This is a genomic window from Limnohabitans sp. Rim8, assembly GCF_945901735.1.
In the GTDB taxonomy this organism is placed as follows: domain Bacteria; phylum Pseudomonadota; class Gammaproteobacteria; order Burkholderiales; family Burkholderiaceae_C; genus Limnohabitans_A.
Genome location: NZ_CAMDLM010000007.1, coordinates 1 through 113,390, shown reverse-complemented (window position 1 = coordinate 113,390; position 113,390 = coordinate 1). Strand labels below are relative to the sequence as shown.

General features: G+C 60.9%; 104 protein-coding genes and 1 pseudogene (1 of these 105 running past the window's edge). 48 read left to right on the top strand and 57 right to left on the bottom strand.

Annotation, left to right across the window (positions count from 1 at the left end):
• Window positions 1-262: the end of a response regulator transcription factor gene (locus Q0O99_RS05405; protein ID WP_293749346.1), read on the top strand. 413 nt of this gene lie to the left of the window's left edge; only the last 262 of its 675 coding nucleotides appear in the window; its start codon lies off the left edge, out of view; the stop codon is at window positions 260-262.
• A 35-nt stretch (window positions 263-297) separates the two neighbouring features.
• Window positions 298-1,758, top strand: a complete 1,461-nt coding sequence (locus tag Q0O99_RS05400; RefSeq protein ID WP_293749344.1) for a sensor histidine kinase — start codon at window positions 298-300, stop codon at window positions 1,756-1,758.
• Between the two features lie 35 nt (window positions 1,759-1,793).
• On the opposite strand, the gene Q0O99_RS05395 is transcribed toward Q0O99_RS05400, so the two are convergent.
• The 4 genes from Q0O99_RS05395 to Q0O99_RS05380 all read right to left on the bottom strand — a co-directional run bounded on the left by Q0O99_RS05395 (window position 1,794) and on the right by Q0O99_RS05380 (window position 4,326).
• The gene (locus tag Q0O99_RS05395; protein ID WP_293749342.1) at window positions 1,794-2,453 is read right to left on the bottom strand and encodes a glutathione S-transferase family protein; all 660 of its coding nucleotides are present in this window, start codon (window positions 2,451-2,453) and stop codon (window positions 1,794-1,796) included.
• 24 nt (window positions 2,454-2,477) lie between these two features.
• Window positions 2,478-2,789, bottom strand: coding sequence for a hypothetical protein (locus Q0O99_RS05390; protein WP_293749340.1), 312 nt, complete (start codon window positions 2,787-2,789; stop codon window positions 2,478-2,480).
• Window positions 2,790-2,803: 14 nt separating this feature from the next.
• Window positions 2,804-3,556 carry a biotin--[acetyl-CoA-carboxylase] ligase gene (locus Q0O99_RS05385; RefSeq protein ID WP_293749338.1) on the bottom strand — a complete coding sequence of 251 codons (753 nt, stop codon included), beginning with the start codon at window positions 3,554-3,556 and terminating at the stop codon, window positions 2,804-2,806.
• A gap of 71 nt (window positions 3,557-3,627) precedes the next feature.
• Window positions 3,628-4,326 (bottom strand): SET domain-containing protein-lysine N-methyltransferase, encoded by a 699-nt coding sequence (locus tag Q0O99_RS05380; RefSeq protein WP_293749336.1) that lies wholly within the window; start codon window positions 4,324-4,326, stop codon window positions 3,628-3,630.
• Window positions 4,327-4,421: 95 nt separating this feature from the next.
• Between Q0O99_RS05380 and Q0O99_RS05375 the strand changes: the two genes are divergently transcribed.
• Complete coding sequence (locus Q0O99_RS05375) at window positions 4,422-7,358, top strand: DNA topoisomerase III (protein WP_293749334.1); 2,937 nt, start codon at window positions 4,422-4,424, stop codon at window positions 7,356-7,358.
• Between the two features lie 13 nt (window positions 7,359-7,371).
• On the opposite strand, the gene Q0O99_RS05370 is transcribed toward Q0O99_RS05375, so the two are convergent.
• Window positions 7,372-9,267, bottom strand: coding sequence for an acyl-CoA synthetase (locus Q0O99_RS05370; protein ID WP_293749332.1), 1,896 nt, complete (start codon window positions 9,265-9,267; stop codon window positions 7,372-7,374).
• Window positions 9,268-9,381: 114 nt separating this feature from the next.
• Between Q0O99_RS05370 and Q0O99_RS05365 the strand changes: the two genes are divergently transcribed.
• A complete protein-coding gene (locus Q0O99_RS05365) occupies window positions 9,382-10,356 on the top strand; it encodes a threo-3-hydroxy-L-aspartate ammonia-lyase (protein WP_293749330.1) in 975 nt (324 codons plus the stop codon).
• A 76-nt stretch (window positions 10,357-10,432) separates the two neighbouring features.
• On the opposite strand, the gene gap (Q0O99_RS05360) is transcribed toward Q0O99_RS05365, so the two are convergent.
• The 10 genes from gap (Q0O99_RS05360) to Q0O99_RS05315 all read right to left on the bottom strand — a co-directional run bounded on the left by gap (Q0O99_RS05360) (window position 10,433) and on the right by Q0O99_RS05315 (window position 20,865).
• Complete coding sequence (gene gap, locus Q0O99_RS05360) at window positions 10,433-11,437, bottom strand: type I glyceraldehyde-3-phosphate dehydrogenase (protein ID WP_293749328.1); 1,005 nt, start codon at window positions 11,435-11,437, stop codon at window positions 10,433-10,435.
• Window positions 11,438-11,730: 293 nt separating this feature from the next.
• Window positions 11,731-12,375, bottom strand: coding sequence for a TetR/AcrR family transcriptional regulator (locus tag Q0O99_RS05355; RefSeq protein ID WP_293749326.1), 645 nt, complete (start codon window positions 12,373-12,375; stop codon window positions 11,731-11,733).
• Window positions 12,376-12,414: 39 nt separating this feature from the next.
• Window positions 12,415-13,947 carry an acyl-CoA synthetase gene (locus Q0O99_RS05350; protein ID WP_293749324.1) on the bottom strand — a complete coding sequence of 511 codons (1,533 nt, stop codon included), beginning with the start codon at window positions 13,945-13,947 and terminating at the stop codon, window positions 12,415-12,417.
• 13 nt (window positions 13,948-13,960) lie between these two features.
• Window positions 13,961-14,974: an NAD(P)-dependent alcohol dehydrogenase gene (locus Q0O99_RS05345; protein WP_293749322.1), complete on the bottom strand. Its 1,014-nt coding sequence runs from the start codon at window positions 14,972-14,974 to the stop codon at window positions 13,961-13,963.
• A complete protein-coding gene (locus tag Q0O99_RS05340; RefSeq protein WP_293749320.1) occupies window positions 14,975-16,135 on the bottom strand; it encodes an acyl-CoA dehydrogenase family protein in 1,161 nt (386 codons plus the stop codon). It lies immediately after the preceding gene.
• Between the two features lie 4 nt (window positions 16,136-16,139).
• Complete coding sequence (locus Q0O99_RS05335; RefSeq protein ID WP_293749318.1) at window positions 16,140-17,150, bottom strand: branched-chain amino acid ABC transporter permease; 1,011 nt, start codon at window positions 17,148-17,150, stop codon at window positions 16,140-16,142.
• Window positions 17,147-18,004, bottom strand: a complete 858-nt coding sequence (locus Q0O99_RS05330) for a branched-chain amino acid ABC transporter permease (protein ID WP_293749316.1) — start codon at window positions 18,002-18,004, stop codon at window positions 17,147-17,149. The genes Q0O99_RS05335 and Q0O99_RS05330 overlap by 4 nt, the downstream gene beginning before the upstream one ends.
• Before the next feature lie 99 nt (window positions 18,005-18,103).
• The gene (locus Q0O99_RS05325; RefSeq protein WP_293749314.1) at window positions 18,104-19,324 is read right to left on the bottom strand and encodes an ABC transporter substrate-binding protein; all 1,221 of its coding nucleotides are present in this window, start codon (window positions 19,322-19,324) and stop codon (window positions 18,104-18,106) included.
• Window positions 19,325-19,390: 66 nt separating this feature from the next.
• Entirely contained in the window at window positions 19,391-20,092 is a 702-nt protein-coding gene (locus tag Q0O99_RS05320; protein WP_293749312.1) for an ABC transporter ATP-binding protein, read from the bottom strand.
• Window positions 20,092-20,865 carry an ABC transporter ATP-binding protein gene (locus Q0O99_RS05315; RefSeq protein WP_293749310.1) on the bottom strand — a complete coding sequence of 258 codons (774 nt, stop codon included), beginning with the start codon at window positions 20,863-20,865 and terminating at the stop codon, window positions 20,092-20,094. The genes Q0O99_RS05320 and Q0O99_RS05315 overlap by 1 nt, the downstream gene beginning before the upstream one ends.
• Before the next feature lie 248 nt (window positions 20,866-21,113).
• Here Q0O99_RS05315 and Q0O99_RS05310 point away from each other — a divergent pair, with 248 nt between their 5' ends.
• The 3 genes from Q0O99_RS05310 (at window position 21,114) to Q0O99_RS05300 (ending at window position 23,539) form a co-directional block, all read left to right on the top strand.
• Window positions 21,114-21,749, top strand: coding sequence for an SOS response-associated peptidase (locus tag Q0O99_RS05310; RefSeq protein WP_293749308.1), 636 nt, complete (start codon window positions 21,114-21,116; stop codon window positions 21,747-21,749).
• Between the two features lie 71 nt (window positions 21,750-21,820).
• Window positions 21,821-22,261, top strand: a complete 441-nt coding sequence (locus Q0O99_RS05305) for a LexA family transcriptional regulator (RefSeq protein ID WP_293749306.1) — start codon at window positions 21,821-21,823, stop codon at window positions 22,259-22,261.
• A gap of 3 nt (window positions 22,262-22,264) precedes the next feature.
• Complete coding sequence (locus tag Q0O99_RS05300) at window positions 22,265-23,539, top strand: Y-family DNA polymerase (protein ID WP_293749304.1); 1,275 nt, start codon at window positions 22,265-22,267, stop codon at window positions 23,537-23,539.
• Between the two features lie 41 nt (window positions 23,540-23,580).
• On the opposite strand, the gene gndA is transcribed toward Q0O99_RS05300, so the two are convergent.
• The 11 genes from gndA to Q0O99_RS05245 all read right to left on the bottom strand — a co-directional run bounded on the left by gndA (window position 23,581) and on the right by Q0O99_RS05245 (window position 33,208).
• Window positions 23,581-24,987 (bottom strand): NADP-dependent phosphogluconate dehydrogenase, encoded by a 1,407-nt coding sequence (gndA, locus tag Q0O99_RS05295; RefSeq protein WP_293749302.1) that lies wholly within the window; start codon window positions 24,985-24,987, stop codon window positions 23,581-23,583.
• Window positions 24,988-25,170: 183 nt separating this feature from the next.
• Entirely contained in the window at window positions 25,171-25,836 is a 666-nt protein-coding gene (locus Q0O99_RS05290; protein WP_293749300.1) for a microcompartment protein, read from the bottom strand.
• Between the two features lie 29 nt (window positions 25,837-25,865).
• Window positions 25,866-26,138, bottom strand: a complete 273-nt coding sequence (locus tag Q0O99_RS05285; protein ID WP_108355326.1) for a BMC domain-containing protein — start codon at window positions 26,136-26,138, stop codon at window positions 25,866-25,868.
• Between the two features lie 66 nt (window positions 26,139-26,204).
• The gene (locus Q0O99_RS05280; protein ID WP_019427481.1) at window positions 26,205-26,474 is read right to left on the bottom strand and encodes a EutN/CcmL family microcompartment protein; all 270 of its coding nucleotides are present in this window, start codon (window positions 26,472-26,474) and stop codon (window positions 26,205-26,207) included.
• Complete coding sequence (locus tag Q0O99_RS05275; RefSeq protein ID WP_293749294.1) at window positions 26,471-27,436, bottom strand: nuclear transport factor 2 family protein; 966 nt, start codon at window positions 27,434-27,436, stop codon at window positions 26,471-26,473. The genes Q0O99_RS05280 and Q0O99_RS05275 overlap by 4 nt, the downstream gene beginning before the upstream one ends.
• Complete coding sequence (locus Q0O99_RS05270; RefSeq protein ID WP_293749292.1) at window positions 27,433-28,047, bottom strand: BMC domain-containing protein; 615 nt, start codon at window positions 28,045-28,047, stop codon at window positions 27,433-27,435. The genes Q0O99_RS05275 and Q0O99_RS05270 overlap by 4 nt, the downstream gene beginning before the upstream one ends.
• A 9-nt stretch (window positions 28,048-28,056) precedes the next feature.
• On the bottom strand, window positions 28,057-29,550 hold the full coding sequence (locus tag Q0O99_RS05265) for an aldehyde dehydrogenase family protein (protein ID WP_293749290.1): 1,494 nt from the start codon (window positions 29,548-29,550) through the stop codon (window positions 28,057-28,059).
• 19 nt (window positions 29,551-29,569) lie between these two features.
• Entirely contained in the window at window positions 29,570-30,628 is a 1,059-nt protein-coding gene (locus Q0O99_RS05260; RefSeq protein WP_293749288.1) for a TauD/TfdA family dioxygenase, read from the bottom strand.
• Between the two features lie 37 nt (window positions 30,629-30,665).
• A complete protein-coding gene (locus Q0O99_RS05255; protein WP_293749286.1) occupies window positions 30,666-31,421 on the bottom strand; it encodes an ABC transporter permease in 756 nt (251 codons plus the stop codon).
• A complete protein-coding gene (locus tag Q0O99_RS05250) occupies window positions 31,411-32,175 on the bottom strand; it encodes an ABC transporter ATP-binding protein (protein WP_293749284.1) in 765 nt (254 codons plus the stop codon). Before Q0O99_RS05250 ends, Q0O99_RS05255 begins: the two co-directional genes overlap by 11 nt.
• A 34-nt stretch (window positions 32,176-32,209) precedes the next feature.
• Entirely contained in the window at window positions 32,210-33,208 is a 999-nt protein-coding gene (locus Q0O99_RS05245; protein WP_293749282.1) for an ABC transporter substrate-binding protein, read from the bottom strand.
• Window positions 33,209-33,351: 143 nt separating this feature from the next.
• Between Q0O99_RS05245 and Q0O99_RS05240 the strand changes: the two genes are divergently transcribed.
• From Q0O99_RS05240 to hutG, 10 genes are all read left to right on the top strand, one after another.
• Complete coding sequence (locus Q0O99_RS05240; RefSeq protein ID WP_293749280.1) at window positions 33,352-34,083, top strand: Crp/Fnr family transcriptional regulator; 732 nt, start codon at window positions 33,352-33,354, stop codon at window positions 34,081-34,083.
• Between the two features lie 111 nt (window positions 34,084-34,194).
• The gene (locus Q0O99_RS05235; RefSeq protein ID WP_293749279.1) at window positions 34,195-34,998 is read left to right on the top strand and encodes a class II aldolase/adducin family protein; all 804 of its coding nucleotides are present in this window, start codon (window positions 34,195-34,197) and stop codon (window positions 34,996-34,998) included.
• A 286-nt stretch (window positions 34,999-35,284) separates the two neighbouring features.
• A complete protein-coding gene (locus Q0O99_RS05230; RefSeq protein WP_293749277.1) occupies window positions 35,285-36,250 on the top strand; it encodes an ABC transporter substrate-binding protein in 966 nt (321 codons plus the stop codon).
• Window positions 36,251-36,253: 3 nt separating this feature from the next.
• Window positions 36,254-37,087 (top strand): ABC transporter permease, encoded by an 834-nt coding sequence (locus Q0O99_RS05225; protein ID WP_293749275.1) that lies wholly within the window; start codon window positions 36,254-36,256, stop codon window positions 37,085-37,087.
• Window positions 37,084-37,866 carry an ABC transporter ATP-binding protein gene (locus Q0O99_RS05220; protein WP_293749273.1) on the top strand — a complete coding sequence of 261 codons (783 nt, stop codon included), beginning with the start codon at window positions 37,084-37,086 and terminating at the stop codon, window positions 37,864-37,866. Before Q0O99_RS05225 ends, Q0O99_RS05220 begins: the two co-directional genes overlap by 4 nt.
• Window positions 37,867-37,914: 48 nt before the next feature.
• The gene (gene hutC, locus Q0O99_RS05215; protein ID WP_293749271.1) at window positions 37,915-38,709 is read left to right on the top strand and encodes a histidine utilization repressor; all 795 of its coding nucleotides are present in this window, start codon (window positions 37,915-37,917) and stop codon (window positions 38,707-38,709) included.
• A 49-nt stretch (window positions 38,710-38,758) separates the two neighbouring features.
• Window positions 38,759-40,297: a histidine ammonia-lyase gene (hutH, locus tag Q0O99_RS05210; protein ID WP_293749269.1), complete on the top strand. Its 1,539-nt coding sequence runs from the start codon at window positions 38,759-38,761 to the stop codon at window positions 40,295-40,297.
• 41 nt (window positions 40,298-40,338) lie between these two features.
• Window positions 40,339-42,036, top strand: coding sequence for a urocanate hydratase (gene hutU, locus Q0O99_RS05205; protein WP_293749267.1), 1,698 nt, complete (start codon window positions 40,339-40,341; stop codon window positions 42,034-42,036).
• 17 nt (window positions 42,037-42,053) lie between these two features.
• On the top strand, window positions 42,054-43,349 hold the full coding sequence (hutI, locus tag Q0O99_RS05200) for an imidazolonepropionase (RefSeq protein WP_293749265.1): 1,296 nt from the start codon (window positions 42,054-42,056) through the stop codon (window positions 43,347-43,349).
• An 11-nt stretch (window positions 43,350-43,360) separates the two neighbouring features.
• The gene (gene hutG, locus Q0O99_RS05195) at window positions 43,361-44,173 is read left to right on the top strand and encodes an N-formylglutamate deformylase (RefSeq protein WP_293749263.1); all 813 of its coding nucleotides are present in this window, start codon (window positions 43,361-43,363) and stop codon (window positions 44,171-44,173) included.
• Between the two features lie 212 nt (window positions 44,174-44,385).
• On the opposite strand, the gene Q0O99_RS05190 is transcribed toward hutG, so the two are convergent.
• On the bottom strand, window positions 44,386-45,537 hold the full coding sequence (locus tag Q0O99_RS05190) for an alkane 1-monooxygenase (RefSeq protein ID WP_293749262.1): 1,152 nt from the start codon (window positions 45,535-45,537) through the stop codon (window positions 44,386-44,388).
• A 215-nt stretch (window positions 45,538-45,752) separates the two neighbouring features.
• On the opposite strand from Q0O99_RS05190, the gene Q0O99_RS05185 reads away from it, so the two are divergent.
• From Q0O99_RS05185 to Q0O99_RS05165, 5 genes are all read left to right on the top strand, one after another.
• Window positions 45,753-47,342 carry a GMC family oxidoreductase gene (locus tag Q0O99_RS05185; RefSeq protein WP_293749260.1) on the top strand — a complete coding sequence of 530 codons (1,590 nt, stop codon included), beginning with the start codon at window positions 45,753-45,755 and terminating at the stop codon, window positions 47,340-47,342.
• The gene (locus tag Q0O99_RS05180; RefSeq protein ID WP_293749258.1) at window positions 47,339-47,734 is read left to right on the top strand and encodes a GNAT family N-acetyltransferase; all 396 of its coding nucleotides are present in this window, start codon (window positions 47,339-47,341) and stop codon (window positions 47,732-47,734) included. Before Q0O99_RS05185 ends, Q0O99_RS05180 begins: the two co-directional genes overlap by 4 nt.
• A 318-nt stretch (window positions 47,735-48,052) precedes the next feature.
• Window positions 48,053-48,145, top strand: coding sequence for a BrnT family toxin (locus tag Q0O99_RS05175; protein WP_293749374.1), 93 nt, complete (start codon window positions 48,053-48,055; stop codon window positions 48,143-48,145).
• Window positions 48,117-48,383, top strand: coding sequence for a hypothetical protein (locus tag Q0O99_RS05170; RefSeq protein ID WP_293749377.1), 267 nt, complete (start codon window positions 48,117-48,119; stop codon window positions 48,381-48,383). The genes Q0O99_RS05175 and Q0O99_RS05170 overlap by 29 nt, the downstream gene beginning before the upstream one ends.
• Window positions 48,380-48,706 carry a CopG family transcriptional regulator gene (locus Q0O99_RS05165; RefSeq protein WP_293749256.1) on the top strand — a complete coding sequence of 109 codons (327 nt, stop codon included), beginning with the start codon at window positions 48,380-48,382 and terminating at the stop codon, window positions 48,704-48,706. Before Q0O99_RS05170 ends, Q0O99_RS05165 begins: the two co-directional genes overlap by 4 nt.
• A 196-nt stretch (window positions 48,707-48,902) precedes the next feature.
• Here the strand turns inward: Q0O99_RS05165 and gap (Q0O99_RS05160) are convergent, their stop codons facing one another.
• From gap (Q0O99_RS05160) to Q0O99_RS05135, 6 genes are all read right to left on the bottom strand, one after another.
• Window positions 48,903-49,910 (bottom strand): type I glyceraldehyde-3-phosphate dehydrogenase, encoded by a 1,008-nt coding sequence (gene gap / locus Q0O99_RS05160; RefSeq protein ID WP_293749254.1) that lies wholly within the window; start codon window positions 49,908-49,910, stop codon window positions 48,903-48,905.
• A 141-nt stretch (window positions 49,911-50,051) separates the two neighbouring features.
• Complete coding sequence (gene tkt / locus Q0O99_RS05155) at window positions 50,052-52,103, bottom strand: transketolase (protein ID WP_293749252.1); 2,052 nt, start codon at window positions 52,101-52,103, stop codon at window positions 50,052-50,054.
• Window positions 52,104-52,283: 180 nt separating this feature from the next.
• Window positions 52,284-53,213, bottom strand: a complete 930-nt coding sequence (locus Q0O99_RS05150; RefSeq protein ID WP_293749250.1) for a uracil-DNA glycosylase family protein — start codon at window positions 53,211-53,213, stop codon at window positions 52,284-52,286.
• Window positions 53,214-53,221: 8 nt separating this feature from the next.
• Entirely contained in the window at window positions 53,222-53,731 is a 510-nt protein-coding gene (gene rimI / locus Q0O99_RS05145) for a ribosomal protein S18-alanine N-acetyltransferase (protein WP_293749248.1), read from the bottom strand.
• Window positions 53,728-54,528 (bottom strand): tRNA (adenosine(37)-N6)-threonylcarbamoyltransferase complex dimerization subunit type 1 TsaB, encoded by an 801-nt coding sequence (gene tsaB, locus Q0O99_RS05140; protein ID WP_293749246.1) that lies wholly within the window; start codon window positions 54,526-54,528, stop codon window positions 53,728-53,730. Before tsaB ends, rimI begins: the two co-directional genes overlap by 4 nt.
• A complete protein-coding gene (locus Q0O99_RS05135) occupies window positions 54,525-55,508 on the bottom strand; it encodes a DMT family transporter (protein ID WP_293749244.1) in 984 nt (327 codons plus the stop codon). The genes tsaB and Q0O99_RS05135 overlap by 4 nt, the downstream gene beginning before the upstream one ends.
• A 101-nt stretch (window positions 55,509-55,609) precedes the next feature.
• On the opposite strand from Q0O99_RS05135, the gene dacB reads away from it, so the two are divergent.
• The 3 genes from dacB to Q0O99_RS05120 all read left to right on the top strand — a co-directional run bounded on the left by dacB (window position 55,610) and on the right by Q0O99_RS05120 (window position 58,888).
• Window positions 55,610-57,169: a D-alanyl-D-alanine carboxypeptidase/D-alanyl-D-alanine-endopeptidase gene (gene dacB / locus Q0O99_RS05130; protein ID WP_293749242.1), complete on the top strand. Its 1,560-nt coding sequence runs from the start codon at window positions 55,610-55,612 to the stop codon at window positions 57,167-57,169.
• 71 nt (window positions 57,170-57,240) lie between these two features.
• Window positions 57,241-57,495 (top strand): SemiSWEET family sugar transporter, encoded by a 255-nt coding sequence (locus Q0O99_RS05125; RefSeq protein WP_293749240.1) that lies wholly within the window; start codon window positions 57,241-57,243, stop codon window positions 57,493-57,495.
• A gap of 121 nt (window positions 57,496-57,616) precedes the next feature.
• On the top strand, window positions 57,617-58,888 hold the full coding sequence (locus Q0O99_RS05120; RefSeq protein ID WP_293749238.1) for a lipase family protein: 1,272 nt from the start codon (window positions 57,617-57,619) through the stop codon (window positions 58,886-58,888).
• A 67-nt stretch (window positions 58,889-58,955) separates the two neighbouring features.
• On the opposite strand, the gene Q0O99_RS05115 is transcribed toward Q0O99_RS05120, so the two are convergent.
• From Q0O99_RS05115 to purE, 3 genes are read right to left on the bottom strand one after another with little or no spacing between them, the layout of a single operon-like run.
• Window positions 58,956-59,936, bottom strand: a complete 981-nt coding sequence (locus tag Q0O99_RS05115) for an L-threonylcarbamoyladenylate synthase (RefSeq protein ID WP_293749236.1) — start codon at window positions 59,934-59,936, stop codon at window positions 58,956-58,958.
• Window positions 59,937-59,944: 8 nt separating this feature from the next.
• Window positions 59,945-61,135, bottom strand: a complete 1,191-nt coding sequence (locus Q0O99_RS05110; RefSeq protein WP_293749234.1) for a 5-(carboxyamino)imidazole ribonucleotide synthase — start codon at window positions 61,133-61,135, stop codon at window positions 59,945-59,947.
• Window positions 61,132-61,641: a 5-(carboxyamino)imidazole ribonucleotide mutase gene (gene purE, locus Q0O99_RS05105; RefSeq protein ID WP_293749232.1), complete on the bottom strand. Its 510-nt coding sequence runs from the start codon at window positions 61,639-61,641 to the stop codon at window positions 61,132-61,134. Before purE ends, Q0O99_RS05110 begins: the two co-directional genes overlap by 4 nt.
• Before the next feature lie 81 nt (window positions 61,642-61,722).
• Here purE and trxA point away from each other — a divergent pair, with 81 nt between their 5' ends.
• Complete coding sequence (gene trxA, locus Q0O99_RS05100) at window positions 61,723-62,676, top strand: thioredoxin (protein ID WP_293749230.1); 954 nt, start codon at window positions 61,723-61,725, stop codon at window positions 62,674-62,676.
• A gap of 242 nt (window positions 62,677-62,918) precedes the next feature.
• The gene (locus Q0O99_RS05095; RefSeq protein WP_293749228.1) at window positions 62,919-63,284 is read left to right on the top strand and encodes a hypothetical protein; all 366 of its coding nucleotides are present in this window, start codon (window positions 62,919-62,921) and stop codon (window positions 63,282-63,284) included.
• Window positions 63,285-63,349: 65 nt separating this feature from the next.
• On the opposite strand, the gene Q0O99_RS05090 is transcribed toward Q0O99_RS05095, so the two are convergent.
• From Q0O99_RS05090 to pyk, 3 genes are all read right to left on the bottom strand, one after another.
• Window positions 63,350-64,270 (bottom strand): phosphoribosylaminoimidazolesuccinocarboxamide synthase, encoded by a 921-nt coding sequence (locus tag Q0O99_RS05090; RefSeq protein WP_293749226.1) that lies wholly within the window; start codon window positions 64,268-64,270, stop codon window positions 63,350-63,352.
• Between the two features lie 73 nt (window positions 64,271-64,343).
• Window positions 64,344-65,408 (bottom strand): class II fructose-bisphosphate aldolase, encoded by a 1,065-nt coding sequence (fba, locus tag Q0O99_RS05085; RefSeq protein WP_293749224.1) that lies wholly within the window; start codon window positions 65,406-65,408, stop codon window positions 64,344-64,346.
• A gap of 333 nt (window positions 65,409-65,741) precedes the next feature.
• A complete protein-coding gene (gene pyk, locus Q0O99_RS05080) occupies window positions 65,742-67,172 on the bottom strand; it encodes a pyruvate kinase (protein WP_293749222.1) in 1,431 nt (476 codons plus the stop codon).
• Window positions 67,173-67,435: 263 nt separating this feature from the next.
• Here pyk and Q0O99_RS05075 point away from each other — a divergent pair, with 263 nt between their 5' ends.
• Complete coding sequence (locus tag Q0O99_RS05075; RefSeq protein ID WP_293749220.1) at window positions 67,436-68,551, top strand: fatty acid desaturase; 1,116 nt, start codon at window positions 67,436-67,438, stop codon at window positions 68,549-68,551.
• Between the two features lie 281 nt (window positions 68,552-68,832).
• Here the strand turns inward: Q0O99_RS05075 and Q0O99_RS05070 are convergent, their stop codons facing one another.
• The 6 genes from Q0O99_RS05070 to Q0O99_RS05045 all read right to left on the bottom strand — a co-directional run bounded on the left by Q0O99_RS05070 (window position 68,833) and on the right by Q0O99_RS05045 (window position 73,546).
• A complete protein-coding gene (locus tag Q0O99_RS05070) occupies window positions 68,833-70,062 on the bottom strand; it encodes a phosphoglycerate kinase (RefSeq protein WP_293749218.1) in 1,230 nt (409 codons plus the stop codon).
• Window positions 70,063-70,178: 116 nt separating this feature from the next.
• Entirely contained in the window at window positions 70,179-70,514 is a 336-nt protein-coding gene (locus Q0O99_RS05065; RefSeq protein WP_293749216.1) for an AzlD domain-containing protein, read from the bottom strand.
• Window positions 70,511-71,242, bottom strand: a complete 732-nt coding sequence (locus tag Q0O99_RS05060; RefSeq protein WP_293749214.1) for an AzlC family ABC transporter permease — start codon at window positions 71,240-71,242, stop codon at window positions 70,511-70,513. Before Q0O99_RS05060 ends, Q0O99_RS05065 begins: the two co-directional genes overlap by 4 nt.
• Complete coding sequence (gene fmt / locus Q0O99_RS05055; protein ID WP_293749212.1) at window positions 71,242-72,204, bottom strand: methionyl-tRNA formyltransferase; 963 nt, start codon at window positions 72,202-72,204, stop codon at window positions 71,242-71,244. Before fmt ends, Q0O99_RS05060 begins: the two co-directional genes overlap by 1 nt.
• A gap of 7 nt (window positions 72,205-72,211) precedes the next feature.
• Window positions 72,212-72,718: a peptide deformylase gene (def, locus tag Q0O99_RS05050; protein WP_293749211.1), complete on the bottom strand. Its 507-nt coding sequence runs from the start codon at window positions 72,716-72,718 to the stop codon at window positions 72,212-72,214.
• Between the two features lie 63 nt (window positions 72,719-72,781).
• Window positions 72,782-73,546 (bottom strand): amidotransferase, encoded by a 765-nt coding sequence (locus tag Q0O99_RS05045; RefSeq protein WP_293749209.1) that lies wholly within the window; start codon window positions 73,544-73,546, stop codon window positions 72,782-72,784.
• Window positions 73,547-73,643: 97 nt separating this feature from the next.
• On the opposite strand from Q0O99_RS05045, the gene dprA reads away from it, so the two are divergent.
• On the top strand, window positions 73,644-74,801 hold the full coding sequence (dprA, locus tag Q0O99_RS05040) for a DNA-processing protein DprA (protein ID WP_293749373.1): 1,158 nt from the start codon (window positions 73,644-73,646) through the stop codon (window positions 74,799-74,801).
• A 33-nt stretch (window positions 74,802-74,834) separates the two neighbouring features.
• On the opposite strand, the gene Q0O99_RS05035 is transcribed toward dprA, so the two are convergent.
• Window positions 74,835-76,463 carry a peptide chain release factor 3 gene (locus Q0O99_RS05035; RefSeq protein WP_293749207.1) on the bottom strand — a complete coding sequence of 543 codons (1,629 nt, stop codon included), beginning with the start codon at window positions 76,461-76,463 and terminating at the stop codon, window positions 74,835-74,837.
• A 164-nt stretch (window positions 76,464-76,627) separates the two neighbouring features.
• Here Q0O99_RS05035 and Q0O99_RS05030 point away from each other — a divergent pair, with 164 nt between their 5' ends.
• On the top strand, window positions 76,628-77,806 hold the full coding sequence (locus Q0O99_RS05030) for an MFS transporter (RefSeq protein ID WP_293749205.1): 1,179 nt from the start codon (window positions 76,628-76,630) through the stop codon (window positions 77,804-77,806).
• On the opposite strand, the gene Q0O99_RS05025 is transcribed toward Q0O99_RS05030, so the two are convergent.
• Window positions 77,772-78,638, bottom strand: a complete 867-nt coding sequence (locus Q0O99_RS05025) for an alpha/beta hydrolase (RefSeq protein WP_293749203.1) — start codon at window positions 78,636-78,638, stop codon at window positions 77,772-77,774. The two genes, Q0O99_RS05030 and Q0O99_RS05025, sit on opposite strands and share 35 nt — an antisense overlap.
• Window positions 78,638-80,119, bottom strand: a complete 1,482-nt coding sequence (locus Q0O99_RS05020; protein WP_293749201.1) for a M20 family metallopeptidase — start codon at window positions 80,117-80,119, stop codon at window positions 78,638-78,640. Before Q0O99_RS05020 ends, Q0O99_RS05025 begins: the two co-directional genes overlap by 1 nt.
• Before the next feature lie 377 nt (window positions 80,120-80,496).
• Here Q0O99_RS05020 and Q0O99_RS05015 point away from each other — a divergent pair, with 377 nt between their 5' ends.
• From Q0O99_RS05015 to Q0O99_RS04965, 11 genes are read left to right on the top strand one after another with little or no spacing between them, the layout of a single operon-like run.
• A complete protein-coding gene (locus Q0O99_RS05015; RefSeq protein ID WP_293749199.1) occupies window positions 80,497-81,360 on the top strand; it encodes a xanthine dehydrogenase family protein subunit M in 864 nt (287 codons plus the stop codon).
• A 16-nt stretch (window positions 81,361-81,376) separates the two neighbouring features.
• Window positions 81,377-81,862, top strand: coding sequence for a (2Fe-2S)-binding protein (locus Q0O99_RS05010; protein WP_293749197.1), 486 nt, complete (start codon window positions 81,377-81,379; stop codon window positions 81,860-81,862).
• Between the two features lie 28 nt (window positions 81,863-81,890).
• On the top strand, window positions 81,891-84,302 hold the full coding sequence (locus Q0O99_RS05005; protein ID WP_293749195.1) for an aerobic carbon-monoxide dehydrogenase large subunit: 2,412 nt from the start codon (window positions 81,891-81,893) through the stop codon (window positions 84,300-84,302).
• A 12-nt stretch (window positions 84,303-84,314) separates the two neighbouring features.
• Window positions 84,315-84,947, top strand: coding sequence for a CoxG family protein (locus Q0O99_RS05000; RefSeq protein WP_293749193.1), 633 nt, complete (start codon window positions 84,315-84,317; stop codon window positions 84,945-84,947).
• A 2-nt stretch (window positions 84,948-84,949) separates the two neighbouring features.
• Complete coding sequence (locus tag Q0O99_RS04995; RefSeq protein ID WP_293749191.1) at window positions 84,950-85,924, top strand: MoxR family ATPase; 975 nt, start codon at window positions 84,950-84,952, stop codon at window positions 85,922-85,924.
• The gene (locus Q0O99_RS04990; RefSeq protein ID WP_293749189.1) at window positions 85,921-87,123 is read left to right on the top strand and encodes a VWA domain-containing protein; all 1,203 of its coding nucleotides are present in this window, start codon (window positions 85,921-85,923) and stop codon (window positions 87,121-87,123) included. Before Q0O99_RS04995 ends, Q0O99_RS04990 begins: the two co-directional genes overlap by 4 nt.
• A gap of 24 nt (window positions 87,124-87,147) precedes the next feature.
• On the top strand, window positions 87,148-88,263 hold the full coding sequence (locus Q0O99_RS04985; RefSeq protein WP_293749188.1) for an XdhC family protein: 1,116 nt from the start codon (window positions 87,148-87,150) through the stop codon (window positions 88,261-88,263).
• Between the two features lie 2 nt (window positions 88,264-88,265).
• The gene (locus Q0O99_RS04980; protein ID WP_293749186.1) at window positions 88,266-88,946 is read left to right on the top strand and encodes a nucleotidyltransferase family protein; all 681 of its coding nucleotides are present in this window, start codon (window positions 88,266-88,268) and stop codon (window positions 88,944-88,946) included.
• A 21-nt stretch (window positions 88,947-88,967) separates the two neighbouring features.
• Window positions 88,968-89,666 carry a TIGR02466 family protein gene (locus tag Q0O99_RS04975; protein WP_293749184.1) on the top strand — a complete coding sequence of 233 codons (699 nt, stop codon included), beginning with the start codon at window positions 88,968-88,970 and terminating at the stop codon, window positions 89,664-89,666.
• Window positions 89,659-90,774, top strand: coding sequence for a hypothetical protein (locus Q0O99_RS04970; protein WP_293749182.1), 1,116 nt, complete (start codon window positions 89,659-89,661; stop codon window positions 90,772-90,774). The genes Q0O99_RS04975 and Q0O99_RS04970 overlap by 8 nt, the downstream gene beginning before the upstream one ends.
• 48 nt (window positions 90,775-90,822) lie before the next feature.
• Window positions 90,823-91,824 carry an XdhC family protein gene (locus Q0O99_RS04965; protein WP_293749180.1) on the top strand — a complete coding sequence of 334 codons (1,002 nt, stop codon included), beginning with the start codon at window positions 90,823-90,825 and terminating at the stop codon, window positions 91,822-91,824.
• A gap of 6 nt (window positions 91,825-91,830) precedes the next feature.
• Here the strand turns inward: Q0O99_RS04965 and Q0O99_RS04960 are convergent, their stop codons facing one another.
• From Q0O99_RS04960 to Q0O99_RS04935, 6 genes are all read right to left on the bottom strand, one after another.
• A complete protein-coding gene (locus Q0O99_RS04960) occupies window positions 91,831-92,574 on the bottom strand; it encodes a sulfite exporter TauE/SafE family protein (protein WP_293749178.1) in 744 nt (247 codons plus the stop codon).
• 60 nt (window positions 92,575-92,634) lie between these two features.
• Window positions 92,635-93,468, bottom strand: coding sequence for a 2-oxo-tetronate isomerase (gene otnI / locus Q0O99_RS04955; RefSeq protein WP_293749176.1), 834 nt, complete (start codon window positions 93,466-93,468; stop codon window positions 92,635-92,637).
• A gap of 79 nt (window positions 93,469-93,547) precedes the next feature.
• Window positions 93,548-94,207, bottom strand: coding sequence for an aldolase (locus tag Q0O99_RS04950; protein ID WP_293749174.1), 660 nt, complete (start codon window positions 94,205-94,207; stop codon window positions 93,548-93,550).
• 198 nt (window positions 94,208-94,405) lie between these two features.
• The gene (otnK, locus tag Q0O99_RS04945) at window positions 94,406-95,671 is read right to left on the bottom strand and encodes a 3-oxo-tetronate kinase (RefSeq protein ID WP_293749172.1); all 1,266 of its coding nucleotides are present in this window, start codon (window positions 95,669-95,671) and stop codon (window positions 94,406-94,408) included.
• Complete coding sequence (gene ltnD, locus Q0O99_RS04940; protein WP_293749170.1) at window positions 95,668-96,567, bottom strand: L-threonate dehydrogenase; 900 nt, start codon at window positions 96,565-96,567, stop codon at window positions 95,668-95,670. The genes otnK and ltnD overlap by 4 nt, the downstream gene beginning before the upstream one ends.
• 50 nt (window positions 96,568-96,617) lie before the next feature.
• Entirely contained in the window at window positions 96,618-97,592 is a 975-nt protein-coding gene (locus Q0O99_RS04935; RefSeq protein ID WP_293749168.1) for a tripartite tricarboxylate transporter substrate binding protein, read from the bottom strand.
• 201 nt (window positions 97,593-97,793) lie between these two features.
• Between Q0O99_RS04935 and Q0O99_RS04930 the strand changes: the two genes are divergently transcribed.
• A complete protein-coding gene (locus Q0O99_RS04930) occupies window positions 97,794-100,715 on the top strand; it encodes a M10 family metallopeptidase C-terminal domain-containing protein (RefSeq protein ID WP_293749166.1) in 2,922 nt (973 codons plus the stop codon).
• Window positions 100,716-100,789: 74 nt separating this feature from the next.
• On the opposite strand, the gene Q0O99_RS04925 is transcribed toward Q0O99_RS04930, so the two are convergent.
• A complete protein-coding gene (locus Q0O99_RS04925) occupies window positions 100,790-101,134 on the bottom strand; it encodes a hypothetical protein (RefSeq protein ID WP_293749164.1) in 345 nt (114 codons plus the stop codon).
• 21 nt (window positions 101,135-101,155) lie between these two features.
• Complete coding sequence (locus tag Q0O99_RS04920; protein WP_293749162.1) at window positions 101,156-102,490, bottom strand: serine hydrolase; 1,335 nt, start codon at window positions 102,488-102,490, stop codon at window positions 101,156-101,158.
• Window positions 102,491-102,714: 224 nt separating this feature from the next.
• Here Q0O99_RS04920 and Q0O99_RS04915 point away from each other — a divergent pair, with 224 nt between their 5' ends.
• From Q0O99_RS04915 to Q0O99_RS04905, 3 genes are read left to right on the top strand one after another with little or no spacing between them, the layout of a single operon-like run.
• Complete coding sequence (locus tag Q0O99_RS04915; RefSeq protein ID WP_293749160.1) at window positions 102,715-103,572, top strand: class I SAM-dependent methyltransferase; 858 nt, start codon at window positions 102,715-102,717, stop codon at window positions 103,570-103,572.
• 30 nt (window positions 103,573-103,602) lie between these two features.
• Window positions 103,603-106,821, top strand: a complete 3,219-nt coding sequence (locus Q0O99_RS04910; RefSeq protein WP_293749158.1) for a 4Fe-4S double cluster binding domain-containing protein — start codon at window positions 103,603-103,605, stop codon at window positions 106,819-106,821.
• 21 nt (window positions 106,822-106,842) lie between these two features.
• Entirely contained in the window at window positions 106,843-107,562 is a 720-nt protein-coding gene (locus tag Q0O99_RS04905; RefSeq protein ID WP_293749156.1) for an SDR family oxidoreductase, read from the top strand.
• 166 nt (window positions 107,563-107,728) lie between these two features.
• Here Q0O99_RS04905 and Q0O99_RS04900 read toward each other — a convergent pair whose 3' ends face one another.
• Complete coding sequence (locus Q0O99_RS04900) at window positions 107,729-108,046, bottom strand: NIPSNAP family protein (RefSeq protein WP_293749154.1); 318 nt, start codon at window positions 108,044-108,046, stop codon at window positions 107,729-107,731.
• Between the two features lie 359 nt (window positions 108,047-108,405).
• Between Q0O99_RS04900 and Q0O99_RS04895 the strand changes: the two genes are divergently transcribed.
• From Q0O99_RS04895 to Q0O99_RS04885, 3 genes and pseudogenes are all read left to right on the top strand, one after another.
• The gene (locus Q0O99_RS04895; RefSeq protein WP_293749152.1) at window positions 108,406-109,377 is read left to right on the top strand and encodes a hypothetical protein; all 972 of its coding nucleotides are present in this window, start codon (window positions 108,406-108,408) and stop codon (window positions 109,375-109,377) included.
• A 312-nt stretch (window positions 109,378-109,689) separates the two neighbouring features.
• Complete coding sequence (locus tag Q0O99_RS04890) at window positions 109,690-110,061, top strand: hypothetical protein (RefSeq protein ID WP_293749150.1); 372 nt, start codon at window positions 109,690-109,692, stop codon at window positions 110,059-110,061.
• Between the two features lie 55 nt (window positions 110,062-110,116).
• A pseudogene (locus Q0O99_RS04885) lies at window positions 110,117-113,390 on the top strand (hypothetical protein); the annotation flags it as partial.

Genomic DNA, 113,390 nt, shown 5'->3' with positions numbered 1-113,390 from the left:
CGGTCGCGTGGCCACCATCGACGGGAAGATGGTCGAGCTGTCGGCCCGTGAGTTGGGCCTGCTGGAGGTGTTGCTGCAACGTGCAGGCCGCTTGGTCAGCAAAGACCAGTTGGTCGAGCGCCTGTGCGAGTGGGGTGAAGAGGTCAGCAACAATGCGATCGAGGTGTACATCCACCGCTTGCGCAAGAAAATCGAAAAAGGCCCGATCCGCATCGCCACGGTGCGCGGACTGGGTTACTGCCTCGAAAAGATCCCGGGTTAAGGCCTGGACTCCTGCACACATCAAGCCCTGAAGCCATGAAATCCAAGGGCTGGAACATCCGGGTCTTCAAGCGCGAGCAACGCTCCCTGTTTGGCGAAATTCTCGACTGGATGCTGACGCCGCTGCTCTTGCTGTGGCCCATCAGTCTGGCGCTGACCTGGTTGGTGGCGCAAGGTCTGGCCAACAAACCCTTCGACCGGGCCCTGGTCTACAACGTGCAAGCCCTGGCCCAACAGGTCCGCATGGGGCCCGATCAACAGGTGCAATTCAGCCTGCCGCAGCCGGCCAGCGAGCTGCTGCGCGCCGACGAAACCGATCTGGTGTACTACCAGGTGCTGGGCGGCCGGGGCGAGCATCTGAGTGGCGACCGCGACCTGCCCTTGCCCAAACCCAACCAGGTCAGGGGCAGCAGTTACCAAGTGCACATTCGGGACGACGAAATGCGGGGTCTGGACGTGCGCGTGGCCTACACCTGGATCCGGCTGGACGCCAAGGGCACACCACCGGCCTTGGTGCAAGTGGCCGAGACGCGCGAAAAACGCTCGGTGCTGGCCGCTGAAATCATCAAGGGCGTGATGCTGCCCCAATTTGCCTTGCTGCCGCTGGCGGTGCTTTTGGTGTGGCTGGCCCTGGTGCGCGGCATCAAGCCCCTGAAACAACTGGAAGAACGCATCCGTGCACGCAAACCAGACGATCTGAGCCCACTGGACGACAAAGCGGTGCCGATGGAGGTGGCCCCTCTGGTGGTGTCCGTCAACGATTTGCTGGAGCGCCTGAAAGACTCGATCGCCACGCAAAAACGTTTTTTGGCCGATGCCGCTCACCAACTGAAAACCCCCTTGGCCGGTTTGCGCATGCAGGCCGATTTGGCGCAACGCTCGGGCTCGAGCGAAGAAGACCTGAAAACGTCCTTGCAGCAAATCGGTCGCGCCAGCGTGCAGGCCACGCACACAGTGAACCAGTTGTTGTCGCTGGCCCGCGCAGAAGGCGGCGGCACCCACTTGCCCTTGCAATCGTGCGACATGGCGGCCCTGAGCAGCGATGTGTTGCAAGACTGCCTGCCGCGCGCCATGGACAAGGGGCTGGACCTGGGCTATGAAGGGGTGGAAGTGGGCACACCGGGTGCACAGGTGCAGGGCAACCCCACGCTGCTCAAGGAGATGGTGCGCAACTTGGTGGAAAACGCCATCCACTACACGCCCAGCACGCCCGAGCGCCAAGGCGTGATCACGGTGCGGGTGCTGGTCGACCCCTACAGCAAGGCGTTGGTGATGCAGGTCGAAGACAACGGGCCTGGCATTCCCTTGCCCGAGCGCGATTTGGTGTTCCAGCCCTTTTACCGCGCCCTGGGTACCAATGTGGACGGCTCCGGTCTGGGCCTGCCCATCGTCAAGGGCATTGCCCAGCAGCACGGTGCAACCGTGAGCATCGACATGGCCCACCCGGGCCAAACCTGGCCCGGTGCGTGCTTTACTTTGCGCTTTGGGATGGGCTGAGTGAGCGGGTGCAGGGTGGGCGCGACGGGCTGGGTTCAGGCGGGCGCGCCCATGTTCAGCTGCAAGCGCTCACGCGCCATCACGCGGGCCACAGCAGGCTCGGCCGCGACCTTCTGAACAAAGTCCCACAGGGCGGGATGCGCCTCGGGTGCGATGCCCGCGAGGGTGCCCCAGCGGATGAGCGTGAGGCTGTAGGCGTCGAGTGGGCCCAAACGATCACCGCTCAGCCAGCGCTGGCCTTGGCTGGCGGCGGCTTGAACCAGGCCTTGCAGTTCACCCAGCATGCTGCGAAAGAGCTGCGTATTGTAAGGCTTGAGGGCGGCCTGCACCTCAGGCTGGTCCGAGAACTTTTGCGGCATGAAGATGTGCGTGAAGGTCGGGTGCACGGTGTTGTTCATCCAAGCCAGGGTGGACAGCGCCCGAGCGCGGGCCATGGGCTCGGTCGGGAAAAAGCCCATCTGCGGAAAAATTTGATCGAGGTGCAGCACGATGGCCAAAATTTGCGTGATCGGATGGCCCGCACTCACCAACACGGGCACCTGAGCGCGCGGGTTGATGGCCTGGTATTCGGCGCTGTTTTGTTCGCCCTTGTGCAGCTTGACCATGCTGGGCTCGAACTCGGCACCACTCATCTCCAGCAACACATGGGGCACAAATGAACAAGCGCCTGGGGCAAAGTAAAGCTTCAAACTCATGGGTTCATCTCCGGGAAAAAAAGATCATCGGGGTACAGCCTGCGGGGCCGACGAGGCGGGTGCAGGCAACACGGCCGCTGGGCTGGCGGCAACTGGGGCGCTGGCATCGGCGGCTGGGGGTAAGGCGTTGGCGTCTGGCAAGGCGGGAAGGGTGGCCGTTGCCGAAGCAGGCGGCATGACCTCGAACTTCAGGGCTTCGGGCCGCACTTGTTGCTGCAGCCGCTCAGGTTCGCGATGTGCGTTGGGTCCATGGCCCCAACGCGCAAACGCATCCCATTGCCACGCCAGCACAGCGGCATTGAGCAACAGCAAAAGCGCCAGCCAATATTTCAACATCTTGCAAGGTCCCGTCAGGTCAAGGGTCGTACGCTGATCTCGGCGCTGTGGATGTCCTGCACGCCGATTTCGGTTTGCAATCGTAACGCACCCCCAGGGCCCACCCCCAGCGCCACGCCTTGCTGGCCATCGCTGGTGTGCACACGTCGGCCCTTGAGCACATCACGGGCGTCAAAACCGCTTTGCAAAGGGGCAAAACCATGGGCTGCAAAAGCCAGCAGGGTCTGGACCAGGGGCAACGCCACCCGCGCCAAGCAAGCCGGCGCGGTCAGCTCGGGCAACAACTCGGTGAGGGCCGCTGGCGGCGTGTTCAGCCCCTGTGCGTCGCGCGGCCGAATGTTCAGGCCCACGCCCACCACGACCTGGCTGCGGCCGCCCATGCTGGCGGCCTCGACCAAGATGCCGCCGAGTTTGCGGTCTTGAAACCACAAATCGTTGGGCCACTTCAGGCCCACATCGGGGTGCAGGCTTTCAGCCAGGCTCAGGCCCACGGCCAAGGACAGGCCTGACCAGTCTTTGGGCGACAGCGGCAGGCTGAGTGAAAAGGTCAATGAGTCGCCCGGCTGGCTCTGCCACACCCGGCCCATGCGGCCCCGGCCGGCGGTTTGGCGTTCGGCCACCAACAAGGTCGGCCCGTGCTGGCCCGCGCGGGTGCGGCGCATGAGTTCGCTGTTGCTCGAATCGATCTCGGGCAACACCTCGACGGTGAAGTCGGGCAACAGGGGGTAAACCTGCTCCCAAACCGTTTCGGCGGGCCAGCGGGTCATGGGTGGATGCATCCTTGCAAGCTTGACTGAGGTGGACGTCGGGCTTTGTCGCGGCGCATGCCGGGTTGGTACTACTTTTTCTGGCTGGGGGTTTTGTCCGCCTTGGCCGGTTTAGCCGCCTTGGAGGATTTCTTTTTGTCTTTGGCCTTGGCATCGGACTTGGATTTGGTCTTGCCGTCGGCCTTGGATTTAACTTTGTCTTTGTCTTTGTCTTTGTTTTTGACTTTGTCTTTGGCCTTGGACTTTTTCTGACTTGGCGTTTTGGGCGTGTCCTTGCGCTCTTTGGGCGAGAGCAGCGTGCCCCGGCAAAGGGCGCTGCCGCACCAACAAGGGTATTCGGCCTTGAGCTTCTTGGTGTAGGGCTCGTCGATGATGAGCCCGTAGTCGTAGTTCAGCTCTTCGCCTGCTTTGATGTTGCGAATGGCCTTGATGAAAATGCGGTCGTTGTCTTCATCGGCTTCGCAGTTGGGTGCGCAACTGTGGTTGATCCAACGCGAGGAGTTGCCGCCGTGCAGCGCATCGATCACCCGGTCTTCGTTCACATGGAAGTAAAACGTGTGGTTGGGGTCATGGGGGTCGTGCGGGTGGCGCTCTTGCGCCTCGTCCCAGCTGATGACCTCGCCCACGTACTCGATCAGGGTCTCGCCTTCGGCCAGGTCTTGCAGGGCAAAAACGCCTTTGCCGTGAACACCGGAGCGCCGCACCTGGATGCGTTTACCGGGTGCGCTGGGCGTCTTACGGCTAGGGGGGGGTACAGGTATTTTGGCCACGGCGTTAAAAATTTGTTATGGTGAATTCATGTGGGCGTGCGCGTGAGCGCGTGCCTGGGCGCGTGCGCACACGCGAGACAACGGATTGTAATGACATGAAGACCTTGGTAATTGCAGAGAAGCCTTCGGTGGCTCAAGACATCGTCAAAGCCTTGACCCCGACCTCGGGCAAGTTCGAGAAACACGACGACCATTTCGAGAACGACAAATACGTGGTGACCAGCGCGGTGGGCCACTTGGTGGAGATTCAGGCCCCCGAGCAATACGACGTCAAGCGTGGCAAGTGGAGCTTTGCCAATTTGCCGGTGATCCCGCCGCACTTTGACTTGAAGCCCGTGGACAAAACCAAGACCCGTCTGAACGCGGTGGTCAAGCAGGCCAAGCGCAAGGACGTGAACGCCCTCATCAACGCCTGTGACGCGGGCCGTGAGGGGGAGCTGATCTTCCGCCTGATCGAGCAATACGCAGGCGGCACCAAGAGCCTGGACAAGCCCGTGCAGCGCCTGTGGTTGCAGTCCATGACGCCCCAGGCCATCCGCGACGGCTTTGACAACCTGCGCACCAACACCCAGATGCAGGGCCTGGCCGATGCCGCCCGCAGCCGCTCTGAAGCCGACTGGCTGGTGGGCATCAACGGCACGCGGGCCATGACCGCGTTCAACTCGCGTGACGGCGGCTTCTTCTTGACCACCGTGGGCCGGGTACAAACACCCACGCTGGCCGTGGTGGTCGAGCGCGAAGAGCAAATCCGCAAATTCATCAGCCGCGATTACTGGGAAATCCATGCCGAGTTCGCTGCCACCGCAGGCACCTACCCCGGCAAGTGGTTCGATCCGAAGTGGAAAAAAGAAGAGGACGCCGAAAAGAAGGCCGACCGGAAATGGACCGCTGCCGAAGCCCAAGCCATTGTTCAGGCGGTGCGCGGCAAGACCGCATCGGTGACCGAAGAATCGACGCCCACCACGCAAGCCAGCCCCGGCCTGTTTGACCTGACCAGTCTGCAGCGCGAGGCCAATGGCAAGTTCGGCTTCTCAGCCAAGACCACGCTGGCGCTGGCCCAAAGCCTGTACGAACGCCACAAGGCCCTGACCTACCCGCGTACCGACTCGCGCCACCTGCCTGAAGACTACGTGCCCGTGGCCAAAGAAACCTTCGAGATGCTGGCCGACAGCGGCATGCGCCACCTGGCCCCGCATGCGCTCACCGCGCTGAACAACAACTACGTGCGCAAGATCCCGCGTGTGTTCGACAACAAGAAAGTGTCAGACCACTTCGCCATCATCCCCACGCTGCAGGCGCCCAACGGCTTGTCAGATGCCGAGCAAAAGCTGTATGACCTGGTGGTGCGCCGCTTCATGGCGGTGTTCTTCCCCAGCGCCGAATACCAAGTGACCACCCGCATCAGCGTGGCCGCAGGCCACAGCTTCAAGACCGTGGGCAAGGTGCTGGTCAAACCGGGCTGGTTGGCCATTTATGGCAAAGAAGCCGCAGAAGAAGTGGAAGACGCCAAGGACGGCGACAAGGGCCAGAACCTGGTGCCGGTGCGGCCGGGTGAACAAGTCGGCGTCGACTCGGTCGAGGCCAAGGGCTTGAAGACGCGCCCACCTGCACGCTATTCAGAAGCCACGCTGTTGGGTGCCATGGAGGGCGCGGGGAAGATGGTTGACGACGACGAGCTGCGCGAAGCCATGCAGGAAAAAGGCCTGGGCACGCCCGCGACACGCGCCGCCATTATCGAAGGTCTGATCAACGAGAAATACATGCTGCGCGAAGGCCGCGAGATGATCCCGACGGCCAAGGCTTTCCAGCTCATGACGCTGCTGCGCGGTTTGCAGGTGGAGGAGCTTTCCAAACCTGAATTGACCGGCGAATGGGAATACAAGCTGGCCCAAATGGAGCAAGGCAAATTGAGCCGCGCCACCTTCATGGCCGAGATCGCGGCCATGACCGAGCACATCGTCAAGAAAGCCAAAGAGTACGACCGCGACACCGTGCCCGGTGACTACGCCACCGTCACCACGCCTTGCCCCACCTGTGGTGGCGTGGTGAAAGAAAACTACCGCAGGTACACCTGCACGGGCGCTGACGGTGCGAGCGAGGGCTGCGGGTTCTCGTTTGGCAAGACGCCTGCAGGCCGCACCTTCGAGCCTGCCGAAGTCGAGCAGTTCATGCGCGACAAAAAAATTGGCCCACTGGACGGCTTTCGCTCCAAAGCCGGTTGGCCTTTTGTGGCCGAGATGGCGCTCAAGTACAGCGAGGAAGACAAGAACTGGAAGCTCGAATTCGACTTCGGTGACGATAAGAAGAACGAAGAAAGTGGCGAGATCGTCGAGTTCACCGATGCGTCATTGGGCGCTTGCCCCAAGTGTGGCGGCGCTGTCCACGAGCACGGCAGCAATTACTTGTGCAGCAAATCCGTGCCGACGAACGATCAACCCACGCCAAGCTGCGACTTCAAGACCGGCAAGATCATCTTGCAGCAACCGGTGGAGCGCGAGCAAGTCGTCAAACTTCTCGCGACTGGCAAGACCGACCTGCTCGACAAGTTCATCAGCAACCGCACGCGCCGCAGCTTCAAGGCCATGTTGGCCTGGAACCCTGAAGAGGGCAAGGTCACCTTCGAGTTCGCGCCGCGCGAAGGCGGCAAGAAGTACCCGCCGCGCAAGACCGCAGCGACCAAGACACCGTTTGGCAAAGCAGCGGCTAAAAAGACGGCGGCCAAAACCTCCAAAGCCCCAGCCGCCAAACCCGCGGCCAAAAAAGTGGTCAAGCCTGCCGCCGAAAAAACCCCGCGCAAAGCCGCTGTGGGCACCCTCAAACCCAGCCCAGCCTTGATGGCGGTGATCGGCGACGGCACCTTTGCACGCACCGAGGTGGTCAAGAAAATTTGGGACTACATCAAGGCCAACAACCTGCAAGACCCGGCCGACAAGCGCTCGATCAAAGCCGACAGCAAGCTGCAAGCGGTGTTTGGCAAAGGCCAGGCCACCATGTTCGAGTTGGCCGGGATCATCGGCAAGCACCTGAGCTGAGGGGCTCTGCCCCTCACAGTGCGTGCAGCACCAGCTTCACGGGCAAAGCGTCCAACAGGGGTTTGAGCGTGTTCCAGGCAGCAACAGGCGTGGCGCGGGCGTCTACCTCCACCGGTGCATCGCCTGTCGCTTGCACCTGCGGCCATTGCGCAGGTTCAAGCAGCAAGGGCGCTAAGGTGTTGTGGATCAGTCTCTGCACCACCGCCGCGGTCGCCAGAGTGCGCAATTCGGGTTTGTAAATTTTGCCCACGTTGGTCACGGGCATGGCATTCAGGACCTTGATCGATTTGGGTTTGGCGGGGCCTTCGTCGACACGCTCGGCCGTGAAGGCGAGCAACTCGGCTTCGCTCACCTGGCTGCCGGGTTTGAGGGTGGCAAATGCCACAGGCACTTCGCCCGCGTAGGCGTCTGGCGCTCCAACTGCCGCGCACAAGGCCACCGCCGGATGCGCACCCAGTGCGTCTTCGATCACTTTGGGATCGATGTTGTGGCCGCTGCGGATGATCAGGTCCTTGGCGCGGCCCGACAGGTGCAGGCGGCCTTGCGTGTCGATGAAGCCCACATCGCCCGTGATGAGCCAGCCGTCGGGCGTGAAACTGCGTGCGGTCTCTGCGGCATCCAGGTAGCCAGAAAACAAATTCGGCCCTTGGTAGAGCACCATGCCTTGTTCGCCTGCGGGCAGGTTGTGCGATGTGGCCTGGTCATCGCTGCTCAGCGCCACGATGCGCACACGCGCATGCGGCAAAGGCCAACCCACGCAACCCGCCGGAGCAGTCAGTCCCGGTGGGGCCACGGTGCTCAGGCCGACGGTTTCGGTCATGCCCAGGCTCTCGTTGATGTGCAAACCAAAGGCTTGTTCAAAGCGTTGTGCCAGCTCGGGCGGCAGTGGCGCTGCGCCTGTGCGCACCGCACGCAGGGTTGAAATGTCGGCCCCCTGCAGCGGCACGCCCGCCAATGCGGCCAGCACCGTGGGCACGCCCGACATCAGTGTGCAGCGGTGGTGGGCCACCAGCCGCCAATAGTTGTGCACCACCTCGCGGTTGCGAAACATGGCTTCGGTGGGAATGACCACATGCATGCCGACGGCCAGCGAACACAAGGCACCGGGCAACACGCCCGCCACATGGAACAGCGGGTAGCCGTTGATCGTCACATCGCTCGAGCGAAAGCCTTGCATGCGGGCATTGGCCCAAGCGGTGAAGACCTGCGCGCCATGGCTGTGCCGGGCCAGTTTGGGGGCTCCGGTGGTGCCGCCTGTGTGAAAGTAAGCCGCGATGTCCGTGGGCTGAAAAACCCGTTGGCTGACCAGGTGCTCGGCCACCTGCGTGGCCCGCAAAGCGTGGAAATCTTGCACACCTGCAGGCAGCGCGTCCCCGTCTGGAAGTGGACCTCCATCTGGATTGACCAGCAAAACCGTCTTCAAACTGGGCAATTGGGTTTGCAGGCGCAAGGCCTTGGCCCGCAACTGGCTGTCGTCTGCGGCGCCATGCGCGATCAGCACTTTGGCGTTGCTGGCCCGCAGCAGCGACAGCAGTTTTTCGTCACTGAGCAAGGGGTTGAGCGGCTGCACGATCCCCGCCGCCTCGCCACCCCACAGCGCCAGGTGGTAGGCCAGGCCGCCGGGCAACAAAACCCCCACGGCGTCTTGAGGGCCCACACCCAGTTGGTGCAGCAAATTGGCGGTCTGGTGGATGCCTTGCAGCAAGCTGCGGTAGGTCCAGGTAGTGGACGCACCGCCGGGCTGGCCCGTGTGCAAAAAGCTCAGCGCAGGCTGCTCGGCATGCACCTGGGCGCTGGCACGGATCAGCGCATAGGTGCTGGCCCAAGGGATGGCCTCGGCCAAGGGTGTGGCCTCGATGCGGTGGATGTCGGCCAGGCTTTGAACGGGAGATGAAACAGTCAGGTGCATGACCGATGTTAGCCAGCGCCTGACGCAGGCTTTGTCTCTCAAGTGGCAAGCGGGTGCATTTCAAACCGCCTGTCATGTCAAGATGCCCACTTTGCAAGCCTTCAGGGGTCACCCATGCACGATGCCAGCGCCCTGCCCACTTTTGAAGACGTCCTGGCCGCCGCCGCGCGGCTGCAAGGGCATGCCCACCGCACGCCGGTGCTGCAGTCGCGCACGCTCAACGCGCAGTTGAGTGCGCAGGCCTTCATCAAGTGCGAAAACTTTCAGCGCATGGGGGCCTTCAAGTTCCGCGGTGGTTTCAATGCCCTGTCGCGGCTGACGCCCGCCGAGCGCCGCGCCGGGGTGGTGGCTTACTCATCGGGCAACCACGCCCAAGCGGTGGCCTTGTCGGCGCAAATACTGGACATCCCGGCCACCATCGTCATGCCGCACGATGCCTCGCCTGCCAAGCTGGCGGCCACCCGCGGCTATGGCGCGACTGTGGTGGGTTACGACCGCTACACAGACGATGCACTGGCCATTGCCCAAGGCCTGGCCACCGAGCACGGCATGCGCTTCATTCCACCCTTTGACCACCCGGACGTGCTGAGCGGCCAGGGCACTGCGGCGCTGGAGTTGTTGCAAGAGGTGGGCGAGCTCGATGCCTTGTTTGTGTGCCTGGGCGGCGGCGGCCTGCTCAGCGGCAGCGCCCTGTCGGCCAAGGCCTTGTCGCCAGCTTGCAAGATTTTCGGCGTGGAGCCCGAAGCGGGCAACGATGTGCAGCAGTCCTTGCAACAGGGCCAGCGGGTGCGCATTGCCACCCCAGTGACGATTGCCGACGGCGCACAAACGCCCATGGTGGGCGAAATCACCTTCGAGATCATCCGCCGCTTGGTCGACGCGGTGCATACCGTCACCGATGCGCAGCTGGTGCAGGCCATGCGTTTTTATGCCGAACGCATGAAGATGGTGGTCGAACCCACAGGCTGCCTGTCGCTGGCAGCGGCCATTCAGGCCAGCGAGCAGCTTCAAGGTCAGCGCGTGGGCATCATCGTGAGCGGTGGCAACGTGGATTTGGGCCGCTTTGCGCAGTTGCTCAGCCAGGGCTGAGGCCTGCGGTTCACTCGAATCTTCACAGGTTGACGTTTCAACCAGTTCGCCCTGAAGGGTGCTTGGCAGCGGGATGCTAAAAAGTCGACCCCACCACCCGCGCCATCTCCAGGCACTTGTTCGCGTAACCCCACTCGTTGTCGTACCAGGCCACCACCTTGATGAACGTGCTGTCCAGTGCGATGCCTGCGTTGGCATCGAACACGCTGGTGCACACCTCGCCCCGGAAGTCGGTCGACACCACTTTATCGGTGGTGTAGCCCAGCACGCCCTTCAAAGCCCCTTCGCTTTGCGCCTTCATTTCGGCGCAAATTTCGGCATAGGTGGCGGGTGTTTCCAGCTCGGCCGTCAGGTCCACCACCGAGACGTCCGACGTGGGCACGCGAAACGCCATGCCCGTCAGCTTGCCCTTGATGTCCGGGATCACCACGCCCACCGCCTTGGCTGCGCCCGTGCTGCTGGGGATGATGTTTTCCAGAATGCCGCGCCCACCGCGCCAGTCCTTGTTGCTCGGGCTGTCCACGGTTTTTTGGGTGGCGGTGGCGGCGTGCACGGTGGTCATCAGCCCGCGCTTGATGCCCCACTTGTCGTGCAGCACTTTGGTGATGGGGGCCAGCGCGTTGGTGGTGCAGCTGGCATTGCTGATGATGGCTTGCCCGGCATACGACGCGTGGTTCACGCCGTACACAAACATGGGCGTGTCGTCTTTCGAAGGTGCTGACATGACGACTTTTTTGGCCCCTGCGGCCAGGTGCTGGCCTGCGCTGTCTTTGTCCAAAAACAGTCCTGTCGATTCGATCACCACATCGGCACCAACTTCGTTCCACTTCAGCTGTGCCGGGTCGCGCTCTTGCGTCAGGCGGATGCGCTGGCCGTTGACCACGAGAGTGTTGCCGTCCACCACGATGCGGCCTTTGAATCGGCCATGCACGCTGTCGTATTGCAGCATGTAGGCCAGGTATTCGGGCTCCAACAGGTCGTTGATGCCGACGATCTCGACGTCGTGGAAATTTTGCACCGCTGCGCGCAGCACCATGCGGCCTATGCGGCCAAATCCGTTGATACCTATCTTGGTGGTCATGTAAGTCTCACTTTCGTTGGATGTGTCAGTGGGGGCTGCTGCCGTTGTGGGGCCATCGCCGATGTAACCATCGTATGCGAATTTATGAAACTTTGTTACATGCCATGCGCGTCACATGGGATTGTTCTGGTTGTGTAACCGCGGAACGGCTGCGGAACGTCACTGAAGTTGCCAGTTTGCGTCACTGAAGATGCTCGTTTTCTTCCCCTAGCCCATTGAACTTTGCAGATTTTTTGCGGCTGATTTCAATCGTCTCTTGAACTGCAAATTCATCTAATTTGCTGTTTGGAAAATTAACGTACCAATACAGATCTAAAAAAGATGGATGTGAACTGGTCAATCGGCTCCAAACTGCGCATCAGTTTTGACCTCAAAATGGCGCCCTCCCAACCTACCCAAAAAAAACGGGACAGTGCTTGGGGGTCTTGCCCCGGAGCCAATTCGCCGACATCGATGGCCTCGCTCAGGCACTCAGCAACTCGTTTCTCCCATGACACCAAAACCCCCTCCAACCGCTCACGAAACTGCGTATCGAGCGCAGCAAGCTCTTGACCAAGATTGCCGATCAGACAGCCCCGTTTGAAGTCAAACTTCAACATGCCATTTTTTGCATTCACGGTGAAATTAACCAAACGCTGCAGAGGTGGCTGTGAAGTGTCGCCAAAAATGCGGTCCATTTTTTTAGCGTAATACGCCTCATAGTTGTCAATGACGGCGTGTCCAAAGTGATTTTTGCTTTTGAAGTAATGGTAGAAGGAGCCCTTGGGTACGCCGACGCGCTTGAGAACTTCATCAATGCCCGTTATTTGAAACCCACGCTCGGTCAAAAGTTCGGTTCCGCACCAAACCAGCACGCTGCGTGTGTCAGTGCGTGTCGCAGAGCGGCGGCTGCTTCTGCTCGGACTCGACGCAAAGTGATCGGTAAGGTTTTCTGACACGGTAAATTCTCCGACTGGCATTGAAATTTGTACCCAGGCTTATTGGGGCCAGTAGCGTTTTTTGACCCATTTTTTGTAAAGCTTACCTGTGGGCAAACGAGGTAGCTCCAGGTCGAAATCTATCGACCTTGGACATTTGAAGTCTGCCAATTTTCCGCGACAAAATGTCTGCAGTTCTTCCGCCAAAGCTGGGCCAATATCGCATGCATGAACGGGCTGTATGACGGCTTTTACTTCCTCACCCCAATCACTGTTGGGGACGCCAACCACAGCAGCGTCCATTACTTTTGGATGCTGAAGCAACACGTTTTCAATTTCTTGCGGATAAATATTGACGCCCCCACTGATGATCATGAAGGCTTTTCGGTCTACCAAATAAAGGTAGCCCTGCTCATCCAAGTAGCCAATGTCGCCGAGGGTAGTCCATCCCTGTGCGTTTCTCGTTTGTGCGGTGCTCACAGGGTCATTGTGGTACGAGAACTGGGGGCCATCCGAAAAATACACAGCGCCTATCTGACCTGCTTCTAGTGGGGCACCCTCTTCATCGCAAATATGCAAATTTCCTTGCGAGGCTCGACCTACCGAGCCTTTGTGCGCCAACCACTCAGAGGGGGTGATGCTGCAAAAACCATTGTTTTCCGTGCCTGCATAGTATTCGTGCACGATTGGGCCCCACCAGTCCATCATCTTTTCTTTGACATCAACAGGGCAAGGAGCAGCCGCGTGAACAGCCATTTTCATGGATGTCAAATCGAATTTTTCACGTATCGCCAGGTCAAGCTTTAACAATCGCACAAACATGGTGGGCACCCATTGACTGTGGGTGATGCGGCAACGCTCAATCGTCTGCAGGGCCAGGAGTGCATCAAAACGCTCCATGACCGTCACGGTCCCACCCATTTTGATCACCGTCATGCTGTGTCGCAGCGGTGCAGCATGGTACAAGGGTGCAGTAGAGAGGTAATGACTGTCAGCGGCGTATCCAAACAGGGGCGCCAGCAATGTCACCAACATGGTTTGCTGTCCTGCGGCTGTCTTGGGCAGTGGCCACAACACACCTTTGGGGCGTCCAGTTGTACCCGAGGAGTAAAGCATGTCACTGCCTTGCAAAGCTTGTGCAAGGGCAAAGGTTGGCTTTTTTGAACACAGAGCGATCCAATCTCCGTGCCCCATTTCTTCAACTGAGGCACCGACGCTCATGCACTGCAGCGTGCGGGGCAGCTTGGAGAGCAAGTCTTGGTCCACACAATCCAAAACTGTCGAATAAACAAACAAGCGTGCACCACAGTCCCGGACGATGTAATCAATCTCGTCTGTCGTCAGGCGTGTACTGATCAGCGTGTAGTAGACGCCACTTCGATCCAAACCAAAGCAAAGTTCTAGCAATTCACGGCAGTTGTTCATCAGTACGGCCACGTGTTCGCCTGGAAGGATACCCAGATCCGATACCAGATGAGCAACTTGATTGGCTCGACCATCGAGCTGTGCAAATGTGACTTGTTCACCACTTTCGCACATCTGAAATGCAATTTTTTCAGGGTCAACACGCACTGGTTGAATAGGAATTAACATCGGACCCCCGTTTTTAATGGGCAATACAGACTTTGCCGAACTGTGCGCCACTCTTCAAATACGTCATGGCTTCTTTGAGTTCCTCGAAAGCAAAGACCTTGTCGGTCACGGGTACGATCTTGTGCTGTGCCATGGCCCGCAGCATGGCCTCCATCCCATCGCGGTGTCCAACCGTCACGCCCTGAAGGCGAACTTGGCGGGTGATGATGTGACCTAAGGAGGTGTTGAGGCTGCTTCCTGACAAGATGCCAATCATGGCCAAAGTACCGCCTGGACGAATGCAGCGCAGCGATTGAGGGAGTGTTTTTTCACCCCCCAACTCCAAAATCAAATCGTATCCACGTCCCTGCGTCACCTCGCGTGTGGCTTTTGCCCATTCGGGCTGTTCACGGTAATTGATCACGGCATCTGCGCCCAATGCGCTCGCACGTTCCATTCGCTCTCCGCTTGAGCTGATAACGGTGACATGAGCCCCTAAGCTTTTGGCGAACTGCAGTGCAAACAAAGCCACTCCGCCGCATCCTTGTACCAAAACTCGGTCACCTGACTTGACATGACCGGAAGTGACCACAGCACTCCAAGCAGTCAAAGCGGCGCAAGGAAGGCTTGCAGCTTGGATATCACTCAAGTAGCTTGGAACGGACACAACACCTTGTTCAGAAAGACACATCAACTCCGTCATGGTCCCATCAATAGGCCCTCCGAGAGATTGGGTGAGCCTCTGCAAATCGGGTTCTCCCCCAATCCATCCCTGGAAATAAGTGGGGCAAACTCGATCACCTACCCGGACACGCGTCACGCCCGCCCCGACCGCGATGACATCTCCCACCCCATCAGAGATGGGAATCAATGGCAATTGGCCCGTGTAGGCGCCATAACCGCGCTCCGGCACAACGAGGTCGCGGTAATTGAGCGAAGAGGCGCGCATGCGCACCAAAACCTGACCATCCCTGACTGTAGGTTCAGGACGCTGGGAAAGTTTCAGGTGATCAATTCCCCATTCCCCCTCGATTTGAAAGACGCGCATTCAGGTTGCTCCTGGTTTGAAACGAAATTCATGCGCCACACGTTCCAGCAGCATCGCTGTAGAGCCGTCGGCCAATGAAGCTGTGTGCGCCGCAGTGAGATGCCTTAAAAAAGCATAACGATCTAAAAATCCTTCTGCACCCATGGCATGCAAAAGAGAACCCAGTTGCGTCTGAGCCATGCTGGTGGCATACAGTTTGGCTTGAGCAGCAGCAGTTTGAACCTCACCCCCCTTGTCAATGAGGTCACATGCCTCCCTGACCAAAAGCTCAGCTGCTTGCAAAGCTGTTGCTGCTTGTGCCACTTGCCATCGCCAGCCTTGGTATTGATCCAAAGACTGGCCAAATGCGGTTCGCTTGTGGCCATAAACACTCACGTCGGATAAAGCTTGCGACACCATCGCGCAACACATTGCCGCAACATAAGTGCGCGCACGGTTGATGGCACCCATGATGTCGACAAACGCCTGGCCTGGCTCATACAAGAGGTGAGAGGAATCGCAATAGACGTTTGTCAAGCGAAATCCTCCAATACCCATGCTGCTCAGGGCACTGCTGGTGGCAACGGCAAGGCGCTCGAATCCTGGCGAATCAGCACGAATAAAGAATGCCGCAATTCCCTTGACGCCTGAACCTGCTTGAGTTTGAGCGTAAACCACGACACCGTCAGCATGCACAGCATTGATGATCCAAGTCTTAGTCCCGTTAAGCAACCAACCCTCACCATTTCGGATGGCCGTGGTTTTAACTTGGCCCAAGTCTGATCCTGCGTCCGGCTCAGTCAGCGCAGTGCATGCCACAAAGCTGCCGCGCAGTAAATCACTGACATACCGAGGTGCCAACTGATTGGGGGATGCTTTCACAAGTTGCACAGCAACGTTGTGTGAATTCACCAAGGCCATGGCAGCACTGAAATCAATCCGGGCTAGCTCGTACAGCACCTTGACCTTGTCAGCGAATGACAAGTCAAATCCTCCGTACTCCAGCGGAACTTGTAGGCGCAATAATCCAGCAGATCCAGCAGGCTCAAATAAAGCTTGCCGGTCAAAAAGGCCCTTCCCCCATTGAGCTGCATTCGGGGCTAGATGTCTTTGAGCAAATTGATGGGCTTCTTCGATGACGCTGGTCGCACGTTTGGACAGCTCTTCAGTGTCTACGGTCATTTCTTCATGCCTTGCTGGCCGGCTTGTTATGACTTGCGATGGGTCGACTCGTTCTTGACCATCGCCACAGGGAGGCAACCAAAGGCACCAACCCTTTAGGCAAGAAAATCGTAGCCACCACCAAAATCAATCCATAGGTGATGAGCCGAAAACTGTCCGCAAACCGTAAAATTTCAGGCAAGAATGTGACCGAAACTGCGCCAACGATGGGGCCTGTCAGCGTCCCGCTACCGCCCAAAATGACCGCCAAAATGATGTTCAAAGATTGATCGACGCCAAACGGCTCAGGATTCAAAAAGCCGATGTAGTGAGCATATAGAGTGCCCGCCAAACCGGCCAAGATTGAACTCATAACAAACGCAAACAACTTGTAGCGTGAAGTCATGACGCCCATGGCTTCTGCGAGATCTTCGTTTTGGCGTATAGCCAACATCACCCGTCCTGCACGAGAGTGCAACACCAAGGCGCAAAAAACAGTTGCCAAAACCGCGGCAGACAAAGCAAGAGCGTAATAGTTGAGATTGCTGCGCCCTTCGAAACTGAAGACATGCCCAAAAAGTGTCAGTTCACTGGGACGTGGCACATCAGGTATTCCGGCTTCGCCTCCGGTGAGAGCGCGAAACGTCATCAACACAATAAAGATCACCATGTTGTACGCTAACGTGACAATTGAAAAATAGTGTCCTTTTACTCGGAGACTCGGATACCCCGCAACTACAGCCATGACCCCGGTCAGCAAGGGCGCAATCACCAGCGTAGTCCAAACCGAAACACCAAAGTTCATGGTCAACAAGGTGGATATGTAAGCACCTATGCCCATGAATCCTGCTTGTGCGATCGACACGTAACCCACAAATCCTTGCGTTAAATTTTGGCCCTGTGCAAGCACAATCCAAATCAACGCCAAGGTCATCAAATGAATGTAGTAGGGTGATTTGAAGGCATGTGGCATCGCCAAAGCACCTGCTATAGCGGCTACGCTGAATAGCAAAGGTTTGTTGAAAAAGCGCATCATTTTTTCCCCATCAAGCCTTGTGGCATGACCAGCAAGACCAAGATCATGATTAAGAAGGAGATCACATCCTTGTAAGCGGACGATAAAAAACCTGCGGCCAAAGACTCACTGACACCCAAAACCAAGCCCCCCAAAATTGCACCCGGCAATGATCCAAGTCCACCCAAGATCAATACTGCAAATCCCTTCACAGCAAAGCTTTCACCTACGCCTGGTGCAAGCGCCAACAAAGCGCCGATTAATGCACCTGCCGCAACCCCAAGGGCTGAAGAAATAGCAAACACCACCGAAGAGACCAAATTCACATTCACACCCATCAACACCGCCGCATGTCGGTTTTGAGCCACAGCGCGAACAGATTTTCCGGTTTTTGTTTTTAAAAGAAGAAACATCACAATTGCAACCAAAGTGACCGACGTCACGATCACGACCATGCGGAGCTGTGCAACGAAGATGCCTCCAAAATCAAAAACTTTTTGGTAGGGCGTTTGAATGATGACCTGATCGGCTCCAAATAACAGCAAGTTGCCACCTTCCAGCATCATTGTCAGTCCCAAAGCAATGATGAAGGCATTGATGTGCGGTGCATCACGTACTGGTCGATAGGCCAAGCGCTCAATGAGCATTCCCAACACAGCACCCACAGGCATCGCCAATGCCATGCTTGCAAACAGGGGAAGTCCCATCGTTGTCGAAAATACGAACGTTAAGTAGCCCCCAAACATGGCCAATGAGCCATGTGCAAAATGCGCAATCCCTAATATTCCAAATACAACGGTCAGTCCAAGTGCCACCAAGGTGTAGACAGAACCAATGGCAAGCCCATTGAATATTTGTTGCAGTAATTCATTCATCGCATTTCACCGTTCGGATATCCCAGCTGCGGGAGACAGAAACCATCGCGACTCAGTTTTTGACTGAGTCGCGGGGGGTTGACCAATAACGCTCAGGACTTATTTGCGAATGCTGCGCAAGAATTGCGAATAGGTTTTGTTATCCGATGGCAACTCGGCCACGAAGACCCACTTGCCCTTTTGCCACTGGAAAGCGCCATTGGACGTGTAGGCTTGGCCGTTTTGGTCGAAAATTGCACCGCCATCGTTGGGCATGTACTTCATGACGGCTTCCTTGGGAATTGGCAAAGTCCGCACAGCGTCGGCGACTTTTTTGGCATCCTTGGCACTGCCTGCGCGTTCGATGGCATTTTTCAGCACGTAAACCTGGTCGTAGGCATAAGGCGAACTGGGGGTGGGCGATTGGTTGAACTTTTTCCTGTAATTGGCATCGTAAGCCTTGGCTTGTGGACCCAACGCTTCAATGGTCAGCTCTGTTGGGCGCAGATCCCAAACGCCTTCCATTTGGGCACTTGTCACAACCTTCAGAAACTGCTCTTCGCTGCCACTGGTAAAACCGTAACGCGGAACATTCAGGCCCAATTCCAATGCCTGACGGTACACAAATGCGGCAGGCTCAACGTAACCCACGACAAGGATTGCATCCGGTTTGAGACCGCGAATTTTAGTCAATTGCGGTGTCATATCGCGATCACGAAGCCCAAATGCTTCTTTTGCAACAATCTTGCCACCCACTTTGTTCAGCTCTTTTTCGAATGCATCTACATATTGGGTATAAAAACCAACTTCCAAAGCGCCAATGACCGCAACATTGCGCGCACCCCTTTGTGCCACGAATGTACCGGCTGCAGCGCCCGTGAAGTCTGCAGGTGGACGTGTCCGAAATACGTTGGCGATTCCCTGTGCTGTGATGGCGCGTTCAGCAGCGTTGCCCACCAACATGACTGCATCCTCTTTGGCGATGAAGGAAGCTACAGCACTGGTTGACCCGGAGCAGCAAAAACCCAGAAGATATTTCACGTTGTCACGGTCGATCAGCTTTCGCACACTGTTGGTAGCCTCTGTTGGGTTGGCTTTGTCGTCCGAGGTGATGACCTTGAGTTTGTAGTTGATAGAGCCCGCCTTGATACCGCCCGCTGCATTGATTTCATCGGCAGCCATTTGAACTGCGTTGGCTTGCGGCAAGCCGTAGACAGCACCACCACCGGTTAATGCATCGTTCACGCCGATCACCAACACTTCATCCGCTGCGTGTGCGAAAGGCATCAAGGCTGCACTCAAGGCCAGTGCAGCCAAAGTCAAAGGTGTCTTCAGTTTCATTCGTTGTCTCCAGTTTATAAAAAAATCGTTTTTGCAGCGACCTTTTCAAAGGCAGCCGCTACCACCTCAATAGCCCAAATAGGCTTTGCTCACTTGCGGATCGTTTCTGAGTTCCTGGCCGGTGCCATGCAATACCACTTCGCCCGCTTCCAAAACATAAGCGCGATCTGCCAAGCGCAATGCCATCGCTGCGTTTTGTTCAACCAAGACGATGGTTGTTCCCATTGCTTTGATGCGCACCAAAATTTGCTCGACTTCTTCAACAATTTTGGGAGCCAAACCTAACGAAGGCTCATCGAAGATACAAAGTTTGGGTCTCGCCATCAATGCCCGCGCTATGGCCAGCATCTCTTGTTCACCACCGGAAAGAGTTCCGGCTCTTTGCTTGGCCCGCTCGCGTAATACGGGAAACAGATCGAGCATTTTTTCGACGTCACTTTTCTGCTCGTTGTCTGTCCGAGTGTGCGCACCCATTTCTAAATTTTCGACCACCGACATCTCGGCGAACACTTGCCGACCTTCAGGGCACATGGTGATCCCTTTGCGAACAATGGCATGACCGCTTAATCCGTCTAATCGTTCATTCATGAATTCAATGCTGCCTGAACGTACCTCGTTCAGGCCACAGATACAACGCAATGTGGTTGTTTTACCTGCGCCATTGGCCCCAATCAGCGCAACACATTCACGCTCATTCACATCAAGACTGATCCCATGTAGAACATTGACTTTTCCATAACCTGCTGTGAGATTTTTAATATGCAACATCAATGCACCCCACCCAAATACGCTTCGATGACGGCCGAGTTGCGCTGAATGTCCAAAGGCTTACCTTCAGCTATTTTTTCACCAAAATTGAGCACCACAATGCGATCACACACTTCCATAATCAGCCCCATGTGATGCTCAATGACCAGCACAGCCAAGCCTCTTTTGCGAATACGCATGATGACTTCGGCCAAGTCTTTGCGTTCTTTCGCCACCATGCCTGCCGCTGGTTCGTCTAGCAAGATCAGCTTGGGATCTGAAGCCATTGCGGTTGCAATCATCAACAGCCGTTGCTGAGCCGATGAAATCGTCGATGTCAGATCGTTGATGACATCTCCCAAACCCACAAACTCCACCAACTCTTGCGCTTTAGCGCGTTGTTCGGCGTCCTGCACTCTTGCGCTTTTCATTCTCAGAACTGAATGCCACGGGGAAACACTGTAGCTCGTATGGCATGCAGTGAAAACTTGCTCCAGCACACTGAACTCTGCAAGCAAACTTGTGGTTTGAAATGTTCGTGCCAAACCCAGCGGAACACGCCGGCTGATGGGGAGTTTGTTGACGTTTTGGTTTCGCCAAACTATGTCGCCCGAACTGGTTGGCACCGCGCCTGAAATCAAATTGACCGACGTGGATTTGCCCGATCCGTTAGGTCCAATCAATCCCACAATTTCATTGGAGTTCACATCAAAGCTCAAATTCTTAACGGCTTGTACGCCACCAAAATTTTTACTGACTTGATTCAACGTTAGCAGTCGCTCTGGCTCAGGCATTTGAACTGTGTCTTTCCTGGTTGCACGTGAAGTGTCTGAATATTCTTTTGTGTCGACGAACTTGACCTCATCACACAACGGCAAAATTTATTTTATTATTAGACCGGTCGTCTACAACTGGGGTTTTCCCTGTCAAGGGCCCAAGCTGTATCGCACCCGATGGGCACAAGATGACCCCTTGCGCTGGGTGCCAAAACGGCCCATCAGCGATGGGACACCTTGCCCCATGCCAGCGATAAACTGCGCCTGTGTGCACCAACTTCACCCCAACCCAACGCGCCCCATGGGTCAAGGACAAGCTCGGCGTTGACTTGCCTGCGGGCTACCCCGAAGAGTCCTACCCCGGGTTTGCATCCCCCATCGTGGTCAAGAGCCACCAGACGGGCCGGGTCGCTTGCGGTCTGGCCCGGTTTGGCCTGATCCCGGCATGGGCCAAGGACGACAAGATCAGTCGCCACACCTACAACGCCCGCAGCGAAACCGCCGCAGAAAAACCCAGCTACCGCACCGCGTGGCGGCAGCGGCAGTTTGGCCTGGTGTTGGTCGACAACTTCTATGAGCCCAGCTACGCGTCCGGCAAGGCTGTGCGTTGGAAAATCGCTCTGGCCAGTGGCGATCCGTTCGGCATCGCCTGCCTGTGGGACCGCTGGACAGACCCGGCCTCGGGGGAGCGGGTGGTGAGTTTTTCGATGCTCACGGTCAATGCCGACGCGCACCCGGTGATGCAGCAGTTTCACAAGCCCGGCGATGAAAAACGCACCCCCGTCGTCATCGCACCGGCGCTGCACAATGCCTGGCTGGGTGCCGATGTCCCCCAGGCTGCCGAGCTGATGCGCTGGCAGCACATGCCAGAGCTGGTGGCCTGTCCAGCGCCCCGGATGTGAAGCCAAAGTTCACTCGCCGTGCCCAATGTGTCAACTTGAAAGACTGGTTATTTATCCAGTATATTCAAGCGATGTCTTCTCCCCTTGATTCTTCGCTTTCCCCGGTATGGGTTCCAGACACCCCCGTCTGGCTGGATGTCTGCACCTGGCCCGTGGTGGCCGGCTTTCCATCGCCTGCAGCGGACCACACGCGCAAGCGCATTGACCTGAACGAGCACCTGATCCGCAACAAGGAAGCCACCTTCATCTTCCGGGTCAAAGGCGACTCGATGAGTGGCATCGGCATCTATGAAGGCGACGAGCTGTTGGTGGACCGTTCCATCGAAGCCAAGCACGGCAACATTGTGTTGGCGGTGCTGAACAACGACTACACCGTCAAACGCCTGTACCGCCGTGGCGGTGTGGTCAAGCTGATCGCTGAGAACCCGCTGTACCCACCCATCGTGGTCAAGGATGGCGAGGAGCTGGTGATCTGGGGCGTGGTGACGCGCAACCTGCACAAGCTGTACTGAGCCATGGCCCCGCCGAAGGTGCAAGCCCTGGCGCTTGTGGATTGCAACAACTTCTACGTCAGCTGCGAGCGGATTTTCCGGCCCGACCTGACGCATGTCCCGATGGTGGTGCTGTCCAACAACGACGGTTGTGTGGTGTCCCGCTCCAACGAGGCCAAAGCTTTGGGCGTGAAGATGGGCGCCCCCTGGTTTGAGTGCACGGCACTGGCCGAGCAACACGGCATCCTGGCCATGAGCAGCAACTACGCCTTGTATGCCGACATGTCGAACCGGGTGATGAACATCCTGAGCGAGTTCTCCCCCCGCAGCGAGGTGTATTCGATCGATGAATGCTTTGTGGATCTGACGGGCACCCCAAACATGCGCGAGGTCAGCTATGCCATGCGCGACCGCATTGGCATGTGGACGGGCATGCCGGTCTGCGTGGGCATTGGCCCCACCAAGACCTTGGCCAAACTCGCCAACCATGTGGCCAAGAAGCACCCACGCTCCAAAGGTGTCTTCAACTACAACGCGTTGAGCCCCGAGCAAAAAACACAGTTGCTCGAACACATTCCAGTGGAAGAAGTCTGGGGGGTTGGACGCCAACTCACACAAAAGCTGGCCAGACACGGCGTGCACACCGTGCAAGACCTGCGCGTGGCCCATGTGCCGACCTTGAGGACCGAATTCGGCGTGGTGATGGAAAAGACACAGCGCGAGTTGCAGGAGGTGCCCTGCATAGCGCTGCAAGAAATCCAACCCGAGCGGCAGCAGATCATCTGCAGCCGATCGTTCGGCGGCATGGTCACCGAGTTGGACGTGCTCAAGGACGCGCTGTCCACATTTTCGGCCAATGCCTGCGCCAAGCTGCGTGCGCAAAACAGCCACGCTGCGGTGATCCAGGTCTTCTTGCAAACCAACCGGTTTCGCAAAGAGTTACCGCAATACATGCCCAGCTTGGCCGTGCCGCTGCCCTACCCAACCCACGACAGCCTGGAGGTCAACCGATGGGCCAGTGAGTTGTGCGAGCGCATGTTCAAGCCCGATTACCAATACAAGAAGGCCGGGATCATGCTCAGCGAGATCAGCCCGGTCACACGCAGGCAAGGCGATCTGCTGGAGCCCGAAACCACCAGCAACGCCAAGCTGATGCAAGCGCTGGACCAGCTGAACCAGCGCTATGGTCGCGGGACGGTGAAGGTGTCCACGCAGGGTGCTTTCAAGGGCTGGCAGATGCGGCAAGAGCGCAAGTCGCCCAATTACACAACGTGTTGGGATGCCCTCCCTGTGGTTTGACCCCCTCAGTCATCCCGATGCCAACGCATGCGGATGGGCGGTCACTCCCCCCAGCGCGTATGGAACTTGCCCGCTCGGTCGGTGCGCTGGTAAGTGTGGGCGCCAAAATAATCGCGCTGGGCTTGCAGCAAGTTGGCAGGCAAACGGGCCGCGCGGTAGGCGTCGTAGTAACTCAGGGCGCTCATGAAGGCGGGCATGGGCACACCGTGCAGCGCGGCTTTGGCCACCACTTCGCGCAGGTCTTGTTGGCAGTCGGCCATGACGCGGGCAAAGTGCGGGTCGATCAGCAGATTGGGCAGGTCGGCTTGGTTTTGGTAGGCGCGGCGGATGTCTTCGAGCAGGTGCGCGCGGATGATGCAGCCCGCCCGCCAGACCTGGGCCACCTGGGCCATGGGCAGGTGCCAGTGGTGTTCACGATCGGCAGCGCGCAACAGGGCAAAGCCTTGGGCGTAGGCGCAAACCTTGGCGGCCATCAGGGCACCCCGCAGCTGGGCTAAGACCACACCGCGCTCGGGCCAGGGCGCTGTTTCAGGGCCGTGCAAAACCTGTGCTGCCGCCACGCGTTCGGTTTGGATGGCGCTCAGAGTGCGGGCGAATACAGCCTCGGCAATGGTGGGCGCGGGCACGCCCAAATCCAGCGCCACCTGGCTGGCCCATTTGCCCGTGCCTTTTTGTTCGGCGGTGTCCAAGATCATGTCCACCAAAGGCACACCGGTCTCGGGGTCGGTGTGTTGAAGGATTTGTGCGCTGATGTCGATCAGGTAACTGCCCAGCTCACCCTCGTTCCAGCTGGCAAAAACAGCGCTCATTTCTGCGGCCGACAAACCCAGCTTTTGCATGAAGGCATAGGCTTCGCAGATCATTTGCATGTCGGCGTATTCGATGCCGTTGTGCACCATCTTCACGAAGTGGCCCGCCCCACCCGGCCCCATCCACTCGCAGCACGGCTGCCCATCTTCGGCCTTGGCCGCCATGGCTTGCATCAGGGGCTGCACCAAGGGCCAGGCTCCGGGCGAGCCGCCAGGCATGAGCGCCGGGCCAAGCAAAGCGCCTTCTTCGCCGCCACTGACCCCCGCGCCCACGTACAAAATGCCCGAGTCCTGCAGGTCAGCGATACGGCGCTGGGTGTCGGTGTACAGCGTGTTGCCACCGTCAATGAGCACATCGCCTGCCGACAACAAAGGGCGCAGCTGCGTCAGCACCTGGTCCACCGCCGCACCGGCGGGCACCATCATCCAGATGCGCCGGGGCACTGTGAGGCTGGCCACCAGTTCGGGCAGCGACGACGCGGCTTGTGCCCGCAGGCCCTGCGTGCGCACCGCGAAGTTCTCGCGGCGGGCAGCGTCCAAGTCAAACCCGCTGACCGAAAACCCGTTGCGCTCCAGATTCAGGGCGAGGTTTTCCCCCATCACGCCCAAGCCAACAAGGCCGATGTCCATGGTTTGCATGTTTGCGTTGACCCCTTGTATTCAATCGCCGCATTCACCAACAGAGCGGGCATGCGGATTGTCGCTGGCGGTCGATGCGCCAGGTGTCGCGCACCTGGCGCCAGCAAGGGGTACCCAAAAAACTGACCCGCTTCGGGCCACAAAGCCCTGGCTTGGCAGGTTTTTCAACCGAACCAGCGAGCATCAGCCCCTGCCCGGAATCTCGGCCAGCAACTGCTCCACATGCGCCTTGGCTTTTTCGAGCGAAGCCATGCTGCCCGTCAGGTACATGCGGCCGCTGGCACCAATCATGCTGCACTCGACCAAGGTGAGGTCGGGGGCGACTTTCTCGGCTTCGTTGGCCATGTGGGCACCAAACAGGGCCGGTGCCACTTCCATCAGCAGCATGTGGTCGCCGGGCAGCACCATGCTGGCTTGGCGCGTGCGGTTCATCAGCACGGCGTGCTGATCGGTCACGTTTTCCAGAATGTCGCTGTACAGCAGATGCGGGCGCAACTGGTCTTCGGCCTTGGCCCCCATCCAGTCCAGAATGACCTGGCCGGCACGCTTGAGCGCAGCGCCATCGTTGCTGTGCAACTCCAGCACGCCAAACTGCCGCTCGACCGCCAGAATGCCAGGCTCCAGTGTGGGCTCGGCTTTCAGGGCCAGATCGATCACGCGTTGGATGGACAGCCCGGGGGCGATCTCGACCAGCAGCGCGTGGGTGCCTTGCATCGCCACGTAGCCGCGTGCGCCCAGGGGCGAACTCATCCACGAGGAGAACTGCGGCTGCAGGTCGGTGAGCGTCAGGTAAACCCGAAGCTCAGCGGCCGGCTTGGCAGGCGCTGCGGTTTTTTTAGTTGTGGCCATGCGGCCTCCTTATCTGCAACAGCCTGCGATCACTTGCCGTCAAAGGCTTTGGTCACGTCAGCGTGTGGACGTGGGATGACGTGGCAAGACACCACTTCACCGATCGCGCCTGCGGCTTCAGCACCGGCTTCGGTGGCGGCCTTGACGGCACCCACGTCGCCCGAAACGATGATGGCGACCAGGCCGCCACCGACTTCTTTTTTGCCAACGATGTTGACGTTGGCGGCTTTGACCATGGCGTCAGCGGCCGCGAAAGCAGCAACATAACCTTTGGTTTCGATCATTCCGATGGCTTGTGACATGTGAGTCTCCTTGAGGGTTTAAAAAACGGGTTGAGGGAAGGGTTGAGGGAAAAAATACAGATGCGCTCAGCGCATCGGCGTTGGGGTGTCGTAGTTGTCAAGCGAGGCGATGATGAGTGCATCGGCCACCACACGCGGGTGAGCCGGGGCGAACCACCAGGCCGCAGGTGCGCCGATGGTGATCATCACGCGCTCGCCAATGCCGCAACCCATGGGGTCGTAGCACACCACCACGTCCTTGGGGTAGTCCAGCTGCACCTCCAGCAAGGCGCCCGCGGGCAACTCGGGCAGACGTTTGCTGGCCACGATGCGGCCGATCACGGTTCCTGTTTTCATGGTTTGGTTCCTCGTTCAATGGTGATGCCGCGCTTGCGCAAGGCTTCTTTGCCCAAGGGGGTCATCACCGCCTTGGGGTGCAGCCGAACGGTTTTGACGCTCGGCGGCAGGGTTTTCAGCAACTTCTCGCCGATCACACCCTTGAGCTCGGGTAGGTCTTCGGCTGGGTGATCGTGCAGTGCGCAGGTGTCGCCCTTGCACTCGCAGGCCTTGCCTGCTTTGCAGGACGAACAGCAAGCTGCCGGGTCGGTGGCGGTGGTGGCGGCCATGGCCGACGTCACGGGTGCAGCAGGTGCAGCAGCGGCCACCGCCTTGACCGCCGCCTCGTCCACCCGCATGTCAAAACGCAGCAGGCCCGATTGCGCCGCCTGCAGCAGTGCCGGGCTGGCGGCCAGGCGTTTGAAGAGTTCTGTCAAAGCTTGCGCGTGGGCACCGGTGCCTACGCGCAAGGGCACCACCACGCCAGCAGGTACAGCAGCCGGGGCTGCAGGCGCTGGCGATCCAGCTCCCGCAGGCTTGGGCGCGCCGATCTGCTTCCAATAAGCGTCTTTGACGGCGATCAAGCCATCGCGAATCTGGTACACATCGGTGCCGTCCAGCGTGACCGATTGGCCACCGGGCAGTGGCACGCTCACCTTGTAGTTTTGCACCACGGTCTGGCCCAGCACATTCAGGTGCGAATCCGAAAATTTGGGGCCGGCGGGGCTGGCAAAGCGCTCTTTCAAAAACGCCAGGCAGGCTTCGCGGCCACGGAGCACGCGCGAGTCGGGCAAGGTCCACACCACATCGGGGGCAAAGCAAGCCACGATGGCCTCGGCATTTGCGATGGCATAACCGGCTTCAAAGCGGTGCATCAACGCGGTCACCGATGCCACCGATGCATTCACACCCGTGGCTTTGCTGCCGCTCAAAGCCGTGCGCACCTGCGCCCGAATTTGTTCGCGCAAAGCGTCTGTGCTCATGCGACACCTCCGGCATCGCGGATCACGGCCTCGGCCACGGCCGCTGCGGTGCGCACGTCGGATGCGGTGCCCGACAAATACAAGCGCCCGGCGGGACCCATGAAGCGGCAGTCGATCAGCTTCACGTTGGCGGCTTTCTCGGCCTCGTTGGCCACCAGCAGCGCATAAGAAGAGGTGGTCATCTCCATGATGTAGAGCGACTCGCCGGGCAAGAGCATGCTGCCCGCCTTGCTGCGGTTGATCAAAAACGCGTGGTAGCCATCGACCCGGTCAATGACCTTGGAGGCCAGGATTTCGGGCTTGATCACGCTTTTCTCGCTCACGCCCATGGCATCCAACACGGCGGCACCGGCCGACTTGACCGACGAGGAAGACTGGCCGTGGAACTCCAGATAGCCGAACTGACGCTCGACCACCAGGTTACCGGGCTTGACATCATCGTGCTTGAGCGCGATGTCGGTCAACCACTCGATGTCCATGCCGGGGGCCACTTCGATGACCATGGCCGCGTCGTTGTGGCGCGGCAAAAAACCACGGGCGGTAGAGCCGAGCAAACACATCAGCTGTGGCTGCAAGCGGTCCAAAAAAATATAGCTGCGCAAAGTGGACATGGGGGACTTTCAGCGAAGGTGTTCGAGTTCTTCCTGCACGATGCGCAGGACGGTGGCCTGAAGTTCAGGCGTGAGGGTGGACGCGGTGCCTGAGCTGGCGGGCAAAGCCGCGCCCGAAGCCATGGCCCCGGCCCAGCCGCCTGGCAGCGGAAAAGCCACGCGTTTCCAGTTGACCAAAAGTTCAGGGCCGACGTTGCAGTCCACCGAGCTTTTGCCCGCGTAACCCGTGCCGATGGTGAAGGTGTAGGGCAAGCCGGTGTTGGCCCCTGTGCTGTCGTGCACCGTGGAGCCGTTGACGACCACGCGGTAGTAGTCGAGCGCCGCGCCCCAGACCACCGCCTGCTCGGCGTTGGCGGTGTGCACGCCCGAGGTGTGGCCTGCGCCGCTGTGCTGCAGCATCAGGCGCGCCATCTCAATGGCCTGGTCCATGCCCGGCACCACCACGCAGCCCAAGATGGGCGAAAGCTTTTCTTTCAGCAGCACATGGCCCGCTTGCGGGTTGGCGATGGGGCAGACCAGCGCCTGGCAATCTTGCGGCACCTGAACGCCTGCGGCTTGGGCAATCTCAAACGCGGGGCGGCCGACCACTTTGCCATTGAACTTGCCGCCGGGGAAGGCGTGGTTTTGAATTTGCAGTGCCTCTGCGTCGGTGCACACATGCGCACCCTGACGCGCCAACGCTTGCTGCATCTGCGTGGCGATGCTGGCGTGCAGCATCAGCACTGAAGGGGCTGAGCAGGGGCTGCCGTGGTCGAAGTTTTTGTCGGCAACGATGGTTTTTGCTGCCCCTTCAATGTCGGCGCTGGCGTCTACATAAACGGGCACATTGCCCGAGCCCACGCCAATGGCGGGGTTGCCCGAGCCATAAGCGGCGCGCACCATGGGCGTGCCGCCGGTGGCCAAGATCACGTCGGTGCGGCTGTCGCGCATCAGTGCGCCAGTGGCCTCGACGGTGGGGCGGGTCAGGATCTGCAAGGCATGTGCCGGACCACCGGCTTTTTCAATGGCCGCTTGCAACTCATGGGTCACGGCGGTGCAGCAGCCCAGCGCCACCGGGTGCGGCGAGATGACCAGCGCGTTGCGCGTCATCAGGCACAGGATGGTCTTGAAAATGATGGTGGCCACCGGCGAGGTGGAGTTGGACAAACCCACCACCACACCCGCAGGGCGGCCGATTTCGACGATGCGCAGTGCATCGTTGCGGCGCACACCACCCAAAGCGACGTTGTCCCAAGCGGTCGACGTCAGCGTGCAAGCAATCTGGTTCTTGGCGATCTTGTCGGCCACTTTGCCGATGCGGCTTTCGCGCACGGCCCACTCGGCATAAAACTCGGCGCGCGGCAGCAAGGCGGCGGCCACTGCTTTGGCCACCCGTTTGGCTTCTTCGGGGGTCCACAGCGCCAGCGTGGCAGCGGCTTGCCGGGCGCGGCCCAGCAAGTCGCGGGCCTCCTGCAAGGCAGCCAGGTCGTGGTCGGCCAGATCGATGGGGTTGCTGGAACTCATGTCAGAGGGTGTCTCACGTTCAACGTCGCTGAGCGGCGTTGGCCACGGCGTTCAGGTCCACGCTTTCGAGGGCGCTGAAGATGGCTTCGACCGCTTGTTGCTCACGCGGGCTGGCCGCTTGCATGCGGGTGGTGTCCAGCAGCTGGCGCATGACCGAAGGCTGACCACTTGCCGCAGCACCGGCACCGGCACCGGGGTTGAGCGTGGGCACAAAGCTGCCGCAGGTCATGCGCTGGCCAGCGCGGTAGTGCGGCGCGTAGTCGAACACGGCGTAGTGCTGCGTGGCGCAGTTGTCCCACATGGCCACCGAGTCTTTTTCCCACCGGAAGCGCACCATGAATTCGGGCTTTTTGACCCACTCGTACAGCATGTTCAGCACCGACTCGGACAGGTCCATGTGCATGCCCAGCAAGCGCTTGGTCCAGATCGAGTTGACGAACAAAATCTTGCGGCCGTTGTAGGGGTGGGTGATCACGGCCGGGTGCGTCACCGTGGGCGTGTTTTCGATCATCTTGCACTCTTGGGCACTGGCCTGCACCATCATGCCGCTCTTGGCCGAGGCACGCTGTGCCAGACGTTCGTTGGCATTGATGCGGCGAAAGTGCCAAGGCAAATCATGGTCAGCCTGCAGGCCCTCCAGCATTTGTTGCATGCCGGGGTTGAGCGCGTCATACGCAGCGCCCCCGTGCATCCACATCGTGTCGCCGCCCGATGGGGGCAGGTCGGTGATGCGCAAGATGGACACCATGTTGGGCTTTTTGCGGAAGGTCACGTCGGTGTGCCAGCGGTCGGTCTCAGGGGCTTCGTTGCCCTCATTCGAGATCAGCTGAATGTGTGGATGGCCCTCTATGTGAGGAAAGAACTCGTGCTTTTCCATCTCGCCAAAGTTTTGGCCCAGACGAATGTAGGCCTCGGGCTTCAAGGCCTGCTTGCGGAAGAACACCACACCGTGTTGCCACAGCGCTTGCTGGATCTCTTCGTAAACGTCTTCTGATCGGGTGGTGTTCAGGTCAACGCCGCTGATCATGCCGCCGATGGTGGGCGTCATGGGGTCGACTTGGATGTGACGGAATTTCATGCTTGTATCTCCTTGATGTGGTTTTGGCTTGCAGGCTTCATTGCCAGTGCAGCAAACGGCGTTCGATCCAGTTCATGAGCTTCATGATCAGCACCCCGATGAGCGCCAGATCAAACAGCAGAGACCACACGCCGTTGACGTTGAATGTGGATCCCAGATAAGCGAGTTGCTGCCCGAGGCCACGCTCGGAAGCAATGACTTCTGCGCCCACCACGCCCAGCAGGGCATAGATCACGCCCAAGCGCAATCCTGAGAAAAGCACCGGAACAGCGCCCGGCAAGGTGACCGAGAAAAACATCTGCCGACTGCTGGCACCCAGGGTGCGCGTGAGCGTCACATGGTCCTGGCTGACGCCCCGAATGCCCGCCACCGTGCTGGACAGCACGATGAAGAAGGTGAGCGACACCCCCAGCGCGATCTTGGAGCCGACGCCTAAGCCAAACCACAAAATGAACAAGGGCACCAAGGCAATGCGCGGCAGCACATTGAAGGCCGAGATGTAGGGATCGCAAAACGCCTCAAACTTGGGCCAGGTGACAAAGGCCAGGCCGGTGACCATGGCGGCGACCGAGCCAATGACAAAAGACGCGAACACGGCCAGCAGCGTGTAGCCCAAATCGCCCCACAAGCGGGCGTTGCTCAGGTTTTCCAGCGTGAACGTGATGATGCCGAGTGGGCTGCCCATGAAACTCGGGTCCACCCAACCGACTCGGGCACCCCACTCCCACAGACCCAGAAACACGCAGACAAACAGGGCATGCTGCGCCAGCGTGCGAAGTGTTTCAGCCTTCATGGTGCACCCAACCTTCTTCGAGATGTTTCCAGACTTGGGTGTAGGTGCGGCGGAAGTCATCGCTGGTTTGCAGCTCGCGGATGGAGCGCGGACGCGCCAGCGGCACCTGCACATCGGCCACGATGCGGCCGGGCCGCGAGGACATCACCATCACCCGGTCGGCCAGGGCCACCGCTTCAGACAAATCGTGTGTCACGAACAGCACCGTTCGGTTGCCGTCCTGACACAGCTGCAGCAGCAGGTCTTGCAATTGCAGCTTGGTTTGCGCATCCAATGACCCAAAGGGCTCGTCCATCAGCAACAGGGGCGATGGCATGGCAAAAGTGCGTGCCAGCGCCACGCGCTGGCGCATGCCATGAGACAGGGCTTTGGGCAGTCGGTATTCAGACCCGCCCAACCCGACTTTCTTGAGCATCACTGCGGCCCTTTCCCGGGCCTGTGCGATGGGCACACCCCGCACCTTCAGGCCGAATGCGGCGTTGTCCAGTGCATTGAGCCAGGGAAACAAGCTGTCGCGCGCCAACATGTAAGCCACCTCATGGCTGCCGAGTGCAGGCTGTTCGCCGGCCACCAGCAGCCGCTGACCAACTGGCAAATCCACCAGCCCCGCGCACAGGTTGAGCAATGTGGTTTTGCCGCAGCCACTCGGGCCTGCAAGCGCAACAAACTCCCCCGCCTTGACGTGCAGGTCTACGCCCTGCAACACCAGGTTGTCGCCGTCAAAACTCAGGTCGATGCGCTGTGCGTCGATCATGAACATTCCCTGGACATATCGCGATGGCCAAGGTTCAAGGCAAGACCGCAGGTGCCATGTCCACTCTGCCGGGCAACAGCTTGTTTTCGGTCATGGCATCGGCCACCGCCTGCATGGCAGGCACGGTGCCACGGGCCTTGAAGTTGCCGATGGAGTTGCGCAGGCTGACCTCAGCGATCTGGTCTGCGTTGGGCAATTGCAGGGCAAAGGTCTTGCGCAGGATCTCCAGTGTCTTGCCGAAGTTGGCCGGGTTGGCGATGAAAGCATCCGACAAATCCAGCATCCTGCGGATACCGGCCACCGTTTGCGGATTGGCCGCTGCCCATTCGGTCTTCACTGCCATGGTGCCAGCGCCGCCACGGGTGGCCAGCATGCTCTTGGGGCCCTGACCTTTGCGGGGGTCAACCACCAGGCGGCAGGCTTTCAGCACCTCGCACATGCCATCGGTGGGCGGGAAGGTCATGATCAAATCAACTTGGCCGCGTGTGAGGGCAGGAAATGCCGTGTCGGGTGCGCCCACGGCCACAAAGGTCACGTCGTTCGCGGTCAGGCCCACATCCGCCAGCATGTCAATGACCTGGAATTCAGCGCCTGAGCCACGTTGGGTCACGCCGATTTTCTTGCCTTTGAAGGACTTGACCACGCCGGGGTAGCCTTCTTTTTCGGTCGCCAATTCGGTTTTTGCACCTGCGGCCATGAAGAACACCGGGTCAGCGAAGCCTGCGGCAATGATGGAAATGGGGGCCTTGCGGGCCACGGCTGCAGCCGCCACTTCGGTCGGGCCAAAAAACACTTCGATGTCACCCGAGAGCATGGTCTGCATGCCCAATGGCGCGGCCGGGATGGTGCGCAGTTCGCAGCGAATGCCCGCTTGTTGGCAAAAGCCTTGTTCTTGGGCCACACGCACCAGCAAATTGCCGGTGCCAGGATAGTCTTGGAAGCGCACCACGGATTGGGCCATGGCGCTGGCGCCCAAAGTCAGGGCGATGGCACCCAGGCTGGTGCGTACAAATGCAGGGGCAGAAAATTTCATGTCGTCTCCAATGGGGTTCTTTGACTTGATCACCGTCAAGCTCGGTGCCCAGATTTAATGGCTCCCAGAGGCCGCAAATTGTTTCTGATGTGACAATTTAGGGGAAAGCACTCAAAAAAACATTGCCTCAGGACGGAGACACCATGCCCTTGCCCCCCAATCGCCCCTCCATCAGCTCGCCCAGTGGCCCGCGTGAACCGGCTTACAAGGCACTGGATGCCGATGTCTTCACCAAGGTGTGGGCCAAAAACTCGGCACTGACAGCACGATCGGCCAAAGCGCTGCACAGCGTGGGCGTGTTGCGCTCATGGACAGAAGGACAAGTGGTGCTCAGCCGAGGCCAATCCACTTCGACCGCCTTGCTGCTGGTCAAGGGGCGCTTGCGAGTGAGCGTGACCACCCCCGAAGGCGAAGAGCAATTGCTGCGCTGGATGCTGCCTGGCGAAATTTCGGGCTTGAGCTCGGTGTTTGCCGAATCCACCTACCCCGCTGATTTGGTGGCTGTGGGCGCCACCCAGGTGCTGCACATTGAGCGAGCCCGCTTGGTCGACCTGATCACCAACGACCCCGCCGTGGCGGTGGATTTGTTGCGCATCCTGGGCCTGCGCATCAACCAACTCTTCGACACCCTGGCCGACCGGGGTATGCACAGCCTGGAGCAGCGGGTGTGGGCTGCGCTGGAGCGCATTGCCAAATTCAACAGCGTGACCGTGCCCGACGGGGTGATGCTGCGCGTGAGCCAGTCCGACCTGGCCCAAGCCGCCTCCGCATCTCGCCAGCGCGTCAACCAGCAGCTTCGGCACTTTCAGGAGCAAGGCCTGATCCGCCTGGGCTACCGCAACATTGTGTTGCTGCGCAAGGCCCCGCTTCGCTGAGCGCTCTGTGCCGCAGGTGGTCACTTCTGGCTCAGCTTTCACTGCCGTGCCTGATACAGTGAAATGTCTTTTTTGCCACAGCGCAGCCCGCGTTTTTTCCGGAGCCCCAACGTGACCCCACTGACCGATCTGCACGCCACCCGCGGCCCTGCGCCCACCCACATCTCGCCCGAAGAGTGGCAGGCCCGCATTGACCTGGCGGCTTGCTACCGGCTGGTGGCGCACCACGGCTGGACCGACCTGATTTACACCCACATTTCACTCAGGGTGCCGGGCACTGCGCATTACCTGATCAACCCCTTTGGCTGGTCTTTTGACGAAATCACGGCGTCGAGCCTGGTCAAGATCGACAGCGATGGTAACAAGGTGGACGACAGCCCGCACGACGTGCACCGTGCCGGATTCGTGATCCACAGCGCCATTCACACGGCGCGCGACGATGCCCATTGCGTGCTGCATTTGCACACCCGTGCGGGCATGGCCATTTCGATGCTCAAGTGCGGCCTGCTGCCGCTGAGCCAGCACGCCATGATGTTCCACGGCAAGGTGGCCTACCACGAGTCAGAAGGCCTGGCCGTGAATTTGCAAGAGCGCGAGCGCTTGGCCAGCGATCTGGGCAACCACATGGTGATGGTCTTGCGCAACCACGGCACGCTGGTGGTGGGCTACACCGTGGCCGAAGCATTCAGCAGCATGTGGCACCTTGAAAAAGCCTGCCAGGCCCAGCTGGACGCCATGGCCTGCGGGCAAGAATTGAACTTTCCGCCAGACGGTGTGGCCGAGCAGATCAGCCGCTTGGGCTTCAACAAGGCCGCGCTGCGCGAATACCCTGCGGGGCGCAGCCCGCTGGGCTGGAAAGAATGGCCAGCCATGCTGCGCCTGGCCGACAAGGTGTCACCTGGTTACGCGGTGTGAGCTGGCACACGCCTTGCTGCGTGTCATGGCCATCCTTAACACCTATTTGTATAGACAGCAAGATGGTGTAATTCCCGATGCCTTTTGGGGCTGAGGGCCTGATGATGCTCTCTGCTGGTGCGGATGTTGGGAGAGATGTTGTTTCCTGCACGCGGGCAGCTTTTTTCTTTTGTCATCATCCTGTCTATACAAGTTAAATGGGGTGTTGGTGGTGGCTTTGTGCCTGCTGGTCGGTGCCGTTTTCGGCCATGTCAAGCGGGCTTGATCAACAAAAAGGAGTTCCTTCATGCGCAAGTCAAACGTCAAATTCGCCTCGCTGATCCTGGCCGGTGCGGTCACGGCCAGCCTGGCCTTTCAAACGCAAGCCCAGGAGGTCAAACTGGCCCTGGGCATGTCAGGCTGGACGGGCTTTGCCCCGCTGACCCTGGCCGACAAAGCAGGTTTGTTCAAGAAACACGGTCTGGAGGTCGACATCAAAATGATTCCCCAGAAAGACCGCCACCTGGCCCTGGCCTCCAAAGCCATCCAGTGCGCTGCCACCACCGTGGAGACGCATGTGGCTTGGAACACCAATGGCGTGCCCATTGTTCAGATCTTTCAGCTCGACAAGTCATTTGGGGCAGATGGCATTGCGGTGCGCGGCAACATCAACAATTTTGCTGACCTCAAGGGCAAAAGTATTGGCGTGGATGCGCCCGGTACAGCGCCCTATTTCGGCTTGGCCTGGATGCTCAACAAAAACGGCATGAGCATGAAAGACGTCAAGCTCGTCACCTTGTCACCCCAGGCGGCGGCCCAGTCCTTTGTGGCCGGCCAGAACGATGCGGCCATGACCTACGAGCCTTATTTGTCCACCGTGCGCAGCAACCCACAGGCCGGCAAAATTTTGGCCACCACGCTCGACTACCCCATGGTCATGGACACGGTAGGCTGCGCCCCTGATTGGCTCAAGGCCAACCCCAAGGCCGCGCAAAGTCTGGCCAATGCCTACTTTGAGGCCTTGGAATTGATCAAGAACGACCCGGTCAAATCCAACGAAATCATGGGCGCAGCCGTGAGGCAAACCGGCGAGGCTTTTGCCAAATCATCGTCCTTCCTGCGCTGGCAAGACAAAGCGGCCAACCAAAAGTTCTTTGCGGGCGAATTGCAAAGCTTCATGAAGGACGCTGCCGCCATCTTGCTGGAAGCCGGTGTGATCCGCAGAGCACCCACCGACTTTTCGGTCATGTTCGACACCAGCTTCATCAAGTAAAGCATGACCTCCGCACACCCGACTTCGATCCCATCGAACGCTGTGCGGCCGCGCCGCCGTGCACTGGCTCCCCTGGAGCCGGTGCGCGCGCAGTCACGGTGGTTGCTGGGCATCGGTTTTTTCATTCTTTTTTTCAGTGCGTGGGCATTTTTCACGCTGGGTGGTTATGTTTCACCCACGTTTTTGGCCAGTCCAGTGACCATGGTGCAAGAGGCCATCCTCTTGTTCACCGAATTCAATTTCTCCCACGACATCGCCATGACGATTTGGCGGGTGCTGGCCGGCTTCATTTTGGCCAGTCTGATCGCCGTGCCGCTGGGGATTGCGATGGGCGCGCACAAAGGGGTGGAGGCCTTCCTGGAACCCTTTGTGTCCTTTTGCCGCTATTTGCCCGCCTCGGCCTTCATCCCCTTGCTGATTTTGTGGGCGGGCATTGGCGAGTTGCAAAAAGTGTTGGTGATTTTCATCGGCTCGGTGTTCCAGATCGTGCTGATGGTGGCGGTGTGCGTGGGCGCAGCGCGGCGTGACCTGGTCGAAGCCGCCTACACCCTGGGCGCCGCGCCTTCGGGCATCGTCAAGCGGGTGCTGATTCCGGGTGCCGCGCCCGAAATCGCCGAAATTTTGCGTCTGGTGCTGGGCTGGGCCTGGACCTATGTGATCGTGGCCGAATTGATCGGTTCGTCCTCAGGCATTGGCCACATGATCACCGACAGCCAAGCGCTGCTCAACACCGGCCAAATCATCTTCGGCATCATCGTCATTGGCCTGATTGGCTTGGTGTCTGACTTTGCCTTCAAGGCGCTCAACCGCCGCCTGTTTGCCTGGAGTTCACTGTGAGCAGCCAACTGTCGATCCAAGGCGTCTCGCGCGTCTTCACCTCGCCCAAAGGACAAGCCACTCAAGCCCTGACCCCGGTGGATTTTGAAGTGTGCGAAAACGATTTCGTCACCATCCTCGGCCCTTCGGGTTGCGGCAAATCCACCTTGTTGCGCATCGTGGCGGGGCTCGATCAGCCCACCACCGGCCAGGTGCTGCTGGACGGCGTGCCGGTGCAAGGCCCGGGAGCCGACCGCGGCATGGTGTTCCAGAGTTACACGCTGTTTCCGTGGCTGAACGTTGAGCAAAACATCCGCTTTGGCCTGCGCGAACGCGGCATGCCCGAGCACGAACAAAAAGAACGCTCCGATGACTTCATCGCCAAAGTGGGCCTGCGGGGCTTTGAACAGCACTTCCCCAAACAATTGTCAGGCGGCATGCAGCAGCGCACCGCAATTGCGCGGGCACTTGCCAACGACCCCAAAATTTTGTTGATGGACGAACCCTTTGGCGCACTGGACAACCAGACCCGCGTGCTGATGCAAGAGCTGCTGCTGGGCATTTGGGAGTCGGCGCAAAAAACCGTGCTCTTTGTCACGCACGACATCGACGAGGCGATTTTCATGGCCAACCGCGTGGCGGTGTTCAGCGCCCGCCCCGGTCGCATCAAGACCGAGTTGGCGGTGGATTTTCCGCACCCCCGCCATTACACGATCAAGACCTCGCCCGAGTTCATGGCCTTGAAGGCGCAGCTGACCGAAGAAATCCGGGCCGAAGCCATGGCCACAGACACGCATTGAGCGCATCCCACGTCGACACCCCGGTTATTGCGCTTTGAAGATCCCCTCATGACCCGCACTGCAACGTCCATCGCCAATCAGCGGCACCACACCGCGCGCAGGCCCCAAACCCTGACGGGCGAGCCCGTGGCCCTGTTCCAGCAGGTGAAGGACCACATCGCCCACAAAATCCAGGACGGCAGCTTGCGTGCAGGTGACCGCCTGCCTTCAGAGCACGAGCTGGTCGCGCAGTTTGGCATGTCGCGCATGACCGTGAACCGGGCCTTGCGCGAGCTGGTGGACCAAGGGCGCATCGTGCGCGTGGCGGGTGTAGGCAGTTTCGTGGCCGAACAAAAACCGCAATCGACCTTGCTGCAAATCGTCAACCTGGCCAGCGAGATTCGCCAACGCGGCCACGACTACGCCTGCGAGATGCTGGTGGTCGAGCGTGTCGCCGCCACCCTGGAAGTGGCATCCGCGCTGAACGTGCGCACCGGCGATTCGGTATTCCATTCGGTGTGCGTTCATTTTGAAGACGGCCTGCCCATCCAGTTGGAAGACCGCTTTGTCAACCCGCAGGTGGTGCCCGACTTTGCCCAGCAAGATTTCTCTCAACAACAGCCCTCGGAGTTTTTGGTGCGCACCGTGCCCTTTGACGAAATCGAGCATGTGGTCGATGCGGTGCTGCCCACCCCCGATCAAGCCCAACGCCTGCAGATGGACGCAGCCGAGCCCTGTTTGCTGTTGACCCGTCGCACCTGGACGCAAGGTGTGCCGGTGACCCTCGTGCGCTGCCTGCACCCCGCCAGCCGCTACCGCCTGGGCAGCCGCTACAGCGCCAGCGGCAACCCGGTATCGACCTGATGCCCTTCAGCATGCAGTGCACCCCTTGTTTGCTGAACAACACCTACGCATGACACCCCTATTTTTGAAACTCATTCCCGGCCAGGTGCCTTTGGCCGACTGGTGCGCCATCTACCGGGGTGCCACGCCCACGCTGGACGCGGATTGCCGCGCCGCCGTGCAAGCCAGTGCCGACAGCGTGGCCCGCATCGTGGCCAAGGGCGCGCCGGTCTACGGCATCAACACCGGCTTTGGCAAATTGGCCAGCGTGCGCATTCCGGCCGAAGACCTGGAGACCCTGCAACGCAACATCGTGCTGTCGCACGCCGCAGGCGTGGGCGAGGCCACGCCCGTGGCCATCACCCGTTTGATGATGGCGCTCAAAATCGCCAGCTTGGCGCAAGGTGCTTCGGGCATTCGACCGGCCACGCTGGCCTTGCTCGAAGCCATGCTGGCCCAAGACATCATCCCGGTGGTGCCCGGTCAGGGCTCGGTGGGCGCTTCGGGCGATCTGGCACCGCTGGCCCACATGACGGCCGTGATGATCGGCGTGGGCGATGCCGATACCCCACAGGGCCGCCTGCCCGCCATTCAGGCGCTGGCCAGCGCGGGCCTGGCCCCCGTGACGCTGGGCCCCAAAGAAGGGCTGGCCCTGCTCAACGGCACGCAGTTTTCCACCGCCAATGCCATGGCAGGTTTGTTTGAAGCCGAGCGCCTGTTCCAGTCGGCGCTGGTCACCGGTGCTTTGGCCACCGATGCGGCCAAGGGTTCAGACGCGCCTTTTGATGCCCGCATCCACCGCCTGCGCAAACACCGGGGTCAGATCGCCACTGCCGAAGCCCTGCGCCAGTTGCTCAGCGGCAGCGTCATCCGGGCCTCGCACCTGCAAGGCGACGAACGCGTACAAGACCCGTATTGCCTGCGCTGCCAACCGCAGGTCATGGGCGCTTGCCTGGATGTGCTGCACAACGCTGCCCAGTTGCTGGAGACCGAGGCCAATGGCGTGTCCGACAACCCGCTGATCTTCAGCGACACCGACGAATCACTGTCCGGCGGCAACTTCCACGCCGAACCCGTGGCATTTGCCGCCGACATGATCGCCATGGCCATTTGCGAAATCGGCTCTTTGGCCGAACGCCGCATTGCCATGCTGGTGGACCCGGCACTGTCGGGCCTGCCCGCTTTCCTCACCCCCAAGCCAGGCCTGAACTCGGGCTTCATGATCCCGCAGGTCACTGCCGCTGCGCTGGTGTCCGAAAACAAACAACGCGCCTATCCGGCCAGTGTCGATTCGATCCCCACCTCGGCCAATCAGGAAGACCATGTGTCCATGGCCGCGCACGGTGCGCGCCGCCTGTTGCCCATGGCCGATAACGCCATGGCCGTGATCGGCATCGAGTGGATGGCCGCCGCCCAGGGTTGCGACTTTCATGCACCGCTGGACACCAGCGCGCCTTTGGCCGCCGCCATGGCTTTGCTGCGCACACGCGTGGCGCATCTTGACGACGACCGCCACATCCAGCCCGACCTGCAAGCGGCCATCGACATGGTCAAGAGCGGGGCCTTGCTGCAAAGCGGCTCGGGCCTTGATTTGCCCGGCGTGCGCTGAACGACTTTGATTGATCCATTGTTTACCCTCAAGGAGCCCACATGACCCCCTCCATCGACCCCCGCCTGGACCCGACCCGCGTGGTGCGCGCCCCACGCGGCAGCACGCTGACCTGCAAGAACTGGGTCACCGAAGCGGCTTACCGCATGGTGCAAAACAACCTCGACCATGAAGTGGCCGAGAACCCGCAGAGCCTGGTGGTGTACGGCGGCATTGGCCGCGCCGCTCGCGACTGGGCTTGCTTTGACCAGATCCTGGCCTCGCTGAAAGACCTGAACGAGGACGAGTCCTTGCTCATCCAGTCCGGCAAGCCAGTGGGTGTGTTCAAAACCCACGCCAACGCGCCGCGTGTGCTGATCGCCAACTCCAACCTGGTGCCCAAGTGGGCCAACTGGGAACACTTCAACGAACTGGACCGCAAGGGCCTGTTCATGTACGGGCAGATGACCGCCGGCTCGTGGATTTACATCGGCACCCAAGGCATCGTGCAAGGCACCTTCGAGACCTTTGTCGAAGCCGGTCGCCAGCACTACCACAACGACTGGACCGGCCGCTGGATTTTGACTGCCGGTTTGGGCGGCATGGGCGGCGCGCAGCCTTTGGCGGCCACCTTGGCAGGCGCTTGTTCGCTCAACATCGAATGCCAGCAAAGCAGCATCGACTTTCGGTTGCGCACCCGCTATGTGGACAAGCAAGCCAAAGACCTGGACGACGCGCTGGCCTTGATCGCGCACCACACCGCCGCCAAAGAGGCGATCTCGATTGCCCTGTTGGGCAACGCGGCCGACATCCTGCCCGAGCTGGTGCGCCGCGCCCAGGCGGGCGGCATGCGCCCCGATCTGGTGACCGACCAGACCTCGGCGCACGACCTGATCAACGGCTACCTGCCCCCGGGCTGGACCGTGGCGCAGTGGAAAGCCGCCCAGCACGACCCCGCGCAGCACGCCCGCCTGAAGTCCGACGCCTCGCAAGGCTGCGCCACTCAGGTACAAGCCATGCTGGACTTCCAGGCCCTGGGCATCCCCACGGTGGACTACGGCAACAACATCCGCCAGGTGGCGTTTGACCATGGCGTGAAAAACGCCTTTGATTTCCCCGGCTTTGTGCCCGCCTACATCCGCCCCATGTTCTGCGAAGGCAAGGGGCCGTTCCGCTGGGTGGCCTTGTCGGGTGACCCCGAAGACATCTACAAAACCGATGCCAAGATCAAGGAACTGTTTCCGAACAACACACACACCCACCGCTGGCTGGACATGGCGCGTGAGCGCATCAGCTTTCAGGGCTTGCCTGCACGCATTTGCTGGCTGGGTCTGGGCGAGCGGCATTTGGCCGGACTGGCCTTCAACGAGATGGTGCGCACCGGTGAATTGAAAGCCCCCATCGTCATTGGCCGCGACCACCTGGACACCGGCTCGGTGGCCAGCCCCAACCGCGAGACCGAAGCCATGAAGGACGGCACCGACGCCGTGAGCGACTGGCCGCTGCTGAACGCCTTGCTCAACACCGCAGGCGGCGCCAGCTGGGTCAGCCTGCACCACGGCGGTGGCGTGGGCATGGGCTATTCGCAACACTCGGGCATGGTCATCGTGGCCGATGGCACCGACGCGGCCGCTGAGCGCTTGGCGCGTGTGCTGGTCAACGACAGCGGCTCGGGCGTGATGCGCCACGCCGATGCCGGTTACGAACTGGCCGTGGCCACCGCCAAAAAGCAGGGGCTGAAGCTGCCCATGGTCAAGTGAATGCCGTGAAGCCAACCATGACCAACAGTTTCAATTTGTCTGACTTGCCCAGCGCCGACGGCGTTTGGCACCCCCTGCACCTGGCCCCAGAGGCTTTGGGCGCGGGCACATCAGCCGTGCCCGATGCGGCCATCGTGGTGGCGCAAGGTGCCATCGCCTGGGTGGGGGCGCATGCGGATCTGCCCGATGCTGACCACCAACTGCCTCAGCACGACGGTCGGGGCGCGCTGGTCACGCCGGGGCTTGTGGACTGCCACACGCACCTGGTGTACGGCGGGCAGCGTGCCAACGAATTTGCCATGCGCCTGGCCGGTGCGAGCTACGAAGAAGTGGCGCGTGCCGGGGGCGGCATCGTGTCCAGCGTCAAGGCCACACGCGAGGCCAGCGAAGAAGAATTGTTCGACGCCGCTGTGCCTCGCTTGCAGGCCTTGCTGGCCGAAGGCGTTTGCGCCATCGAGATCAAATCGGGTTATGGCCTGAGCTTGGAACACGAGCGCAAACAACTGCGCGTGGCCCGGCGTCTGGGCCAGGCCTTTGGTGTCACGGTGCGCACCACGTTTTTGGGTGCGCACGCGTTGCCGCCTGAATATGCCGGGCGCAACGACGACTACATCCGACTCGTGTGTGAAGAGATGATGCCTGCGCTGGCGGCCGAAAGTCTGGTGGATGCGGTGGACGTGTTTTGCGAAACCATCGGCTTCACGCTCGCGCAGACCGAGCAGGTGTTTCAGGCGGCGCAAGCGCTGGGCTTGCCGGTCAAGCTGCATGCCGAGCAGCTGTCGGACATGGGCGGCTCGGCGCTGGCGGCACGTTTCGGCGCGCTGTCGTGCGACCACATCGAACACCTGAGCGCCGAAGGCATCGCCGCCATGCGGCAAGCGGGCACAGTTGCGGTGCTTTTGCCCGGCGCTTACTTCACCCTGCGCGACACCCACATGCCGCCCATTGCCGCCCTGCGCGCAGCGGGCGTGCCCATGGCCGTGTCCACCGACCACAACCCGGGCACCTCACCAGCACTGAGCCTGCTGCTCATGGTCAACATGGCGTGTACCTTGTTTCGCATGACGGTGCCTGAGGCCTTGGCGGGCGTGACGCGCCAGGCAGCGCAGGCGCTGGGCTTGCAAGCCACGCACGGGCGCATTGCGGTCGGCTGCCCCGCCAATTTTGTGTTGTGGCCTTTGGGCGATGTCGCCGAGCTGGCCTATTGGCTGGGCCAGCGCCCGGCCTGCAGCGTGGTGCGCCAGGGGCGCTTGGCGGTCGATGGCATGGCCTTGCACCGAATGCGCCCCTTGCCCGAACATCCACCCTTGTGACCTTTTCAGCCATGACTTTTCACACCACCGAACCGCCTTTTCGTTTTCGCCAGGGCTCGCGCCCTTTGCTGATTTCGATGCCGCATGTGGGCACCCATGTGCCGCCTGCATTGACCGCACGCCTGACCGACGAAGCCCGGCGCGTGCCCGACACCGACTGGCACTTGGAGCGGCTGTATGACTTTGCCGACGCGCTGGGCGCTTCGGTGCTGGTGGCCACGCATTCACGCTTTGTGATTGACCTGAACCGCCCGCCCGATGGTGCCAGCCTCTATCCCGGACAAAGCGTGACCGGTCTGTGCCCGGTGGACTTGTTTGACGACCAACCGCTGTACCGCGAGCCGAGCGATGCGCCTTGTGAGGTTGAAATTGCTGCACGGCGCGATGCCATCTGGCAGCCGTACCACGCGCAACTGGCACAAGAGTTGGCCCGCCTCAAAGCCGTTCATGGCGTGGCCGCCTTGTGGGACGCGCACTCGATCCGCTCGGTGTTGCCACGGTTTTTTGAAGGCAAGTTGCCCGACCTGAACCTGGGCACCGCCAACGGCGCCAGTTGCGACCCATCATTGGCCGAACAGCTGCTGTCCATTGGCAAGCAAGCCACCGGCTACACAGCGGTGCTCAACGGCCGCTTCAAAGGCGGGCACATTACCCGCCAATACGGCAACCCGGCGCAAGGCGTGCACGCGGTGCAGCTGGAGATGACGCAATGCAGCTACATGCAAGAAAGCTGGCCGTTTGACTATCTGCCCGAGGTGGCTGCGGGGGTGCAGCCGCATGTGCGGCGGATGTTGGAAGCGGTGTTGGCGTTTGTGGAGACCTGAGGCCAAAGGCATGCCCAGGCCAGCTGCCCAGGCCTTGTTGAGCCGATGCTATCTTGTAGGTCGGGCCTTTATGGTCCAACAACCATCGTTTAGCGCAGCGACATTTCCGGAAGGCTGCGGCCAACGCGCCATGTGTCGGACCTGAAGGCACCGACCTACGAAAACCGATCCCCCGTAGGTCGGGCCTTTATGGTCCGACGTTTCCCCTTCAATCAAGCCCAGCGCTGCATCAGTCTGTGCCGAGCCGATGCTTGCACATTCACCAAGCGCAGGTCCCCGCCATAATGCGCCATCACGCGTTGGTCCATCCACGCAAACCACAGGGGCGGGCAATAGGCCACCGTGATCATGGTGGCATAACCTGCGGGCAGTTGCGGCGCGGCGGCGAAATGCCGCAGCGCCTGGTAGCGCCGGATGGGGTGGGCGTGGTGGTCAGAGTGCCTTTGCAGCTGGTAGAGCAACAAGTTGCCCACCAAGTGGTTGCTGTTCCAAGAGTGCTCGGGCTCGCAACGCAGGTAGCGCCCGGCTGTGTCTTTTTGCCGGAGCAATCCGTAATGCTCCACGTAGTTCACCACCTCCAGCATCGAGGCCGCGTAGACACTTTGTAAAACCAAAAAGGGCAACACAGCCCAACCCAGCCACGCCACCAGAGCGCCGGAAAACAGCAAGCTCAAGCTCCATGCTTGCAGGTTGTGGTTTTGGGGGTGCCAAACACTGTGGCCTTGTTGCTTCAAGCGGTCTCGCTCCAGCGCCCAGGCCGATTGCCAGCTGCCCCACACCGAGCGCGGCAAAAAGGCCCAGAAGCTTTCGCCCATGCGCGCACTCGCCGGGTCTTCCGGAGTGGCCACCCGTTTGTGGTGACCCCGGTTGTGCTCAACAAAAAAATGACCATACGCACTGGGCGCCAAAGCGATCTTGGACAGCCACCGGTCCACCGCCTCCTTTTTGTGGCCCAACTCATGCGCGGTGCCGATGCCAATGCCATTGATGGACCCCACCGTCAACACAAGGGCCATGTAGACCAACCAAGGCAGTGGCTGAGTCGCCGCGATCCAAGCGCCCAACACCGTGCCGATCATTTGCAGGGGCACATAGGCCCACACCATGGCGCGGTAAAACACATCCTGTTCGAGTTGCGCCACCGCCGACTCGGGTGGGTTGCTGAAGTCCTCACCCAACACGCGGTCGAGCACCGGCAACAACACATGGATGACCAGCGGGGCCAGCAGCATGCACCCCCATTGGCCTGTCCAGACGAAGGCCAGCAAGGAAGCTGTGAACGCCAAGGGAATGGCGGGGCTGAGCAGCCACCACCAGCGCTTGTCTTGCCAAGCCTGTTCGAGTGGGATGCTTGGACTGTTCACGGCTGAGGCCTGCTGAGGCGTTTTGTGCCAATAAACTCAACGACGGTCCGCATAACTTGCCTCCAAATCTGGTGCCATTGTGAGGGGTGTTGGGGCCAACAAGATGTCGCCATGGTCAGCGGTTTACAGGGAAAAACCCTGATGCACACAAGACAGGCCGCGGCACGCTGGAGCCCTTATATTGGCCACACAAAACATTTGGACGGGGGGACTTCATGGACTTTGACTACGTGATCGTGGGGGGTGGTTCGGCCGGGTGTGTGCTGGCCAGTCGCCTGAGCGAAGACCCTGCTGTGCAGGTGGCCCTGATCGAAGCTGGGCCACCCGACACCAGCGCGCTGATCCATTGCCCCGCGGGCATCGCGCTCATGGCGCGCACAGAAATCGTCTCCCAAGGCCTGAACACCGTGCCGCAACCCGGCTTGAACGGCCGCATCGGTTTTCAGCCGCGTGGCCGCACCTTGGGGGGCTCCAGCTCCACCAATGCGATGGCTTACATCCGTGGCCAACAGGCCGATTACGACCACTGGGCTGAGCAGGGTTGCGCGGGTTGGTCGTGGGCCGAGGTCTTGCCCTACTTTCTGAAGGCCGAGCACAACGAGCGCATCCACAACGGATGGCATGGCCAAAACGGCCCCTTGAACGTGGCCGATCTGCAAAGCCCCAATGCGTTCGCTAAACGCTTTGTCGAGGCGGGTGTGCAGGCGGGTTTGCCGCTCACCACCGACTTCAATGGCCCCACGCAAGAAGGTGTGGGCCTGTACCAAGTCACGCAGAAAGCGGGCGAGCGCTTCAGCGCGGCCAAGGCTTACCTCACGCCCCACTTGGGCCGCCCCAACTTGCACGTCATGACCGGCGTCACCGTGGACCGCATTGGCTTGGTCGATGGCGTGGCGCGGCAGGTGCACACCTTGCAGGGCCGCCAAGCGCAGACCCTGACCGCCCGACGCGAAATCATTTTGAGCGCAGGCGCTTTTCAATCGCCCGCCATCCTCATGCGCTCAGGCATTGGCCCCGCCGCGCATTTGCAAAGCCTGGGCATCGCAGTGCAGCGCGACTTGCCCGGCGTGGGCGAAAACCTGCACGACCACCCCGACGCGGTGCTGGTGGCCGATGCGCCGGGGCAAACCGATTTGATCGGGGTGTCACTGCGGGGTACATGGCAGACCTTGCAAGCCCTGTGGGCCTGGCGGCAGCATCGAACAGGGCCGCTCACCACCAATTTCGCAGAAGGCGGTGCCTTTTACAAAAGCCGACCTGACGAGGCGCACCCGGACATTCAGCTGCACTTTGTGGTGGCCAAACTGGTGGACCACGGCCGCCAATTGACCCTGGGCCACGGCTATTCACTGCACGTGTGTTTGCTGCAACCCGACAGCCGTGGCCGTGTACAACTGGCCGACCGCAACCCCCAAAGCGCGCCACTCATTGACCCGCAGTTTTTGAGCGATCCGCGTGACCTGCAGCGCTTGCGCGACGGTGTTCGCCAAGCCCAAAACATCCTGGCCCAGCCCGCCTTGGCCGCTTATGGCAAAGAGTGGGCAGCGTCTGCCGATGCGCGCAGCGACGAACAACTGGAGCACTGGATTCGCCAACACGCCGACACGGTCTACCACCCGGTGGGCACCTGCCGAATGGGCCAAGACGGCATGGCGGTGGTGGATACGAAACTGCGCGTGCACGGTGTGCCCGGCCTGCGCGTCGTCGACGCGTCGGTCATGCCGCGCATCGTGAGCGGCAACACCAATGCCCCGACGATCATGATCGCGGAGAAGGCGGCAGACTGGATTCGCGCGGGGCATTGAGGCTTTTCGCCAGGCAGCGTTTGGGTACGAAGCGGGTTTTTTTCGTTCTTTGCACTGGTACCTATGTGAAACGAGTTGGGTTCGTCGTCGTCAAGCCGCAAGTCGAGTGCCTGCTTCTTGATCACCTTTATATTCATCCAAGCACTCAAAGCAGAGGCATCGGTGCCGCTGTGCTCGCTGTTGTCATCGAACAAGCCAATGCCAAAGCTCTCCCCATACGCGTCGGGGCGTTGAGAGAGAGCGATTCAAATCGCTTCTATACGCGCCACGGTTTTGTCTTGGTAGAGCAAGGCGAGTTCGATAACTTCTACATTCGCGCTGGCAAAAATGCGCTCAAATCACTCGATCGAAGTGACGCTCACCGGCAAGCAACGCTGTCACTTTTTGCATAAAAGAGCTAGCCGTTTTGCGACATGGAGACAAGTTGGATTCGCCCGCACGTTGCAAGTATTGAAAAAAGTGCCCTGTACAGCAAGCATAAAATTGGCCGAGGTCGACGGCTGCAAACATCAATGCATGGAACTCGCATGTTCAAGTTCGAGTGGGATAAGCAAAAAGCGTAAAGCAAGTTGCTCAAGCATGGCGTGTCTTTTGACGAGGCTGTCAGCGTTTTTGGAGATGCATTGGCCTTGACTTTTTCGGACTCTGATCACTCAATGGACAAGGACCGTAGCCGAACTTAAGGAATCTCCAGCAAGGAGCGACTTTTGGTGGTTGTTCACACGGAGCGTCGCAACAGCATTCGAATCATCAGCGCAAGAAAGGCAACCCGATATGAAAAAGACATCTACAAAAATGGCTGATCTGGATATTCCTGAATTGAAGCGCGACCAATTGAGCAAGGGTGTTCGCGGCAAGCACCTCAAACATTTCGCGCAGGGCAGCAATGTCGTGGTGTTGCAGCCCGAAATTCTCAAGGCGTTTCCGACTTCTCAAGCCGTCAACAAGGCTTTGGCCAGCATGCTGGCTTTTGCTCACGAAACTCAAGTACTGTCTGTTCGTACAAAAACCACCACGCGCAAACGCTTGGCGGCTTCATGAACGAAATAGTGCAACATCCGTGCGTCGCGCACGCACAGAAGAGGTGGCACTTTATGAAGGCTAAAAAGTTCGATCAACAGTTCGATGATGGCGCCGATATCACGGCTTCTTTGGACGTGTCCAAAGGCAGGCGCGTGCTGCAGGCGCAGAAGCGGGTGAATGTGGATTTCCCAACATGGATGGTTGACTCGCTGGATCGCGAAGCCAGCAGACTGGGGGTGACGAGGCAGTCTGTGATCAAGGTCTGGCTGGCCGAGCGCCTTCAGGCGACGACGTCGCATGCGCCTTTACAACGGACAACTAAAGTTGCGACGCACCGCTGAAGTTTGCCTCTGCCGGCAATTCCTCCGGGGCACCCGCATCCCCGCCATCACTGCACACCGGCAAAAAACGCCCGAAGGCGCTTTGATAGAAGCTTCATGGCATCGCCAGGTATCCCCGTAGGGGCGATGTGGCAAAGCGAAGCGCCTCTGAGCCCCTGCGGGGATACCTGGCGATGCCTGCCCGACCAGAAGCAGATCACTTCTTCTTGGAAACCACCCGCACCATCTCCAGGCACTGCTTGGCGTAACCCCATTCGTTGTCGTACCAGGCCACGATCTTCACGAAGCGTTTGTCCAGCGCAATGCCGGCGGTCGCGTCGAACACGCTGGCACAAGGTTCGCCACGGAAGTCGGTGGAGACGACTTTTTCGTCGGTGTAACCCAGCACGCCTTTGAGCGCGCCTTCGCTTTGCGCTTTCATTTCGGCGCAGATCTCGGCGTAGCTGGCGTCACTGTTCAGCTCCACCGTCAGGTCGATCACCGACACATCCGACGTGGGCACGCGAAACGCCATGCCGGTGATCTTGCCCTTGATCTCGGGGATCACCACGCCCACGGCCTTGGCCGCGCCGGTGCTGCTGGGGATGATGTTTTCGAGGATGCCGCGGCCACCGCGCCAGTCTTTGCGAGACGAGCTGTCCACCGTCATCTGGCTGGCAGTCGCAGCGTGCACGGTGGTCATCAGGCCGCGCTTGATGCCCCATTTGTCGTTCAGCACTTTCACCACGGGGGCCAGGCAGTTGGTGGTGCATGAGGCATTCGACACGATGGCTTCGCCTGCGTACTTTTTGTGGTTCACGCCATAGACGAACATGGGGATGCTGTCTTTGGAAGGGGCCGAGATCACCACCTTTTTGGCGCCGGCGGCAAGGTGCATTTGGCTGGTGGGCTCGGTCAGGTAATGGCCCGTGCATTCCAGTACGGTGTCTACGCCCATGGCGCCCCACTGCAGGTTGTGGGCGTCGCGCTCGTGCGAGAGCTTGATCTTCTTGCCGTTGACGATCAATGTGTCTTCGGTGAAGTCCACCGTGCCATCAAAGCGGCCATGCACGCTGTCGAACTTGAGCATGTAGGCCAGGTAGTCGGCGGGCTTGGGGTCGTTGATGCCCAGAATTTGGATGTCATTGAAACCGTGCTTGAGGGCGGCGCGCAGCGCCAAGCGGCCGATGCGGCCGAATCCGTTGATGCCCAGCTTGATGGTCATATGAATGCCTCAAAAAAAAGTTACGAATCGGTGACGTAACCGGATTGGAAACCAAGTCCCTTGCTTGGGCCTGATCCCTGAACGCGACTTCAGCGATGGGTCAAACCCATGGCGCTGAAGGGGTTCATCCGGCGGGCCTGATCAGGCCTTGAGCAGCGCAGCGTGGACCGTGTCGGCCACGTTTTCGGCGGTGAAACCAAAGTGTTTGAACAGCACAGGCGCTGGGGCCGACTCGCCGTAGGTGTCGATGCCGACCACCGCGGCGCAGCCGTATTTCCACCAGCCGTCGGTGCTACCCATCTCGACCGCCACGCGGGGCAGGCCTTTAGGCAGCACGCTTTGCTTGTAGTCGGTGTCCTGGCGGTCAAACACGTTGGTGCTGGGCATGGAGACCACGCGCACCCCGATCTTGCGCTGTGCCAGCAGCTTTTGCGCTGCCATGGCCAGTTGCACTTCAGAGCCGGTGGCGATGATCACGCCGTGGGTCTTTTTGATGCCCACGTGTTCGGGCTCGGACAGCACATAGGCGCCGCGGCTGATGTCGCCCAGATCGCTCTTGGGCGAGTAGGCCAGGTTTTGGCGACTGAGCAGCAGGGCCGAAGGGCGGTGGGCGTTTTGCAGGGCCACGGCCCAGGCCACGGTGGTTTCGGCCGTATCGGCCGGACGCCACACGTCCAGACCGGGGATCAGGCGCAGGCTGGCGGCGTGTTCGATGGACTGGTGGGTCGGGCCGTCTTCGCCCAAGCCGATGGAGTCGTGGGTGAAGACGTGGATCACGCGCTGCTTCATCAGCGCGGCCATGCGGATGGCGTTGCGCGAGTAGTCAGAGAAGGTGAGGAAGGTGCCGCCGTAGGGGATGTAACCACCATGCAGGGCCACGCCGTTCATGATGGCGGCCATGCCGAATTCGCGCACGCCGTAGTTGATGTGGCGGCCGATTTTGGAGGCCCCTTCGGTAGCCGCGCCGTCAGCTGTCTTGACCACGTCACCGGCCAGGTCCACGCGGAAAGCAGGCGTGCTCTTGGTGTTGGTGAGGTTAGAGCCCGTGAGGTCGGCCGAGCCGCCCAGCATTTCGGGCAAGGCAGCGGTGAAGGCTTCGAGTGCCAGCTGGCTGGCCTTGCGGCTGGCCATGGTTTCGCCCTTGGTGTGGGCAGCCACCACGGCGTCAAACGCCACTTGGTTGAAGTTCTTGGGCAAGTCGCCCTTCATGCGGCGCACGAATTCTTTGGCCAGCGCGGGGTGGGCGGCTTTGTAGGCGGCAAACTGGGTGTTCCACTCGGCTTCGCGGGCCTTGCCCGCCACTTTGGCGTCCCAATCGGCATAGACCGCTTTGGGAATCTTGAAAGGCTCGGCCGTCCAGCCCAAGGCTTCGCGGGTCAGCTTGATTTCTTCAGCGCCCAGCGGCTCGCCGTGGGCTTTGGAGGTGCCCGCACGGTTGGGCGAGCCCTTGCCGATGGCTGTTTTGCAAACGATCAGGGTGGGCTTGTCGGCACTGTGGCGGGCAGCGGCAATCGCGGCCGATACGGCAGCGGCGTCATGGCCGTCCACCGCGTCGATCACGTTCCACCCGCAGGCGGCAAAGCGCTGGGGCGTGTTGTCGATGAACCACGGAGCAACTTGGCCGTCGATCGAGATGCCGTTGTCGTCGTACAGGGCGATCAGTTTGTTCAGCTTCCAGGCACCGGCCAGGGCCACGGCTTCGTGGCTGATGCCTTCCATCAGGCAGCCGTCACCCAGGAAAACGTAGGTGTGGTGATGGACGATTTTGTGGCCGTCTTGGTTGAACTCAGCCGCCATCATCTTCTCGGCCAGCGCCATGCCCACCGCGTTGGTGATGCCTTGGCCCAGCGGGCCGGTGGTGGTTTCCACGCCGGGCGTCACGCCCACTTCGGGGTGGCCCGCGGTTTTGCTGTGCAGGGTGCGGAAGTTCTTGAGTTCTTCGATCGGCAGTTTGTAGCCGGTCAGGTGCAGCACCGAATAGATCAGCATCGAGCCGTGGCCGTTGGACAGCACAAAGCGGTCGCGGTTGGCCCAATGGGGGTTTTTGGGGTTGTGTTGCAGGTGATCGCCCCACAGCGCTACGGCCATGTCGGCCATGCCCATGGGGGCGCCGGGGTGACCCGAGTTGGCTTGTTGAACAGCGTCCATTGCGAGGGCGCGGATGGCGTTTGCCATTTGTTGTTGATTGGCCATGGGGTCAGCTCCGGGGAAGTATTCTGGTAAACCCGGCATTTTAGCGGTTGTCAGGTCCTCAGACGCGACACGCCGGCAGTCTGTCGGCAGTCCTTGCCAAGGAAGTGCATGCCCTCGCCATCCAGCCCTGATGGCGGCCGCCTCTCAGGCAGAACGGCCCGCGCCCTTGGAAAGCCGCTGTCAGCCCTGGGCCACCGACAAAGCCAGCACCAGATCGGCCCAGGCTTTGGCTTTGTCGGCGGGGTTGCGCAGCAAGCTCGACGGCGGGTAAGTCACCACCACCGGCACGCCCTGAAAGTCGTGCAAACGACCGCGCAATTTGCCCATGGGCTCGGTGCTGCCCAACAGGCTTTGGATGGCAAAACGGCCCATGGCCAAAATCACCCGGGGCTGCGCCAGCGCGACCTGGCGCGACATATAGCCGGCGCAAGTGGCCAGCTCGGCGGTTTCGGGGTTGCGCCCGTTCAGGGGGCGGCATTTGACAGCGTGGGTCAGACAGGCCTCGGGCACGTCCGCGCTGGCAGTGGCGTTGGCACTGCCGACAGGGCCCTGGCGGCGCACGCCGACGGCCTTGAGCATGTTGTCCAGCAGCACGCCTTCTGGCCCGGTGAACGGCTGGCCCTGCTGATCGTCTGCCTCTGAAGGCAAGTCGCCCACCACCATCCAGCGGGCTGTGCCCTGGCCCGAACCCAGAATCGGCGTTGGGCGTGCAGCGCACAGGGCGCACGACTGGCAGGATTGAACAGCCGTGAGCAGCTCGGCCCAACCCATGCTGGACAAACTTTCGGGCAAAGGCGCAAACACTTGGCTCTGGGCCTGCGCCTGGGGGGGCACGGGTGCCACAGGCCCACGGGTTGCCGAGCGGGTGGCTGGTGCTTGAACAGGCACAGCGGGCGTTGCAGGTGGTAAGAGATGCACCGGGCTTGCAGCCCCAGCGGCGCCAGACACGCCAGTCGTTGGCACCACGCTCACTGTCGTCATGGCGGGTGCATCGCCCGCCACCGCTTGGGGCTCGGCGGCGCTGCGCTGAGGCCACCACACGCGCACGCCCATCTCGGCCAGCATGGCGCGTTGGCGGTCGTCCAGGTCGAATTGGGTGGGGTCGCTCATGTTGGGGCTCACAGTTTCAAACTCATCACCACCGCGTGCTCTCGCTGCAAGCGGCCTGCGGGATAGTAATCCTTGCGGATGCTGACCTGCTTGAAGCCGTAGAGCGCATACACCTGCAGCGCACGCAGGTTGGTTTGGCGCACCTCCAGCCAGAGCCATTGCGCGCCTGCGTGGCGTGACACGAGCGACAAGGCGTCCAGCATCATGTGGCCCCAGCCCTGGCCTTGGTGCGCCGGGGCGACCGTGATGTTGAGCAAGTGCATTTCTTCCACACCGTGCATGGCCAAAAAGTAACCCAGCAATTCACCGTCCAGCCACAGGCATTGGGCCTCGAACAGGGGGTTGAGCGAGTCGCGGAAATTGCCCCGCGTCCAGGGGTGGCTGTAGGCGGTTTGCTCGATGGCGATCACCGCGTCCAGATCGTCCTGCGTCATGGGCGCCAGCGTGACGCGGTTGCGCGTGGCCTCCGAGGGCTGGGTGCTGTCCTGCGCTGGTGTGGGCTTCATGTTCAGGCTCATGGCTGCGCTGCGGCCTTGGTCAAAGCAGTCTGGGCCTGCAGGGCTTGCGCTTTCATGGCCTCACGTTCGGCCGTGGTGTTGGCCACTTTGTCGCGGATGTACAGCGGCATGGCCTGCTCGGCCGGCACGGCCAGGCCCTGCGCCCACAAGGCGGGGGCCAGGCGCAGCAAAGCAGCGGCGGTGGGCAGGGCCTCGCAGCGCAAGCCACCCGTTGCCACTCGGGGCAGTCGGTCGCCATATGCGGTAAAGGCGTTGCCCGCCTGCAGCACCGTGCGGTCATCGGGCAGGTGCAATTGTTCGGGGGCACTCACTTGCAAGGGCGCAGCTTCATGCCAACGGCCATGGCTTGCCCCCGGCAAAGGCTCCCAGCGGTAAGCGGCGCTGTACACCTCGTCCATGCGGGCGTCGAGCAGCGCCAGCACAGTCAACTCGGCATCGGGCGTGATGACCCCCGCTTGCACTTGCGCCCAGCGCGCCTCTTCGGCCACTGCAAGCAAAGTATCGACCGGCAACACCGGCACATCGGCCCCAAAGGCCAGGCCTTGCGCCACGGCGCAAGCGGTGCGCAAACCGGTAAACGACCCCGGCCCCCGACCGAAAACGATGGCATCGAGCGAAGCCAGCGGCATGTCGGCCTCGGCCAGCAGGGCCAGCACCGCCGGGATCAAACCGCTCGAAGCCTGCGCACCGCCGGGCAGGGTTTGGGTCCAGACCTGCTCGCCACGGGCCACGGCCAACGACAGCACATCGGTGCTGGTGTCAAAGGCCAGCCAGCGGCGCTCGGGGCTGGCGCTCATGGCTGGCCTCCAGTTGGGGGCGAAGTGGGCGCAACCGCAGGTTTTTTGGCCTGCCGCACGCCAAACAAAATACCACTGGTCACCAGCGCCAGCCCGGCCAGCAAATTCCAGTGCAGGGGCTCGCCCAGAAACCACACCGCCCCCAGCGCCGACAAGCCCGGCACCAAGGCCGTGATCATGGTCGAGCGCACCGGGCCGTAGTGGCGCACCATCTGCGTGAAGGTGATGCCCGAAATCACCACCGAGCCCACGCCCTGGAACACCGCTTGGAACAAAATTTCGGACCACGGGGCTTGGTGCAGCTGCGTGGGCAAAACCTGCAAGGCCGCCAGCAAGGCAAACAAGGGCACAAAGCAGACAAAGGCAAACGCGGTGATGGCCATGGTGGCCCGCACCGCGTCAAAGCCCTGGCTGCGCACCAACACGCTGTAGCTGGACCAGCACAGGGCCGCCGCCATGAACAGCAGGTCGCCCTTCCAGACCTCGCCGCCATCAAAGGCCATGAGCAAGCTCGCGCCACCCACCAGCACGTCGCCCAGCACGATGAAGCCCAGCCCCACGGCACGGGCGGCAGCCACTTTTTCGCGCAAGAACAGCCAGGCCAGCAAGGTGGTCCACAAGGGCAGGCTGCCCGGCATGAGCACCGAGGCGTGCGTGGCGGGTGCATACACAAAACCGGTGTAGGCCAAGATGGCGTACAAAAAGCCGCCCAAAAACCCGGTTTGCACTGTTTGCCGCAAAGGCAGGGGCGACAGGCCCCACAAAGAACCCACTTGTGCACCGGCCTGGCGTGCCGGACGCATCAGCCACCAAGCCCAGGGCAACAAGATGGCGCTGGCCCCCAGAATGCGGGCCAGCGCGATGTCCATGGGCAGCAATCCCCGAGACGCTGAGGCCCGCGCAATGACAATGAAACCCGTCCAGATGAGCACCGTGACGACCGCCGAAGCCAGGCCCACGGTTTTTGAAGAAAATCGCATGGTCCGAATCATACGGGGCCGCTGCACAGGCGCGAGCGGTGCCCCCTTTTGACGACCCCGCAGGCCTGCGTGTCCCTCGTGGTCCCCGTTAGACTCGCTCGATGACTCGCTCCCGCACCCAGCGCCGATTTTTGTTCCCCTTGGCCCACGCTGCCTTTGCTGCCTGTACTGCCTTGGCGCTGAGTACCGCCTTGCTCTGGCCTGCCCATGCGCAAAGTACCGCTCAATCCTCGTTGCCCCGGTCCGTCCTGCAAACCCTGAACCAAGCTCAAGTTCCCGCTTCGGCTTTCAGCGTGCTCATCGCCCCTCTGCCGAATAGCGCTCCAACCAACAGCGCCTTGCCACGGCACTTGTCGCACCACGCCCAAGCCAGCGTCAACCCCGCCTCGGTCATGAAGCTGTTCACCACCTACGCCGGCTTGAGCCTGTTGGGGCCCGACCACGTCTGGCGCAACCGGGTGTACACCGACGGCCCCGTGCGCGATGGCGTGCTGCAGGGCAACCTGGTCGTGCGCGGCAGCGGCGACCCCAAGCTGGTGGTCGAGCGCCTGCAAGAACTGCTGACGCAGGTTCGGGCGGCGGGCGTACGCGAGGTGCGTGGCGACATCGTGCTCGACCGCAGCGTGTTCGACGTGCGCGAACGCAGCGAGCCCTTTGACGACGAACCGCTGCGGCCCTACAACGTGGGGCCGGACGGGCTGCTGCTCAACTTCAAGGCGGTGGTCTACAAGTTCACCCCCGATGCCGCCAGCGGCCAGGTGAAGGTGCGCTTTGAGCCGCCTCTGGCCGGCTTTTCTGCCCCCACGCAACTGCCGCTCAGCCAGGCCCCGTGCAGCGACTGGCGTCGCCAACTGCAGGCCGACTTCAGCCAGCCCCAGCAAGTGCGCTTTGCGGGCCGCTACCCGGCCAGCTGCGGCGAGCGCGAATGGCCCGTGGCCTACCCCGAGCCCGAAGCCTATGCGCCGCGCGTCATGCAAGCCCTGTGGCAAGGCGCAGGCGGACAGCTCACCGGACAGGTGCGCTATGGCGTACGCCCGGCATCGGCCAAGCTGCTGCTGGAAGTGCCCTCTTTGCCTTTGTCAGAGATCATCCAAGACATCAACAAATTTTCGAACAACGTGATGGCGCAGCAGCTGTACCTGACGCTGTCAAGCGAGCTGGGCGCACCCGGGCGCTTTGAGGCTTCGCGCCTGCGCCTGTCGCAGTGGTGGCGTCAAGGCTTTGCCGGACACGACGAGCCGGTGCTGGACAACGGCTCGGGCTTGTCGCGCAGCGAGCGCAGCACGGCGCAGGCCCTCACCGCCTTGCTGCAGGCCGCGCACGCCAGCCCACACGCCCGCTATTTTGTGGACTCGCTGGCCATTGCTGGGGTGGACGGCACCGCCGCTCGCCTGAAAGACCGCCACCCGCAGTCGCCGGTGATCGGCAACGCCTGGCTCAAAACCGGCTCGTTGCGCGATGTGGCCTCGGTGGCCGGTTATGTGCAGGGCCAAAGCGGCCAGCGCTACACCCTGGTGGCCGTGCTGCACCACCCCAACGCCCAGCAGGCGCGGGCCGTGCTGGACCAGTTGCTGGAATGGACCGTGCGCGACACCGCCTCACCGCCCAAAGCACAACCATCGGATCGCATCAACCATGGACCGCTTCGTTCCTCGCGATGACAGCTGTTTTGTCACTGCGATGCCGGCGTCACAATCCATGAGCGCCCAAAGCCACTTCCTCAAATAACACCATGAACCTCATCGACTGGGTCGGCTCTGTGGCCGCCTTCCTGACCACCGCCAGCTTCATCCCCCAAGCCTGGCATACCTTTCGCACCCGCGATGTGAGCGGCATCTCGCTGGGCATGTACAGCCTGTTCACTGCTGGGGTGGCGCTGTGGCTGGTCTACGGCATCTTGATGGAGGCTTGGCCCATCATCATCGCCAACATCATCACCACCAGCCTGGCGCTGATGATTTTGATAATGAAGTTCCGATACCGCTGATTTTTTTTACTTTCATCAGAAATTAATGACAAATCGGTGAATACCCCATGGTTTGAATCGTTTCACTCGACTAAAGTGAAAAAAGAACGATTGTTCTTTTTTAATCCAATGGAGACACACCATGAAAACATTGAAGTACGGCATCCCGATGCTCGGCGCAGCCCTCTTGGCTGCTTGCGGCGGCAATGACACGCCCCACGGTGCCTTGATCGATACCCCGGTCTTGCTGGCCACCCTGACCAAAGCACAGTTCGACGGTAGCCCACTTGCGGGCTTGAGTGGCAAAGCCAAATGTGACGTCAAGGTCGTTTCCCTCAACTACGTGACACCCGGCGTCCAGGGAGAGAATTCCAACGCCTCAGGCGTTTTGTTGTTGCCCTCGGGAGCCGATTGCACTGCCGCTGCGCCTTTGGTGGCTTATGCCAAAGGCACCGATGTCGAAAAACCCCGCACATTGGCTAACCCTGCTGATGGCGAAACTTTATTACTGGCGGCCATGTACGCCAGTCAGGGCTATGCCGTGGTGGCCACCGACTACCTGGGGTTCGCCAAGTCCAAGTACAGCTTCCACCCCTATCTGCACGCAGACTCTGAAGCCACATCGGTCATCGACTCGATCCGTGCCGCACGCAACGCCGTGTCATCACAAGGGTCCAGCCTGAATGGCAAGGTCATGTTGACCGGCTACTCTCAAGGGGGCCACGCTTCCATGGCAGCTCACCGTGCGATTGAAAAGAACTTGTCTAACGAGATCAACGTGGTGGCTGGCGCACACTTGGCTGGACCGTACAACCTGTCGGGCTCAATGAAACTCACAGAGGCCATTGCGGGTTACCAGTTCTTTGTGCCCTACCTGGTCACAGCTTGGCAGAAGATTTATGGCAATTTGTACAGCGATGTCAAAAACGCCTTCAAAGCGCCTTATGCAGACGGCATTGAGTCTTTGCTGCCCAGCCCCACTTTGAACTACACCACACTGGTCACCAGCGGTAAGTTGCCTGGCATCAACGGCGAAACACCCAACCAAGCACGCGATGCCTTGTTCCAGCCGGCGTTCAGCAGCGACATTTTGACCAACGCCAACAACGCCACATTCCTGGCCGCCAAAAAGAATGACTTGCTGGACTGGACGCCCAAATCGCAACTCATGCTGTGCGGCGGTAGTGGGGATCCCACGGTGCCACCTGCTGTGCACCAAGCCGTCATGAAAAAAGCTTTTGACGACAAAGGCTTGAAAAACGTGACTTCCGTGGATGTGGATCCTTATATTGCGGCCACTTATGGCCCAGTCACGCCAGCCAATGCCGCGACTTACTACGCCAAATACCATGGCGAATATGAACCACCGTTCTGCCACGCTCAAGCCAAAGGCTTGTTCGACTTAGTGAAGTAAACGGCCAAGCCTCCAACAACAAGGCCCGCACATTGCGGGCCTTGTTGTTTTGAAAAGGACAAAAGCCTCAAGCCGCAGCCCGCTGCAATCGGTCGCGCACGCCTTCCCACTCGGGTGTGTCGGGGGGCAGCTGCACCCAAATTTGCGTCACACCACGCGCGTCCAGATCGCGCAAAACGCTGAACAGATCGTGCGCAGCCTGCTCGGCCGAAGCGGCTTGCATGCGCCACAAGACGCCAGCACCGTCATCAGGCCGCTCGGCTGACCAGACACCCAGGTTGTTGGCATGCGGCCCCAAAGCTTGCAACTTATGGGCAATGTCATCGCCGGACATGAGCCGCACTTTGGCGCGCGGCGCATAGTGCGATTCGAGCGTCCCCGAGGCGCGGGGGGCGGCTTGGGTCAGCGCGTCCTTGTCCAGCACGGTGCGACCACAAGCTGCGTCAATTTGCCCCCGCGTGATCTGCCCCGGACGCAGCAGCACGGGCTCGCCGCGTGTGCAGTCAACGATGGTGGACTCGATGCCCACTGCGCACTCGCCACCGTCCAAAATCAACAGCTCAGGGCCCAGCTCGGACTGCACGTGCGCCGCCGTGGTGGGGCTCACGCGGCCAAAGCGGTTGGCGCTGGGGGCCGACACGCCCAGCACGCCCAGCGCCAGGCCCTCTTGGAGGATGGCCTGCGCCACCGGGTGTGAAGGGCAGCGCAAACCGATCGAGTCTTGCCCCCCGGCCGAAGCCGTGGCCACGCCGCTCAGGCGCGGCAAAATCAAGGTGAGCGGGCCAGGCCAAAAAGCTTGCATGAGCTTTTGCGCAAACTCGGGCACTTGCGACGCAAACAAGGGCACCTGCTCCACACCGGCCACATGCACGATCAGCGGGTGGTCGGCCGGGCGGCCCTTGGCCAAGAAGATTTTCGCCACGGCCGCGTCGTCGGTGGCATTGGCGGCCAGGCCATACACCGTCTCGGTGGGCAAGCCGACCAACTGACCGTCTCGCAAAGCTTGTGCAGCCTGCGCGATGGCCGTGTCCGAGGCACTCAGGATCATGGCGGTCTTTAAAACGCTTCAATGCCCAGCAAAGCGGCTGCTTGCAAGGCGGTGGCGCGCACGGCCTCAGGCGTGGCACCCGTGATGTTCAGGTGGCCCATCTTGCGGCCTGGGCGGGCCGAGAGCTTGCCATACAGGTGCAAGTGCGTGCCGGGCAGCGCCAGCACTTGTTGCCAAGCGGGGGTGGTTGGGCCTTTGCCCGAAGGCATCACTTCGGGCCACAGATCGCCCAGCAAATTGAGCATGATGGCCGGCGAGTGTTGGCGCGGCTGCTTGAGTGGCAAACCCGCCAGCGTGCGCACCTGCAGCTCGAACTGCGACTGGTCGCAGGCGTTCATGGTGTAGTGGCCGCTGTTGTGCGGGCGGGGGGCCATCTCATTGACGACCAGCTGACCACTTTCGAGGATGAAAAACTCCACACAGAGTACGCCCACGTAGTGGATGCCTTCGGCAATCGCACGGGTGGCGGCCACGGCTTGCGCCGCCACATCGGCTGACACCGCGCCTTCGTACACGCAGGTCACGGCCAAAATGCCGTCGCGGTGCAGATTCGATTGCACCGGAAAATTCACCATCTGCCCATCGGCTCCACGGGCTACGATGACCGAGCACTCGGCCTGCAGCGGCAGCATTTTTTCCAGCACACAAGGCACGTTTTTCAGCTGGTCCCAGGCGGAGGTCAGATCTTCGCGGGTCTTGACGCGGATCTGACCTTTGCCGTCATAACCCATGCGGTTGGTCTTCAAAATACCGGGCAGCAACTCTTCGCTCACGGTGGCCAGCTGCGCAGGGTTCCCAATGAGGGCGTGCGGCGCGACCGGCACGCCGCAGCGCACAAAGTGGGCTTTTTCGGCGGCGCGGTCTTGCGCAATCGCCACCGACTCGGACGCCGGAGCCACCGGGCGGTGAGCGCCCAGCGTCACCAGCGCTGGTGCGGGCACGTTTTCAAATTCGGTGGTGATGGCGGCGCAGCGCTGCATCAGCTGCGCCAGGCCCTGCTCGTCCAGGTAGTCGGTCTGGATGTGGTGGTGGCTGACCAAGCCAGCGGGGCTGGCGGCATCGGGATCAAGCACCGCGGTGAAGTAGCCCATGGCCTGCGCCGCCTGCACAAACATGCGGCCCAACTGGCCACCGCCCATCACGCCCAGCGTGGCCATCTGGCCATTGACCATGGCGCCCGGCAAAATGGCGCGGCTCATGCGGCACCTGTTGCTGAAGCGGGCGGCAGTGTCATGGCGCGGGCCATGGCGGTTTGTTCAGCGCGGAAAGCTTCAAGCTTTTGGCGCAGGGCCGGGTCCTTGTTGGCCAGCATGGCCACGGCAAACAAGGCCGCATTGGCCGCACCGGCTGCGCCAATGGCAAAGGTGGCCACCGGCACGCCCTTGGGCATTTGCACGATGCTGTGCAGCGAATCCACGCCCGACAGGGCCTGGGTCTGCACCGGCACACCCAGCACCGGCACCACGGTTTTGGCCGCGAGCATGCCGGGCAGGTGGGCTGCGCCGCCAGCGCCCGCGATGATGGCTTGCAAGCCGCGCGCAGCGGCGGTCTCTGCATAAGTGAACATATCGTCCGGCATTCTGTGGGCCGAAACCACGCGGGCATCGTGAGGGATGCCAAACTGTTGGAGAATCTGGACTGCGTGCTGCATGGTGTCCCAGTCGGAGCTGGAACCCATGACGACGCCGATGAGCGCTTGAGTCATTGGGTGCTTTTCGTGATCAATGTTGAATTTTAAGGTTTCGCCCCACCCGGAGCTGAAACACAACCCGGAACCCTGCCCGCCATGATGGACGTCACGATACAAAACTTTGAAGCCGAGGTCATCGAAGCCTCCATGACCACGCCCGTGTTGGTGGATTTTTGGGCCCCTTGGTGCGGCCCGTGCAAGTCTTTGGGCCCTGTGCTCGAAAAAGTCGAAGCCGCCTACGAAGGCCGCTTCAAGCTGGTCAAGATCGACTCTGACCAAGAACAGCAACTGGCGCAGGCCTTTGGCATCAAAAGCATCCCCACCTGTGTGTTGCTGAAAAACGGCCAGCCCGTCGATGGTTTCATGGGCGCTTTGCCCGAAGGTCAGGTCAAGCAGTTTCTGGACAAACACCTGCCTGCTGCCGAAGAATTGCAAGCCCAAGCTGCCGCTGACGAAGCGCAGCAACACCTGCAAGAGGGCGACGCGCACAGCGCCCGCGCCGCCTTGGAACAAGCCCTGGCCACCCATCCCGGCAACGACGACGCCCGCTTTGACCTGGTCAAGCTGCTGATTGGCCTGGGCGAGCTGGCCGAAGCCTCCGCCTTGCTGGCCCCAGCCATGGCCCGCATCCCGGTGCCGCTGCGCTTTGAGGCGCAAACCCAGTGGCTCAAAGCGCTGGAGTTTGTGACCACCGACCCCCGTGGTGAATGGGAGTTGGACCAGTTTGATGCCTTGATTGCCCAGAACAAACGTGACTTTGAAGCCCGTTTTGCCAAAAGCCGCCTGCTGATCGCGATCGGCCAATGGGAAGCGGCCCTGGACGAATTGTTGGAAATCATCATGCGAGACAAAAAGTGGGACGACGAAGCCCCGCGCAAAACCTTTGTCGCCCTGCTGGAGCTGATGACCCCGCCCAAGCCCAAAACCCCTGTCACCACCGGAAAATCGGCGGGTGGCATTGAGCTGATGGGCAAAGCCGCCATGCAAGAAGACCCGCACATGGCCATGATCTCCAGCTACCGGCGCAAGCTGAGCATGATGCTGAACTGAAGCCGCGTCCTTTGACCTGGCGCGGTTGGGGCGCTTGGTCGTCGGGCCAGCAACAGTGCTGCGCCCCCGACCACTGCTTCGGCAGCAAAATTATTATTTTTGTTAACTCTGAACTCCAAAAAATGTAATACTTGTCGTTACAGACATTTACGGGTTTTGGGCTCATCGACGGGCTTGTTGCTGACATTTCAGCCGCCTTGAAGCCTAGAATGAACGCACCACTTTTGCATTCATTTCAGAACATGTCCCGTGCCCAACCCCTGATCACCCCAGAAGAGCTTCAGTGCCTGTTGGGCAACGCCCCTGCGCGAACGAACAAGCCAGGCCACAGCACGGGACTGCATCCACAGTCGCTGCACCTTGGTGCCACATTGTGGCTGCTCAAGGGGGTGTTTTTGTACGCGGTACTCATGAGCCCAGAAGCCAGCCAACTGGTCGACAGCAGCCGTTACCTGGCTTTGCGAGGCGGTCTGGAACTGGTCTGCGTGATCGCTTTTTGGAGTGCGGCATTGCACCCACGCGGTCGCACCGTAGCGGGTGCGAGTTTGCTCGTGGCCAGCACCACTTGGCTGATGGACGCCATGACGCTGCTGGCCTTCACCAGTTGAGTCCCCACCCTCAAGAAAAAGGCGCTGCCATGCAGCGCCTTTTTCTTGACAGAGTTGGGCCTGCATCAGTCCATCAACTTCTTCATGGCCTCTTCGTACTTGGCTGCTGTTTTCTCGATCACCTCACGCGGCAAGCGCGGCGCAGGTGGGGTTTTGTCCCAGGGCTTGCCGTTGATCTGGGCAGTCTCCAGCCAGTCGCGCAAAAACTGTTTGTCGTAGCTGGGCGGGTTGATGCCTTGGGCAAAACTCTGTTCATACGAGTCTGTGGGCCAGTAACGCGATGAGTCGGGCGTCAGCACCTCGTCCATCAGCACCAAGGTGCCGGCGGTGTCCAGACCAAACTCGAACTTGGTGTCGGCAATGATGATGCCTTTGGCCGCCGCGATGTCACGCGCCGCCTTGTACAGCTGGATGCTGATGTCGCGGATGCGGGTGGCCAAGTCGGTGCCAATCATGGACACGGTTTGCTCGAAGGTGATGTTCTCGTCGTGCTCGCCCACCGCCGCTTTGGCTGCGGGCGTGTAGATCGGTTCGGGCAGGCGGCTGGCGTTTTTCAGGGCAGCAGGCAGTTTCACACCGCACACCGCCTGGTTGTCCTGGTATTCCTTCCAACCGCTGCCTGCCAGATAACCGCGCACCACCGCTTCGACCGGAATGGGTTGGAGGCGCTTGACCAGCATCGAGCGGCCGGTCACCTGGGGCACTTCTTCGGCGCTCACCACGCTCTCGGGCGCCTCGCCCGTCAGGTGAATCGGGCAGAGGTTCAGGCCTTTGGGCCCCAGCCGGTCGAACCAAAACAACGCCATTTGCGTGAGCAACACGCCCTTGCCCGGAATCGGTTCGCCCATGATCACGTCAAACGCGCTGATGCGGTCCGATGCCACCATCAGGATACGGTCTTCGCCCACCGCGTAGTTGTCGCGCACCTTGCCACGCGCCAACAGGGGCAAGGACTTCAGGGCCGAGGTGTGAAGCGCAGAGGTCATGGAAAACAGTCCAGCAAAAAAGAAAAAGGCCCGTTGAACAGTCAACGGGCCATTCGTGTCAATTATCGCAGGCTCAGTTCACCACCTGGGCCAATTCACCCCGCGCATAACGGGCGGCCACCACCTGCAGGTTGTCGCCCTTGATCTTGGGCGCTTGGCCTTCGCAGCCGAATTGCAGATAACGCTGCTTGCAGATTTGCTTGGCCGCTTCGCGGGCGGGCTTGAGCCATTCGCGGGCGTCGAACTTGTCGGGGTTCTCAAACAAGAATTTGCGCACCGCCGCCGTCATGGCCAATCGGATGTCGGTGTCGATGTTGATCTTGCGCACGCCGTGCTTGATGGCTTCCTGAATTTCCTCAACCGGCACGCCGTAGGTTTCCTTCATTTGACCGCCGTACTGGTTGATCATGGCCAGCAGGTCTTGCGGCACACTGCTGGAGCCATGCATCACCAAGTGGGTGTTGGGGATGCGGGCGTGGATTTCTTTCACGCGGCTGATCGCCAAAATGTCGCCCGTGGGCTTGCGGCTGAATTTGTAAGCACCGTGGCTGGTGCCAATCGCAATCGCCAACGCGTCCAGGCCCGTGGCTTTCACGAACTGCGCGGCTTCTTCGGGGTCGGTCAGCATTTGGCTGTGGTCCAGCTTGCCCACCGCGCCAATGCCGTCTTCTTCGCCGGCTTCGCCGGTTTCGAGGTTGCCCAAGCAGCCCAGTTCACCTTCCACCGACACGCCCAAAAAGTGGGCCATGTCCACCACGCGGCGGGTCACGTCGACGTTGTAGCCAAAGTCGGCCGGGGTCTTGCCGTCTTCCAGCAAGGAGCCGTCCATCATCACAGACGAGAAACCCAGGTTGATCGCGCCCTGGCAAACCGCCGGGCTTTGGGCGTGGTCCTGGTGCATGACCAGAGGAATGTGGGGCCACTGCTCCGTAGCGGCCTGAATCAGGTGCTTGATGAAGGGCTCACCCGCGTACTTGCGGGCACCGGCGCTGGCCTGCAAGATGACGGGCGCACCGACCTCATCGGCGGCGGTCATGACGGCCTGAACTTGCTCCAGGTTGTTGACGTTGAAAGCTGGAATGCCGTAGCCGTTGACGGCCGCGTGGTCCAGCAGCTCGCGCATAGAAACGAGTGCCATGGTGGTGATTTCCCGGGAAAGTTGAAAATGGAGCAACGCCAGGATGTACCCGGCTTGTAACTGAAATGGATTTTATAGGTTTCAGTGTGCCGCAGGCTTGCGATGGATCTGGACCCTTGGCCTTTAAATAGTCGGTTCAGATGTTCCTAAGACCAGTTAGGGCCTTTAAGGTCCGAGAAGCAGCTTTTCGCGAAGGGCCATTTTCAAAGCACGACGGTGCGCTTCGTCGGACCTGAAGGCACCGACCTACAAATACCCACGCAGGTCGGGCCTTTACGGTCCGACAGCCATCTTTTCTCGCAGCGACATTTCAGGGTTGGACCGGTCTAAAACTCAGGTGGCCCGGCAAATCTTGAGGGTGTTGGTGCCGCCTGGCGTGCCCATGGGCTCGCCCACGGTGATGGCGTACACATCGCCCGGCTGCACGATGCCACGTTTTTTCAGGTGCGCCTCGGCTTCGATCAAGGCAGTGTCGGGGTCGGCGCTGGTGTCCATCAGCAAGGGGCTGACGTTGCGCATCAAGGCCATCTTGCGCTGGGTCGCCACCTTGGGCGTCAGCGCATAAATCGGCATGCGCACGCTGTGGCGGCTCATCCACAACGGGGTCGAGCCTGAATCGGTCAAAGCCACAATCGCTTTGGCTTTGAGGTGGTGCGCGGTGAACAACGCGCCCATGGCGATGGCGTGGTCGATGCGGTTGAAGTGCGCACCCACAAAGTCGTCGTCCAGCGGGTCGTGGTCGGTTTTCTCGGCTTCCAGGCAGACGGCGGCCATCATTTCCACCGTCTCCAGCGGGTACTTGCCCGCAGCGGTCTCGGCGCTGAGCATCACCGCGTCGGTGCCGTCCAGCACCGCGTTGGCCACGTCGCTCACCTCGGCGCGGGTGGGCACCGGGTTGACGATCATGCTTTCCATCATCTGTGTGGCGGTGATGACCAGTTTGTCCAATTCGCGGGCGCGTTTGATCATGTGCTTTTGCAAGCCCGGCACAGCCGCGTTGCCCACCTCCACCGCCAAATCTCCGCGCGCCACCATGATGCCGTCGGAAACGGCCAGGATGCGGTCGAGCTCGGGGATGGCTTCGGCCCGCTCGATCTTGGCGATCAAACCCGGGCGGTGTCCATTGGTGCAGGCCACATTGCACAGCTGACGCGCCATTTCCATGTCGGTGGCATTTTTGGGAAAGCTCACCGCCACATAGTCGGCGTTGAAGCTCATGGCCGTGCGGATGTCGTCCATGTCCTTGGCCGTCAGGGCCGCTGCCGTCAAGCCGCCGCCTTGTTTGTTGATGCCCTTGTTGTTGGACAACTCACCGCCCAACTTGACGGTGGTGTGCACCTGCTCGCCCTTGACGGCGGTCACCGTGAGGACAATCAGGCCATCGTTGAGCAAGAGCACATCGCCGGCCTTGACATCGCGCGGCAACTCTTTGTAATCCAAGCCCACACCCTGCAAGTCACCTGGCTCGGTGCGCGAGGCATCCAGCACAAAGGGTGCACCTGGCTCCAGCATCACTTTGCCCTCGGCAAACTTGCCCACCCGGATCTTGGGGCCCTGCAGGTCGGCCATGATGGCCACTTCGCGACCTGCGCGCTGCGAGGCTTCGCGCACCAAACGGGCGCGGTCCACATGGTCTTGCGCCTGGCCGTGGCTAAAGTTCAGGCGAACCACATTCACACCGGCCCGAATCATGGCCTCCAAAAGTGCGGGATCGCTGGAAGCAGGGCCTAAGGTGGCAACAATCTTGGTGGCGCGACGGGGCATCAGGGAATCTCCAATGGAATTGGATTTCAATTCTCACACGAAACGGTGACACAACCGCTTCTTTTGGTGCACAGCATTCAACAAAACATCGCCCAATGCCATTTAGAAAACTGGCTGCTTGAGGACTTTTTGGCGAAAGTTGCCTCCAGATCACGCCCGTTACTTGCTTTTGCCCCTTCCAATACCCTTGAATTGATCTTTGTCAGTCCAGCACAATGCCAAGCCGACTAAACTCCACACCAAGCGATTTACATACAAGCGTCATGACTGCCCTACACACCCCCAACGTTGATCAGCCCATCCCATTGGACCAACCCCTGCCGCACCGCAAGACCTTGCGCGAATGGTTGGTGCCCTTGTCCGAGCGCAGCACAGTGCGCGCTTTTGTGCTGCTGGCTTTTGACTACGCCTTGTTTTTTGCCCTGATTGCGGCCACCGTCATGCTCGAAGCCGTCTGGGCCAAGCTGCTGTGCGGCGCGGTGGCGGGCTTTGTGATCGGCCGCCTGTTCGTGATCGGTCACGACGCCTGCCACCAGAGTCTCACGCCCCACCGTGAGCTGAACAAAGTGCTGGGCCGAATCGCCTTTTTGCCGTCGCTCACGCCTTACAGCCTCTGGGACACCGGCCACAACGTGGTGCACCACGGTTACACCAACCTCAAAGGCGTCGATTTTGTCTGGACGCCTCTGACCGCCGAAGAGTTTGCTGGCCTGGGCTTTGGGCAGCGCTTGCTGCAACGCGCCTACCGAAGCGGCTGGGCTCCTGGCCTGTATTACATGATCGAAATCTGGTGGAAGCGCGAGTTCTTCCCCAACAAAACCCACATGCCCACGCGCCGTCCGATCTTCTTCAAGGACAGCATGCTGGTCAGCGCCTTTGCAATACTGTGGATCGCCACCATCACTGCGGCGGCCGTCTTCACCGGGCAATCGGTCTGGCTGTCCTTGCTGATGGGTGTGGCGATCCCCTTCTTTTTCTGGAACACCATGATCGGCTTTGTGGTCTATGTGCACCACACCCACGTCAAGGTGTCTTGGCACGACAACAAAGCCGCCTGGACCAAGGCCGCGCCCTTTGTGTCCACCACGGTGCACCTGACCTTCCCCTTCCACATCGGCGGCATGATGCACCACATCATGGAGCACACCGCCCACCATGTGGACATGAGCATCCCGCTCTACCGCTTGAAGCAAGCCCAGGCCAAGCTCGAGGAAATGCTGCCTGGCCGCATCATCGTTCAGCCCTTCTCCTGGAAGTGGTACTTCGAGACCGCCCAAAACTGCAAACTGTACGATTTCGGCCGTGAATGCTGGACCGACTTCAAAGGCAGCATGACCAGTCCGGTGCGCGGCAACCTGCCGCCTGCTGCCCAGGCCTGATAAGCGCTACGCTGTCAGCAGGCAGGTAGGCGCTGCCTGTTTGGTGCTTTGCGAAGCGACATTTTCCAAAGGCGACGGCGCATCATCGCCACGTCGGACCTGAAGGCACCGACCTACAAAGACCAATGCATCCCTGTGGCTCAAGGCCTCTCGTAGGTTGGGCCTTTATGGTCCGACATCTCAATTTTTGCGAAGCGACATTTTCTAAAGGCGACGGCGCATCACCGCCACGTCGGACCTGAAGGCACCGACCTACAAAGACAGGTCGCCTTGTCGTTTCTTCAGCCCGCAGCGCGTTTGGCCAAGATCTCGAAAGCAGGCAAGGTCTTGCCTTCCAGGATTTCGAGGAACGCGCCACCGCCCGTGGAGATGTAGCCGATCTGCTCTTCGATGCCGTATTTGGCAATCGCCGCCAGCGTGTCGCCACCACCCGCGATGCTGAACGCGCTCGACTCGGCAATCGCCTGGGCAATCACCTTGGTGCCGTTTTCAAAGGCCGCAAACTCGAACACGCCCACCGGGCCGTTCCACACAATCGTGCCCGCTTGCTTGAGCTGCGCGGCGAGCTTGGCCGCCGTCTCGGGGCCGATGTCCAAAATCAAATCGTCGTCGGCCACGTCGGTGGCTTTTTTCACGGTGGCGACCGCGTCGGCGGCAAAGGTTTTGGCCGTGACCACATCGGTCGGGATGGGGACTTCCGCACCCCGCGCCTTCATGACTTCGATCACCGCTTTGGCCGCGTCCACCAAGTCAGCTTCGGCCAGGCTTTTGCCGATTTTCAAACCCGCCGCCAGCATGAAGGTGTTGGCAATGCCACCGCCCACGATCAGCTGGTCCACATTGTTGGACAGGCTTTTCAAGATGGTCAGTTTGGTGCTGACTTTGCTGCCCGCCACGATGGCCACCAGCGGACGCTTGGGCGCGGTCAGCGCCTTGCTGATCGCGTCGATCTCGGCGGCCAGCAAAGGGCCAGCACAGGCAATCGGCGCAAACTGAGCAATGCCATACGTCGTGCCCTCAGCGCGGTGCGCGGTGCCAAAGGCGTCGTTCACGTAGATGTCGCACAGCTGGGCCATCTTGCGGGCCAGTTCTTCGTTGTTCTTTTTCTCTCCTGGGTTGACGCGGCAGTTTTCGAGCAACACCACCTGGCCAGGGGCCACGGTCACGCCCGCAACGCTGGCGTTGCCCTCTGCACCTGCCCAGTTGGCGACCAAAGGCACCCCATTTTCATAAGGGTGGCCGAGCAGCTCGCCCAAGCGCTTGGCCACCGGGGCCAGCGAGTCTTCGGGTTTGAACTCGCCCTCGGTCGGGCGGCCCAGGTGCGAGGTCACCATCACAGCCGCGCCGGCGTCCAGCGCCATCTGGATGCAGGGCACGCTGGCGCGGATGCGGGTGTCTTCGGTGATGCTGCCGTCATCGGCTTGCGGCACATTCAAGTCGGCGCGGATGAAAACGCGTTGCCCAGCGGCTTGGCCGTTGGCACAGAGATCGGAAAAACGGATGACGTTCATGGAGGGTCTTGTCCTGTATCGGAAAAATTCGGCTCAATTATAAAAAGCAGAGGCATGGGAAAGGTTCGCCAAAAGTCAAGCACAGGGCTGCGCAGCTGCAAGCAGGAGCGGCCCACTCACCAACCCAGCGCAAGACGCAAAGGCAAATACACCGCCATACCCACCAAAATCGTGGTCAGCACACCGCGCCGCCAAAAGTAAGCGGCGACACCCGCCGCTGCTGCGTACAAGCGGGCGTCTTGCCAGGTGCTGACCAGCTCGCCCTGCACCGTGATGATTTCGGGAATGACCACCGCCGACAACGCCGCAATCGGCGCGTACTGCAGACCGCGCTGCGCCCAGTCGGGCAATTGCCAAGACTGGCTGGAGATGAAAAAGAAACTGCGGGCCACCACCGTGACCACGGCCAGGCCGACGATGACGCCCAAGGTCCACAAATCGGTGCCGTTCATGCCGCCACCTTGGGTGCAGCTCGAATTTTTTCGACCGTCAGGCACAAGATCACGGCCACCGCGATCGCCACCACGATGTTGAGTTTGAGTGGCAGGTGGTAAGCGACCACTGCGGCCACACCCGCCACCGCCGCCGACAAGATGCGCATGCGCGAGCTGGCCAGCGAGCACTGGATGCCCAACAAACACAAAATGCCCGCAAAGCCCAAACCCCATTCGGGCGGGATCAGGTTGGCCAGGCCCACGCCCAGCAAACTGGCCACGATCCAGCTGCCCCAGTTCAGTAAGTAGTTGCCCGCCAGATAAGCCTCTTGCCCTGTGCGCTCAGCGTCTGTGCCGCCAGGCTGCGGGTATTGGCGGATGAACAGCACGTAAGTGATGTCGGCCGTGAAGTAGCCGTGGCACATGCGCTGCCAGCGCGGCAAGTGCATGAGGTAGTGGCGCAGGTGCAGGCTGAACACCACAAAGCGCAGGTTCACGCAAAAACCAGTCGCCAAAATCACCCATGCCGGTGCCCCAGCCACCAACAGCGGAATGGCCGCCAGCTGCGAGCTGCCCGCAAACACCAGCATCGTCATGGCCACCGCCTCGAACACGCTCATGCCCGACTTGACCATGGCCACGCCCGTCATCAGGCCCCAAGCTGCCACCCCCGGCGCTTGTGGGGCCAAATCACGAAAGCCTTGCCAGAACTCAGCTCGGCGGTAGAGCGTGGGCCGAAAAAACATCAGGCCACCAAACGCTGGCCGGGCTGCAAGGGGCAGCCACGCAAAAAGTCGGCCGCACCCAAACGCTTGCCACCAGGCCGCTGCAACTGCGTCAGGCACAGCTGGCCTTCACCGCAGGCCACGCGCACGCCTGAGGCATCGGCGCTGAGCACAGTGCCAGGCTGTGCGATCTGCACGGACGCTTGCGCCGTGGCTTGCCAGAGCTTGAGGGTTTCCACGCCCGAATCGGTGGCCAATGGCACGGTCATGCCCGGAAACGGGTCGAAGGCCCGGATGCGCCGCGCCAGCACCTCGGCGCTCAGGGTCCAATCCAGCGCTGCCTCGGCTTTGTCAATCTTGTGCGCGTAGTTCACGCCTTCATCGGGTTGGGGCTGGTGCGGCAAGGCGTCGAGCGAAGCCAGCGCCTGCACGATGGCCTGCCCGCCCAGCGCAGCCAGGCGGTCGTGCAACACGGCGGTGGTGTCTGTGGGCGCAATGGCGCAGGGCAGAACCAGCAGCATGTCGCCGGTGTCCAGGCCCGCGTCCATCTGCATGATGGTGATGCCGGTCTGCGTGTCGCCCGCCTCGATGGCACGGTGAATCGGCGCGGCCCCGCGCCAGCGTGGCAGCAAAGAGGCGTGGATGTTCAGGCAACCCTTGGGCGGCAAGTCCAGCACCCATTGCGGCAGGATCAGGCCGTAGGCGGCCACAATCATGGCGTCTGCTTGAGCGTCCAGCAGAGTCTGGCGAGCGGCAGCCGCGTCTTCGGGGTATTTGCCATCGAGCCGCAAGCTGCGCGGCTGGGCCACCGGCACCGCGTGGTCCAGCGCCCACTGCTTGACGGGTGAAGGCTGCAGCTTCATGCCGCGCCCGGCGGGTCGGTCGGGCTGGGTCAACACCAGCACGATCTCGTGGCCAGCGGCGTGCAGGGCCGCCATGGCCACTTGTGCAAATTCGGGTGTGCCAGCAAAAATCAGCCGCATGCCGTGCTCAGCGCTCGGCTTTTTGGGCTTTGACCATCTTGGTCTTGATGCGCCCTTGCTTGAGCGGCGAAAGGTATTCCACAAACACCTTGCCCATCAGGTGGTCCAACTCGTGCTGGATGCAGATGGCCAGCATGCCCTCGGCCTCAATGGTGCGGTGTTGGCCGCTGCGGTCCAGCGCCGCCACCTTGACGGCCGTGGCACGCTCAACGCCGTCGTAAATGCCCGGCACCGACAGGCAGCCCTCTTCGCCCTTCACGCGCTCGTCGCTCATCCAGGTGATCTCGGGGTTGACCAGCACGATCGGTTGGTTGCGCTCTTCAGAGGTGTCGATCACCACCAGACGCTCGTGCACGTCGACTTGGGTGGCGGCCAAGCCAATGCCGCTGGCCTCGTACATGGTCTCCAGCATGTCGTCGATCAGGGCGTGCACGCGCGCGTCCACCGCCTGCACGGGTTTGGCCACTTTGTTCAGGCGGGGGTCGGGGTAGCAAAGAATGGGGAGCAGGGCCATGGTTCAAAAAATCAAAATGGATACCGGGTATTTTCGGTCATTTCAGTTCAGCGCCTGATGGTTTCAAGCCGAGAGACCGTACTGCACGAATCGGACCATGAAACGTGCCAGCGCCAAACCGTCGTGTGGCTCGGAAAGACTGGCCATGCTCTGCTCGTAAAGCGGCTCGCCCATCAAGGCACGGCGCTTGTCCAGCAAAAAGGCCGACACCTCAGGTGTGAACTCCGGGTGCGGCTGAATGCAAAACACCTGGTTCCCCAGCGCGTAAGCGGCCACCGGACAATCGGGTTGTGTGGCCAACAAAGTGGCCCCTGGCGGCAAAGCCAGCACCTGGTCCTGGTGGCTGGCCAGCAAGGCTACTTGGGCCGCTTGGGCCGCTTGGGCCGGCACCAACCCCAGGTGTTCGGGCGCGCCCAGCCATTCGTAAGACTGCCGCCCAACCCGCCAACCGCGGGGCGCCCGCTGCACGGGCGCACCCAAACAATGCGCGATCAGCTGGTGACCAAAACACACGCCCAAAAGCTTGTGCTGGTCCTGCAGCAAGCGCGCCACCTGCTCTCGCAAGGCCACCACCCAGGGCTCGTCCGAAAAAGCATCGGCGCGGCTGCCCGTCAAGAGCACCGCATCGTAGATCGCAAAACGGGCCGGGTATTGCCCATGCCGGGCACTGAAGGTGTCGATGCGGCCCTGGTAACCCGCTTGCGCAAACAAATCCTCAAACATCGACGCCACCCGCGTGTAACGCTGCGCCAGGGGAGGATCCAGGTCGTCGTTTTCGAGGATGCACAGGTGCATGTGCGCGGTAGGCTGTTGGGTAGGTGGGTGCATGGCGTGATTTTATGGACTTGGCGCGAGCCGAACTTTGAACCACAATGCTCAGCACAAGATGCATTCGACGGCCATTCAGGCCGCACAGGGAGAGAACATGGTCAACACACCCGAGGAACTGGGCGCTTGGTTGCGGCTGGTGCTCACGCCCGGCGTCGGCACCGAAAGCGCCAGGCGCTTGCTGGCCGCCTTTGGCGAGCCCGAAGCGATTTTTGCGCAAACCGAAACCGCCCTGTGCCAAGTGGTCAGCCCCCAGCAGGCTCAGGCGCTGTGCCTCATGCCCGATGGCTGCGCCGCGTTGGCGCAAGACACCCTGGCATGGGTGCAAGCGGGCGCCGGGCCCAGTCGCTGCGTGATCACCTTGGGAGACGCCGACTACCCTGCCCCGTTGCTGGACATTCCCGACCCGCCGCTGATGCTCTACGCCATGGGCCAGACGGCGCATCTGCCCCGGCTGCGGGCCGAGCAAGCGCTGGCCATGGTGGGCAGCCGCAACCCCACGCCGCAAGGGGCCGAAAACGCCCGCGCCTTTGCCTGCAGCTTGGCCGCCAGTGGGTTGACTGTGGTTTCTGGCCTGGCACTGGGGGTGGACGGTGCATCACACGAAGGCGCACTGCAAGGGGCAGCGTTGGGGCAGTTGGCCACCATCGCCGTGGTCGGCACCGGACTGGACCGCGTCTACCCGCGCCAGCACCGCGACCTGGCGCACCGCATCGCCCAAAACGGGCTGATCCTGAGCGAATACCCACTGGGCACACCACCGCTGTCGCCCAACTTCCCGCGCCGCAACCGGCTGATTTCGGGCCTGTCACAAGCCACGCTGGTGGTAGAAGCCGCCCTGCCTTCCGGCTCACTCATCACCGCCAAGCAAGCCCTGGAGCAAGGCCGCGACGTGATGGCCATCCCCGGCTCCATCCACGCCACACAATCCAAAGGATGCCACGCGCTGATCAAACAAGGCGCCAAACTGGTTGAGTCGGCGCAAGACGTGCTGGAAGAGTTGCGCCTGCCCGCACCGGACGCCCAACAGGCGCTGAACTTGGACAAGCAAGCCCCGGAAGATGCCTTCTCAGGCAGTGACCCCGAGCGCGCCCTGCTGCGCGTCCTCGGCCACGATCCCGTGGGCCTGGACGCCCTGCAAGCGCGCTGCGGTTGGCCCACAGCGCAACTGCAGGCCCAGCTCTTGGAGCTGGAGTTGATGGGCCAGGTCGGCCGTCTGCCCGGGGGCTTGTTTCAGCGCATCGGTCAAGCTTGATCCGCTCGACCTTGGGCGGGTCTTTGGGTGGAATCAGCCCGCAGACCCCAGTGCCAATCCCGCATGCTCGCGCAGCGGATGGAAGTGGATTTTGGGAAAGCGTTCTTGCGCCAAGCGCACGTCGTAGGGGCTGGTGCACAAATAGGCCAACGTGCCTGCCGCATCCAGCGACATGCGCTGGGGGTAGGCGTTGGTGAATTCGCGCAGCTCGGCCGGGGTGTCGGCCGTGATCCAGCGCGCACCGGTGTACTGGCAGCCTTCCAGCCGCACGTCGCAGTCGTATTCGGATTTGAGGCGGTGCTGCACCACTTCAAACTGCAACTGGCCGACTGCACCCAACAGCATAGGGCCGCCGATTTCGGGTTTGAAGACCTGGATCGCGCCTTCTTCGCCGAGTTGGTCGAGTCCGGTTTGCAGCTGCTTGGTGCGCAGCGGGTTCTTCAGGATCACGGTCATGAAGAGTTCGGGTGCAAAAAACGGCAGGCCGGTGAATTGCAGGTTGGCACCATCGGTGATGGTGTCGCCCAGCTGCACGCCGCCGTGGGTGGTGAAGCCGATGATGTCACCCGCGAAGGCTTCATCGACCGCTTCGCGGCGCTGGCTCAAAAAGGTCACCACGCTGGTGGGGCGCAGTTCTTTGGCGGTGCGCTGCACCTTGAGTTTCATGCCGGGGGTGTATTTGCCCGACGCCATGCGCACGAAAGCGATGCGGTCGCGGTGGTTGGCGTCCATGTTGGCCTGCACCTTGAACACCACGCCCGAAAACGCGCTGTCTTCGGGCTGGATTTCTTTGATGACAGGCTGCTTGTTGACCAGCAGGTTGCTGGTGCGGGGCCTAGGCGCCGGGGCCAGGTCGACCAGGGCGTCCAGCACTTCCATCACACCAAAGTTGTTCACGCCGGAGCCGAAGAACACGGGGGTTTGCTTGCCCGCCAAGAAGGCTTCTTCGTCAAACGCGGGCGATGCGCCGGTGGCCAGCTCCATGCTGTCCATGGCGGTTTGCCACTCTGCGCCAAAGCGCTCGGCCAGTTGGGCTTGCTCGTTGAGGGAGATGGTTTCGAAGTCTTGCGGCAGGCGTTCGCTGCCGGAGTCGAACACGGTCATGGCCTTGGTGCGCAGATTGATGATGCCGCCGAAGCTCTTGCCTTGGCCCACAGGCCAGGTCATGGGCACGCAGGGCATGCCCAGCTCGCGTTCGACTTCGTCCAGGATGTCGAGCGGGTCGCGCACTTCACGGTCCATCTTGTTCACAAAGGTGATGATGGGCGTGTCGCGCTGACGGCAAACCTCAATCAGGCGGCGGGTTTGCGCTTCCACACCATTCGCCGCGTCAATGACCATCAGGGCCGAATCCACAGCCGTGAGCACGCGGTAGGTGTCTTCAGAGAAGTCTTTGTGGCCGGGGGTGTCCAGCAGGTTGATGACGTGGTCGCGGTAGAGCATCTGCATCACCGACGAAGCCACCGAAATGCCGCGCTGCTTTTCAATTTCCATCCAGTCCGATGTGGCGTGGCGCGAGGCCTTGCGGGCCTTGACCGAACCGGCGATCTGGATCGCGCCCGAAAAAAGCAAGAGCTTTTCGGTGAGTGTGGTTTTGCCCGCGTCGGGGTGGGAAATGATGGCAAAAGTCCGGCGGCGCCGGGTCTCGTTGGCGTAGGTCACAAGGGGTCCTGAGGTCGTGCGGGTGGCCAAACAGCCCCCGTGGTGGCCAAACCCGTGCGGGCCAGCCAAAGGGGCGATTTTACCGGTCTCGGCCCAAATCAGGCCTGCGAGCGCAGTCACCTAGGGGCAGACACCACAGCCCATTCGGCCATACACTGCAGGGTATGAACGCCAACCTCATCCTCCTCACGCTCTGCCAGGGCCTTTTCTTCACCAACAACGTCACCTTCATCGCCATCAATGGCTTGGTGGGTCTGTCGATGGCGCCGCTGGGCTGGATGGCGACTTTGCCCGTCATGGGCTATGTGGTGGGTGGTGCCCTGTCGACCGGGCTGGTGGCCAAGAGCCAGTCGCGCTGGGGGCGAAAGGTGTCGTTTCAGCTGGGGCTGGGCGTGGCTTTTTTCTCGGCACTGTTGGCTGCTTATGCCGCCTGGAGCCACAACTTCTGGTTGTTGGTGGCGGCCACGGTGATTGCGGGTTACTACAGCGCCAACGGCCAGCTGTACCGATTTGCCGCGGCCGAGTTAGCGGCGGACGGCTTCAAGGAAAAAGCGGTTTCTTTGGTTTTGGCCGGTGGTTTGATCGGGGCCATCGTGGGCCCCAATCTGGCCTCGCGCACCCGAACTTTGTACGAAGTGCCGTTTTTGGGCGCTTACATGGCGCTGGGCATCGTGGCGATTTTAGCCATGGTCTGCATGGCCTTCATCCGTTTCCCAGAAGTGCCCGCCAAAAAACCGGGCGACAGCGCCGGGCGTCCTTTGAGCGAGATCATGCGCCAGCCGGTGTTCATCGTGGCGGCAGCGGCAGCCGCTTTAAGTTACGGCGTGATGAACCTGCTGATGGCTGCCACCCCGCTGGCCATGCAGGTGTGCGGCTTCAGTTTTGACGACGCGGCGCTGGTGCTGGAGTGGCATGTGATCGCCATGTTTGCGCCGGGCTTTTTCACGGGCCACCTGATCAAGAAATTCGGCACGCTGCAAATCATGGCGGTGGGCGTGGTCATCAACTTCGCATGCATCGCCGTTGCACTCACCGGGGTTGAGTTGCACCAGTTCCTGATCTCGCTGTTTTTGCTGGGCCTGGGCTGGAACTTTTTGTTCACCGGCAGCACCACGCTGGCCATGAAGGCCTGGACCCCTGCTGAAAAAGACCGGGGTCAGGCGGCCATCAACTTCTTTGTGTTTGCCACCATGGCCGTGACCTCGTTCGCATCAGGCGCTTTGGTCACCACACAGGGCTGGGCCTGGTTGAACATCGGCTCGCTGTTTCCGGTGGCGCTGACCGGGGCGGCGCTGGTGTGGATGGTGATCAAACAGAAAAACGTGCCAGCAGCCAGCGCTTGAGCGTGGTGAACACCTGGGCGCGGTAGAGGTCGTTGAAGATCTCGTGGTACATGGCCTCAAAGCACTCGGCCTGCAGCACGGCGGCGGGTGCGGCCCGCGCAAAGTCGGCGCTGGCCTGCGCATTGACCAAGCGGTCCTGGCCTGCGTAGAGCAGCAAGGTGGGTACTTCCCACTTGGCAGCATCAACCAGGGTTTTCCGACCATTCTCCAAAATCCAGGCGGCCAAACCTGCTGAGATGCGCCGGTGCACCAGCGGGTCGGCCTTGTAGGCTTTCACCACATCGGGGTCGCGTGACAAGAACTCGGTTTTCAAGCCGTTGTTCACACGCAGGTGCGGCAGCACACGGGGCAGGCTGGCCAGCAGCATTTTCTGGAACAAGTTGGGAAACGCGCCCAAGGCCGGCGACGACAACACCGCCGCATCGACCGGGCGCAAGCCCTCGGCCAGGGTGCGCGCCACCACCAGACCGCCCATGCTGTGGCCCAACAAAATGAGGGGTGTGCCCTGCAAAGAAGGGTGCTGACGGGTGTCGTCGATCACCCGGCACAAATCGGCCTGCAAGCTGCCGGGGCGCAGCATGTCACCGCGTGCCCCTTCAGATTGGCCGTGGCCTTGCTGGTCGTAGGCGCGCACCGCAAAGCCCCACTGGTGCAAGTGCGCCGCCACCTCGCCGTAGCGACCCGCGTGTTCTCCCACACCATGCACCAAGATCACGGTGCCCAACGGTTGGCTGGCAGGCAGGGCCCAGTCGTACAAGGCCAGTGGGCCCGCCTCACCATGCAAGCCCAACACTTGGGGTCGGGGCAAGGAGGGGCGCGTGGTGACATTCATCAAGGCATCCGCGCCATCACTTCGGCCACGGCCGCCGTGAGCTTTTTGGCGTAAGGCACATGCAAAAACTCGTTCGGCCCGTGGGCATTGCTCTTGGGGCCGAGCACGCCGCAGACCATCATTTGCGCCTTGGGGAAACCCGCGCTCAGCATGCTCATGAGCGGGATGGTGCCGCCTTGCCCGATGTAGCCCACGCCTGCGCCAAAGTGCGCTTGGCTGGAGGCGTTCAGCGCTTGCTCGAACCAGGGCGAGGTGTCGGGGGCATTCCAGCCGGTCGCGCCGCCGCCGCTTTCAAAAGTCACCCGCGCTTGGTACGGTGCGTTGTCTTCGAGCAGGGCTTTCATCTCGGCCACGGCTTGCGCCGCGTCCACCAGGGGCGGCAGGCGCAGGCTGAGCTTGAAGGCGGTATAGGGCCTGAGCACATTGCCTGCGTCTTTGATCGCAGGAAAGCCTTCGGCCCCGGTCACGCTGAGCGTGGGCGTCCAGGTGCGGTTGAGCAGGGCTTGCGTCGGGTCAGTGGTGGTGGGCAGGGCAAAGCTGGTCGAGCCGCCGCAGTCGTAATGTGCCCACGGAAAGCGCTTGTACACCTCGTCGCCCAAAATGGCGGCCGTGGCTTGGGCTTGCGCCAGCCGCTCGGCAGGCACTTCGCAGTGAAAGCTGGCGGGCAGCAGCCGACCGGTGGCGCTGTCTTCGAGGCGGTCAAGCACCTGGCGCATGATGCGAAAGCTCGAGGGCACCAGGCCCGAAGCATCACCCGAGTGGATGCCCTCGGTGAGGATCTGCACCTTGAGCGTGCCACTGGCCATGCCGCGCAAACTTGTTGTGAGCCACAGCTGGTCGTAGTTGCCCGCGCCGCTGTCCAGGCAAATCACCAGGCCCACATCGCCCAGGCGGGCGCGCAAAACGTCCACATAGGGCAGCAAATCATAAGAGCCCGATTCTTCGCAGGTCTCGATCAAACCCACGATGCGCGGGTGGGGGGTCTTTTGGCTTTTCAGGGCCTGCACGGCAGCGATGCTGGCGTAGGCCGCGTAGCCGTCGTCGGCGCCGCCTCGGCCATAGAGCTTGCCGTCTTCATAAACAGGGGTCCAGGGCCCCAGGTCGTTGCGCCAACCGTTGAACTCGGGCTGCTTGTCCAGGTGGCCGTACATCAACACGGTCTGACCCGAGCCTTCGCTGGCGGCGCGCGTGGCCGCCACTTCAAAAAACATGACCGGCGTGCGCCCGGGCAGCTGGATGATCTCGAGCGTGAGGCCCTCGACCTTTTGCGCCTCGACCCATTGGGCAGCGCGGCGCAGCACTGACTCAATGTGGCCGTGCGCAGCCCAGTCGGCGTCAAACGCGGGCGACTTGGCGGGGATCTCGATGTACTTTTTCAGCTCGGGCAGGATGGTGCTGTCCCAGGCTTGGGTGACGTCGTTCAAGGCACGGACGCTGTCGAGCGCGCCATCGGGCATTTCGCGGTGCAGGGGGGCGTTCATGGTGGGTTCTTTCAGGCAGCACAAAAGAAAAACACTTTAGCGCGTTTGGGATGGGCTGGCCACGGCAGGCCCACACAGCCATGACCAAGCCGCGGGTGCGGCGTTTCCAGCTCGGACCGGCCCCACCAGCAGGGGGCAGCTCTTGTCAGCCCGAGCGCTGCCCACTCAAGGGTATTCACTGGGCCTGAAAACCCTAGGACATACCCTGATGCCAAGCTTGAAAAAGAGCGATTGACGCATTTTGTATTGATATCAGTGAACTTAATGCTTTTTATAGCCTATCCCCCGGCGCACTCGGATAAAGCCCGGTGGTTCTGTGGGAAATGTACTCTCGCAAATACTCTCAATTTGCTTTCACAAAACTCAGGAGACCCTTGATGATTCCACCGCGTTTTGAATACCACGCGCCCAAAACCGTCGGCGAGGCGGTGGCCTTGCTCGGCCAATTGGGCTCTGACGCCAAGCTGCTGGCGGGTGGCCACAGCCTGCTGCCGATGATGAAGCTGCGCTTTGCCCAGCCCGAGCACTTGATTGACATCAACCGCATCCCCGAACTCAAGGGCATCCGCGAAGAGGGAGGCACCGTGGTGATCGGCGCGATGACGGTCGAAAACGACCTGATCCGCTCGCCCATCCTGCAAGCCAAAGTGCCTTTGCTCTGCGAGGCGGCCAAGCTGATCGCTGACCCGCAGGTGCGCAACCGTGGCACGATTGGCGGCGACATCGCCCATGGTGACCCCGGTAACGACCACCCCGCGCTGTCGATCGCCATCGACGCCTCGTTCGTGCTGGAAGGCCCGAACGGCCGCCGCACCGTGGCTGCGAACGGCTTTTTCCTCGGCACCTACATGACGCTGCTTGAAGAAAACGAAGTCATGTGCGAAATCCGCGTGCCCGCTTTCGCGGCTGGCACGGGCTACGCCTACGAAAAGCTCAAGCGCAAAACCGGTGACTGGGCGACAGCCGGTTGCGCTGTGGTCATCCGCAAGACGGGCGACCAAGTCAGCCATGTGCGCATTGCCCTGACCAACGTGGCCCCTACGGCGCTTCACGCTGAAGCCGCAGAAGCCGCTTTGTTGAACAAGCCCTTCAACGCTGCCAACGTACAAGCCGCAGTGGCAGCCGCCATCGCGATTTGCGACCCCGCAGAAGACCTGCGTGGCGACATCGAATACAAGACCGCCATGGCCGGTGAAATGGTCAAGCGCGCCCTCAACAAAGCCTGGGCGCTGTGCGCTTAAATTTTAGGGATACACCATGACTAAAAAACTCATCACCGTTTCCGTCAATGGCAAGAAAGAAGAAAAAGCTGTTGAGCCACGCACCCTGCTGATCCATTTTTTGCGCGAAGAGCTCAATCTGACCGGCGCGCACATCGGATGTGAAACCAGCCACTGCGGTGTCTGTACGGTGGACATCGACGGCCAATCGGTCAAATCCTGCACCCACTTGGCGATTCAGTGCGACGGCTCGGAAGTGCTCACCGTCGAAGGCTTGGCCAACAAAGGCGTGTTGCACGCGGTGCAAGAAGGCTTTTACAAAGAGCACGGCCTGCAATGCGGTTTTTGCACGCCCGGCATGCTGATGCGCGCCTACCGCTTCCTTCAAGAAAACCCAAACCCCAGCGAAGACGAGATTCGCCATGGCATGAGCGGCAACTTGTGCCGTTGCACGGGCTATCAAAACATCATCAAAGCCGTCCAGTACGCCGCCAAAAAACTGCAAGAGCCCGTTGCGGCTTGATGCGAAAACCATTTGATCGGAGACACACATGAACGCACCGGTACTTTCCGCTGAAGCCCGCGAACTCGCGCTGGCAGGCATGGGCGCATCACGCCTGCGCAAAGAAGACGCCCGCTTTATCCAAGGCAAGGGCAACTACGTGGACGACATCAAGATGCCCGGCATGCTGCACATGGACATCGTGCGCAGCCCGATTGCCCACGGCCGCATTGTCAAGATCAACAAAGAAGCGGCACTGGCCATCCCCGGCGTGCACGCCGTGCTGACCGCCGACGACCTGAAGCCCCTCAAGCTGCACTGGATGCCCACCCTGGCCGGTGACGTGGCCGCGGTGCTGGCCGACGAGAAGGTGCACTTCCAGATGCAGGAAGTCGCCATCGTCATCGCCGACGACCGCTACATCGCCGCCGACGCGGTGGAAGCCGTGGAAGTCGAATATGAAGAACTGCCCGTGGTGATGGATCCCTATGCGGCGCTGCAACCCGGCGCGCCCGTCATTCGTGATGACCTGGCGGGCAAGACCGAAGGCGCGCACGGCAAGCGCGACCACCACAACCACATCTTCACGTGGGATGCCGGTGACAAGTCGGCCGCCGACGCCGCCTTTGACAAGGCCGAAGTGACCGTGTCGCAGCACATGTACTACCCCCGCGTGCACCCTTGCCCGCTCGAGACCTGCGGTTGCGTGGCCTCGTTCGACCCGATCAAGGGCGATCTGACCACCTTTATCACCTCACAGGCTCCTCACATTGTGCGCACCGTGGTGTCCATGCTCTCGGGCATCCCCGAATCCAAAGTGCGTATCGTCAGCCCCGACATCGGTGGTGGCTTCGGCAACAAAGTGCCGATCTACCCGGGCTATGTGTGCGCCATCGTCGCGTCCATCGTGCTGGGCCGCCCCGTCAAGTGGGTCGAAGACCGCATCGAAAACATCTCGAGCACGGGCTTTGCCCGCGACTACCACATGGACGGCGAACTGGCCGCCACAGCCGACGGCAAGATCACCGGCCTCCGTGTGAACGTGGTGGCCGACCACGGCGCGTTTGACGCCTGTGCCGACCCGACCAAGTTCCCCGCTGGCATGTTCCACATCGTGTCGGGCAGCTACGACATTCCGGCAGCACACGCCAGTGTCAAGGGCGTGTACACCAACAAGGCCCCCGGTGGCGTGGCGTACCGCTGCTCCTTCCGGGTGACCGAAGCGGTGTACCTGATTGAACGCATGGTCGACGTGCTGGCGCAAAAGCTGGGCATGGACAAAGCCGAGATCCGCGCCAAAAACTTCATCAAAAAAGAACAGTTCCCCTACAAAAGCGCCTTCGGTTTCGATTTCGACTCGGGCGACTACCAGACGGCACTCGACAAAGTGCTCGAAGCCGTGGACTACAAAGGCTTGCGCGCTGAGCAAGCGGTCAAACGCGCCGACCCCAACAGCCCCACGCTGATGGGCATTGGCTTGGTGACCTTCACCGAAGTCGTGGGTGCCGGCCCTTCAAAGATCTGCGACATCTTGGGTGTGGGCATGTTCGACTCGTGCGAAATCCGCATTCACCCCACCGGCAGCGCGATTGCGCGCATGGGTACCATCACGCAGGGTCAGGGCCACCAGACCACTTATGCGCAGATCATCGCCACCGAGTTGGGCATTCCGTCTGAAGTGATTCAGGTGGAGGAAGGCGACACCTCGACTGCGCCTTACGGCCTGGGCACTTACGGTTCACGCTCCACCCCCGTGGCCGGTGCGGCCATTGCCCTGGCGGCCCGCAAGATCCATGCAAAAGCCCGCAAGATCGCTGCCCACATGCTCGAAGTCAACGAAAACGACCTCGACTGGGAAGTCGACCGCTTCAAAGTCAAGGGCGACGACAGCCAATTCAAAACCATGGCCGAGGTGGCATGGCAGGCTTACCACCAGCCGCCAGATGGCCTGGAGCCAGGTTTGGAGGCCGTGCATTACTACGACCCACCGAACTTCACCTTCCCCTTTGGCATCTACCTGTGCGTGGTGGACATCGACCGTGCCACCGGCGAGACCAAAATCCGCCGCTTTTATGCGCTGGACGACTGCGGCACCCGCATCAACCCGATGATCATCGAAGGCCAGATTCATGGCGGTCTGACCGAAGGCTTTGCCGTGGCCATGGGCCAGCAAATGCCTTTCGATGCGCAGGGCAACCTGCTGGGCAACACGCTGATGGACTACTTCTTGCCCACCTTCGTGGAAACCCCGCATTGGGAAACCGACCATACCGTGACCCCTTCGCCCCACCACCCGCTGGGCGCCAAGGGCGTGGCCGAGTCGCCACACGTGGGCTCGATCCCCACCTTCACCTCGGCGGTGGTGGATGCCTTCTCGCACTTGGGTGTCACGCACCTGGACATGCCGCACAACGCTTTCCGAACCTGGAAAGCATTGCGCGAGCACGGCGCAGCCTTGTAATCAGGAAAGACCATGGAAGTCAAACTCGACAAACAATACCCGCTCGATGTGGATGCCGCACGGGCGTGGACCTTGCTCACCGACCTGAAGGCCACGGCCAACTGCATGCCCGGTGCCGAAATCACCGAGCAGCTGTCCGAGACCTCGTTCAAGGGCGGCGTCAAGGTCAAGGTCGGCCCCGCTGTAGCCCAGTTTGGCGGCACGGTGGACGTGGTCGAAGCCGTGCCCGCTGAACGCAAGATGGTCTTGCGCGGCAAAGGGGCTGACAAAGGCGGCTCGTCCGCCTCGATGGACCTGACCGCCATCATCACCGCCGATCCGGCCAACCCCGCGCATTGCGTGCTGAACGGCCAGGCCGCCGTGATCGTGAACGGCAAGTTCGCGCAGTTTGGCGGGCGCATGATGGTGCAGGTGTCCGACATGCTGCTGGCCCAGTTTGTCGAGAACTTCCGTCAGACCGCGCTGACCTTGCCTGCGGCTGAGGGCTCGCCTGCACCTGCAGCGGGCCATTCGGAGGCAGCAGCCGCTGCCACCAGCACAGCCGCACCCGCTGCACCGCTGGTGGCACGCGAAATCAATGGCTTGGCCATCTTCTGGTCTTTGGTGAAAAGCTGGTTCGGTGGCTTGTTCGGCAAGAAAGCCTAAGCATGACGACGCCAGACCAGCCCGGACGTCCTGCGGCACAGGAGCGCTTGCTGCGCGAGCGGCTGCAGCTTGCGGGCTATCTGGCCGACGGAGACCTGGCCACCACCGTGTGGCTGGCGTCTGCTTTGCAGCGCCCCCTGCTGATAGAAGGCGACGCGGGTGTGGGAAAGACCGCCTTGGCCACGGCCCTTGCGCAATCACAAAACGCCACATTGATCCGCCTGCAGTGCTTTGAAGGCCTGGACCTGGCGCAAGCCGCTTACGAGTGGAACTACGGCCGCCAGTTGATGGCGATCCGCATGAGCGAATCAGCTCAAAACGGCGGCAGTCAGAAAGAATCGGCTCGTCTTCGTGAAGTCGACGTGTTCAGCCGCGACTATTTGCTCGAGCGCCCCTTGCTGCGAGCCATCAGTCAGACCGGCCCTTGTGTGCTGCTGATCGACGAAATCGACCGCGCCGACGAAGCCTTTGAAGCCTTTTTGCTCGAAGTGCTGGCCGAATACCAGATCACCGTGCCCGAAATCGGCACGATCCGCGCCTCGCACATTCCGCAGGTCATTTTGACCAGCAACGGCACGCGTGAATTGTCGGACGCGCTGCGCCGCCGCTGCCTGTACCACTACCTCGATTACCCGACGCTGGCGCGAGAGATCGCCATCGTCAAAGCTGCCTTTCCGCAGGTCGATACCCGGCTGGTGGAAGACGCTGTGCAGTTCGTGCAGCGCCTGCGCCGCGAAGACCTGGCCAAGATCCCCGGCATTGCCGAAACTCTGGATTGGGTGAGCGCGCTCTTTCAGATGCGCCACAACAGCTTGCCCGAAGACATGTCAGCGGTGCTCGGCACCTTGGGCTGCCTGCTCAAAACCCGTGAAGATCGCTTCTTGATGGGACCGGACCGTTTACGGCAGTTGGTCGAAGGCCGCCGCACCGTAGGCGTGGCCGAAAACAACACAGAGCAGGCCAAGGCCGCCGCATGACCGCTGTCGCCACCCCGATCGCCCAGAGCGCCACCGCGCCCTCCGAGCGTCTGGCGGGTTTTGCCGCACTGCTGCGCGACCACGGCCTCACGGTGGGTGTGGCCGAGCAGCAGGCCATGCTGCAAGCGGCCTCGCACTTTGGGCCACTCCAAGAAAAACCCTTGCAAGCCGCGTGGCGTGCGATTGCTTGCCACAGCCACCGCGAATGGCAGCTCTGGCCCGATGTGTACGAGCGCTTTTGGCACCCCGAAAAATTGCGTGGCGGCGTCAAGCTCAGCGGCCAGACCCGGCCCAGTCGCAACCTGCGCCAAAGCGTGCAAGCGCTGCACGACCAGATGGACGCGGCGCAACAACCGAACACCCAAGCCAATGGCCAGCAGGCCGTGCCCCCAACCGCTGGCGACTCGGCATCGAGCCCGCTGGATGAACAGGACAGCGGGACGCCCCGCGCCCAAGGCGGCGCCAGCCGCACCGAAGCCCTGCACCAGCGCGATGGCCAAATGTGGATGCCGCAAGAGTTGAGCGCGCTGCAACAACTGGCGCGCCAGATCACCGCCCAACTGCAGCCCAACCCCACCCGCCGCTGGCGCGTGGCCCCGCGCGGCCAGCGGTTGGATTTGCGCCAGACCCTGCGCCGCAGCGTGGCCTGGGGTGGCGAGTTGATGCAGCCGGCATGGAAAGTCAAACGCGTAGAGCCGCCACGCCTGTTCATCCTGGCCGATGTGAGCCGCTCGATGGAGTCGCACGCCGCGCTGTTCTTGCGCGTGGCCCGCGCTTTTGCGCTCGAGGCCGATGCCCGGGTGTTTGTGTTCCACACCCGCCTGGCCGAAGTCACGCCCTACATGCACCGCGACACCCCCGCCATTCAGGAGAAGGTCAACGCCGTGACGGCGGGCTTTGGCGGTGGCACGCGCATTGCCGCCAGCTTGCAAGAATTTGCCCGCCAGCATGCTCGAGCTCAACTCAACCGGGGCGCACGCGTGTGGGTGTTCTCGGACGGCTTTGACACCGACGGGCCGGACCTGCTGGATGCCTCTTTGCAGGAAGTGCGCGCACGCGGTGCCCGCATCACCTGGTTTCACCCCAAGCGCCAGGTGCCCGCAGCAGGGGCCTTACAGCGCGCCCGCAACCGCATCGAGCGTTTTGTGCCGCTGGCCAGCTTGGCCGATTTGGCCGCAGCCCGACACGTTTTGCGCTGACCCTTGAATTTGAGGAGAACACACATGAACCGCAACGAATGGATCACCCAGGCCGCCCGACTGCAAAGCGCGGACCAGCCTTTTGCCTTGGTCACAGTCTTGAGCGCCCAGGCCCCCACATCGGGCAAAGCAGGCGACAAAGCGGTGGTCACCTCAGACGGTCAGATTCACGGCTGGATTGGCGGCGGTTGCGCCCAACCCGCAGTCATCAAAACCGTGCGTCGCGCTCTGCTGGACGGCCAGCCTCGCAAAATTCGCATCTCCCCGTCGGAAGAAAGCGCCGAACGCGATTTGGGCGATGTGCTCGAATTCGGCATGGCCTGCCATTCGGGCGGCTCGCTCGAATTGTTCGTCGACCCGGTCATGCCCTCGGCCACCTTGACGGTGGTGGGCGACTCGCCTGTGGCGCGTGCGCTGGTCGGCCTGGCCCCCCGTGTGGGCCTGCGTGTGGCGGTGGTGGCGCAGGGCGCGCAGGCTGCAGACTTTCCGGATGCCGACACCGTGCTGGACAGCGACGATGAATCTGAAGTGCGCGCCCGTTTGGCATCGCCCTTTGTGGTCGTGGCCACACAAGGCCGCCGCGATGTGCAGGGCCTCAAAGCCGCGCTGGCCTTGCAGCCGCAAGGCCTGTGGTTTGTGGCCAGTGCGCGCAAGGCAGGGGTGCTGCTCGATTCGCTGGTAGCCAGCGGTGAAGATCCTGCAGCTGTGGCTCGCATCATGGCCCCGGCCGGCGCCATCATTGGCGCGCAAACGCCCGAAGAAATTGCTTTGTCCGTGCTGACCTCGGTGGTGGCAGCGCGGCGTGGGCGCGAGACTTTGGTGCCTCAGCTTCAGGCTGCTTTGGTTTCGTCCAGGGCTTCAGTGTCGTCTACACCGTCTGTGCCATCTGTTGAAGCTTCTGCTGCTGGGTCGTCTTCTTGCTGCCCGACAACTGCGGTCAGCGAGCCCAAGGAGGCCGCAAGCGAGAAGGCCGTCGTACCGGTGGCTGCCAACAGTTGCTGCGGTGGGGCCAAAAAGGCCGCAGCTTCACCCGCAGCCACTGCGCCCAAGTCTGGTGTCGCGCCGGCCCTTACAGCCGAGCCGCACACAGCGCTGGCCACTGTGGCAGCATCGGCCAAATCATCTTGCTGCGGAGGCTGATCATGGGTTGCATTCTCAAAGGCGGTGGGGGCTTGTACAGCCGAGTCACCGTGGGCGCGGTGTTGTTGGCGGCGGGCTCGGGTTCGCGCATGGGGCACCGGCCTAAAAGTTTGCTGGAGCTGGGCGGCGTGCCGCTCATTCGCCGCCAGTTGATCGCGCTGTCGGGCGCGGGTGTGGACGAAGTTGTGGTGGTGCTGGGCCACTACGCTGACCGCATCGAAGAGGCGGTCAAGGAATTCCCTGTCACGTTGGTGCGCAACTCCGATCCGGATGCGGGACAAATTTCTTCGCTGCGTCTGGGCTTGCAGGCTCTGTCGCCCAAACTCGATGCGGTGCTGGTGGCCCTGGCCGACCAGCCGCTCATCAATTCGCAAGACATCAACGACCTGATCGGGGCCTACAAAAAGCGGCCCACTGGCGCGCAAGTGGTGCAGCCCACGGTCGATGGCTTGCCGGGCAACCCGGTCATGTTCAGCACCGAGGTGCGCGACCAGATTCTGGCAGGCGCAGCGAATGTGGGTTGCCGCCAATGGCAGTCGGCCAACCCCGAACAAGTCCACCCTTGGGCCACGACCAACACCCGTTACCGCACCGATGTGGACACGCTCGATGACATCGAGGCACTGGCCGCACGCACCGGGCACCGGCTCAAGTGGCCGGCTGATTTGATGGTCACGGCCTGATCCGTTGAGCCCTGCATCGCCATGATTCAGCCCGACCCGCTCCACCAGCTTTGGCTCACGCCCATCGGCGTGCACCGTTTCGCGAAGGCCGAGGCGGTCAACGAGATATTGGTGCGCGTGTTCCAGACCATGCGCGCCACCGACCCGGCTGTGTCGGGTGAGCCCAAAGCCTTTTACGCCAGCCGCGACGATTTGCTGCAACGCATACGCCTGGCCGAATGGGAACAGCTGGTGCGCTTTATCGTGGACAGCGTGCGCCAGACGGTGGTGCTGGCCAACCAAGGCGCTTGGCCTGAAGCCAAACCGGGCTTTCAGATCGCGCTGCGCGGCATCTGGTTTCAAGTTTCCAGCCAGGGCAGCCACCACGATGTACACACCCATGGCAACTGTTCGTGGTCGGGCGTGTATTGCCTGCAAGTCGATCCGCCCGAGCAGCGCTGTGCGCACCCGGTGCTGGGCGCAGCCAATGGCGTGACACGTTTTTATGGCCCGCACTTCAACCGTTTGGGCGGCGCGGCCATGGATTTTGGCAATGCCTATTTGCAAAACGCCCACCTGGACATCGAACCGGTGCCGGGCCAGTTGGTGGTGTTTCCTTCGTGGCTGGCGCACCAAGCCATGCCCTACCACGGCAGAGCCGACCGGGTGATCGTGTCGTTCAACGTGAGTGTGCACGCGGCCGGTGGGTCTGACCAATTGCATGGGTACGCCCATGTCTGACACCCAAGTGGCTGGGCCTCAAGCCCAAAGGGCTTTGACCCATGCCCGGGAAGTGGCGCATTGGCTGGTCCTGTTGCTCGGCTGGCTGTGGCTGGGCGAGCGGGGCATGCAGTTGGGTTGGTCCTGGGCCAGTGGGGTGTTGGCCGTGGCCATGTGGTGGTCTGTGCGCTTGTTGTGCAGAGGCAGTGCTTGGACCTTCAGATGTGCACCATGGGCCATGGGGCTCTTGGGCGTGTTCACGGTTGGCGGTGCAGGTGCGCTGGAACGCGCAGCAGGTCTGCCTTGGGCCCACGGCTTGCTACTGGGTTTGGCGGTGGTGTGGGGTTTGTGGAGTGCCTTGATCGAAACACGCAGTCACGTCAGCACTTTCAGGCTAGGCCCTGTGGCTTGGCATCCTGTCTTGGCCGCCGCGCTGGTGGCTTGTTGCTGGCACTGGCCTGATGGGGCGCCCTTCACGCATGGCGGCGTCATGGCCTTGTTGGCGGCGTGTGCGGGCTTTCTGTATGCTCATGACCGATCCACAGCAAGCCAAACGCCCGCTTGTCGCGGACCGCGTGCTCCTCTTCAAACTTTGCTGGCACCCTCGGCCATGGGCTTGATGATGGGCACCTTGTGGTTGGGCAATGCTTGGTGCTCAAGCCTGGGGTGGAGCAATGAACAAATGGTCGGGGCCCACTTGGCGCTGATGGCGGGTTTGCCTTGTCTGACGGCTTTGCTGATGCGGGGTTTCTTGCCCTCCCATGCGGCCTCAGCGCTGCAGGTTCATGCCAGCTTGTGTTTGCTGGTTTTGGGCGCGCTGATGCTGCTGGGCGACAGCCTTGTTCACACCATCCTGGTGATGCTCTTGCCTTCGCTGGCATGGGCGGTGCATTGCAGCCGTCAGCGCGCAGCGGTTGATGCTCGGCAAAAGCTTGCACCTTGGTTGACGCGTATTTTGGCGCTTGTGCTGGGGCCACTTTTATTGTTGGCGGTTGGTGCGGCAAGTCCTTTGCAAGGCCCATGGGCCATGCAGTCAGCGTTGGCTCTGCTCGGTGTGTTGGCGGCAGGACAGCTGGTTTTTTTGTGGTGGCGAAAACAGGGTTTGCACCTGCCTTTTTTGGCGATTTAAAGCAAACCGGCCCGCTATGATCATTTCAAATATAAATACGACAAATCCATGAACAGCATCGACATTGACGTGATCCGCACAGCCCTGGACTGGCAAAGCCGGGGCCACCGCGTGGTCTTGGGCACGGTGGTCCGCACCTGGGGCTCGGCCCCGCGCCCGCCCGGCTCGCTGATGATCATCCGGGACGACGGCCAGGTGGCGGGTTCGGTCTCGGGCGGTTGCATCGAAGACGATTTGATCCGCCGCGTGGCCGCTGGCGAGTTGGCGCTGCGTCTGCCCGACACCACCACCTATGGCCAGACGGCCGAAGAGGTGCGCCGCTTTGGCCTGCCCTGCGGCGGCTCGGTGCAGGTGGTGCTGGAGCCTTTGTCACCCCAGTCACAACTGCGCGAATTGCTGGCCTTGATCGAGCAGCACCAACGCGTGGAGCGGCGCATGGACATGGCCACCGGCTTGGTGCGCATGGGTGCCGCCACCGAAGGCGACAAGTTGCAGTTTGACGGCCAAAGCCTGACCACCGTGCACGGCCCGCGCCTGCGTTTGCTCATCGTTGGCGGTGGTCAGCTGTCGCGCTATCTGGCCGCCATGGCCGTGATGCTGGACTACCAGGTCACGGTGTGCGAGCCGCGTGTCGAATACCACGAGGGCTGGGAAGCCATGAGCGGTGTGACCTTGTCGAAAGAGATGCCCGACGACCTGGTGCTGGCCATGCAGCTGGACCACAACAGCGCCGTGGTGGCCGTGACACACGACCCCAAGCTGGACGATCTGGCCCTGATGGAGGCGCTGCGCACCCCCGCGTTTTATGTGGGCGCATTGGGCTCGCAGCACAACAACGCGCAACGCCGCAAGCGCTTGCTGGATTTTGATGTGAGCGAAGCCGAAGTTCGCCAATTACACGGCCCCGTGGGCCTGAACCTGGGCGCCTTGACACCCCCCGAAATCGCCATGAGCATCGTGGCCGAAATGACCGCCTTGCGCCGGGGCACCGATCTGAGCCAAGCGCTCAGCAATTGGGAAGGCTCGAAGACGTTGTGCGGGCTGGTTTGACAGGGCTTAGGCAGTGACAACGTCTAAGATAAGCTTCAGTGAGATCAACAGCAAACCTACTTGCACCCATTTGAAGAACCAGTCATCGGCGATCTTGCGCGTGAAGTAGGCGCCCGCCACGGTGCCCACCAGGGCAAACGGGATCAGCACCAATGCACCCATCAGTTCGTTGGGGCCATAGGGTTGCAGCGTGTGGTAAGGCCACAGCTTGGCCAGGTTGATGAAGGCAAAAAACAAGGTCGAGGTGCCCGCAAACACCAGCTTGGGCAGTTTTTGTGGCAACAGGTAAACCTGAAACGGTGGACCCCCCGCATGCGAGATGAAACTGGTAAAACCGGACAAACTGCCCCACAACATGCCTTGACGCCAACGGGCAGGTGTCGGTGCTGGCTCGGCATGGCGCTTGCGCCAGGCGTTGAGCACAAAGCCCACACCCAAGAGGCCGATCATCATTTTCACGGCCGTATCTGATACCAGCGAGGCCGTGAGCCAGCCCACCAGCACACCACCCACGCCAGCTGGAACGAGAATTTTCAGGTTGATGGCGCTGAAGTTTTTGCGGTACAGCCACAAGCCCACCATGTCGGAGATGATGTAAATCGGCAGCAGCATCACCACCGCTTTGACCGGGGACATGAACAGCGAAAGAATCGGCACAGACAGCATGCCCACGGTGGGCAAGCCGCCTTTGGACAAGCCCACCATGGCCGCAGCCAGCCCGGCCCAGATCAGGTAATTCGCATCGGCCATGTCACATCAGGCGTTGCGCTTTGCCCAGCCCGGATCGCACCCCTGTTCGTACCTGCGTGCTCATAAATACCCGCGCGCCCAAGTCAGGCCACGCGAGGTGCCACCTGCCGAGGCATCGGCCGGGTTGTACTCACAGCCGATCCAGCCGTCCCAGCCGCACTCGACCGACACTTTGTCGATGACCTGGAAAATGTGCATCCAATTCACTTCGCCCGTGCCCGGCTCGTGGCGGTGCGGCACCTCGGCGATCTGGAAGTGCCCGACCCGGCCTGTGGGCAGGTACTGTGCAATCTTGGCGCTCAGGTCGCCTTCCACGATCTGGCAATGGAACAGGTCCATCTGCACCTTCACATGGCTTGCGCCCACGGCCTGCACGATGCGGTGCGCGTGGTCTTGGCGGTTCAGGTGAAAACCCGGCACGCTGCGGGTGTTGATGGGCTCGATCAGCACATCACGCCCGGCCTTGGCGGCTTCTATGGCAGCCCATTGCAGGTTGCTGATGAGGGTCGCGTCTGCGGCCTCTGCGCTGGCACCCTCAGAGCGCAAACCCACCATGGCGTGGATGCGTGGGCAGTTCAGGGCCTCGGCATACACCAGAGCTTGCGCAAAGCCGACTCTGAACTCGGCTTCGCGTCCGGGCACACTGGCCGTGCCCCGGCTGCCGCTCTCCCACGCTTGGGTGATGCTGGCGCTGTCGGTGCCACCCGGTGGGGCGTTGAAGAGCACCTGCTGCAAGCCGTTGGCCTGCAATCGGGCCGCCAGCTCTTGCGCGGGGAATGCATAGGGAAACAAATACTCCACGGCCTTGAAACCGTCTTTCGCCGCGGCTTCAAAGCGGTCCAGAAACGGCAGGTCGGGGTACATCATGGAGAGGTTGGCGGCTAAGCGGGGCATGAGAGTCTTTCAGAAAAAAGGCGTTCCACAACGGGGCTTGTGACCCCGGACAGGATTCGAGTTCCATGTGCCATGGGCATCACCACCGCGCGCCAAAAGTCTGACGCAAATCGTCCAAGACGCTCGCGTTCAGCGGTGTCGTGTGGGGCGACAGCAGCATGAGCCGAGCGGTTTCTTCCAGCTCTTCCAGCGTGGCCATGGCTGCAGCGGGTGTGTCGTGCCAAACATTCGGCCCCAGGCGGGACAGCATCACGGCGCGGATCGGTGTGGCCTGAGCCGCGTATTGGCGGATCAGCGTGGCCACCTCTTTGGCCGCGTCGGGGCTGCCAGGGCGGTGGTAACGCACCAGGGGCACATGGCCGACTTTCATCACAAAGTAGGGGGTGATGGGCGCCAGCAATTCGGGGCCGACGGCGTTCAGGCTGAGCGCCACGCAGTGCGTGCTGTGGGTGTGGATCACGCAGCGCGTGTCGGCATCCCGCTCGCAAGCAGCAGCGTAAATCTGCCGGTGCATGGCGATGGTTTTGCTGCCCTTGTCGCCACTGACTTGCTGGCCTTGCAGGTCGAGTTTGGCCAGGCGAGCCGGGTCCAATAAACCCAGGCACGCATCGGTGGGTGTGATGAGAAAACCATCGTCCAGACGCACACTGATGTTGCCCGCCGTGGCGTGCACAAAGCCGCGTTCAAACAGGCTGCGGCCCACGCGGCAGATCTCTTCACGGGCTTGGGATTCGGTCACAAAAAGGCTCCAATGGTCATCGGTGCATTTTAGAAAGATGTTTTGCAAACATCGCGTCGGACCTGAAGGCCCGACCTACAGAAATACCGCACCCCAAGTCGTTAGGCGCCTTCAGGTCCGATGACAGCGCCAAAACCTCATCCCCGTAGGTCGGGGCCTTCAGGTCCGACGTTGCGTTGGTGCAGCGCGGCCAGACGCTCACTGCAGCACCCCAAACGCCTTGCTGAAAAAGTCGTCGGTGCCAAAGTTGCCCGACTTGAGCGCGATGTGCACACCGCCTTGGGCTGAAGGCGCATGGCACCACGGCACGCCCGGGTCGATTTGCGGGCCGATTTGCAGCTGCGCAATGCCCAGCGCCTGCACGCAAGCGCCCGAGGTTTCACCCCCGGCCACCACCAACTGCTGCACGCCCAGATCCACCAAGCCACGCGCCACAGACCCCAGGGCATGTTCGACCAAAGCACCCGCCTCGGCCACACCCAGCTGCGCTTGTACGGCTTTTACAGCGTCGGGCTCGGCGGTGGAATAGACCAACACCGGGCCATCCTTCAAGAGTGGCGCAGCCCAAGCCAGCACCTGCCGAACCACGGCATCGCTTTGCCCGTTCATCAGGCTGGCGGGGTCAATGGCCATCGCAGGTCGGCCAGAGCTTTTGAAGTGCGCGACTTGCGCTTGGGTGGCCAGCGAGCAGCTGCCCGAGACCACGGCTTGCAAACCACAGGCCGCAGGCAACTGGCTCGCTTGCACAGAAGGCTGCAGCCCAAAATTGCCCGGCAAGCCAATGGCCACGCCCGAGCCTGCTGTCACCAAGGGCAGGTCTTTTAAAGCCGGGCCGAGCAACAACAGGTCGGCGTTACTGGTCGCGTCCACCACCGCCACGCCCACACCCTGGCTGCGCAACTCGGCGATGCGTACGCGGATCACGGCTTCACCTTGCGCCACCGCTTTGTAATCGATCAACCCCACCGGGCGCTGGGTTTGCGCCTGCATCACACGCACCAGGTTCGCATCCTGCATGGGCGTGAGCGGGTGGTTTTGCATGCCCGACTCATTGAGCAGCACGTGGCCCGCAAACAAATAGCCCTTGAACACGGTGCGCCCGTTGTCCGGAAAGGCGGGTGTGGCGATGGTGAAGTCCGTGCCCAACGCGTCCATCAGCGCCTCGGTCACCGGGCCAATGTTGCCCTCGGGTGTGCTGTCAAAAGTGGAGCAGTATTTGAAATAGATTTGCTCAGCACCCTGCGCTTGCAGCCACTTCAAGGCGTCGAGTGATTGCGCAATCGCCTCTGCAGCCGGGATGGTGCGCGACTTGAGCGCCACCACCACCGCGTCTACATCGGCCGCCAGTGGCGACGCAGGCACGCCAATCGTTTGCACCACCCGCATGCCCGAGCGCACCAGGTTGTTGGCCAGGTCCGTGGCGCCGGTGAAGTCGTCGGCGATACAACCGAGTTTGATCTTCATGCCTTGCCTTTCGGCAACTCAATGCCCGGAAAAATCTTGATGACTGCGCTGTCGTCTTCCTTGGCAAAGCCTGCAGTGCTGGCTTGCATGAACATCTGGTGCGCGGTGCTGGACAGCGGCAGTGGGAACTTGCTGGCACGCGCCATGTCGAGCACCAGCCCCAAATCTTTGACAAAAATGTCCACGGCCGAGAGCGGCGTGTAGTCGGCCGCCAGCACATGGGCCATGCGGTTTTCAAACATCCAGCTGTTGCCCGCGCTGTGGGTGATCACCTCGTACAGCGCGGCCGGGTCCACCCCTTCGCGCAGGCCCAGCGCCATGGCTTCGGCCGCAGCGGCGATGTGCACGCCCGCCAGCAGTTGGTTGATGATCTTGACCTTGCTGCCCGCGCCCGCGCTGTCGCCCAGCTTGTAGACCTTGGCGGCCATGGCGTTTAAGAACGGCTCGGCTACGGCATAGGCCTCGGGCTTGGCGGCGGTCATCATGGTCATCTGGCCGGATGCCGCTTTGGCTGCACCGCCCGAAATCGGCGCATCCACGTAGCGCAGACCCAGGGCTTCGAGGCGCGCTTCCAATGCCACCGACCAATTCGGGTCGACAGTGGAGCACATCACGAACACGCTGCCGGGCTTCATGCTGGCGGTGCAACCGGGGGTGGAGCCATCGCCAAACAGCACGGCTTCGGTCTGCGCGGCATTCACCACCACCGACACGACCACATCGCACGCGGCGCCCAAAGATGCCAGAGTGTCGTGCGCTGTGCCGCCTGCATGGGTGAAAGTCTCGGCCACCTCGCGGCGCACATCAAACACCTGCACGCTGTGCCCGGCGCGGCGCAGAGATGACGCCATGCCCGAGCCCATGGCCCCCAATCCAATCAAACCCACTGTGGTCATGTCATTTCTCCAGAATCAAGTGCTCAAAAAATATCGGCAAAACGCGGCGTTCAATCCAGCGTGATTTTGGCAAAGGCCGCCACTTTTTTCCATTGCGCCGTATCGACCTGCATGAAGCTGGCCAGGCCTTGCGCGTTAGCCCAAGCGGGCTCGGCACCGGCCTTGAGCATGGCGGCTTTCACCTCGGGCTGGTTGGCCACGCGCTCCAGCGCTTGTTCCAGCTTTTGCGCTACCGGTGCAGGCAAGCCCGCAGGCGCGGCCACGCCAAACCAGGCAAACACCTGGTAGCCCTTCATGCCCGCCTCTTCCATGGTGGGCACATTGGGCAGGGCGCTGCTACGCTGGGGCGTGGTCACGGCCAGGGCCTTGAGCTTGCCGCCGTTGATCAGGCCCAGCGCCGAAGGCAGGTTGTCAAACATCATGTTCACCTCGCCCGCCATGAGGCCGGTCAGGCCGGCCGCCGCGCCCCGGTAAGGGATGTGCGTGACGAACGCGCCCGATTGGCTTTTGTACAGCTCGGCGCTCAGGTGCAGCGACGTGCCCTGCCCGTTGGAGGCGTAATTGAGTTGACCCGGCTTGGATTGGGCCAGCGCGGTGAGTTCGGCCAGGGTGTTGATGCCAGCAGCCGGGTTGACCACCAGCACATTGGGCACGCGGCCCAGCAAGGCCACCGGGGCGATTTGCTCAGGCTTGTAAGGCAGCTTGCTGTAAAGCGCCGGGCTGATCGTGAGCGGCGGCGAAGCCATAAGCAAGGTGTAACCATCTGCCGCCGCACGCGCCGCCTCGGCCGCACCCAGGTTGCCACCGGCACCCGGCTTGTTGTCGATGACGATAGGCTGCCCCAGCTCTTGCGCCAGCTTGGGCGCGACCAGACGGGCCATGTTGTCGATCAGGCCACCGGGTGGAAAGGGCACCACCAGTTTGATGGGGCGGGTGGGCCAGGCTTGGGCCAACGCCGACGAAGCCATAAAAGGTGTGGCGATGGCCAAGGCGGTAGCGGCCACGAGCCAATTTCTGCGTTGCATGGGGGGTTCCTTGGTGTGAATTGATCAGGTCATCATACAAATTTTGAGCCCGACCTGCATCGGGATTTGTCCTGAGCCTGAGGCGATCAAAGCCAAACAACACGGGCACGTTAGTTGCTGAAAACGGAACCGCTGCCCCAGGTGTCCGCAATTTGACAGCGGGGCAGCCCCTCAACCCCAATCAACCCGCAGGAAAAAACCATGAGACGTTCAGATTTCAACTCAGTCACGGCCCTTGATGAGCAACGCACAGTCCGCCAGATGTCGCCCCGAGAATTGACCAACCTGTCAACGCTCAGTTTCATGGACATGGCCGATTCAAGTGCCACACAGGCGAGCCTGGCTGTAGGCGGCACTTATTCGGGTTCACTGGAAGTCGAAGGCGATGTGGACTGGATCCGTGTGACCCTTGTAGCGGGCCAATCCTACCGGGTGACTCTGGCCGGTGTGGGGCCAACGCCCGTGTCAGACACTTACCTGCAAGTTTTCGCCCCAGGATCGACCAGCAGATCTTCAGGGACGCTGGTGGCGCGCAACGATGACGTGGCCGCCAATTCCGGGGATTATTCATCCGAAGTGGTGTTCACGGCCACCGAATCGGGCACCTATTACATTGACGCAGGTTCTTACATCAATGCCTCCAGCGGCGACTACCTTGTGTCCATTGAATCCTCTGCAGCACCGGAGAACGCGGCACCTTGGACCCTGGAGCAAATTGCCCAACAGCTGACCGAAGGATTTTGGGGCGGCACACAGCAAAGCTTCAACGTCGGCGCAGACGGTGCGCTGACGGTCAACTTGACAGCATTGGACGCGACCTACAAAGCCTATGCGCGTGATGCATTGGCGCTTTGGTCCGATGCGACCGGCTTGATCTTCACGGAAACCTCTGACAGCGCGGAGTTGAACTTCCGCCAAAATTCATCTGGCGCTTGGTCCCGTTCCAACACCTCGGGCACCACCATCGTCCATTCCACCATCAACATTCAACCCGGTTGGGCCGGTGCGGATTACACGCTTCAGACTTTCATCCACGAAATCGGCCACGCACTGGGACTTGGGCATGCCGGCAACTACAACGGCTCGGCCACTTACGGTGTTGACAATCAGTATGCCAACGACTCCTGGCAAGCGACGGTGATGTCCTATTTCGATCAAAACGACAACAGCTATGTCAATGCAGATTTCGCCTTTCTGAAGACGATCATGCTGGCTGACATCATCGCCATTCGATCCCTTTACGGCACCACGGGCACCACGCGGACCGGCGACACGGTCTATGGCTTCAATACCAATGCAGGATCCACGTTCAGCGCAGCGGTGATCGATGGCACCGGCACCCCTTATGCCTTGACCCTCATTGATGACGGTGGCAATGACACGATCAACATGTCAGGATCATCCGCCAACAACCGCATCAACTTGAACGCCCTGGCCGTATCCGACACCGGCGGTTTGATTGGCAACCTGTTCATCGCCCCGAACACCACCATCGAAAACGCGATCGGCGGGAGCGGCAACGACACGCTGATTGGAAATGCCGTCGCCAACTGGCTGACCGGCGGCAGTGGCGCTGACAACCTGGATGGCGGGGACGGCAATGACGTGCTCGTGGGAGGCGCAGGGGCGGATACCCTGACCGGGGGCACCGGTGATGACACCCTGATCGGCGGCGGTGGAGTTGACAGCATGGTGGGCGGGGACGGCAACGATTTGTTCATCGTCTCCTTGGCTTCAGAATTGGCCAGGGGCGAGGTGATCACCGGCGGCAACGGCACAGACGAGCTGCGCTTTAGCGCCACGGTCGCCAGCACATTAACGCTGACCTCGGGCGTTTCGGTTGAAGGGGTGACGATTGGCGCGGGTAACGCTGCTGAGGCAGTGGCCACGGACACCACGGCCCTGAACGTGAACGCCGCAGCCCTGAGCACGGGGCTGGCCATCGTCGGGAACGCAGGCATCAACCGGCTGACCGGCGGCAGTGGCGCTGACAACCTGGATGGCGGGGACGGCAATGACGTGCTCGTGGGGGGCGCAGGGGCGGACACCCTGACAGGCGGGGCTGGCGACGACACCTTCACTGTGGCTTCTGGCACCGACACCATCACCGATCTTGGCTTCAGCGATATTTTCACAGTGGCCCGTGGCGCGGCCGTGAATGCCACAGTGGCCGCCGCATGGACAGCAAGCTCGGGAACGACCAATGCGGGCACAGCGACCCTTAACACCGATGGTTTCGCTGTGAACTTGGCAGCGGTGACGGGCGGCTCTGTGGGCTACGGTGTGACCAACACAGGGGCCACCACCACCCTGTCCGGATCAAAGTTCGCAGACACCCTGACCGGGGGCACCGGTGATGACACCCTGATCGGCGGCGGTGGAGCTGACAGCATGGTGGGCGGGGACGGCAACGATTTGTTCATCGTCGCCTTGGCTTCAGAATTGGCCAGGGGCGAGGTGATCATCGGCGGCAACGGCACAGACGAGCTGCGCTTTACCGCCACGGTCGCCAGCACATTAACGCTGACGTCGGGCGTTTCGGTTGACGGGGTGACGATTGGCACGGGTAACGCTGCTGAGGCAGTGGCCACGGCCACCACGGCGCTGAACGTGAACGCCGCAGCCCTGAGCACGGGGCTGGCCATCGTCGGCAACGCAGGCATCAACCGGCTGACCGGCGGCAGTGGCGCTGACAACCTGGATGGCGGGGACGGCAATGACGTGCTCGTGGGGGGCGCGGGGGCGGACACACTGACAGGCGGGGCCGGCAACGACAACCTGACCGGCGGGTTGGGGGCGGACGTCTTTATCTTTAACTTCACACCGAATGCGTCCAATAACAAGGACACCCTCACAGACTTCAACGCGACCGAAGATTTGATATGGCTCGCCAAGTCGGTCATGTCAGGGCTGGGCAGCGAAACCGGCGTCTTGGGCGAAGATGCCTTCTGGAGCGGCCTGGGCATCAAAACCAGCCATGATGAGACCGACCGGATTATTTACAACAACACAACCGGGGCTTTGTATTACGACGCAGACGGCACAGGCTCGATCACTGCCTTGCATTTCGCTCAACTGCCAGCAGGAACGATGCTGACGGCCTGGGATTTTTACATCATTTAAGGTGAACTGGGGGGCATGGGTTCAGGCCGGCGCTTTGAATGGCGATCTGGATTTGGCTCCCCTGTAGGCACGGATTAAGCCCTGTAATCTAACCGCACGAGCGTCGGGTTTTTCAAAAATTTCAAGCCCCAGAAGACCCTTATTGGAATATCCAAAGCTTTTTTCTGCGGCGAGATACGCTGTTGCAGCAAGCCCAAGGTCTTGCTGGCAATCATGCGCCCAGTGCCCCCATCAAAAGCACTCAACAGCGTCAACGCTTCTTGATGCGGGCAATGGGCTTCAACGTCTGAAGACGCAACGGGTCTGGCTGAGCACCCCGCTTTGCACCGCCGTTTTGAGCGTGCCTGACAAGAATCAAGCCAAGTCGTCTGGCACCGTCGAATGGGCGACTCGAAAACAAAAGCAAAGCCCAATTTCATTTGGGCTTTGCTTTGTTTGGATCAGTTCACAATGGCTTGTGAAACCAGATTTTTCATCAGCCTGCGGTAGCTGGCACGCAATGGACTAGGTGACTGCGTCATATAAACAGCGCACAGTTTTTCTTTGGGCTCTGCCCAGAAAAAAGTCCCGGCAAAACCTGCCCACATGAACTCCCCCGCCGAGCCATGAACGGGGGCAATACCGTCTTGCGATCGCACCAGAAACCCCAGCCCAAATGTGTAGCCATGGGTCCCCAACAAAAGTTGACCCGGGTTGGTGGTCGTATTGATGGAGGTGCCAAGGTGGTCGGCCGTCATGAGCCGCACTGTGGAGGGAGAAAGAATCCGCGCACCCTCCAGAGATCCACCATTCAACATGGCTTGGCAGTAACGCATGTAATCGCCCGCTGTGCCAACACCACCCGCACCGCCCGAGTCATTGCCTGGCACTTTGGAAACGTCGATCAATACGTTGGCTGCGCCGGTCAATGGATCCTTGTCAAATGCTTGAGCCAACCGAGATGCGTTGGCTGGCGGCACATGAAAGCCGGTGTCCTTCATTTTGAGTGGTCCAAACATCCGCTCGTTCATGAAGTCATTCAAGCGCTTACCGCTGACGGCTTCAACGACGCGCCCTTGAATGTCCACAGACAAGGAGTATTCCCAGGTGGTGCCGGGTTGCTGCGCAAGGGGCGCTTTTCCGACGCCATCAGACATCTCATTGGGTGTCACACCGCGTGCGTCAAAAGGGATGCTGGGAAGAAAAACTTTGGCTTTGGTGTAAGCCTCTTTGACGGGTGTATTGGCTGTGAGTTCGCCATACGCCATCCCCGATGTGTGCCTCAGCAAATCCTGAATCGTGGGCTCACTGTTGGCGGGTACAAGCTTGAAGGTCACGGCACCCGATACGGGATGAATGGACGGAACGCTGACTTGCGGGCTTTTGAAAGCAGGAAGGAATTTTGAGACGGGGTCCGTCAGTTGAACTTTCCCGTCTTCAACCAGCATCATGAGTGCAGTCGAGACCAGCGGCTTGGTCATGGAATAGATTCTGAAAATCGAATCTTCTTTCATGTCCGCACCACCCGCTTGGCCTGTTTTGCCAAAGGCTTCCGAGTAAACCAGTTTGCCATTGCGCGCAACCATCACGACAGCACCGGGCAGCCGGTTGCTGGCAACCTCTTGTTTCATGGTGGCGGTCAATACCGCCAATCTTTCTTTGGACATCCCTACAGATTCCGGCGAGGCTTTGGGCAAGGGTTGCGCCAACGCAGACTGCGCGAAAAACAAAGCAGCGCCAGCCATGAGTAAACTGGGTTTGCAAGAAATCTGTTTTTTCTTCAAATTGACGGTCATGTGTGTCTCCAAAAAATGTGTTAGATGACGGAAATGAGCCCAAATCAAAATCCTCCAGAAACTCCAATGCATTGAACTCATCATCATGGTCTGGGGTTAACACCTGGAAATATGTCGCCTGTGTTACATGCGTCCGCCAAGATCTGACCCACGGGCATGGCTGGCCCTGAAATCCGGTTACCCTCCAAAATCTCACCACACCTTTGCCACGTCCGGCCCAGTCCATGCCCCCATTCACACGCCTTTGGCCACTTGTGGCCATGCTGTTGCTGCAAGCCTGCGCCAGCCTGCCTCCCGAAACCTACGCACCCAAGCTCGGCCAAATGGGCAAGGATGTGATGTGGCTGCCCACCCGCGATGAGCTCGTCACGCAAATGCTGACCGCAGCGCGGGTCGGCCCCCATGACGAGGTCGTTGATTTGGGCGCAGGCGATGGCAAGATCGCGATCGCGGCGGCGCGGCAGTTCGGGGCGCGGGCCTGGGGCATTGAGTACAACAAAGACTTGGCCGCACTGGCCCAGCGCAACGCACAGCGCGCAGGGGTGGCCGACCGGGTGCGCATCGTGCATGGTGACATCTTCAAGGAAGACTTTTCCAAGGCCACGGTGGTCACCCTGTACCTGCTGGAAGAGCTGAACGCGCAATTGCGCCCCACCATTTTGGCCATGCGCCCGGGGACGCGGGTGTTGTCCAACACGTTCTCGATGGGGGACTGGGAACCCGATCAAGTCATTCGCGCAGGCACCAACACGGGCTATTTCTGGACCGTACCCGCCCCAGTGGCAGGCCAGTGGTCGGTGCAGGGCCTGGCCCCGCAAGGGCCAGTATTGTTGCGATTGACCCAGCGTCACCAACGCCTGGGCGGCACCTTGAGCTGGAGTGGGCAAACGCAAACCCTGCTCGGTGCGAGCCTGAACGGCGCTGACTTGCATTTCAGCTTTGTCCAGGCCGATGGGCAGCTCAAAGCCGTTCTGGTTCGGGTGCAGGGGGCTTCAATTCAGGGCGAAGTGGTCGGGCCCTATGGCATGGGCGATTTCCACCCCGAAGTCGTGAAAGTCACTGGCCAGCGCCTGGGCGATTGACGACCGTCCTCAACCCCACGGGCACCCACCATGCGCTTGTTTTCTTACCGCGACCGCCCGGTGCACCTGGGGCCTTACCCGCTGGAGCGCCTGCGCCGCACGCAGGCCGCACCCGACGGCAGCGCCCTGCCACCCATGCAGGCGCTGCGCTTTGCACACGACGACCCAGAATCTTTGTCGCACGCCATGGCCCGCTACATGGCCATGTTCGACTTGGTGCGCGACGGCGCGGTCAACCCCAAAGAAGGGGAGATTCCGGCCGACCCAACCGAGCGGGCCCAGCACCTGAAGGCGGCGGGTTATTACTTTGACGCATCGATGATGGGCGTGTGCGCCCTGCCCGCGTCGGCTTGGCTGGCCGAGCCGATCCGCAACCCCGCCGTGCCAGCTTTGGGCGAAGAGTTGGCGCAAAGCCAACCGGCCAGCTTTGCCGCAGGCATGGACATGATCTTGGCCGACGTGCTGGACTCGGCGCGCACGGTGCTTGGGCCGATAGCGCACCACAGCCACGCCATCGTGGTCTTGGTGGAATTTGCGCGAGACCCTCAAACCCATGAGCCCGGCTGCGACTGGTTGGCGGGCACGCAGGCGCAACGCGCCAGCGTGTTGGCTGCACAAACGGCGGTGCTGTTGTCGAGCTATTTGCGCATGCTGGGGCACGAGGCACGCGCCCACAGCGCCAGCTGCAGCGACGTGGATTTGAAGCGTTTGGCTTTGGCCGCTGGCCTGGCGCTGGGCGACGGCGAGAACCCGTATGTGGGCCAGCGTTATGCGTTGGCCGCCGTCAGCACCACGCTGGCCATAGCCCCTGACCAGGCGCTGGCCCCGCAGCAAAACCGCTGGCAAAGCCACGGCCCCGCTTGGTGGCTGGGGCTGGGCACGTTCAAGAGCGCGTTTCACCAAGACGCGTTTGCGCAGCGCGAGTTTCGCCAAGGCGCGCACCCGTTTGAAACCCTCAAGCGCCAAGCCACGCCCACCACCTTCATTGACCACGACCGTGTGCCACGTTTCCCCAAGCGGGCCGATTTTTTTGCGCGCGCCTTGTTTGGCGACTTGGGCAAGTCGGTGCAAGACGACGCCAAGAACGCGCATTACGTGATGAAAAGCCCCATCGGGGCTTGCGCCCGTCGCGCCTTGGGCGCTTTGCTGCTGTTGCAGTTTGGCGCAGCCCGTGGCCCGGTGGCCGCCAGCACCGCCAACCCCCAGCGCAATGCCGACAACTTGAAGGCGGCTTCGTACTATTTGGGGGTGGACGCGGTGGGCCTGTGCGCCGTGCCCGAGTGGGCCTATTACTCGCACGACGCAGGCGGCAACCCCATGCCCGTCTACCACGCCAACGCCGTGAACCTGCTGATCGACCAAGGTCACGAAACCATGGAGGGCGCGAGCGGCGACGACTGGATTTCGGTGGCGCAAAGCATGCGGGCCTACCTGCGGTTTTCGCTCATGGGCGGCATCTTGGCCGAACAAATCCGGCGCTTGGGTTATTCGGCCCGGGTGCATTCGGTGCTGGACGGCGATGTTCTGCAGCCGCCTTTGTTGTTGCTGTCGGGCCTGGGTGAAGTCAGCCGCATTGGCGAGGTGATCCTGAACCCGTTTTTGGGGCCGCGCCTCAAAAGTGGCAGTGTGACCACCGACCTGCCCATGGCGCCCGACCAGCCCATCGATTTTGGCTTGCAAAGCTTTTGTGAAAGCTGCAACAAGTGCGCCCGCGAATGCCCTTCGGGGGCCATCACCGCCGGCCCGAAGCTGATGTACAACGGCTACGAGATCTGGAAAAGCGACGCCGAGAAATGCGCCCGCTACCGCATCACCAACGCCGCTGGCGGCATGTGCGGGCGCTGCATGAAAACCTGCCCCTGGAACTTGGAAGGCCTGCTGGCCGACAGCCTGTGGCGGCAAGTGGCCATGAAGCTGCCCGCCGCTGCACCCGCGCTGGCGCGGATCGATGACCTGCTGGAACGCGGCAGCATCAACCCGGTCAAAAAATGGTGGTGGGACATTGAACTGGACAAGACCACCGGTCGCTATGTTCAGGCCGCGCAAACCCACCGCCGCACCCTGCAAAAAGACCTGGACCTGCGCTACGAAGACCAGACCCTGGCCGTGTACCCGGCCGACAAAATGCCGCCGCCCTACCCGGTGACCTACCCCGTCCACCGCGAAGAAGGCATTGCCCGCTACCAGGCTTTGCTCACGCCCGCGCAATACCAGGCGCGACTGGCAGCAGGCGACACCGGCGGCTTGGCCCCCGGGCCACAACCCTTACCCGCCGAGCCGCCGGTGTTCCCGGTGGTGCTGCACCGGCGCGAAGAGATGGCCGAGGGCCTGGCGCGTTACGAGTTCAAAGCGCCCGATGGTGGCGAGCTGCCGCCGTTTGAGGCGGGTGGCCACATCGACGTGGTGATTGCCCCCGAATACCAGCGGCCTTACAGCCTGGCGGGTGACCCGGCCGACCGCAGCAAATATGTGCTGGGCGTGTTGCGCGAGCCGCCCGAGCAAGGTGGGCGCGGCGGCTCGGCATTGATGCACCGGGTGTTTCGTGAGGGGCGGCGCGTGTTTGTGAGCCGGCCGGTCAACCACTTTGCGCTGCACGAAAACGCCACGCACAGCTGGCTGTTTGCAGGCGGCATTGGTGTGACGCCCATGATCGCCATGGCGCACCGCCTGCATGCGCTGGGCCGGCCGTTTGACTTTCACTACAGCGCGGCCAGCCGCCAAACGGCAGGCTTTTTGAAAGACCTGGCCCAAGCGCCGTGGGCCGAACGGGTGCAGTACCACTTCAAGGACGAAGGCCAACGCGCCGAGCTGATGCAACTGCTGCCCGACTTTGCTGCGGGTGGGCATGTCTACACCTGCGGGGCGCCGCGTTTCATGGACGGCGTGTTCGAGGCCGCCAGCGCACATGGCTGGCCGGGTGACGCGCTGCACCGCGAATACTTCAGCGTGCCCGAAGCCGATGCTTGGGTGAACCAGCCCTTTGAGTTGGTGCTCAAAACATCGGGCCGCCGCCTGCAAGTGCCGGCCGATCGCAGCGCCACCGAGGTGCTGGCCCAAGCGGGTGTGGCCATCGATGTGAAATGCAGCGACGGGCTGTGCGGCGTGTGCGCCCGGCAGTACGATGCGGCGCTGTCGGGTGACATCGAGCACCGCGACTTTGTGCTTGGCCCAAAAGAGCGGCAGCACAAAATCATTTTGTGCTGCTCACGCGCCCAACATGCCGGGGGTGTGATCACCCTGAATTTTTAACATCAGCCAGGGAGAAGTTTCATGAGCACGGTCCAAAAAGTTTTCATCACCGGCGGCACCAGCGGCATTGGGGCGGCCATTGCCCGGGCCTTTGCCGCCAACGATGCCAGCGTGACGGCCACCGGGGCCACACCTGCCGAAGTGGCGGCAGCGCAAGCCCTGAGCGCCAACCGCCTGGTGGCTTTTCATGTGCTGGACGTGCGGCAAAACGCGCATGTGCAAAGCGTGCTGAGTGAGTTTGGCGAATTCGATGTGCTGGTCAACTGCGCGGGCGTGATCCAAAGGCAAGCCGAACTGGATCCCGAGGTCTTTGCTCAAACCGTGGACATCAACCTGAACGGCACCATGCGCGCCTGCGCCGCCGCACGTGCAGGCCTGAAGGCACGCCAAGGCTGCATCGTCAACACCGCCTCCATGCTGAGCTTTTTTGGGGGCGGCTTGGTGCCCGGCTACAGCGCCAGCAAGGGCGGCGTAGCGCAGCTGACCAAGTCGCTGGCCATTGCCTATGCGGCCGACGGCATCCGCGTGAATGCCGTGGCCCCGGGCTGGATCGCCACGCCCTTGACGCAGGCCTTGCAAGACGATGCCGAAAGATCCGCACAGATTTTGGGCCGCACCCCCCTGGGGCGCTGGGGCCAACCCGAAGATGTGGCCGACCCGGTGCTGTTTTTGGCCAGCCCGGCGGCGCGCTTCATCACGGGCGTGGTTTTGCCCGTGGATGGCGGTTATTTGATCCAGTGAGGCCTGCGCCCCGGGGGCTCTGACATAAGCAATTGTTGCGGCATTGCGGTTTGCAAATGACGCTTGGCGAAAAAATGCTTGTCTGACCCTAAAGGCCCGACCTACGAGGGATATCGTCTTTGTAGGTCGGCGCCTGCAGGTCCGACGTGGTGCACCATCGACCCAATCAGGGCTGAGGCCCCCATGGCGCCGACAACATGAGTTTGTTTTGCTGCTGCGCAATCAGGGGGCGAATTTTGGCGGCGAAAGCCATGAAGTCGGCGTCGCCATACACACCAGCCCAAAACGCCCGGCGGTCGGCGTCGTCGTCAAACTTCCAGACATGGATGAGCTCATTGATCGCCCCCACATCGCCCGTGAAGTAACCCACCAGTTTGGACGGGTGCTTGGCCAGCGCAGGCCAACCCTCGTTTTTGTAAAGCGAAACAAGGTCGGACATTTTTCCGACGATCGCGGAATAAGTGCGCAGTTCATAGATGGCCATGACAACTCCTAAAGGTAAATGACCTGTTCACTTTAGGCCCGCTGGTCGGCTCCAGTTGTCGACAAGGTGACGCCACATCAACGCGCTGCCGTTGGGGCCATTCCTGTTCAATTAGAGGCACCGAGCGCAACGCCCCCTCTAAAAGTCACCCATGAAAGCACGAACTTCTTGGCAATGGTTCGGTGATCCCAGCACAACAAATTGACTTCGGCGGGTAGGTTGAAGCCTTATCTTTGGCATTCATGCTTTAAAGAGCATTCAATTTGGAAAAATTCAATGACAGTTTGATCATCATGGTGATCAAGAATTTTAAAGTGATTAAAATAAAGAAATATCAATAAGAGTTTGGAGGATTTATTGTGCCAACAATTCAAAACCAAGCCGTCTACAATGCGGCCTATCGAGCTACAAGACTTTTACTTTTGGGTAAAAATGGTCGACATCCGACGGCAAGATTCAAGGAATACGCTGTTGGGCAGTATCTTTATCGCTATGCATCGCAATCGTTGAGTGAATTTGCAGGGAACTACGAGGGGGCTCGTAAAATCTGGAGAGGTGTACAGAGCGACAAAGAAAATCGGTGGACGGGTTTCGGGGGGGGGGGGCCAGGTGGGCAGGTTGGCCTATATACCACCTTGGAGCAAATTGGTTCTGGCTCAACGGTATTTGGAGAATTATTTCATTACTTGGCGAATGAAGCAAATCCTAAAAATGACCAAACAATAGAATATTCTGATTTTGAAGGCGCAATAGTAAGGCGTGGCCGTGTAAAACCAGAGCCTGCATTGATAAGCCATAAGGCTGAACGCATGCATTATATGTTTGCCTTTACGCTTGAAAAATCAATACGCGTTATGGATTTAAGAGTCCCCATAACGCCTGGGGATACCAGTTCATTTGTTCACCATGTATATGAATTATGTCTACAAAATAATCCTGGATTATTTTCAAGTTTAAATTGTATTGATCTTTACAACCACGGCACCGATGCCAGTTTTTGCAGGGGAATTGGCAATTCCTGTTTGGAATTGACTCATAATGGCAATGGCATACTCACTACTTCAGCACGGGATGCAAGAAGTTTGAGTATCATCATAAAAGAACCCGCAGGAACAGAACTTAAATATTTAAAATTTGCGGGAAGAAGTACATTTTTCGTAGAGCCCAGTACTGGTACTGCAGATGGATGCGCCGAAACAATAGAAGACCAAATATACAACGACAAGGTATTGTTCAATGTGGAGCTTACGCCAGCAGAAGCTGCCAGAAGATACGCAAAAAAATACAAAGCAAGATCAATGTTGAGTAAAGCATTTTCTGTTTTTAAATAAACTGTAAAAATCCATATTGAAGTATAAATTTAAATAATGCTTTATCCATTGATTGCACTTTGGCGTCACAATTTCAAAGTGACTTTTTACGAGTCAGGCGGCGCTGCGAGTTCGGCTATTTTTGGAACCCACAGCGCTTCTTCTGATTCTGTTTTGGGCCACCGCCATACTTTTTATTCCGCATCGGAAGCACAAAACTATTTGCGTTTTTGGACAGGTGATCCGTCGGCGCGCAGTCAACTGATGTGGATGATTCAGAGAACGGATTCCAGTTCGGGGCATTACCGGGGGGGGGATGATTGGATTGATGCATTGGCCAATCGATTGCTCGGCGGTGGACTGATTGCCATGGAGGAGTCCAATCGTCTGTCCGCTCCTGGCCGTTTGAAGGTGCCCCCCAAGGCCAGTACCAAGGCAGCCGCCTTGGCCAGTTTGCCGCCATTGGCCAGCGTGCCTGCCGTGCCCGTGGTGGTACCCCTCTTGCCAGCGCTCGAGGATCTGCAAATCGAGACGGCTGAAGTGATGCCCGAAATCAATCAAAGCTTGGTCAAGGTTGACCAGACCATGGCCAGTGTGAGCTCGGTCACTGCCTCACTCTCGCCCACCACTGCAGGCGTAGCCGACATCCAGACGGCTGTCAACGAAGCGTCTTCACGCACCAGCAAACAACTGGCCGATATGTGATGCGAATCGCCATCGAGTTGAACCTTCAAGTCAGCGATTTATTCGCTGTTGCGGCATGAAGCTGGCCATCGAATCCGAACAAGCCATCAGCTCTGGCATGGTGCGCATGTCATCCGCCATCAGTTCTGCAGGGAGCTTGGTCGGGTCGTCGATGGTGGGCATGGCATCCGACTTGGTCTCGGCCCAACAATCCATGGCAAAGTACTTTGCTGTGATTCAAGCTGCCAATGCGGCCGTCCCACTGGCGATTGACCCGGTGCCGGTGGTCGATGGCCTGCAACCAGGTATTGATGCCGGCTTGTTGCAGTTGCAGACCCTGGGCACAAAAGCACAAGACATCTCCGCACCTGTCACGGCCAAGTGCGATGAAAGCGCAACGCTCAACGCCAACGTGCAGGCCGCCCTTGACCAGGTCACGGCTTTGCCGGATGGGCTCAAGGCGCTGCTGTTGGGTGTTGACCTGCATCTGCAAGAGATGGCTAATTACAGCCTGGCCTTGACAGAGGTTTCGTCGAAAGCGGGGCCCGTCTGCGGCGTGGTGCAAGGTTTTGGTGAAAAATTAGAGTCAACACTGACGGCAACTGGCGGCGATGCCGGTGCATTGCACCAAGACGCGCTGGCCCAAATCGAAACTTTGCGCCAGCAATTGGTGGCCAACGTCAAAGTGGAGCAAACGCGTTTTGGCCATGCCAATACGGCCTTGTCGGTATTGTTGGAAACGGCCTTGCAAGGGGCGGACGCGCAGGTGGCGACAGTCAACACGGCGCTCAAAGCTTGTGTTTCGCCAAGCCAAGAATTGGCCTTGTCACTGAACAATGTGGGCCAATCTGCCTCGGAGCAATACACCCAGGTGCAAACGGAGTTGGGGCCAGCCGTTGAAAGCTTGGCCAAGCCCGTGGCGGTTTCCAAAGCCAAGCTGGACGCGTTGGTGGTGCAAGTGGACAACAAAGCCAAGGAGGCAGACGAGAACCTCCAATTGCTCATGGCACCCGTGAACGCGTGCCTGAACCAACTCAGCGCCTGCGTGAGCGCCATTGCCAAAGCATTGGATGACTTTGACAAAGAAGGCGGTGCCGTCAGAGAGGCTTTGGCCAACATCCATGCCCAAGCAGACAAAGCCAAAGAAACGCTTAACAGCGTGGTGAAAAATTTCGACCCCGTCGAAGGCATGATTGCCGCTGCGATTTCGGCCATTGCAGCCATCAAGGATGGCATCCCTGGCATGGTTGCCCAAGCCAAATCCTCTCTGACCGCCGCCAGCGCAGAGCTGGACCAAGCCTCTGCGCTGTGCGACAGCGCCATTGAAATTTGCACCCGCTACATGATGCGCGCGCCCATGCTGGTTCCGGCAAGGCTGTTGTTTTTGGGAGTCAAGACCATGATTCCCGGTATCCAAAAGGGCATCACGGTGGCCGTGGGCTCGCTCTCCACGGCAGAAACCACGGCTGTCGGTTTGCTCGAAAAAGCAGAAGCGGGTGTGGGCAGCTTGACCCCGGTTTTGACCAAGGTTGTTGATGTCATCAAAAAAGCCGTCTTGGTGATGGTGAACATCATTTCTGCTTTTCAAAGTGCCTTGGCGGCCGCGGTCGCCAAGATCGAGCCCGTCATTCAAGCCTTGGCCAATGCCGTCGGGACCATTCCTCCAAAAATTGAGTTGATGAAACAGAAACTCAGCGCTTCAGTGGAAGCCTATTTGAACAAGGCCAAGCCAGGAACCGCAGCATCCAAGCTGAAATTGGATGAAATGAGGACGCGCATCTTCGAGCCCGTCAATGCACAACTGGATGGCATGGATGGCCCGCTGGGTTCGGCCATTGCCCAAGCCCAAACGCAGGTGCCAGAACGGGCCACTGGGCTCAGTGGCAACTTGAAAGCGCTGGCGGCTCAAATAGAGCCGCTGCCTGGCTTGACCCTTCAAGCGGCTGAAAATTTCAAAACTTTTGTGCGCAGCGCCAAAACACAGTTGGCTGCTCTGAATGCCAGTGAGTCTGCGCAATCGCAAGCGGCACTGTCGCAAATTCACGGTGTGCTTGATGCGGCTGTGGCGCAACTCTCCACACTCAAGGCAGCCGCTGAACTTCCTGAGGCTTCTGGTGAAGAGGACAGCCAAACCAACGCCAAGGCGGAAGCCGAAGAGGGCATTCCCGACATCGATGTCTCTTCTGCTATTGCGTCAGCTGATTCGCTGGGTCAAACGGCCAGTTTCAGCGAATTCGATGCCAGCGCCGACGCTTCAGTAAGTGGCGAAGCGGGTCTGGAAGGCGGCGGTGGTGATGCCTTGGGTGAAGCGGGCGGCGCAAGCAGTGAAACCGGTGGTTCTGAAGACCCATTGGGCCAAGCCGCTGACGACGCAGGCGGCGGCGATGCCGATGGTGAGTCTGGCAGCGAAGCGGGCGGTTCTGGTGAGGCCGAGGGCGGTGCTGCCGATGACGAAGCGGGCGCTGATGGTGAAGCAGGTGCTGATGGTTCTGCGGACGGCGATGCCGCTGGTTCTGAGGATGCTGCAGCTGAAGCAGGCGGGGATGGCGGCGAAGCAGGCGCTGCTGATGACGCTGGCGGCGGTGGCGATGCCGCTGGTGAATCTGATAGCGAAGCTGGCGGTTCTGGTGAGGCCGAGGGCGGTGCTGCCGATGGCGAAGCGGGCGCCGATGGTTCTGCGGACGGCGATGCCGCTGGTTCTGAGGATGCTGCAGGTGAAGCAGGCGGGGACGGCGACGAAGCGGGCGCTGCTGATGACGCTGGCGGCGGCGGTGATGCCGATGGTGAATCTGATAGCAAAGCTGGCGGTTCTGATGAGACCGATGCTGGCGATGGCGGTGGCGAAGCGGGCGCCGATAGCGAAGCGGGTGCTGATGGTGAAGCGGGCGCTGATGGTTCTTCGGACGGCGATGCCGCTGGTTCTGAGGATGCTGCAGGTGAAGCAGGCGGGGATGGCGGCGAAGCAGGCGCTGCTGATGACGCTGGCGGCGGCGGCGGCGGCGGCGGTGATGCCGATGGTGAAGCTGGCAGCGAAGCTGGCGGTTCTGGTGAGGCTGAAGGCGGTGCTGCCGATGGTGAAGCGGGTGCCGATGGTGAAGCGGGCGCTGATGGTGAAGCGGGCGCTGCTGATGACGCTGGCGGCGGCGGCGGTGATGCCGTTGGTGAAGCTGGCAGCGAAGCGGGCGGTTCTGGTGAGGCCGAGGGCGGTGCTGCCGATGGCGAAGCGGGCGCTGATGGTTCTGCGGACGGCGATGCCGCTGGTTCTGAGGATGCTGCAGGTGAAGCAGGCGGGGATGGCGGCGAAGCAGGCGCTGCTGATGACGCTGGCGGCGGCGGCGGCGGCGGCGGTG

Bases quoted from the DNA above. Each gene is read 5' to 3' on its own strand.
- Q0O99_RS05095 (WP_293749228.1), top strand. From the start codon at position 62,919: ATGTCCCGTGCCCAACCCCTGATCACCCCAGAAGAGCTTCAGTGCCTG.
- Q0O99_RS05320 (WP_293749312.1), bottom strand. From the start codon at position 20,092: ATGTTGCATATTAAAAATCTCACAGCAGGTTATGGAAAAGTCAATGTT.
- Q0O99_RS05395 (WP_293749342.1), bottom strand. From the start codon at position 2,453: ATGAGTTTGAAGCTTTACTTTGCCCCAGGCGCTTGTTCATTTGTGCCC.
- Q0O99_RS05250 (WP_293749284.1), bottom strand. From the start codon at position 32,175: ATGATCGACGCACAGCGCATCGACCTGAGTTTTGACGGCGACAACCTG.
- gap (WP_293749254.1), bottom strand. From the start codon at position 49,910: ATGACCATCAAGCTGGGCATCAACGGATTCGGCCGCATCGGCCGCTTG.
- Q0O99_RS05185 (WP_293749260.1), top strand. From the start codon at position 45,753: ATGGACTTTGACTACGTGATCGTGGGGGGTGGTTCGGCCGGGTGTGTG.
- dprA (WP_293749373.1), top strand. From the start codon at position 73,644: ATGGTCAACACACCCGAGGAACTGGGCGCTTGGTTGCGGCTGGTGCTC.
- Q0O99_RS04960 (WP_293749178.1), bottom strand. From the start codon at position 92,574: ATGGCCGATGCGAATTACCTGATCTGGGCCGGGCTGGCTGCGGCCATG.
- Q0O99_RS05030 (WP_293749205.1), top strand. From the start codon at position 76,628: ATGAACGCCAACCTCATCCTCCTCACGCTCTGCCAGGGCCTTTTCTTC.
- hutU (WP_293749267.1), top strand. From the start codon at position 40,339: ATGACCCCCTCCATCGACCCCCGCCTGGACCCGACCCGCGTGGTGCGC.
- Q0O99_RS05135 (WP_293749244.1), bottom strand. From the start codon at position 55,508: ATGCGATTTTCTTCAAAAACCGTGGGCCTGGCTTCGGCGGTCGTCACG.
- rimI (WP_293749248.1), bottom strand. From the start codon at position 53,731: ATGAGCCTGAACATGAAGCCCACACCAGCGCAGGACAGCACCCAGCCC.
- Q0O99_RS04930 (WP_293749166.1), top strand. From the start codon at position 97,794: ATGAGACGTTCAGATTTCAACTCAGTCACGGCCCTTGATGAGCAACGC.
- purE (WP_293749232.1), bottom strand. From the start codon at position 61,641: ATGACTCAAGCGCTCATCGGCGTCGTCATGGGTTCCAGCTCCGACTGG.
- Q0O99_RS05345 (WP_293749322.1), bottom strand. From the start codon at position 14,974: ATGCGCGTCTTTCAAATCGAGGGGGAATGGGGAATTGATCACCTGAAA.
- hutI (WP_293749265.1), top strand. From the start codon at position 42,054: ATGACCAACAGTTTCAATTTGTCTGACTTGCCCAGCGCCGACGGCGTT.
- Q0O99_RS05265 (WP_293749290.1), bottom strand. From the start codon at position 29,550: ATGAGTTCCAGCAACCCCATCGATCTGGCCGACCACGACCTGGCTGCC.
- Q0O99_RS05335 (WP_293749318.1), bottom strand. From the start codon at position 17,150: ATGATGCGCTTTTTCAACAAACCTTTGCTATTCAGCGTAGCCGCTATA.
- Q0O99_RS05150 (WP_293749250.1), bottom strand. From the start codon at position 53,213: ATGAGCGACCCCACCCAATTCGACCTGGACGACCGCCAACGCGCCATG.
- Q0O99_RS04905 (WP_293749156.1), top strand. From the start codon at position 106,843: ATGAGCACGGTCCAAAAAGTTTTCATCACCGGCGGCACCAGCGGCATT.
- Q0O99_RS05390 (WP_293749340.1), bottom strand. From the start codon at position 2,789: ATGTTGAAATATTGGCTGGCGCTTTTGCTGTTGCTCAATGCCGCTGTG.
- gndA (WP_293749302.1), bottom strand. From the start codon at position 24,987: ATGCAAACCATGGACATCGGCCTTGTTGGCTTGGGCGTGATGGGGGAA.
- Q0O99_RS05370 (WP_293749332.1), bottom strand. From the start codon at position 9,267: ATGCACCTGACTGTTTCATCTCCCGTTCAAAGCCTGGCCGACATCCAC.
- dacB (WP_293749242.1), top strand. From the start codon at position 55,610: ATGACTCGCTCCCGCACCCAGCGCCGATTTTTGTTCCCCTTGGCCCAC.
- Q0O99_RS05060 (WP_293749214.1), bottom strand. From the start codon at position 71,242: ATGTTTTTTCGGCCCACGCTCTACCGCCGAGCTGAGTTCTGGCAAGGC.
- Q0O99_RS04995 (WP_293749191.1), top strand. From the start codon at position 84,950: ATGACGACGCCAGACCAGCCCGGACGTCCTGCGGCACAGGAGCGCTTG.
- Q0O99_RS05400 (WP_293749344.1), top strand. From the start codon at position 298: ATGAAATCCAAGGGCTGGAACATCCGGGTCTTCAAGCGCGAGCAACGC.
- trxA (WP_293749230.1), top strand. From the start codon at position 61,723: ATGATGGACGTCACGATACAAAACTTTGAAGCCGAGGTCATCGAAGCC.
- Q0O99_RS05300 (WP_293749304.1), top strand. From the start codon at position 22,265: ATGGCCCCGCCGAAGGTGCAAGCCCTGGCGCTTGTGGATTGCAACAAC.
- Q0O99_RS05115 (WP_293749236.1), bottom strand. From the start codon at position 59,936: ATGATCCTGAGTGCCTCGGACACGGCCATCGCGCAGGCTGCACAAGCT.
- Q0O99_RS05350 (WP_293749324.1), bottom strand. From the start codon at position 13,947: ATGTTAATTCCTATTCAACCAGTGCGTGTTGACCCTGAAAAAATTGCA.
- Q0O99_RS05385 (WP_293749338.1), bottom strand. From the start codon at position 3,556: ATGACCCGCTGGCCCGCCGAAACGGTTTGGGAGCAGGTTTACCCCCTG.
- Q0O99_RS05260 (WP_293749288.1), bottom strand. From the start codon at position 30,628: ATGAAATTCCGTCACATCCAAGTCGACCCCATGACGCCCACCATCGGC.
- Q0O99_RS05305 (WP_293749306.1), top strand. From the start codon at position 21,821: ATGTCTTCTCCCCTTGATTCTTCGCTTTCCCCGGTATGGGTTCCAGAC.
- Q0O99_RS04975 (WP_293749184.1), top strand. From the start codon at position 88,968: ATGATTCAGCCCGACCCGCTCCACCAGCTTTGGCTCACGCCCATCGGC.
- Q0O99_RS05120 (WP_293749238.1), top strand. From the start codon at position 57,617: ATGAAAACATTGAAGTACGGCATCCCGATGCTCGGCGCAGCCCTCTTG.
- fba (WP_293749224.1), bottom strand. From the start codon at position 65,408: ATGGCACTCGTTTCTATGCGCGAGCTGCTGGACCACGCGGCCGTCAAC.
- Q0O99_RS04920 (WP_293749162.1), bottom strand. From the start codon at position 102,490: ATGACCGTCAATTTGAAGAAAAAACAGATTTCTTGCAAACCCAGTTTA.
- Q0O99_RS04900 (WP_293749154.1), bottom strand. From the start codon at position 108,046: ATGGCCATCTATGAACTGCGCACTTATTCCGCGATCGTCGGAAAAATG.
- def (WP_293749211.1), bottom strand. From the start codon at position 72,718: ATGGCCCTGCTCCCCATTCTTTGCTACCCCGACCCCCGCCTGAACAAA.
- Q0O99_RS04980 (WP_293749186.1), top strand. From the start codon at position 88,266: ATGGGTTGCATTCTCAAAGGCGGTGGGGGCTTGTACAGCCGAGTCACC.
- Q0O99_RS05065 (WP_293749216.1), bottom strand. From the start codon at position 70,514: ATGAACGGCACCGATTTGTGGACCTTGGGCGTCATCGTCGGCCTGGCC.
- Q0O99_RS04990 (WP_293749189.1), top strand. From the start codon at position 85,921: ATGACCGCTGTCGCCACCCCGATCGCCCAGAGCGCCACCGCGCCCTCC.
- Q0O99_RS04970 (WP_293749182.1), top strand. From the start codon at position 89,659: ATGTCTGACACCCAAGTGGCTGGGCCTCAAGCCCAAAGGGCTTTGACC.
- Q0O99_RS05090 (WP_293749226.1), bottom strand. From the start codon at position 64,270: ATGACCTCTGCGCTTCACACCTCGGCCCTGAAGTCCTTGCCCCTGTTG.
- Q0O99_RS05010 (WP_293749197.1), top strand. From the start codon at position 81,377: ATGACTAAAAAACTCATCACCGTTTCCGTCAATGGCAAGAAAGAAGAA.
- Q0O99_RS05240 (WP_293749280.1), top strand. From the start codon at position 33,352: ATGCCCTTGCCCCCCAATCGCCCCTCCATCAGCTCGCCCAGTGGCCCG.
- Q0O99_RS05165 (WP_293749256.1), top strand. From the start codon at position 48,380: ATGAACGAAATAGTGCAACATCCGTGCGTCGCGCACGCACAGAAGAGG.
- otnK (WP_293749172.1), bottom strand. From the start codon at position 95,671: ATGAAGATCAAACTCGGTTGTATCGCCGACGACTTCACCGGCGCCACG.
- Q0O99_RS05110 (WP_293749234.1), bottom strand. From the start codon at position 61,135: ATGAGCCGCGCCATTTTGCCGGGCGCCATGGTCAATGGCCAGATGGCC.
- tkt (WP_293749252.1), bottom strand. From the start codon at position 52,103: ATGGCCAATCAACAACAAATGGCAAACGCCATCCGCGCCCTCGCAATG.
- Q0O99_RS05000 (WP_293749193.1), top strand. From the start codon at position 84,315: ATGGAAGTCAAACTCGACAAACAATACCCGCTCGATGTGGATGCCGCA.
- fmt (WP_293749212.1), bottom strand. From the start codon at position 72,204: ATGCGGCTGATTTTTGCTGGCACACCCGAATTTGCACAAGTGGCCATG.
- Q0O99_RS05255 (WP_293749286.1), bottom strand. From the start codon at position 31,421: ATGAAGGCTGAAACACTTCGCACGCTGGCGCAGCATGCCCTGTTTGTC.
- pyk (WP_293749222.1), bottom strand. From the start codon at position 67,172: ATGCCCCGTCGCGCCACCAAGATTGTTGCCACCTTAGGCCCTGCTTCC.
- Q0O99_RS05315 (WP_293749310.1), bottom strand. From the start codon at position 20,865: ATGCCTGAGCCAGAGCGACTGCTAACGTTGAATCAAGTCAGTAAAAAT.
- Q0O99_RS05275 (WP_293749294.1), bottom strand. From the start codon at position 27,436: ATGAGCACAGACGCTTTGCGCGAACAAATTCGGGCGCAGGTGCGCACG.
- Q0O99_RS05245 (WP_293749282.1), bottom strand. From the start codon at position 33,208: ATGAAATTTTCTGCCCCTGCATTTGTACGCACCAGCCTGGGTGCCATC.
- Q0O99_RS04910 (WP_293749158.1), top strand. From the start codon at position 103,603: ATGCGCTTGTTTTCTTACCGCGACCGCCCGGTGCACCTGGGGCCTTAC.
- Q0O99_RS05325 (WP_293749314.1), bottom strand. From the start codon at position 19,324: ATGAAACTGAAGACACCTTTGACTTTGGCTGCACTGGCCTTGAGTGCA.
- Q0O99_RS05280 (WP_019427481.1), bottom strand. From the start codon at position 26,474: ATGAAAACAGGAACCGTGATCGGCCGCATCGTGGCCAGCAAACGTCTG.
- Q0O99_RS05045 (WP_293749209.1), bottom strand. From the start codon at position 73,546: ATGCACCCACCTACCCAACAGCCTACCGCGCACATGCACCTGTGCATC.
- Q0O99_RS05125 (WP_293749240.1), top strand. From the start codon at position 57,241: ATGAACCTCATCGACTGGGTCGGCTCTGTGGCCGCCTTCCTGACCACC.
- gap (WP_293749328.1), bottom strand. From the start codon at position 11,437: ATGACCACCAAGATAGGTATCAACGGATTTGGCCGCATAGGCCGCATG.
- Q0O99_RS05290 (WP_293749300.1), bottom strand. From the start codon at position 25,836: ATGGCCACAACTAAAAAAACCGCAGCGCCTGCCAAGCCGGCCGCTGAG.
- ltnD (WP_293749170.1), bottom strand. From the start codon at position 96,567: ATGACCACAGTGGGTTTGATTGGATTGGGGGCCATGGGCTCGGGCATG.
- Q0O99_RS05025 (WP_293749203.1), bottom strand. From the start codon at position 78,638: ATGAATGTCACCACGCGCCCCTCCTTGCCCCGACCCCAAGTGTTGGGC.
- Q0O99_RS05330 (WP_293749316.1), bottom strand. From the start codon at position 18,004: ATGAATGAATTACTGCAACAAATATTCAATGGGCTTGCCATTGGTTCT.
- Q0O99_RS05075 (WP_293749220.1), top strand. From the start codon at position 67,436: ATGACTGCCCTACACACCCCCAACGTTGATCAGCCCATCCCATTGGAC.
- Q0O99_RS05270 (WP_293749292.1), bottom strand. From the start codon at position 28,047: ATGTCCACTTTGCGCAGCTATATTTTTTTGGACCGCTTGCAGCCACAG.
- Q0O99_RS05225 (WP_293749275.1), top strand. From the start codon at position 36,254: ATGACCTCCGCACACCCGACTTCGATCCCATCGAACGCTGTGCGGCCG.
- Q0O99_RS05020 (WP_293749201.1), bottom strand. From the start codon at position 80,119: ATGAACGCCCCCCTGCACCGCGAAATGCCCGATGGCGCGCTCGACAGC.
- Q0O99_RS05340 (WP_293749320.1), bottom strand. From the start codon at position 16,135: ATGACCGTAGACACTGAAGAGCTGTCCAAACGTGCGACCAGCGTCATC.
- tsaB (WP_293749246.1), bottom strand. From the start codon at position 54,528: ATGAGCGCCAGCCCCGAGCGCCGCTGGCTGGCCTTTGACACCAGCACC.
- hutH (WP_293749269.1), top strand. From the start codon at position 38,759: ATGACACCCCTATTTTTGAAACTCATTCCCGGCCAGGTGCCTTTGGCC.
- Q0O99_RS05285 (WP_108355326.1), bottom strand. From the start codon at position 26,138: ATGTCACAAGCCATCGGAATGATCGAAACCAAAGGTTATGTTGCTGCT.
- Q0O99_RS05365 (WP_293749330.1), top strand. From the start codon at position 9,382: ATGCACGATGCCAGCGCCCTGCCCACTTTTGAAGACGTCCTGGCCGCC.
- Q0O99_RS04935 (WP_293749168.1), bottom strand. From the start codon at position 97,592: ATGCAACGCAGAAATTGGCTCGTGGCCGCTACCGCCTTGGCCATCGCC.
- Q0O99_RS04925 (WP_293749164.1), bottom strand. From the start codon at position 101,134: ATGAAATTGGGCTTTGCTTTTGTTTTCGAGTCGCCCATTCGACGGTGC.
- Q0O99_RS05070 (WP_293749218.1), bottom strand. From the start codon at position 70,062: ATGAACGTCATCCGTTTTTCCGATCTCTGTGCCAACGGCCAAGCCGCT.
- Q0O99_RS05170 (WP_293749377.1), top strand. From the start codon at position 48,117: ATGAAAAAGACATCTACAAAAATGGCTGATCTGGATATTCCTGAATTG.
- Q0O99_RS05375 (WP_293749334.1), top strand. From the start codon at position 4,422: ATGAAGACCTTGGTAATTGCAGAGAAGCCTTCGGTGGCTCAAGACATC.
- otnI (WP_293749176.1), bottom strand. From the start codon at position 93,468: ATGCCCCGCTTAGCCGCCAACCTCTCCATGATGTACCCCGACCTGCCG.
- Q0O99_RS05005 (WP_293749195.1), top strand. From the start codon at position 81,891: ATGAACGCACCGGTACTTTCCGCTGAAGCCCGCGAACTCGCGCTGGCA.
- Q0O99_RS05015 (WP_293749199.1), top strand. From the start codon at position 80,497: ATGATTCCACCGCGTTTTGAATACCACGCGCCCAAAACCGTCGGCGAG.
- hutC (WP_293749271.1), top strand. From the start codon at position 37,915: ATGACCCGCACTGCAACGTCCATCGCCAATCAGCGGCACCACACCGCG.
- Q0O99_RS05230 (WP_293749277.1), top strand. From the start codon at position 35,285: ATGCGCAAGTCAAACGTCAAATTCGCCTCGCTGATCCTGGCCGGTGCG.
- Q0O99_RS04915 (WP_293749160.1), top strand. From the start codon at position 102,715: ATGCCCCCATTCACACGCCTTTGGCCACTTGTGGCCATGCTGTTGCTG.
- hutG (WP_293749263.1), top strand. From the start codon at position 43,361: ATGACTTTTCACACCACCGAACCGCCTTTTCGTTTTCGCCAGGGCTCG.
- Q0O99_RS04985 (WP_293749188.1), top strand. From the start codon at position 87,148: ATGAACCGCAACGAATGGATCACCCAGGCCGCCCGACTGCAAAGCGCG.
- Q0O99_RS04965 (WP_293749180.1), top strand. From the start codon at position 90,823: ATGAACAGCATCGACATTGACGTGATCCGCACAGCCCTGGACTGGCAA.